Genomic DNA, 108,988 nt, shown 5'->3' with positions numbered 1-108,988 from the left:
TTTCGGCATAGCCCAGATAGACCTCGATCGACGCGCCCCGCCGAGGCAGTTGCACCTGCCCATCCCGGTCGTCGATACGCAACTCAAACTCGTCGGACTCCATCCCGGGCTTGTCCGAGGTGCGTAGCAACAACAGCCGATCGTTGAGCTTGGCCGTGATGTCGGCCTCATCGGCGACGATTCTAAACATCGGGGTCATGGAATTTTGCCCAAAAAAAAGCCCGCACAGGGCGGGCAGAAAGGAATGTGTCGTTACGCGTAACGCGGTAAAGCGCCGACGGCGGCTCAGTCGTAGGTCAATCCCAAAGGCTGACGCTTTCGGCGGTCGGGGCGGGCAGATCGGGCAAGGTGATCAACACCCCGACCCGATAGGGCTGTGGCTCATCTGCCAACCCCTGATTGGCGTCGAGTACCGCCTCGGTGCTGCCGTTGAGGTGGCCGTAGTAGTTATGGCAAATGACATCGAGCATGTCCCCGTCAGATGTCCTGCATGTCATCGCCATAGCGCACAAACTCCAGGGTGAAGCCTTGTTTACGGGGGATGCCGCCGTGCAGCAGCGCGCCCTGCTCTTCGTTGATGTTCTTCAGGCACCACGTCCCGATCACTTCGCCATACCCCGTGGTGAGAGTCAGCGGCTGTAGCCTGGCGCCGATCGAGCGCAGGGTGTCGAGCTGCTTTAGCCCACCTTTGAAGCCGGGATAGATCGTGCCCTTGAGCGTCAGTTTTTCCTCGCCCATGCCGACGGCCTGCTGCGCCGGCCGGCGCGTCAAACGCTCCTGCGAGGCCCAGCGAAATTCGGTCGATCGGCTCAGTTCATCGAATGCTGCCGTGTCCAGGTTGAAGAAATACGGCTGAAGTTTCGGGTCGCGCGGCTGAATGATCATCAAGTGCGGGAACGGCTTCACCGCTTCCGGCGCCGGTGTAGCGTCGGCCGCGAACGCACTGGTGGGCATGATGTTGGCTAAGGCCGGGCTGACCTTGCCGGCAACGTTGTTGATCGCCGTCGCGGCCTTGCCAGCCTGCTCCTTCAACGTGCCCAGCCGCTCCTGCACCTCGGCGGCGGCGCGAGTCGCTCGACCGTAGACCGCCACCACCTGACCGACCTTGGCCTGTGCTGCGTCGACGCCGCGCATCACCCGCTGAAGTTTGGCGCCGATCGCTGGCCCCACAAACGGGATGTTTTCCAGCTCGGATGCCGCGCCGGTCAGCTCGCGGATGGCGCCGTTGACCGGGGTCAACATGCCATCCGCGCTACGCCGACCGGTTTCCGCCGCCTCGACCAAATACTTGAGGCTTGATTGCATCTGTTCCATGTAGGCCATGAAACCTCCTTACACATGGGGTTCGTCGTACAGCTTGGCGGCGCTCTGTTTCGCCGCGTCCGCCATCATTCGCTGCATGTGCGGCATCATTTCTTGAGCCAAGCGCTGCGGGTCTTTGACATCGCCCTGCACCGTGACTGGCATGTTCAGCGAATACTGAAACTGCTGATCCACCTTGGCCGGCTCGGGCTTCTCCGGCTCCTTGGGCTGGATCGCCAAGGCCGCCGACTTCAGCAGCTCCGTGACGGCCATCGAGCGCGCCACATCTCCCAGCACCGGACCTTGCGGCGCCACGGGCGCCATCATCAGCGGCGTGGCCGGCACCGGCGCTTTGTCCTCAGGCTTTTCATCGTCGTCGCCGAATATCGCCTTGCTCAAGGTCGCGCCAAGCGTCGCACCGCCTTCGCTGCCGAGATAGGCACCGATCAAACCGCCGACGGCCGTGCCGATGATCGGCACTACCGAACCGATCGCCGCGCCCGCCGCTGCACCGGCCATAGTGCCGGCCATGTTGCCAGCGGCCGCCCCGTAACCCTCGGCCTGCTCACCCTTGGATCCGCCGTTCTGGAATGTTTCAAAAGCCATAGCGCCGGCATCCAACAGCGAACCGCCCGGGATCATCTTGGCGGCCTTGCCGACCTTACCGACCGCCTTCACCACGCCACCCAGCCGGGCCATGGCCCCCGAGGGCACAGGTGGCGGCGGGGGCACGGGCAGATTCAACGCTGCCCGACGGCGCGCGGTGCGCCTCGCTCGGCGTCCCGGCCGACGCGATCCGCCCGGGCCATTCGCTCCACCGGCACCGGCACCACCACCCATGGCATTGGCGTTGACGACAAACACCTTTTTCACACCGCCGTCATTACCACCTTCGCCGCCGGCGCTGTCATCATCGCCACCTGAGGCCGCTTCCTTCGCCAGCGAAACAACCTTGAGACCGGCGGTGATCAGGTTGAACTTGCCGGCCTTCTTGCCTTCACCCTCGCCGCCCTCACCTTCGCCCTCGCCTTCACCGTCGACGGGAACGCCCTTGTACGCAGCCACAGCCTTAAGGCCGGTCTCCACCAGCGACAGCGCCTTGCTGGCTTTGCTCTTGGGTTCATCGTCCTTGTCGTCGCCACCGCCTTCCCCGTCCTTGGCATTGGTCACAAAGACCTTCTGCACTTCACCGGACTTGCCCCCCCCCAGCGAACCGCGCGCCAGATTGAACAGGCCTTTGCCGATCTTGAACGAACTGAAAAGCCCCTTCAGGGCGATCAGCCCACCACCAACCGCGACGATGCCCGTCACCACCCCGGGCGCGCTGTCAGACAGCGAGGTGATGCCCCGGGTGACTTTGGTCAGCGTCTCGGCGACGGTGTCCGTCACCGGCCGCAGCGCATCGCCGACGCTGCGCATGGCGTCATCCATCGACTGCGCCACTTCGGCCCACTTCTGCGACGACGACTGACGCCGCTCGGCAAGGTTCTTGTCGAGGATCCCGGCTGCATCGCGTGAATCGTTCTTGAGCTGGGAATACAGCGCCTTGTTCTGCATGTAGGCCGACAGTGCGGCCTTGACCTGCATGTCGGCGAACAGATCGCCGGTTTTCAAGGATTCTTCCAGCGAGGCCATCATGGCCTTGGCCTTCTCCGGATCCGCCTCCTTGCTGATCTTCGACGTCGCTTCAGCCATCGCCGCCGCGCGCTTCGGATCGGTCGCCTGAATGTACTTCTGCGCCAACGCCATACTGGTTTCCAGCGTCGACATGCCGTTTTGCAAACCGGTCTGCATCGATCCCTTGTAGTCGATGCCCGCCTTCTTGTACGCCTGGACGGTGTCGGTCGAGCCGATTTTGCCCATCCAGTTTTTCAGGTTGTTAGCCGCCTCGTCCGAGCTGCCGGCCTGTTTCATTTGCACCTGCAGCATGGCGCCCAACTGCGTCACCGCGTCCATGCCGGTGATGCCGTTGCTGGCCATGTTGGCCAGCAGCTCGGGGAACCACTTGGCCATATCGGCCGCTTCAAAGCTGCCCGCCTGCCCTTGGTAGGCGATCGCCTCCAGCGCCTGCTGCATCTGTTTCGGGTCGGTGATTTTGGCGTTCTGCCCTAAGGCGTTGATCATCTTGGCCGTGTCGACGCCACTGGAGCCCTGCCCGACCACGAACTTGGCCGCGACGGGGGCGTACTCCAGCGCCTTGCTCAGGTCCATACCGGCGCCAACCAACTGATTGACCACGTCAGCCACATCGTTACGCGCCATGCCGTTATCGCGTGAGGTGTCGATGATCTTGCGCGACATCTCCTGCTCTTGCGGCTTGTTGGCAATGCCGGCCTTGATCGCGATGTCACGCACGATCGCGCCAAAATCGGCGCTGACCTTGGTCGGCACTGCCATTGCACCGACACCCACCACAGCCGCGCCGACAGTGCCCTTCATGCCCTTTACGCCAGAATCAATCTGCTGATGACCCTTGGCTTTCAGCTCGGCTTTGTTGGCCGTCTGCCCCATCGAGCGATAGGCTTTTTCCAGCCGGCCGACCTCGATCCCCTGCTTTTTCAGGCTGTCGAGGTTCGAGTTCAAACGGCTGAGTAATTTGGACGCACCGGCAGCGCCGGTGTCGTGAGCCTTTTTCCATTCTTCGCGCAGGCGGATGGTGTCGCCAATCGTGCGCTGCAGCACGCGCGCTTTGTTGCCTTCAGCCTCAAGGCGCTTGATGCGCCCGGTGACGTCTTTGAACGCGGAGCCGACCGTCGAACTGACGGCGCCGCCAATGACCAGCCCGAGGGCGAGTTTGTTTGCCATGTCATGGCCCCCATGTGCCCAGCATTACCGGGGCAGCTCAATCCGTGAGCCACCACACCATTTCTGCAAAGGGCATTGCCTGGATCTCGGCGGCGGAGAATCCAGTCTCCGCCGCCAGCCGTTTCGCGGCCGCCTTGATCACGCCGGGCTTAAAGCCCGTCTTCGTTGTCCAGGCGAAAATAGCCGGCCTGCAAGCGGTTGAAGTCCACCATCTTCAGCCCTTCCAGCTCGACAACAGGCACACCGGACAACGCGGCAAACAACACCAGCTCGCGCTGTTCGTCGTCGCCACCCACTTCACGGTTCGCTTCGCGCACGTCACGCACAGTCGGCGAACGCAGGGCCAGCTTGTCGACCGTCACGCCGTTGAGTTCGCTCGGGTGCGAAAGCGTGACGATGACCTGATCCGTGCTGATCGACAGCCACGCCGGCTTTTTGGTCGAGTAGTCGGTGTCCGGCACCAGATGCGAATAGGCCGCTTGCACGCGGCGATAGTCCGCCAGCTTTAGCCCCTCCAGATCCTTGAGCCCCATCTCGGCCAAGCCGGCGAACATCATCAACTCGCGCTGCTCGGCGTCGCCCTTGGCCGCGCGATCGGCCGCACGCACCGCGCGAACGGTTGGAGCGCGCAAGGTCAACGTTTCGACGTTGACGCCGTTGGCCTCGCTCGGACGCGTGAGCGTCACCACGGCGCCGTCAGCGGTGATCGCCAGCCAGGCCGGCAGCGGTTTATCAGTTGCTTGAGTCATGTGGATCTATTCCCTTAGAGGCCGAGTGCGGCGCGCACTTCCAGCAGTTGGTCTTTGCCGTCGATGATCTGGATGCCCGCGACCATGTCGATCTCGTACATCAGGCGGCCGTCGATTTCGAGCTTGTAGTAGGTGGCCGCGATGGCGTGCTTGATCTCGGCCGCATCACCGGCCTTCCAGTCACCCAGATCGACCTCTTTGAGGCGACCACGCAGGGTGGCCACGACCGCTGTAGTCGCGCCCTTCAAGCCCTTGAAGGCGCCCCGGAACGTGGCATTGAAGGCGGTGCCATCGGCCAGACCGAAGAACTTCAGCGACTCACGGCGCACGCCCTTTGTGACAAAGGATGCTTCCAGCTTTTCAATGCCCTGATCCATCTCGACCGGGCCGGCCATACCGCCGCCGCGATACTCGTCCATCTTGAGGGACAGCTTGGGCAGCGTCAGGCTTGGCACGTCGCCGGCGAAGTTCACGCCATCAACGAACAGATTGGTGTTAAACAAAGTCTGAGGAATCATTTGCTACGCCCCCTTAGGCTGCTTCAAGCACTTCGGTCATCCATTGATCGGTGACTTCGAAAAGGAAATTCGGGTTTTCTGCCGGCGGCACGTCGGTGAAACGGATGCGCCAATACACCTTGCCTTGGGCGATCTGGCTGGCCGTGTTCAGCTCGGTGTCCGGAAACACTTCAAAATTAATGATTGCGCCCTGGGCTTTCAGGTCGCGCATGAACGCTTCAAGGCCGTTGGTCACGTCGCTGACGTAAGTCTTGGTAATCGAGCGGTCGACCGCCCACTTGTGCCCGGCCTGCACCGCGTCCATGAGAATGAACAGCGTGCGCACGCGGGTGACGAACGCCCATTTCGGATCGCTCGACAGCGTGCGGTTGCCCCACAGGCGGTAGCCGTCATCGCGAAGGATCGTCGCAATATTGGCGTTGTTGAGCAGGTTGGCCCGGCAAGTCTCGTCGCCGTCCAGATACTCGACCGCGCGGGTAGTGCCGGTGATGCCGGTGAACTCCTTGTTCGACGGCGAGGCCCAGAAACCGTATTCAGCATCCGTCCAGGCGAACAAGCCCGCCGCCCACGCCGAGCTGGGCGCGTCGACTGTCTTGCTGGTGACGGTGTCCCAGAACTGGACGCCCGGGTCGACCATGTACAGGTTGCGACTGCCGAAGTTCTCGGCGTAGGCAATTGCAGCCTCGTCAGTTGTTCCCGGGCCGTCGATGATGGCGATCGCGCGCAACTTCTGCGCCACGCTGTCGATGGCCGTGGCCACCGCTTGCGTGGCGGTATGGCCCGGCGCGATCAACAACCGCGGCTGTGCGTTGTACAGGCTTTTGCCATCGATCAGCGCCTGTAGACCGGTGCGCTGACCCGAGGCCAGAACGCCGCCGATGATCGCTGAGGTTTGCAGCGCCGCATCCTCCAGCTTGGGCACGCCGATCGCAACAATCACCGCCTTGGCTTTGACGTAGATCGCCTGACAGGCCTTGGTGATCGCCGAGTCGGCGCCGAAGGCGGCGATCGCCTCGCGCTCGGTGGTGATCAACTTCAGCTCGCCGGCCTTGGCCGTACCGCCGCCGAGGACGCCCGGGGTAAAGGTGCTGCACAGACCAATGATCGAAGACGACGGCAGCGAAATGGTGCGCGCCCCCGTCTTGATTTCGGTGGTCGTAACGCCGTGAAAGAAACTCATAAAGTCCAATCTCCAGAAACGAAAAAGCCCCGCATAAGCGAGGCTGTTGTGGGGTGTTCGTGTTACGCGTAACGGAAAAGAAAACGCCCCGTCAGTGCGGGGCGTTTATTGGATCTGGTCGGCCAACCAAGAAGGTGCCGGCGGCCGATGATCAATTAATGGGAACTCGCCAGACTCTGGCCAGTTGCGCAACGCACGGCGATACGACTGAAGCCCTGCATATTGCTCAGCCGTCAACGTGGTGTCGGCGTCATCCTCCAACTCGTCGCGGTGACGGCTTACCACACCGTCCGTAATCGAAAGCTGTTCGTCTCGCCATGTGCGCTCAATTGCGGCGTAGGCCTCAGGTGGACGCGGCGGAGGATCCATCAGCACCGGAAAGCCTTCCGGATTCGCAACGATGAATCCAGAGGCCTGCCCTTCCAACAAGGACTTATATAGATCCTCCGAGATTTCCACGGCCCCTTCCGGCAGATCCGTAGCATCACCATAAAAGCCGCCAGTCATCGCAGAATAAAACATGTCACCTCCTCAATATCCGATGGCCAAATATCTGACACTCTGCGCCCCATTCGGATCGGGCGTTTCGGCGGTAAACCTCGTGGTGGAGATGTTCCGGGCAATGACCGACAGGTTTGCCTTATGGCCGAAATGCGTGGCGACCACAGACGCACAGGCATTAGGAAATGCGCGCGGGAATGTAATGTAAGTATCAACCCCCGCACTGGCGCCGTCGTTGCCATCATTCGGCATCGCAAGGCCTTGCCCCCATTGAATAATCAGACCCGTCGGCAGCTTCTGATGTCCGTTAGCGAGGAGTGACGCGGCGAAGTCATCACACTTTCTAAGCGACGCGCTCCCACCTATGAGCCTCCATGTACCGACCCCATTAGACTCAAACACGGCAGAATCGCCCAATCCGATAACGATGTAAGTTCCACCTGCGTAGTTGTCGAGAATGTCAGCGCCTTGCCGCTGAACAATCCAGGTCGATACCGGATTTGTTGCCATAAAGTGAATCTGCGACCCACCTGGGACGCTAGACGCGAGGGGTAACGTAGTGGTGAATGGCGTCGAACCGCCTCCGACAATAAGCTGACCAATTGCGTTAGCGCCTAGTGTTGTCGATGAGCTCACTGCCGTTTCTGCGCGCAGGTTGCCAAGTCCCCGCTGCACAAACTCGGTCGTAGCAAGCCTTAGCGAGCTATCGAATTGAGGCTGAGTCAGGAAGTTCGGCCCACTCATAACCGCCGCGTAACGTAAAGCAACGGTGCCGCCGATCAGCCGCCACTGGTCTTGCAGGCGGATAAATTCAGCCGTATCGCCCAGCGCCATCAGAATCGGCCCGGTGACGCCCGTCGAGGTGTAAACCACATCGGTTCCGGCGCCGACGACTCTCAGGCCACCAGCACCCGCACAGGCAAGCGTGACAGTAGCGCCCTGGGCGATACTTGCCGAAGGCGGTAAGGTCGCGGTGAGTTGCCCCGCATTGGAAAAGCTGTGAAGGCCGCCGACATGTGCAGCCGTAAGCGCCAAATCCGCGCTGTTTGAGGTAAAGCCTGAAAACTCGACCCCGCTGCGCTTCACGAATTCCGCCGTAGCCAGCAACTTGCTGGTGTCAAATTGCGCCGGCGTCGGCGCCATTGGACTGCCGACAAAGATCGGAGAAAACAAACGCGCGAGGCCGTCGGTGATGTCCTTGAACACCAAGGGCGTGACGCCTACAACAATCGCCCCATCTGTCACCAACTGCCAAATCGTGTCGGCCTGAGTAGCACCCACCTCAACCGCCAGCGTCATATTCGGCGTGACCTTGACATTGCTGTCGGCATCTTTGGCGCGCGCCCAGGCTCCGGCTGCCACCACGTATGGCCCGTTATCCTTCGCCACCGCCTGATTCTTTACCAGCACCCGGTCGCCGGCGTTCAGCGAAACGCCATCCACCACCTGCAAACCGGACAAAGCAATGTTGGCCGTGGTCGCCGCACGAACTGACTGCTTGATATCCAGCCTGCTCAGCTCGTCCAGAATCCTGGAATCAACGTATTCGCGAGTCGCCAGCACCACCGCAGGATCGATCTTGAGCGTGATATTGCCAGTGTTGCTGACCACGAAATTCATCCGCACGACTTGCGTGCGGCCCGAGCCTTGCGACAGCAGCGGCTTGAAGCTCGGCGCGCAGTTGGCCACCGCCACCAGATCGCCGTCCGCGTCGTACAGACCGATTTCGCGGATCCACTTGCCACCCTCATCGGCTGGAATGATCTGCTCGGCGATGATCACCGCCGGGTTGACCGGGTCAACCCGAAGCTGATTCAACGGCTTGCGGCGCCACTCGTTGAGCAGCTTGTTTTGCGCGGCCGACGGAATCGGATTAGGCGGATCGGCCAGCCCGCCCGGGTTGGCATCCCCAACGCCCATTTCTGTGAGCTTCCAAGGAATGCCGAGCGCGTCGGCATTCGCCTGCTTGGCCATCCCCACGTTCGTGAGGATCGCGAAAAACTGCGAATTCGCATCAATCATAATAAACGTCCAGGGTGTCTATAGTGTGTTCACGCCCGATCACGCCAAAGTTGCCAGTGACTTCGATGTCACGCATGACGGGTGGGTAAACGTCGATTTCGTCACCTTCGTAGAGGGACACAGCGATATTCAGATTGCCTTTTGTTTCGAGGCTAATGGCCAGCCCGGTCAACTGACGACTGACAGGCTTGGCATCGTCAATCAGGCGCTCAAGCTCCTGATACATTTCTTCTGTGATGCCGGTATCGAGAACTCCGACCTTCAGCGCGAAGGTGCCCGGCACGCCTTCGGGCACAGTTTGGAACCACTCGACAATCTCGATCAGATAACCCAACGGTTCGACCACCCGGCGCAGCGCGCCGATGGTGCCTTTGTGCTTGTGGATGTAGTACGACGCCTTGATGGCCGCGCGCTTGGTAGCCTCGCTCCACCGGTAATCCCAGCGATCCACCGACCACGCCCATGCCAGATGCGGCAATAGATGCACCGGGCAGGTATCGGCGTTATAGAGGTCGCGCAGAGGGATAATGGTCTTTTCGAAGAGCGCGGCCTCCATGGCCCGTTCCAGTTGCGTGCTGTTGAGTGGCAGTAGACTTTTCATATCAACCTGCCAGCCTCACGTTGTACCGCTTGCAGAACGCCGCTTGCGCCTTGGTCGGTGCCAGATCTTGCCACCCGACCAACTCAACCCGGGCAACGCCGGCAACGTGCAACTGGGCGTCAACAGCGGAGCGGGCGACCTCGACGCCCAGCCGCTTGCGGGGATTTATCCAGGCTGCCAAACGGCTTTTCGCCTCGGCCAAACTGGCATCCGCTTCCGGGCCGGCACCGGCCATGTGCAAGATGGCGTCAATCTCGTAGCGGATCACCTGCGCGCTCTGCACGGTCACCCGATCAGCGACCGGCCGCACATCATCGTCATTCAGCGCAGCGGCCACCGTCGCCAGCAGCTCCGGCGGCGCTTCGCCTTCCCCGTCCAACCCCAGGACCGTGACCGTGACGTAACAAGGCGCAGGGCTTTCGGCCGTAGCATCTGCCACCCGCCCAGAGGCGTTACGTGCATGCAGGATGTAGCTGTTACGAGGGCCGGCCGTGGTCAGACCTTCATAGGCCAACTGGATACGCTCGCGAAACGGGTCGTCGTCTTCCATGACTTTGGGCACCGGTGGCACCGCCAGCAGATCCTCAGCCTGAATGACCAGGCGCTTAAGATTGACGTTCGCCCCCAAGTGATCGAGGTCACCGCGAATGGCGTGCGCCAGCAATAGCGCCTTGCCGGCGTCATTAACGCGGGCGCGGTTGCCGACCTTGTTGTAAGCCCCGACCTCCAGCACTTTGACCACTGGATCGCTTTCCAGCGCGGCCGTCCAGTTACCGCCCATGTACCCGCGAAACACGCTCAGCCCGTCCTGATAAACCTCTTCGAAGTCCAGAGGTTCCAGCACGGTCGGCGCGGGCAACGACGACAGACCCACGGTACTCATGCGGCCACCTCCAACGTGACGCTGTCGCCCAGGTACTTCCCGACGATTTGCAAATTGATTTGCCCGCCAATGACGGAAATGACGCGCACCTGATCCAACTTCAAACGCGGCTCCCAGCGCCCCAAAGCGCGGGCAACCTCAGCCTGTACGGCACTTTTCCAGCCTTCATTGATGGGCAAATCGACAAACCGCCGTAGCTTGCTGCCGTACTCCATACGGTGCCGGCGACTGCCCAGCGGCGTGCTCAAGATGTCGGCAATGGATTGCCGCAGATGCTCGGTGCCGGATATGGGTAGGCCGGTGTGGCGATCCATTCCGATCATCGATGTCACTCCTTGAACGGCTCGTATTCTTCGCTGGCTTTCAGGAACTTGACCGCTTCGATGTCGGAGGCCGGCACCACGACTGTCGCTTTGTCGACCGGATAGGAACGGTCAATACCGGGCACGATCAACAGTCGCGACGTGTAAAGCTTGTCGCGGAATTTCAAGGACTCTGGCGATGAGAACGGTGAGGATGACAATGCCGGTTCCGAGGACGTTTGCACCTCAGTTGAGGTGGTATCGATCTTGGCCATGTATTTCTCCAGGCATGAAAAAGCCCGCACTGGGCGGGCTGTCGTGAATGAATTAATGCGTGTGGTGATTACTGTTTCCGGTGGCGTCAATGATTGCGCCGGCGCTGGTGATGCCTTTCGTGACGTGTAACGCCCCTTCGATCAGCACCGCCGCTTTCAGATTGATGTTGCCGGTGGTCACGCTCACGGCGCTATCAGTTACAACCGCTTCCGTGCTCGCCACTTTGATGCTGACCGTACCACTCGGTAGGGTGATGGTGTAACTCTTGGCCTGCCAGTCATAGATGAGCGAGCCGCCGTCATCAAAACGCCAAACCTCGACGTGGTCGCGGTTATCCGGCGGCGGTCCGGCATTGCCATACAGGCCAGGGACAAACGTGCCTTGCGACACGTCACCGCTGGGACTGATCAAACTACCCTGCTCGCCCAAAGACGGTGCCCGCCAGTGCCTGGCCTTGCCCGCTGCGATGCTGTGCCAGCGCACCCAAGCGCTGACCCATTCGCTGCCGTCCGACACGCGACATACCGGCGGCGAAGCGGACAGATCCACCGCGACCACGTAGCAAGCCTTAACCGCCCCCGCGATCATGCGGTCATGTTGGGCGCTGGCATAACTCATGGCAGATCCTCGGGCCTGAATGGTCCGTCACCCGGCTCAACGTCAAACACCAACGTCCCCGATGGCTGATCCGGCCAAGGCCAGCAGGTTTCACCGAGGTAGATCTGCTGTGTCCATTCCACGACCCAGACCGTGTAGCCGTCCAGTTCGGGTTTGGTCCAGTCCTGCATGGCCTGGACGAACTCGGCCGGCTCGACCTCTACGCCCCAAGACTGCGCCCTTAGTAGAACGGCCAACTGACCCGCCAAGAACACTGCTTGCTGATGATGGTCGAGCTGGATGGGATCGGTGATCACTCGCGCCTCAAACTTGCAGGCCAAGCAGGTTTCTCCCGTCCCCGGATCAACGCCCGGCTCCATTTCTGCCAGTTCCACCAGCACCGCCGGCAAGGCGACGCGATCATCAATGTTGGGCCAGACCGCAGCCGTCTGAACGCCCGGCAAATGATCGTGAAGATGTCGTTCGATGGCCCGATACAGCTGCTCAAGACTGAATGGTTCGTCGACTGAATCCATCACGTCATTTCCCCTTCAAGTACTTCTGCACTTCAAAATTGAGTTCCTGCTGCAGGACATGCACCAGGTGTTCGTCTGCTTTACGCACCCAGCTATCGAAGTGCGGTCGGGCTTGCTCCAGCGACACCTTGGCCTTGGCCAGCGGGAAGCGGTTGTCATGTTCGGCAATCCAGCCCGAACTCGCGCCGCCGGCTGCACTGACATCGCTATCGGGGTAATCCGAAGATTTGAAATGCTTGCTGCCGACGCGGATCCAGACATCTGCGCTGCTCCCATAGACTCGCTTGTGGAACGCGCCCTGGAAGCGTCGCCCCGCGACTGACACACCGGATCGGGTTTGCCGTGCCCGGCCTATGCGGCTGGCTTCCATAGCGTTGAGGCCGAACCACAATTTGCCGCTGTTCGCGCCGCCGCTGACCGGGTAGGCCCGCAGACGTTGCCGCACAGCGGCGACCGCAATGCGTTCCTGCCGGCCGACGGCGCGAGCGATGTGGGTAGCAAGCCAGCGCAAGGTTTTATTGATCGCGCGACGCTGGGCATTGGCTGCTGCTTTCGGCACCAGGGCGGCAAAGTCCTGAAAAGCTTTCACGTCTGCCGCCGAGGTTTGCAGCGAGATCATCCCGCCACTGGCTGAGGGTTTGAAATAGCTGCCGACGCTCATGCTTTAGCCCTCAAAATCAATGCCACCCAGCCTGAACCATCTGGCTCCAGCTTGACCAGATCGTACTGGCCTCCCCCGTCCTGCTTTGCCAGATCTACAACGACCAGTTGCCCCGGCTCAACACCCGCCGCATCGACGACGCGAATCTCAAATTGCGGCTCGCGCATTGCGGTGTTGATCCGCCCCATGCGCGGCTGCAGCCATGGCGCGGAAAAGAAACCGGCGATCTCTCGACCGCCGACCGTTGCCATGTCGCCCAAGCCATCCAACACCAGGGCGTCCATGTCGTCGCTCAATTCGCGAAAACCCATCACTCACCGCCGCTGTCGTCGTCCTCATTGGCAACGCCCGATTTCTGGCGCAGCAGTTCTTGGGCTCGGGGGTCCTTGAGCGGAGCGATACGCCCTTCGGCGAGTAACGCTTCCTCAATCCCTTTACTTGGCGGACTGTAAGGCTCGCCCTTCACAACAACGACGCGGCCATCCTGCACGCAACCGTCGATCACCAGAAAATCGGCTTTCTTGGCCATGTCACACCACCTTGGCGTAAATGAACGCATCCGGTTCAAGCAGGCCAGCCAATGCCGCACTCTGCAGCTTCAGCCAACGAGCGCTCGGCTCTTGGGTCACCCAACTCTTCGGGAAGCGCGCCGCTTCGACCAAGCCGCTTTCCACGGCTTCCAGATCTTGAATCGCCCCGTACAGCATGGCGTTGCGCGTGGACGTCGAGCCGAGAATCAAGCCACCCGCCGGGATCATTGGTTGCTCGTCATCCTCGTCGTCCAGATACCACTCGTCATAACCGTAAAGGTCGACGCCGGGATCATTCAGGTAGCCCAGGTAAGTCACGCCGTCTGGCAGTTCCTCTGGCTTGATCAAGCCCATGTCAACGCGGCGAGTGTTGAGTTGTTTCATCACCATTGCACTGGATTGAAAGGCGTCCAGCGCTTCGCCGCTCATGGCTACGGTGTTTGCCGTGCGGCCGGAGTCCTTGGCGATCTTGCGCTTCCAGCTACGAAGATTGGCAATTGGGTCACCGTCTTCGGTGCCCCACTGACCGCTGCCCAGGCTGATCTTGTGATCGGGGGCCATCAGGAAGTCGATGGTGTCATCCACCCCTTCCCCCACGACGCGAACCTTCCCAGTGGTGAGTGCCTGGGCGCACATCCATTCTTCCCGGCGGATGATTTCGTCGTCCAGATCGCGCAGGTCCTTACCGAGCAACTGCCCGGCACGCTCCAGCGGAGTACGCGAGGAAAACGGGTTGTCGCCGGCCGAACGCTTGAGCACCAGCTCGGCGGTGGTTTCGCGCTTGGGTTGAATGTACGGCGGGCTGTAGGTGCTGGTGGTATAGCCTTCGCGCAACGACACACTGCCCGGCAGGCGAGGATTAACAAACGGCGCCATTTTGCGTTTGCCTTTGATGATGTCGATGTCCACGGTTTTGGTCGGGAACGTGACAGGACTGCCACCGTTGAAAAAAGTGTTCAGCAAAAAGCGCCGCGCGGTTGGCATCTGCTCAACCGCTTCAAGCATTGTGCGGGTATCAAAAATATCCATCAAAGACTCCGAATTAACGAACGAACAGGCACAGGGAACGCAGCGCAGCTTTTGCCTGCGCCAAAGTAAAACCCTCGCCGAGTGTGAGTTGACTGGCCAGCACTTCACCGGTCAGGCGGATTGGCGCTACCTGCGCGCCTGAGGTCGTATCAGTGAACTGATCCAGTACAGCCGCAGGAGCTTCGGAGCCATCGGTTGCTGCGGCCTTGCTCAGCACATATTCGCCACTGGCCGTTACTTGCCCAAGGACGGCGCCTCGACTGAGCTTCTGGCCGGAAGCGATCACGGCGGTGTCGATCATCACCGGGAAGGCACCGGCGGACAGCTGGTCCGGGACATAGGTTTGGCGTTCTGGGTTGCTCATGATGTTCTCCAATCAGCGGCGCGAGGCGCCCTCGACAATGGCGTTTACGACGGCCTTGCGCTCACCCTGAGCGGCATCGCCCGTCGGAGTGGACGTCGATGCGCCAGTGGCATCGGCCTTGATGGCGTTCAGAGAAATGCCGCGATCCTGCGCTGCCTTGAACAGCTGTAGCGCTGTGGCTTCAACCGTTGTGCCTGCGTCGATGGCAGCGGCGATTTCAGTTTCGAAACCCTTGCTGGCCATTGCATTGATGCCAGTGATGCGTTGCCGCTCTGCAGTAGCGCCTTCCTCGCGACTTTGGGTGCGGATGCTTTCGAGATCCGGTTGGCTCGCCTGAGCGATTTCGATGGTTTGCGGATCCGTGCCGGCGGCCAGCGCCTCACGCAACTCCGCCGTGCTGCTGACGGTGGTCATGTTGTATTTCCTCGGTTGAGTGGCGGCCGGTTTGGCCAGTTCGGTAATCAATGTTTCAAGCGACCCCAGACGGTGGGCCAAGCCGGACTCGACAGCCGCGGCGCCAACGCGCAGGCCGCCGAAGTCGCCCATCTCTGGGACACGCTCCGGCTCCACGCCCAGGTTGCGAGCTACCTTGGCGACGAACACATCGCCCATGGCATCGACTGTTTCGCCGACCTTGGCCCGCCCCTCTTCTGTAGAGAGATCCACGCGCTTGTTCGGGGCATTGCGGCTGACGATCTGATAGCGCTTACGGCCGTTGCCTTCCTCGCCGCCGACCACGGCTTCGACGACCACACCGATACTCCCGGCGAGCGCCGTTTCGTCGATGACGATTTCGCTGGCAGCTGACGCAATCCAATAGGCCGCGCTTGCACCAGTGCCGCCGATGTAGGCAACGATGCGTTTACGGTCACGGGCCGCATGGATCTGGTCAGCCAGTTCGTTGATGCCGGCGGCAACGCCGCCTGGGCTATCGATGTTGAGGATGATCGCGCTGATCTTGGGATCATCGAGCGCGGCCTGCAGGTCGGTGGCCAGCACCTGAGTGCTGGTCGCACCGCTGATCTCGGTGAAAAGGTTGGCATAGCGAAACACCGGACCGACTACCGGGATGATCGCCACACCATTGCGTACGCTGACAGTGCGGCTGTTATCCAGTCGCATGCCAGTGCGTGTTTCCAGCGCCGCCGGATCGCCCATGCGGTCTGCAATGGTCAGCAAGTTATCCAGGGCGCCGGGCAGCATCAGCCACGGCTGCGATGCAGCCAGCTCGAATGCGCGGGGCATGGTTATTCCTCGTTGGGGTTGGCGGACGGCGGTGTTTCCTGCTCCCGCCCTTTGGGTAAAACGTGCAGGCCATCGTTGCGCCGCTGGGCGACTTCGCGCACGCGCTGCCGATACACCTGCTGCCACGGCTCGCCGGTCATTGCGGCGGTTTCCAGTGTTTCGTTGCTGACACCAATCTCGATGCGCTTACCGGCAGCATTGGCCTCTTTCAACTCATCAATGGCGCCCCGAGCGGGGCCGATCCAGATGGCCTGGCAGTAGGCTCTGCGTTTCGCCGGGTCCGCATAACCCGGCAGGCTGATCAATCCACGGGCCACCGCCTCATCAATCAGCAATTCCCGACTGGGCTGGCAAAAGTCACAGATCAACCACCAGCGGCGTAGGCTGTAAAAACGCCACGCCTGCAACATCGCCGCTCGGGCTGCGCTATAGCTGCTGCTGTAGTGGAGCAACAGCTCTTCCATCGGTTGCTCTAAAGCAGCGCCGATTTCCTTCACCACTGCCGTAAAGAACGGATCGAATTGCGCATTAGGCCGCGCAGGATTGGCGATTACCGGTTCCTCACCTTGGCCCAGGTCAACAATCGCCCCCTCGCCCAGAGCCAGTTCGCCGTCAGCCGTTGTGTCACCTGCGGGACCGTCGCCCTCGTTGGCTAATGCGGTCAGCGGGAGATTCCCGACTTGAAAGTCGTTGGTCTTTTTGATGAACACCGTGAACATTGCGGAGATCACCGCCGCCATCAGCTCGGCGCTGCTGTAGCGCTCCAGCTTCTGCAGCGGTTCCAGCACCGGAGCCAGGTAAGGCGCTCCGCGCTTCTGTCCGGGACGCTCCTTGTCGGCCATGACGTGCATGACGCGACGCCGGCCCGTGGCCTCGCCAAAGGCCGGCAGACGCTCCCATTTCAGCGCTTGGCCGGCGGTGTATTCGTTGGGGTATCCAGTGCAGACGTGATACGCCAAAGGCGCCCCCAGCCGGTCAAACTCGACGCCGTCCACGAGGTTTGCGCCGTCAAGTTGCCCGGCTGGATTGCAGACCCGGTCCGATTCGATCAACTGCAAGCGCGTGCTGAAGATGCAACCGGGGCGCTCATCGTCAGGACTGGCAATCAGCACGTCACCACCCACCATGGACGAGATCAATACCAGTGCTTGTAACTGGTAGTGGTTGAGTGTCGCTTCGGCATCGCATTCGCGTGGATCATCGGCGTACAGCGACCATAAGCGATCAAGCTGATTGTTGATTTTCTCAGCCTGCGTCTCGTCGAGACCTAATGCGTCATGATCGATCTGTGACCGGCAAACCAGTCCGGTTCCTACAACATTGGTGCGCAAGCGCGTGATCGCCGCACGGGCTATCAAGTGATTGCGCATGGCGTCTCGCGAGCGAGCAACCAGCATTCGACGCTCGTTTTGGTCGAGATCTCGACGCGGACTGCCAAGACCGGGAATCCAGCTGGCCATGCTGCGCAGTACGCGAGAAGCCCCGCGCCAACGAGTCTCAACACCGCCCCCGCCCCCTTGGGCGACGATAGGCTTGGACTCGTTTGCCGACTTGGCGAGTTTGAGGGCCTCGCGCATCAGCAGCTCGGCCGGGTCTTTTCGAAAAAATCCCATAGTCAGATCTTCATGTAGGAGACGCGGTTGCGGCCACGTCCCTGTTGTTGAGCCTGTTCCAACGCGACCTCTCTGGCGTACTGCTGCTCCAGAAGACGCAAGCTGTTCAGCTCAGCGCGATAAAGCTCGCGATCCGCACGGCGCAGGCGCTGGCCTTTTTTCAGGACGTCAGAGATCGCCGCCCGGACTTCCGCGAGGCGCTGTTGTGCGTCTGTCATGTGTATTTCCTTAATAGCCCGCGCGACTGCGGGTGCCCCGCCCACGAGCGACAGCTCGGCGCGGTACCGGTGCGACCGGTTGTTCGGTACTGAACAGGGTTGGCTGCAGCAACTGCTGCTCTAGCTGGTCCCATTCGTGATCGCGTAACAGGTGAGTCTTCAGGCTGCGAGCGGCGTGCAAGGCATACACCTCGCAATCCAGCGCTTCGTTGCGACGGCCGGCTTTCTTTTGCCAAACCATTTTGCTGGGGTTACGCGGGTGTGGTGCCAGGACTTCGTTGGTGAGTTGCTCGTAGTAGTCCGACCGGATCTCGCTGTACCAATGCATGCGCCCCGGTCCGGCACCTTTGAGGCGCAGCCGCCCATCAATGAGCGTCTTCGCTTTGTGCGTGCCGACGATGTGGACTCGCAGGCCGTATTTCGCTGCCTTGGTGTTGTCCTGTGAGGTATCCACCGACTGCGGAGGCTTGGTAAAGATCTCCTTGTCGCGACTGTCGATAGAGGCGCCTTTGATCGCCATCACGTTGTAGCGTTGACGATCCCGCACGTAGGCATACACCGCGTCACTGGTATTGCCGTCAGAGCTGTCGATGCTGACCGCCGATACCGCCAGTTGCGCACCGCTTTCGACCGGTATGGGTTGAGAAATAACCCGATCCAGTTCTTGCCAAACGGCGTCATGGGGATCGATGGGGTTGCCGTGAAGCTCACCCCAGTACAAGCGCCACGACTCTTCGCCTCGTCCCCAACCGATGATTGTGAGAGCAAGGCGGTCGCCTTGGACGTCAACGCCAACGGTGATCAGCAGGACACCTTTCGGCGCTGTCAGCTCCGCATAAGGCTCCGCACGCTTTTCCAGCTCATCGGTCTTCGGTGCATCGCTCTGATACTCGTAGCTTTCGCCCTTGGAGCTGTTGACGAAAGCGATCATCGGTCCGATGTTGCCTTGTGAAGCCGCGTGTTCGGCCTGGAGCTTTTTCTCCATCAACACCTGGAAACGCGATCCCCAAAACGTCGCGTACAGCTCGTTGAGGATGTAACCGGCGATCCCCCGAAATTCTGCTGTAGCCGACCAGCGCCCGTGCTTGAGGTTGGCGTTCTTCTGGTTGTCATCCCAGATTCCACCGCAGTGCGGGCAGGAGTAGAAAGTTTTCTCCGGCCGCTTCTTGCCGTATACCTCATGCAGGTATTCCGGATCCTCGTCGCAGTGCAGGTTGTCGAAGCTCAACGCGTGTTCTTGGCCGCATTCGTGACACGGCACCAGGCCGACGCGCTTGTCCGACAGTTCCAGCTCCGCATCGATAGCGGACAAGCCCTTGATGGTCGGTGTACCGCCGATGATGATCTTCGAGCGGCGGAACGTTTTCAGTCGTTCCTTGGCGAGCTTTATACTGTCGCCCTGGCCTCGCAGGTTCAGGTTGCAGTCGTCCGGCTCTTCAATGGCAACTCGCGGCACCGGCGTGGACTTCACGCTGGCCGGGCTGTTGGAACCCACCATTTTCAGGAAGCCGCCAGGGAAGCGCTTGAAGTCCTGTCGCTGCTGTAGCTTGCGGCTTCGCAGGTCGACTTTCTTGCGCAGGCGCGGCGTGGCTTCGATCATCGGCTCGAGCTTTTCACCAACGTACTGCTTGGCCGCTTCGGCCTTGGGAAACAGAACCAGAATCGGTGACGGATCAATGTCGATCCACTTGCCCAGGGCGTTACCCAGAACACCTGACGTCCATGCCACCTGCGCCGACTTGCGTCCGACGATCTCACTGACAGCGGGATCATCCAGCGCTTCCAATGGACCGCCGGGCCAGATCAGGTGAGGAGTAACGTCAAAGCGATATTTGCCGGGGCGCGCTGCCTCTTCTGGTGCGAGCCAGCGGTACTTGTCCGCCCACTCGATAATGCTCATGCGAGGCGGCGGCGCCCACTTGCGGCAAGCGCCGCGCAGCGCTTTAGTCGCCGTATTCCTCAAGGCCCTCCGAATCGTCCGGTTCGTCAGAATATCCATCTGACGCGGCATCATCCTTGTCATAGTCAGAAAGCCTCCTCAGGATGGCTTCAATGGGGTCGCGAATCAGTTGCTCGTCGACTTCAATGTCGTAGCGCGCCGAGAGTTCAGTGGCCAGCGTGTCGGGGAATGAGTTGAGCAACTCCACTTTTGCAGCGGTGATCATTGCTTCGAAACGTTCGATCAGATCGGACGCGATGACCACCTCGCCAAGATCCTTGGCCATCGCGAGTTCTTCGCGGTCAGCGCGGATCCGGTCGAGGCGGTCGCGGGAAGATTCTTTTTTGCCGTTGAGTGCGGCTTGGTGCATCAGCCACTGAATCACGGCTTCGGTGTCGTATTGGTTTTCGTTGCCCCGACCGAGGCCGAACTCGGTCACAGGCATGCCGTCGTTCTGCCAGCGGGTCAGGGTGCGTTCATCGCGGCCGACGATCTCACTCAAGTCGGCCTTGCTGACTATCCTTCCCATGTCTAACCCTTTGAAAAGACGGACATCCCTGTCAAATTCTTAGCTGCAGAGATCCCGCGAGTTCCGTAACCCGTGTAGGGGGCGGCCCTCGGGGAGGACCCAGAAAAACCGGCGCCCCGCTCCGTCCCCGCCTCTCATGTGCGGTCGGTCGATGCCGATTCCGACACACCCAACCGCTTGGCGGCCCAGCGTTCGTACAACCCGATGGCTACATCTGCGCCGGCCATTGCCGTGAGGCAACCCAATGCACCCGCCGTCCAGATCGTCATGCCGGCGGCGATCATCAACATCATCGCCGACACCCCGCAGACAATGCAGGCCCCGGACCGCAGCGCGAGGCGGCGCAACAACGCCCAACCCCGCGCACCATCCTTGTCGGCTCGCCACATCTCCCCCGATACGCCTCCGACCAGGGCCAGCACGATCACCAGCCAAATAGGCATCTCTGCCAACGCATGATGCTCGCTTGTCATTACTCCTCCTAAACCAATTTTTGGATTCGATAGTTAGTTTGAACTGGGGTGAATTTATGGCCTGTATTTTGATTTGTTGGCGCTCGTGAGTGGCCTTAAGCTGAGCACTCACTCAACTCCAGCACGGTGTCGCAATGACTAAAATCGAAGCAGCTCAACTATTCCTCCCGCTTGTAATTGGTTACTTCACGATCAGTGGAGAACGGCTCGTGGACTTCAAAGTCTGTGTCATCTGGGCCGGACTACTGGTGCTGATTACGAGCCACATTCACAGCATCTATTTGCTTTTCACAAATAGTCAGATGGAGTTCTGGGTGCGGTATGCCGCATTGAACCTAGCCGCCATTGGCTTACTCGTACTGTTCGGCGTGGCATTGGTGCTCAAGAGATATCTGCGTGAAGAATTGTTGAGCAAAATGAGCCGGGTATAAAAAACCCCGCCGAAGCGGGGTTGGGTGACCGGCACAGGGAAGGCCGAGTGAAGCTGCACAGCACGTGCGAGGTCAGCGCCGAGGCGCAAATTCCATATCGTGGTGACTTTTTACCCGCTCCCGGAAAAACCGAAAAGAGGCTATTTTCGGTCATTCGCCTCGACGCGACTTCGACGCAACCTTGACGCAACTTTGAGGTAAATTACGCCGACGAACGGTATAGCCATGAGCGACTCCCATACGCGCCATCAAGATCACCATCACCTTCTGGTGCAGTGCCTGCACCCAGTTTCGGTAAGTCCGGTCAGCGCCTTCGGCCAAACCAACTTCACGCATCTGTTCACGCACCGGTACCCCGTAGTGATATCGAAACCGAGCTAACTTCGCCAAGGCTGGCCCACGCCCTGCGCCACTCTCCATCTCAGCAATAGCCGCGTCGACCTCGGCGGCCGCGTAGTCCATGCCGGTACCGCCCCCGAGAAGCGGGCGGGGGCCAGGCGTTCCGCGTGGTGCACTTCCCTTCCAATCCATGATGGCGCCCATTTGACTGCCCAAGCTGGCCTCATGGCCGAACCGAGCTTGCTGCTCCCCCCAGTGCCGCATCAGGCTTTCAATGTCATCGATCATCGCTCCTCCCCCCGAAAAACCGAACCCAACACAGAAAAACCCCAACCCGACACAAACCCAACACACATAAATCCCTTTAAATTCAGTGCTTCAATCAAACTTGAGTTGAGTGTGTTGGGTTTGTTGGGTTCATCAGTCTTCGCATAAGAAAAAATTCCTTCCGTTGAATTCGTTGCAAAGAACGTCATGCATGCGCGTGCGCGACACAAAACCCAACACACCCCACACAACACCCACGAAGGCATGTAATTAGGCCACTCAAATTGTGTGGGGTATTCAAAATCAACCCGACACACACTCAACACACCCAACACACTTTTGAAAATAGTCATGCTGCAAGCGCCTTGATGTGATCCCAGCTGTCCACATGCCAGCCCGCAAGCTTGGCCTTCGCCCGCCAGTTCTCCACCTGCTTGCCCAGCTCTGCCGCCTTGAGTGATGGGGGTGGGGAAGCTTCCAGATCCACAGGAAAGAAAAACGCGCCGAAGCGACGGTTATTGCCGTCAGTCCAGGGTATCGCCCGCGTTTTATCCACCTCGGAACTGATAAATAAAGAGAACTTGGTCTGACTCATCACGTGCTCTTTGTTGCGCTGGCACCATTCGAGAAACAACGAATAGAGGTCGGTCGATAGACACGGTCCCCAAAGCCCATGCCCCAGCTCGCTGTACTTCCACAGATGCAAGAATGTTTGCCAGCCGGCCCGACTCAAGGCCACCAAACGCTCACGCGCCTCGGTCGATGGCGGCCGCGTGCGCTGGTTGAAGTCCCCGAGATCGACCGACAGTAACCAACCGTAGAGCGCCGCCACCCCACCCTGCTCCAGTTCACGACCAATCGCCTTTTGCCGTGCGACTGGCAGAGTCTCCATAGGCCACATGACTAGCATTCGTCGATCACTGTCGCTGATTGGCCAGGGAAGAATCTCGTTGCTGAGGAACACCGCATTCATATGGTTGGCTTCTTCCCAGCCATTAATGAATTTCGACTCCATCCGCACCGTTTTACCAGTGATCAAGTGCTTGATCTTGCCCACTTGGTTGTAACGTTGATCGCGACTGACGACTTCTTCAAAGACCGACCACAATTTGCGGCTCTGCCACGCGTTGAAACTGCTTTCCAACTGCGTCTGACCAACAGTCGCCGCGTATTGGCCATAAAGCATGCCGAGCGCGTCAGCGAACAACAGGCTCTTGCCCGAACCTTCCATAATCGAATGCATCAACACAGCGGTGTCCATCTTGGCGCCCAAGTGCTGCAGCGGATACGCCAGCCAGCGAGTTAGCCAATCGGTTGCCGCTTCATCATGGTTACAAAGAAATGAGATCAGCCAACGTAGGTTGGCACACGCTGCATCATCCCTGACTGGCTCAAGCGGCAACCCGTCAAAGGTGTTGATGTACACCGCAGGATCCTTCGTCATGGTCGGATCAAACACGATGTGTTCAACATCGACGGTGCGGCGCTCGCTGCTGTTCAGCCACAGCGGGTAAGTGTCACCCAGCGCCATCTTCACCGCGCCCTCGGCTATGCGCCGCTTCTTTTCGCGATCCCAAACGTCTTTGGTGCCATCGATGTAAACGTAGCGATCGGTTGGAGACATCCCGAATGCACCGCCTTTCTTCCCAGCCAAACGGCGCGCCTGCTCGATCTCGCGAACATGATCATCAGAAATCAGCCTCTTTCCGGTGTCGTCCAACCAGGCTTTGGCCAGTGGCTTGCCCACACGAGCTTCGAAGGCGGACTTCTTCATTACCTTCGATTGGTCGCAATCCCACACGTGCGTGGTGCCCTCGACCAAAGCGAAACGACGAAGAATGTGGTCCAACGTTATGACCTCCCCCGCCCCCCCGTCAGGAGCAGGAGCGGCCTCGCTGGACGGGCATGTTTCGTCGGAGATCGGCCCGCTCAATGCATCGGATGGGGTGGGGGGAAGATCATTCGAATTTGGACGGGCGGCGTGTTGCATGCCCAACATTCGCGCAGCATCCTTCACAGCCCTCGACTGGTCGCCACCGTGCTCGAGTAAGCAGAACACTTCAAAGGCGTCGTTCTGATGCCCGTTCGCGAGAGGGTCAGCACCGTGGTGCGAATAAACCTTGTCCTCACTGATCGTCACCCCTGGCAGACCGGTGCTGCTTTGAGGGTAAAGCCACTTATTGCCTCGCTTGATGTATCCATGGGCACGAAGAAGCTCCGCAACATCGTGACAACGGTTGAATTCATCAATTACTGAGGGGCGTTTGCCGCCACCGAGTAAAGGACGCTTTTTGGCTTTGACCGGTGCCTCCGGTAGCGCAACCGCCCATGGACACGCAGCTTCAGCATCTCGCTTAAAAAACTCCCAATTCTGCCAAATGGTAAGCAACTCGTTGGTCAGCGTCGGCAGCCCGTCAGTAGCACTTGGAGCGGTTTTCCAGATGTAAGGTTTGCCGGTACCTGGATGAATCGAGGGTGGAAATACGTCTTGCACCAATCCCGCACGTAGTTCAAAGACCGTGAAGCGTTTTAACGGCTCGGCTTCAGTTCGTGCAGCAGCCTCTGCGGCAAGGTCACCCTGCTCTTTCGCAGCCTTGGCCTTGTCCATCAACCCCTTGAAAATCGAACCGTCCGGGTCTTTTTCATTCGGCCATGAAAGTGAATGACGCGTGAGTTCAACGCCTTCCGGCACCTTGAACACCACCCGGAATCGCAGCGGATTCCCGACGATAGTCGGGAACACCACTGCCATCGCATCAAGGTCAAGGCCCAACAGTTCATACAGAACATGACGCGTCCATTGAACGTCATCAACATCCAATGAACAAACGCGGCTCGGCCCCAGCACGACGCCAAGGTTGTGATTTGGGTTTCGTTGCCAGAACGCCTCGGCCGTGCCGGCGTCGATGATATAGCCTCCGGGCTTATTCCACCCTAGGCCTTTCGGAGCCTTTTCACCTGGATCAATCGATACGAGTGCCAAGTCAAAAGTACTGATGTAACGCTTTGCCCATGTAGCGATGGCTGTTCCTTTGCCCGATTCACTCATCGCCGGGCCTCCCGCAACTCCTGACAAGAGACGCAGGTCTCGCAACCTTCAACCTTCTGCTGTCGAAGCAACGGGATTGGTTCGTCGCAGTCGTCACAGAACTGCGCGCTAACGCGGCTTGATGGCACGCGGCGACTGCGATGAATAGCAACATCAAGCAGGTATTGCGCCTGCTCGTTTGCGCGGTCGATATCATCAGCCATTGATGCGATCCTCCATCGCCTGGCGAGCGCCCGCCATGATTCCAAGGACTTCGCGTATCACATCCATTCCGTGCTTTTCGAGATCCACGACTTCATGAAGCTCCCAGACGTTGTCCGCCGCGCCGTCGTGCATCTTGGCCACGAATTCACCGGTTTCCCCGAGTAGCTTACCAACCGCTTTCAAGGCATCACGGGTTGCCGGTACGGGCACGGGCCGGTACCAAACCGCACCTGCTGGACGCATCAATGCATCCAGCAAGCGTGGATCAGCGGTCAGCCTGATCACTTCCTCAAGCTCATCTGGATTCAGCCAGCGGCGTTCTTCATCGAGCTTGAGTTTCTTCTGGAGGGTGTCGTTGTCCAACACCATTTCAAAGGCAAGGGCCGTGATTCCGCCCTTGTAGTCACGACCAGCGCGATAAATCGCTTGGCGTAGTGGCAGGACCGGACCAGCGTCCGGCAAAAGATCTGTGCGACTCATAACCGTAAATCCCCTGTTTACGGTGTAGCCATAGCCTAGGGCAAACCCTATCCTATGGCCACGACCGATGTGCATGTGCTGTGTATCGTCGTAGCTGGGCTGGGGGATTCTTTGGTGAGAGGCCCCAGCTCAGCACCTTTTAAGCTGCCGACTTAAGGTCGGCCGCTTCTTTCTCTTGGGTGTAGAGGCATTCGATTGCCTTACCCGTTACGTACCGAACATCTGCACCTTTCGCGGCTCGATTGATAGTCGGCTGCGTTGTTCCTACGCGATCTGCAATAACTCTCTGGGACAAACCAGACCGCAGCAGCTCCGCAAGCATTTCTTGGATAGTCATATCGTTCACCGATGCGCTTTCGCATTGGCCGATACAATACACAAACGTATTGAACGATTCAATACACTCGCCGATACGTTTTTGAATCAAGGCAGAGAAAAATTGATCGGAGATCGCATCGCCCAACGCATGCAGGAATTGGGGCTGTCAGAAGGCGAACTCGGCCGACGCTCCGGTGTTCCGCAACCGACGATTCATAGAATTGTGACGAACGCGGTAGCCAGCCCACGCCATGAAAATATCGAAAAGATCAGCAGAGCCTTGAAGGTCAGTAGCAACTGGCTTTGGAAGGGAGGCGAACACAAAGACCCGACGATTGATCAGGGCGCTCCATCGGCGAATGAAACCAACGTCGAACCTGGGCCAGCAATTAAAGGCTATGTCCCTCTAATTTCATGGGTTCAAGCCGGCGCATGGTGTGAGATAGAGGACGTTAGGACCCTTGATGATGCGGAGCTATGGCTGCCATGCGCCGCTTCCCACAGCAGCCAAAGCTATGCCCTTCGAGTACGCGGACTTTCCATGTTCAATCAACATGAACGGAGGTCCTTCCGAGACGGAGACATCATTTTTGTTGATCCCGCGAAAGACGCGGAAAATGGTTCTCTCGTGATTGCAAAACTCTTGGATAGCCAAGAAGCAACATTCAAGCAGTTAGTAATGGAGGGCAGCCGCCGGTTTCTAAAACCGTTAAATCCAGCATGGCCGGAGCCAATCATTGAGTTAGGGTCAGACGCCATAATTTGCGGCGTAGTGTTCTCGAAGCTCGAAATTTTCTAATACATTGCCCCAAAGAAGCCCCGCAGCGATGCGGGCTTTTTTTGGCACAATCAAAAATCAATTCAAATACGCATTGACACATTCAATACGCATTCGTATCGTTTGCATCGTAAATCTCTCACCAAAGAGTACGAGCATGCAAACCACACAGCACAGCAACACTCGCTGCCCGGTGTACCTACACCCAGCAGCTTGCACTAGCCCAGCAGCCGTTGAAGCGATTCAAAAGCACACCGGCCTCCTAGTAATTATCACGCCGCCTGGCACTCGCTTAGCACCTTCGAAAGCAAATGTCGTCGCTCACAAACCCGAACCATTTGGGGGTGATGCAGCATGAAGCCTCTATTAATCGGCCTCGCTGGCGTTGCTCGTTCTGGCAAAGACACAGCCGCGCAGCATCTGGTCAACCATCATGGATTCCAATCCTACGCATTCGCCGACCCGCTCCGTGACGGCCTGATGAATATCCTCAACTTGAGTCCGTGCGATTTCGAAGGAGAGCAAAAGGAACGAGTTCTACCGTGGCTGGGTCGCTCTCCACGCTACCTGATGCAGACCCTCGGCACCGAGTGGGGCCGTGACAAAGTCCACCCCGAGTTATGGCTGCTACTGGCTGCGCAAAATCTTGACCTAATGGCCCGCACCTACGACACCGCTCGCGGCTTCGTAGTCAGCGACCTGCGATTCGAGAATGAAGCGTCATTCATCCGCCAGCGCGGCGGAATTGTGATCCATATCCAGCGTACCGCAGCAGATGCGGTGGCACCGCATCGTAGCGAAGGCGGCATCTGGGGTACCGAGGGCGACTGGTTCCTACCAAATGACGGGACCATTGAAGCCCTTCAAATCAATCTCAACGAGATTGTGGACACGCTGCACACACGCACAGCAGTCGCCTGAGGATCGCGCAATGACGAACCGCACCTTGGACGAAACAGCCGCATTGCTCGGGCTCAAGACCCGCGCCTTCCGCACCAGGTTGCGCGAGCTGGGCATTCTCAACAGCAGTGGCGATCTAGCCAGCCAGCACCGTGATCGCGGCTATCTGTATTCAGATCCACGCAGCACCCTGATTCCATCCCTCAACAAATGCCGTCATTACTCTGTGGTGATGGTGAAAGAAGAAGGGATCGAATGGCTAGCCAAGAAGCTGGGAATCGCCATAACCAAAAAGGACGCCGCTGCATGAAAACCAACAACCTCAATGCCTACACGCAAGCCCTCGGCGCCCTGAAGCTGATCCCGATCTACTTGAACTGCCCGGGGGTAGTCAGCCGCGCAACGCTCGTTGGCGCCTCGACGGAAGCCATTCAACTACTGGAAAGCATGCCCGTACTAAGCACCGAGCTGGCTGAGGTATTTCGCTGCGTCAACAACGTGATCCTTGACGGGCAAGTCGCCTACGTTACGCCGACCAACTCACCTGAATTCCCATTCGGCGCCGTGGTGGCTGACGCCAAGGGCAACATCTGCGCGGCTGCCATGGGCAAAAGTAAAGAAGGCCTCGCCGAGCTGATTCGCCTCAAGTTGCTGCCCCCATCGGAGGAGTACGGGGAGAACGGGGAGAACGGAGCGTGAGCAACACACTAGAACAATTGCGACGTCAATTCGCGACTCCATGCCCGACCTTGGCAGCAGTTCGGGAACAGTACTTCGCACACATTCGCACCGACCGCTACCTACTGGCCGAGATCAAGGCCGGTCGTATCGCGCTGGTCGTGAAGCGTTTGCACGGGTCGGCTCGCGCACAACGAGTGGTGTACCTGCACGACCTGGCCGAGTTCCTCGACGCTCAAGCGGCAAAGCAAGCGGCTTGATTTCAACGGTCGCCTCTGCCGTCCAGAGGCAAACAAATCGCACATCAATAGGCACAGCACATGAAACCTACGGACACGGCCGAATTCATCGGCGAACTCAACGCAGGCGTCTTCGCCAATCAGATCGGTCACGCCCTTTCTGAAGTGGCATCGGGAGTTGTTGATAACGGCAAGGTCGGCTCGGTCACCCTGACCTTCACCTTGAAGCAGATCGCCAACAGTCATCAAGTCACCGTGAATCACAAACTCGCCTACAAGGTGCCTACCAAACGCGGCAGCCGTACCGAGGACACTACCCTCGATACCCCGATGCACGTCAATGAGGGCGGTCGCCTGACTTTGTTCGCCGAAGCCCCCCGCGCCGATCAGCTATTCAACCGCGACGACGCACCGATTCACGCGAAGTCCTAAACCGTTCGATTCCAAACCTCTCACCAAAGGAAGTCGATTCAATGGAAGCCAAAGCAATTCAGTTGATTCAGGATACCGCCGTTCTGGCCCATGCCAAGCCGCTGGATACTTTCACCCCAGCGTTGGTTTTGCCGTCTGACCAGAAGATCCACAGCATCGAGAAATTTCAAGCCGCTCGTAGCCGGTTCCGCGGCGCGCTCACCACTCACTCGCTGCTGGACTTCGGCAAGTACGTAATGACGCAAAGTGCCGAGGTTGTAGCGTCTGGTTTTGTGGACGCCGAAGCAATGTCGTGCACAGTCATTTTCAACCTCGGCGACACCAAGTCACCAGGGCACGGCGACTTCACCGCCACCCTGAACTTGAGAAAAACTGCTGCGTTCCGGGCGCTGGAGCGTGCAGCCTCCATTCAGTTCGCGCAGAAAGAGCTCAGCGACTGGATCGAGGATTGGGCATCGAATCTCCAAGCTCTCGCGGCCGATGACAGCCCCATCGATTTGCGTAAAGCCGCAAGCGCCATCCGCTCCATCAGCATCGAGCAAGCACGCAAGAGCGAACATATCGTAGGTGACCTAAGCGCCTCTCGTTCAGCGATGGACCAGATTGAGGCCAAGTCCTCAGAAGGGTTGCCTGCTGAATTCCTGTTCACCGTCGAGCCATATGAAGGGCTGAATGTCCAGATCATCCGCCTGCGTGTAGCCGTTCTCACCGGCGGGGACAAACCCCTGCTGCGCCTTCGCTGGATTGGAGAAGAACAGCTTCGCGAAGACTTGGCACAAGAATTCAAGGAAGTCGTGCAGCACGAAGTTGGTGGCGGCGCGAAGTTAACTATCGGCAGTTTCAACCTGGGCTAACCCATACGCAATCCCCCTCCGCCGGCCTCTCACCAAGCATCCCGGCGGAGGGATCTACAGAGGTTCACAGCACATGACCACAATCCAAATTACCGCACTGATTGTCCTAGTCGCCTTAGCTGGGCTGCTCGTCTGGGGTGGCTACATCATGGGCCGAAGCGACGGTTTGAAAACAGGCCTTCTTGAAGGCGAAGACATCCAGCGAGCTACGAGCGCCAAAACCATCCGCGAACTACAGGCCTCACTGCAGTTCATCCAGGCCGATCACACGCGTCTGGCGCAAACCTGCAAACGGCTTGAAGCGTGTCAGGTCTTCGGAGTGGTCGAGCACCAGACGCTGGTCGCAATCGGCGAGATGCTGCGGATCGCCGCCGAGACCTTCAGCGCCTTCCGTACCGGCAAGAAGCTTGATCGTGATGCCCGATCCCTGCGTCAACAGGCGCTTACGATGGCTGCGCAGCTGCAACCTGGAATTGAGGGCAGCCAGGCCAGACAACCACCTGCCTGCGCCGCGCAAGTCACTGTGGAGGCTGCGTGAATGAGCTGGCTCTTTTCGCAGGCGCTGGTGGCGGAATACTCGGCGGACACCTCCTCGGCTGGCGCACCGTCTGCGCCGTTGAGCGTGATGCCTACGCCGCACAGATTCTGGCGCAACGACAAGCCGATGGACTGCTCCCGCCTTTCCCGATTTGGTCAGACGTGTGCAGTTTTGACGGACGACCATGGAGAGGCCTTGTTGACGTGGTTTCGGGAGGATTTCCTTGTCAGGACATCTCGGTTGCAGGCAACGGCCTTGGTATCGCCGGCGCCCGCTCCGGACTGTGGCAGCAGATGGCACGAATTACCGATGAGGTACGACCGCGCTACGTCGAACTGGAGAACTCACCATTGCTTGTGGGAAGAGGACTTGCCGTGGTGCTCGGTGACCTTGCCGAAATCGGGTATGACGCGCGATGGGGTGTTATTGGAGCGGCTGACCTCGGCGCCCCTCATCAGCGCGACCGGATCTGGCTCATCGCAGAAGACACACGCCAGACGATGGCCAACACCGGTGGCGAGCATGGCAAAGGGATCCCCCCCCGCCGCACTGACTCGCCGATCAGGGGTCGACCGTTCGAACGATCGCCTGGATCACGCCGTGATGGCACTGGATGGTGGTCATCTGAACCCGGAATGGGCCGAGTGGCTGATGGGGTGGCCCATCGGGTGGACCGACTTAAAGCCATTGGCAATGGACAAGTTCCACGAGTGGCAGCAACAGCATTTTATGAGCTTACCAAGGGTAAGCACTGAGGTGGCCGCATGAGCGCAGCAGAGAAAATCGATTTTCAGATCACACCCGGTGCTTGGTTTCGGCAAGACCTGCTTTATCCGGTGTTCGGACTCAGCACTGAAGCTGTTCGAAAGTATCGTTCTCGCGGGCTGTGGCTGGAGGGCAAGCACTACCGTACAGACCCCGCCAATGTGCTGGTTTACAACAAGGAAGCAATTGAAAAGTGGATGGCAGGTCAACCATGAGTGACAAGATGCCAACAGGTGTCGAGATGAATGGCAAACAGCTACGCATCTGGTTCATCTTCAATGGCCAGCGATGCCGGGAACCACTGGAGGGTATTTCGAAGGTCAACAAGGCAGCGATTGCCTACGCCGACAACAAACGCCGCACAATCCTTGCAGAGATCAAAGAGGGCCGCTTCGACTATGCGGCCCACTTCCCCAACTCTCCCAGAGCAGCAATGTTCACCGGGATTGGCGGGCCATCTCTGAAGCGCACCGTGAAAGAAGGTATCGATCGATGGCTGGAGGTTCAGCGCGCACTCAAAGCATCAAGTACCGTCGTTAACTACGTCAGCAAGGCCAAGCACGTCGAAAACAAATTCGGCAAACGCCGAATCGTGGACATCAGCAAGAGCGATATAGAACTTTTTCAAGCGCAACTGCTGAAGCAAGGCCTATCCCCAAAGACAGTAAACGATATCTTCACCGTCGTCAGAGGCGTCTGGGCTGACGCCTTCGGCGACGGCATCTTGAAAGCCAACCCACTGGATCGAATCAGCAACGTCGGCTCGGACGTCGACCTCGAGCACGCCGACCCCTTCAGTCGCACCGAGATTGATCTGATCGGCAAAGCAGATCCGGAAAGACGACCTGATACCAGGATGATTGAGTTCAACTGCTGGGCCGGACTATCGCTATCCGAACTCATCGCACTCGCTGTTGAGGACATCGACCTTGAAGCCGGCCTGGTGCATGTTCGACGTGCGTTAGTCGTGGGCGAGTTCAAAGTCCCGAAGGAACGCTCCCGGGTACGGGTCATTGAGCTGATAGACCCTGCCCTCGAACTCATGAGAGAGATTGTCGCTGCCGCCAAAGACGCACAAGCCGAGGAGATCACGGTTATCCAACGCGACAACATCACTTCAAAGAAAATGAAAGTCAGGTTTCTTTTCCGGAGCTCCACCAGCAATTTGCTTTGGAGCGGGAAGACGCTGAGCAACTGGTTCACAGCACACCTAAAAAAGGCAGAGGTGAGACATCGTGGGGCAAACCAGTGTCGCCACACCTTTGCTAGCCAGATGCTATCGAGCTACGTACCTGTCGAATGGGTGGTCAGGCAGTTGGGGCATGCCGATACAACAATGGTGCGTAAGCATTACGGGAGATGGATACCAAAAGACACCAAGAGCATGGCGGGCATCGTGTCTAAAATGCTGGGATTTAGGGAGGGAGATGAAAATGCTTAATTGTAAAACTTTGACAGTCAATGGTCGAAAGGTTGTCAGTTTAATTAAAAACCAACAACCTAATCTTCGAAGGACAGGTAAGCATTGGTCACTAAGAATATAAACGACGCCCACACACCTTAATACGCGCCACACTCATACAGGTGCTGGCACCAAATTTGCGAGTTTGAAAATCTGATGAAATAAGCGTTGAATTTGCAGCTTATCCCCCTCATTCAAATTTACAACTAGAAAAATATCTGCGTGTGCCGGATCGTTTTCCGGGGTAGCAAACACACCAAAAAAGCGACTTCCAGAACTATTTGTAAGAGCTCTGACATCCCTAACGGTACATTCAATGTATCCCAAATATTCTCTAGGAGGTTTCGTCGGATTATTTTTATTAAAGCTCGCGGCTTTTCGTTTTCCGAATTGGTGAATTTTCGTTTGAGTGGCAAGTCCCATTCTTTGAGTGGATAATCCCCTTTTCATCGCCTCCTGAAATGCCAAAGCATGAAACGTCCCACTAGGCTGAATTGCATTGGGACACTCCATGATTCGCGCAAGCTGCTCACTGTCCGCAACGTAAGAAGGACTCGAAAACAATGAAACCCTTTCGGCTGCTGCCAAACTAGTATTAGTATAAGCACAGCCAACTAAACACTTATAACGATCTTGAACGTCAGTTTGTTTACGATCGAAAATTTTCGCGAGCCTTCCGGGCATACAAGACAATCCTTAAATGTTTTTTACACCCTGGACCAGCGCTATCAAAAATTCGGGATCTTTAAGCGAACCTTTGGCCACCGTATTTTGTTCTAAAATACTGTTCCAGCGATAAGTAACCACTTCGTCATTGCCGTAAAATGCAATAGAAAAATAGTCTGTCGCGCTTTCAAATGCAAGACTCGAGATACCTTCATGATCTAACATCGGAATAGCTTCAGCGCATTCATCTAAAAATGAATTCAAGAGACGCAAGAAAGTGAAGGCATCATCAATTGATTCAGGCAGTGGCGCTGGCATGTCTTCACCATCCCACCCATCCTCCAGTTCCCTGTACTGCTCCAGTTCCGCAATTGCAGCGTCACAGTAACTCCTGAATAGAAGCTCATCATCCTCTATCAATACCAAATCAAGATTTCGATGATCAAGTATCGTGAATTGATAATCAGAGGGAGCAATTACTACACTCTCGGAGCTAGACCAATTGAAATGAGGTTCTGAAACGCAACTACGCTCAGCGAACTTTATGCAAGTATCAATTGCCACATCAGCCCAGTAACCAATCTTGTGCGAAAGCTTTGGTTCCGACGCTTCACGAGTCAAAAGCTCAGCAAACATGCCCGATATATTTGGGGGTTCTATAACCGACGGCATTGAAACGTACATATTCTAATCCTTATCATTCCATCGACAGGTTAATTAAGCCAGCCACTTCATCTGTAATAATGCCACGAAGTATCTGCAAATGCTTATCCCTAAGATCTGTCGAGCGAGCCTCAATGAGATGGCCAAACTCCTCAACACCTACAGGAATATTAATATTCATTACATGATGAGTATCGATCTGTAGCTGATGAATGTTCTTCGCATCCTCTTCGAAGCTACCCTCTTCAACCTTTAGCAACTTATGCGTAGCCTCAACATTATGCAAAAAAAGAGGATACTGGAGAGGCTCATTAGAAAAAAAACCGATTCTCGAATGCCAAAAATTGACTTTACTCAAACACACATTTGCAATGTACGGAGAAGAAGAGCGTATTGCCTTATGGATTTCATCAGCACTATCCGCGATAAAAGAGTTACGATAACTAAGAACAATCTTGTCTAATTTTCTTTCAGACAATAGAAATGCTCTATGCGCAACACTTAAACTGAATGATACGTCAGCCAAGAAAGCTTTGAAGCTTGTATATGCAAAACTGGTCACCAAAGCATTCTCGTTAATAATATCAAACTTACTGATATCTCTTTCCGAATCTTTGCTTAAAAATGAGTAGCCAAGAATATCTGCCGCTTCAGAGCTAAAACTATCCCCCTGGTTAACCGGGCGACGAGCAATTCTTCGGTTTTGATACTTCAGCTTTAGCCTGCTTGCTTCTTCCTTGATTACCGACAACCCAACAGAGCTCACGTCTCCATCGTACTCACACGTAAGAGTAATTGATTCTATTGAGTGGGCATCGAGCATTGGTTTAAGCACTGAATAATCCTTCGATATGGCTGGTTTGGCAGCAATTGCTACGATTAAACCATTGACCTTCTGAGCATACCATGAATTCCATTTTAAGGTGTGCTATAGGAATGATATCACTACGACACCACAGATAAAACAATATCATGAGAGCCGTTATTGCAGAGAGAATCAGTTAGATAGCAAAGAGTCGATGAGTCACCCTCCTGTACACCAACACCTGAGACAGATCCAACCGCGACTCGCTGAGCATTCCTATCAAAGTCAAACCCCGCCCCCTCGAAAACATGCCGGAGCTTCACAGCTCAACTGGCAAGCAATCACGAGGGCATCTTCATAAGAAACATCAGCGCAGCCTCCACAAGCAGGAGCGGGAGCAGGAGCAGGAGCAGGAGCAGGAGCAGGAGAGGATTTGGTTACCAGTGAGAAGCGTGCGATTTATGCCCTAAAAATGCCCTAACCCATGGCGAGCACACATACGAAAAACCCCTGAAAGCTACTACCTTCAGGGGTTTTCGTATTTTACAAATATGGCGGAGAGATAGGGATTCGAACCCTAGGTACCGGTGAAGGTACAACGGATTTCGAATCCGTCCCATTCGGCCACTCTGGCATCTCTCCAACGGCGCGCATCATAACAACACTTTTACCGAAAGCAAACCCTCTTTCGAAAATTTCTTCGTGCTATCAGATGCTTGCGTCGATTAAAGCGGTACACCCAGACGATTGGCGACTTCTTCGTAGGCTTCGATGACGTCACCGAGGCCCTGGCGGAAGCGGTCCTTGTCCATCTTCTTCTTGGTGTCCTTGTCCCACAGACGGCAGCCGTCCGGGCTGAACTCGTCGCCCAGGACGATGGAGCCGTCACTGAACACACCGAATTCAAGCTTGAAGTCGACCAGCAGCAGGCCGGCGTCGTCGAACAGCTTGGTCAGGACTTCGTTGACCTTGAGCGACAGTTCTTTCATGCGAACCAGTTGCTCGGCGGTGCCCCAACCGAATGCCACGACGTGGGATTCGTTGATGAACGGGTCGCCCTTGGCGTCGTCCTTCAGGAACAGCTCGAAGGTGTACGGGTTGAGCTTCATGCCCTCTTCGACGCCCAGGCGTTTTACCAGACTGCCGGCGGCGTAGTTACGCACGACGCACTCAACCGGGATCATGTCGAGTTTCTTCACGAGGACTTCGTTGTCGGCCAGCAATTTGTCGAACTGGGTCGGAATACCGGCCGCTTCGAGTTTCTGCATGATGAAGGCGTTGAACTTGTTGTTCACCATGCCTTTGCGGTCGAGCTGCTCGATGCGCTTGCCGTCGAACGCCGAGGTGTCGTTGCGAAACAGCAGGATCAAGCGGTCAGCGTCGTCGGTCTTGTAAACCGATTTGGCTTTGCCGCGGTAGAGTTCTTCACGTTTTTCCATGATGGGCTCCGCTTGCTAAGTAGGTGGGCTAGGCGATGTGGCGCCAGTCGAGCCCTGAATCTTGATCGGCCAGTTGCAGCCAGTCCGGGTCGCACCCGAGGGTGTCGACAAAACATTGCCGGGCCAGCTGCGGCAAGTTGTTCTTGCTGCTCAGGTGGGCCAGGACCAGGTGTTGCAAGCCCTGCCAGCCCAACTCGGACACCAGGAATGCCGCCTGATGATTGTTCAAATGTCCCAGCTCGCCGCCCACCCGTTGCTTGAGAAAGTACGGATAGTGACCGCGGGCCAGCATGTCGCGGCAATGGTTGGATTCGATCATCAACGCATCGAGATCCCGATAACCGTCCAGCACTCGCTCGCAGTAGGAACCCAGGTCGGTCAGCAGGCCGAAGCGCCGCTGCTCGTTATCACTGAATACATACTGGGTCGGTTCCTGCGCATCATGGGCCACGGCAATGACCCCGATATTCAGCGCACCGATCTGCAGTTGCTCGCCGCCGGCCAGAAAGCCTGCGGGTTCAATCGGTTTGCGCATCCCGCGCAGTGTGCCGCGACTGAGGTAGACCGGTAGATTGTAGCGCCGAGACAGCAAACCCACGCCATGCACGTGGTCGGCATGTTCGTGGGTTACGAGTATCGCGCTCAGTTGCGCCGGGTTCACCCCCAGGCGCAACAGGCGTTTTTCGGTTTCCCGCAGGGAAAAACCACAATCCACCAGCACATACGTATCAGCACTGGCGATCAGCGTGCCGTTCCCTTGGCTACCGCTGCCGAGAACGGCAAAACGCATGGTTGATCAGCCCAGGTTGTCCTGAATCACGCTCAACACTTTACGCGCCACTTCAGCCGGCGCGACGGTGTTGATGTTTTTCTCGACGGTCACCTGAATGTTCTCGCCAACCTTGCTCAGACGAACCTGATAACGCTCGGCACGGGCTTCGACTTCTTCCTTGCTCGGCGCGCTGCCGAACAGGCTGCTGAAGAAACCAGGCTTGTCGTCTTTCTTCTCGGCTTTTTCGGCCAGGTTGATGTAGTACAGGCCCAGGCTGCGGTTGATGTCTTCAACGCGCCATTCGCCCTGTTCCAGCGCGCGGCCAACACTCGACCAGGCACGGTCCAGGTCGGTACCGACGTTCAATACCGGGTTACCGCTGCCGTCTTCGCTGAGGCTGACACGGCTCGGTGTATCGAAATCACGCGACGCCAGCATCGATACCGAACCGCCCTTCTCGGCGATTCGGCTCATGCTCGCGAGCATGTCGTCGACCAGCGCTGCGTCCAGGCCAGTATTGACCGAACGATTGGTGAAGGCGACGTCGGCGGTGCTGCCGGCAGGACGCTCGGCGCTGACCACGTAGATTTCACTGGTGTTGCGCTGCACGCCCGGTTCGATACGCACACGAACGCGGGTTTCGCTGTCGCTGGCGACACCCGCCGCGCTCAGGCGCTTGGCCATGGCGGCGGACAGTTCATCGGAATGCTGCCAGGTGGTGGTGAATTCGCCGGTTTGCGGGCGCTGTTCATCCAGACGGAAACCGTTGTCCTGGAAGAACTGCACCGCCACTGGCCAGACTTCAGCCGGTGGATGCTGGGCCATCACCCAACGCGAATCGCCACTCTTCTGCAGCGAGTAGTCGGTCGCATCGGCGATGGCCGACAACGGCTGTGGCCGTGGAACGATGTATTCGCCCTGGGCGGTGTCGTCAGCGACGTTACGCGGGATCGGCAGCAGCGGATCCAGACGCTTGGAGGTGCTGACATCCGGTGGCAGTTGCATCGGTGCAGTCTGTTGCGCTTGCAGGTAATCGCTACCACGGTCGCGGAAATAACCTTCCGGCCCCCAGACCCATCCACAGCCACTGGTGCTGGAGATAATCAAGGCAAGTGCGGAAAGTCCGGCCATTCGCTTCATGCGTTGTACTTCCTCAATTAAACCAGGACGCTGCACTGGCGCAGGGCCGTGCGAAGCGTTTCATGACAAGGTGCGCTCAGCCAGGTCAGCGGCAGGCGGATGCCTTCGTGCATCAGGCCCATTTCAACCAAAGCCCACTTCACCGGAATTGGGTTGGCTTCGATGAACAGGTCCTTGTGCAGCGGCATCAGTTTTTCGTTGATGGCCCGTGCGGTGTCGGCATCGCCCTTGAGCGCGGCCTCGCACAAATCTGCCATTTCGCGCGGGGCGACGTTGGCGGTAACAGAGATGTTGCCCTTGCCACCCAGCAGGATCAGCTCGACTGCGGTCGGATCATCGCCGGACAGCACGATGAAGTCCTTGCTCACGCCGTCGATGATCGCCTTGGCACGTTTCAGGTCGCCGGTGGCTTCCTTGATGCCGATGATGTTCGGCACGGTGGACAGGCGAATCACGGTCTCGGCCTGCATGTCGCAAGACGTGCGGCCAGGCACGTTGTAGAGAATCTGTGGAATGTCGACCGCTTCAGCGATGTGCTTGAAGTGCTGGTACAGGCCTTCCTGGGTCGGCTTGTTGTAGTACGGAACCACCAGCAGGCAGGCATCGGCGCCGGCTTCTTTGGCGTTGCGGGTCAGCTCGACGGCTTCACGGGTCGAGTTGGCGCCGGTGCCGGCAATGACCGGGATGCGCCCGGCAACCTGTTTGACCACGGCTTTGATGACGGCGATGTGTTCTTCTACATCAAGGGTTGCCGACTCGCCGGTAGTACCGACCGCGACAATGGCATGGGTGCCGTTCTTGAGATGGAAGTCCACGAGTTTGCTGAGGCTGTCCCAGTCAAGACGCCCTTGTGCATCCATGGGAGTGACCAGTGCCACCATACTGCCCGCAATCATGAAACCGCTCCTGCCGGAAAAAGAGAGCGGTAATGGTACTGGCGCCAAGATGCTTGCACAAGCGAAGTACTGCGCTGCCGCCATTCCCCTTGGCGTCGCTTTTCGCTACCCTTCAGACTTTGATCGGTACTGATCAGCTTGTACGCCGGGTTCCAGCCTCCCTTTTCGGCCTCCCAGACCCCGTTCCTGCGTCGCATCGACGCGCTCCCGCTATAGTGGAGCGAGCCGCGAGCGCATGCCGGGGCATTTTGAACGGACCGCCCGAATCGGCACACACTGGCGCAGCCCGGCGCCCAACGTCCGTAACCTACCGACCGCTCATCGCTTTAGGAATGCTGCATGTCCACCCCCACAGTCCGCGAACAATTCCTTGTCATCAGTGCCCTCGGCGCCAACCCCATGGAGCTGACTAACGTCCTGTGCCGCGCCAGCCATGAAAATCGCTGCGCCGTGGTTACTTCACGCCTGACCCGCCACGGCGAGTGCAGCGCGCTGATCCTCGAGATCTCTGGCAGCTGGGACGCCCTCGCGCGCCTGGAAGGCAGCCTGTCGGGGCTCGCCAAGAAGCACGCGTTCACCGTCAACGTGGTGCGCAGCGCGGCGCTGGAAAATCGGCCACAGGCGCTGCCATACGTGGCTTACGTCAGCTCGGCTTATCGCCCGGACATCATCAATGAGTTGTGCCAGTTCTTCATGGACCACAACGTCGAGCTGGAAAACCTGACCTGCGACACGTATCAGGCACCGCAGACCGGTGGCACCATGCTCAACGCCACGTTCACCGTGACCCTGCCGGCCGGCACCCAGATCAGTTGGCTGCGCGACCAGTTCCTCGATTTCGCCGACGCGATGAACCTCGACGCACTGATCGAGCCTTGGCGCCCACAAAACCCAATGTAAGGAAGCTTTCATGGCCGTTGTCATCGACCAACCGGTTACGGATTTCGAAGCACCTGCCACCAGCGGGCAAACCGTCAGCCTGTCTGCCTTGAAAGGCAAGCAAGTGGTGATCTACTTCTATCCGAAGGACAGCACCCCCGGTTGCACCACCGAAGGTCAGGGCTTTCGTGATCAGTACGCAGCGTTCCAGGCTGCCAACACGGAAATCTTCGGCATTTCCCGCGACAGCCTGAAGTCGCACGAGAACTTCAAGTGCAAGCAGGAGTTTCCGTTCGAGTTGATCAGCGACAAGGACGAGGCCGTGTGCCAATTGTTCGACGTGATCAAGTTGAAGAAGCTGTATGGCAAGGAATATCTGGGCGTTGATCGCAGCACCTTCCTGATTGATAAGGACGGTGTGCTGCGTCAGGAATGGCGCGGCGTGAAAGTGCCGGGGCATGTGGATGCGGTATTGGCTGCGGCTCAGGACCTGAATAAAGCCTGATGTTTTTGTGGCGTTATCACTGACGCCATCGCTGGCAAGCCAGCTCCCACAGGGTTTCCGGCACACACGAAATCTGTGGGAGCTGGCTTGCCAGCGATGAGGCCAAAAGCCTCACCAAAGAGACGCTTTAAAGCAGCGGCGCCACTACCGGCTCCTTGCGCGGCCACGCATCCAGCACAGCCTTGAACAGCGTCGCCAGCGGAATTGCAAAGAACACCCCCCAGAATCCCCACAACCCGCCGAACAACAGCACCGCGCAGATGATCGCCACCGGGTGCAGGTTGACCGCCTCCGAGAACAGCAGCGGCACCAGCACGTTGCCATCGAGCGTCTGGATGATTCCGTAGGCCGCCATCAGATAAATGAACTGATCGCTCCAGCCCCACTGGAACAGCGCAATCAGCAACACTGGCACGGTCACCACCACCGCGCCGACATACGGCACCACCACTGACACACCGACCAACAACGCCAGCAGCGCCGCATAATTAAGCCCGAGCGCAACGAATGCGATGTAAGTCACGCCACCGCAAATCACGATCTCGATGACTTTGCCGCGAATGTAGTTGGCGATCTGCCGGTTCATTTCCTGCGCGACCCGAGTGATCAGCGCCCGCTCACGGGGCAAGTAGCCACGCACCCACTCGCCGATCATGGCCCGATCCTTGAGGAAGAAGAACACCAGGATCGGCACCAGCACCAGATAGATCATGATGTTGACCAACAGCGGCAGGCTCGACAGCGAGAAGGTCAGCGCCCATTGGCCGAACTTGCCGATCTCGCCGCGTGCCGCTTCGATCGCCTGTAGCACTTGCTCATCGGACACCAGGTGCGGATAGCGCTCCGGCAGCAGCAACAGTAGCGATTGCCATTTGGCGAGCATGCCCGGCAATTCGTTGAACAGCGTGATCAACTGATGCCAGAGCAGCGGCAGCACCACGACGATGAACAGCATCAGCACGCCCATGAACAGCGCAAACACTAATCCCACCGCCGCACCACCCGGGACCCGCAGACGCTCCAGCGTGACCACCAGCCCCTGCATCAGATACGCCAGCACCATTCCCGCCAAAACCGGCGCCAGCATGCCACCGAGGGTGAGCACGGCGGTAAAGGCCAGCACCAGCAGAACGGCCAGCACCACGGCTTCCTCATCGGAGAAGTAGCGCTGAATCCAGTCGCGTAACACTTTGAACATCAATAATCCTTAGGTCTTTTACGCTGTCGGTTTCAGGCTTTTTTCAACCAATAACGGTAGACGCCCGCCTCGTCTTCTTCGCGCAGCAGCGTATGACCGGCCAATCGGGCAAAGGTGCGGAAGTCGCGCTGCGAGCCAGCATCCGTGGCGATCACCTTGAGTACGGCGCCGCTTTGGAGCTTGTTGAGCTCCATTTTTGCCTTGAGCAACGGCAACGGGCAGTTCAGGCCACTGGCGTCCAGTTCCACGTCATGGGCTACAGCGTCAGTCATTGCGTCACTCCGGATCAGGTCAGTCGAGCTGCCTAGAATATCTGGTCGCAAGCCCGGTGTCCGGCTACAGTAAGGTCTTTGTCTTCTAAGGCTTTGTGCATGACTTTTCTGCGCCCTACCCTGCTGACGCTCGCTTGCCTGCTCGCCTCACCGGGCTTTGCCGACGATCTGCCGTCACTCGGCGACGCCAGTTCTGCCATTGTCTCGCCGCAACAGGAATATCAGCTCGGTCGCGCCTGGCTGGCCATGTTGCGCAGCCAGGTTTCACAGCTCAACGATCCGCAGCTCAAGGACTACGTCGAATCCAGCGTTTACAAGCTGGTTGAGACCAGTCAGATCACCGACCGGCGCCTCGAATTCATCCTGATCAACAGCCCGCAGCTCAACGCCTTCGCAGCGCCGGGCGGGGTGGTCGGGGTCAACGGTGGTTTGTTTCTGAACGCGCAGACCGAGGGCGAATACGCTTCGGTACTGGCGCACGAACTGGCTCACTTGTCGCAACGCCATTTTGCCCGCGGCGTCGAAGCCTCGCAGCGGATGCAGGTGCCGATGATGGCCGCGCTGCTGGCCGGTATTGTGATCGCAGCGGCGGGTGGCGGTGATGCTGGCATCGCGACCATCGCCGGCACTCAAGCGGCAGCGATTCAATCACAACGTACCTTCTCCCGTCAGAATGAACAGGAAGCCGACCGAATCGGCATCCTCAATCTGGAAAAGGCTGGCTACGACCCGCGTTCGATGCCGACCATGTTTGAACGCTTGATGCGCCAATACCGTTTCGACGCCAAGCCACCGGAATTCCTCCTGACTCACCCGGTCACCGAATCGCGTATTGCCGACACCCGCAACCGCGCCGAGCAAGCCAAACCGGGCGGCATTGAAGACTCCAAGCGCTATCAGTTGATCCGCGCACGCGTGCAACTGATCTACGAAGAAACCCCAGGATTGGGCGCCAAGCGTTTTCGCGCGCAGCTGGACGAAAACCCGAAAAACGACGTGGCACGCTACGGTCTGGCAATTGCGCAGATCAAGGGCGGTCAGTTGAATGAGGCACGCGAGAATCTCAAGCAATTGCTGGCGACATCGCCGAACGAAATCATCTACAACCTGGCGCAAGTCGACCTGGACATCACCAACAATCGATTGCCCGATGCACAGTCGCGGGTCGAGCGGATGCTCACGCAATATCCCGGCAACTATCCGCTGAATCAGGTTCGCGTGGATCTTCTACTCAAACAGAACCGCGCCGCCGATGCCGAGAAGGCGCTCGAAGGCTTGCTCAAAACACGCCCGGATGATCCGGATGTCTGGTATCAGGTCGCCGAAACCCGTGGGTTGTCGGGCAACATCATCGGTTTGCATCAGGCGCGTGCCGAATACTTTGCACTCGTCGGCGACTATCGTCAGGCGATTCAGCAGCTCGATTTTGCCAAGCGCAAGGCGGGCAGCAACTTCCCGCTGTCGTCGCGCATCGACGCACGTCAGCGCGAGCTGATGGAGCAGGAGCGGATGATCAAGGACATGATGGGCTGATCATTACCCGTCAGCACAAAAGCTTCAGGCATAAAAAAACCGCCTCTTTCGAGGCGGTTTCTTTTTATCTACCAGCGGTTATTCAGCCAGTTTGAACGTGATGAAGCTCGCACGCCCTTGGCGCAGGACCCGCATCGACACCGAACGATTCTTCGGCAATGCCTTGGCGATCTCGGCGAACTCCTTGCTGGAGCTGATGGCCTGATTGTTCAGGTGAGTGATGACATCACCCGGTTGCAGACCGATCAGGGCCGCGGGACCGTCCTGCACTTCCTTGATGACCACGCCACCTTTGAGGTCGTAGGTTTTCTTCTGTTCGGCGGTCAGTTCGCCGACAGAGACACCGAGGCGGTTGCTGTTGGTTTCAGCACCGGACTTCGGCAGCGCATCCAGCTCTTTGTCTTCGTCAGGAATCGCGCCAACCGTCAGCTCGACGTTTTTGCGCTTACCTTCACGGATCACTTCCAGATTGGCTTTCGCCCCCGCCTTCAGCGCCCCGACCAGATGCGGCAAGTCAGCAGACATGATGATCGGCTGACCGTTCATGCTGAGGATCACGTCGCCCACTTGCAGACCGCCCTTGGCCGCCGGGCCGTCATCCTGGATCTGCGCTACCAGCGCGCCGGCCGGTTTCTCAAGGCCGAACGACTCGGCCAGATCCTTGTTCACTTCCTGGATGACCACACCCAGCCAGCCGCGGCTGACCTTGCCACCGCTCTTCAGCTGATTGGAAACGTCCATCGCCACATCAATAGGGATCGCGAACGACACGCCCATGAAGCCGCCGGAACGGGTGTAGATCTGCGAATTGATCCCGACCACTTCACCGTTCAGGTTGAACAGCGGGCCACCGGAGTTGCCCGGATTGATCGGTACGTCGGTCTGGATGAACGGCACATAGTTTTCGTTCGGCAGGCTTCGACCCACGGCGCTGACGATACCTTGGGTCACGGTGTGGTCGAAGCCGAAAGGCGAACCGATTGCCACGACCCACTGGCCAGCCTTCAGGTCTTGGGACTTGCCGAGCTTGAGCACTGGCAGATCCTTGCCTTCGATTTTCAACAACGCCACGTCGGAGCGCGGGTCGGTGCCGATCAGCTTGGCTTTCATTTCGCTGCGATCAGCCAGACGCACGAGGATTTCGTCGGCATCGGCAATCACGTGGTTGTTGGTAAGGATGTAACCATCAGAAGAGATGATGAAGCCCGAGCCCAACGATTGCGCTTCACGCTGGCGACCACCACCTGGCGAACGCTGCTGAGGCGGCATGCCGCGCTCGAAGAACTCGCGCAGCATCGGCGGCAGGCCTTCGAGATCAGGCATCTGCTGGTTCACTTTGCGATCGGGCAGTTTCTGCGTGGTACTGATGTTCACCACGGCAGGCGAGGCCTGTTCAACCAACTGAGTGAAATCAGGCAAATCGGCCGCTTGCGCAGCCGGGACCGCCTGACCGAGCAACAGCACGGTGGCGAAAATGGAGAGATAAGACTTCAAGCTAGGTATCGACATACAGCTCCCGTTACGACGAGCAGGTTTAAGCGATATGGAACAAGAATCACCGGAAACCACTGGCCGGGACTTTTATTCCAGGAACAACAAACAAGGCCAGAGCCGTGAGGCTCTGACCTATAAAAAACTTTCGGGTTATTTGCAAATGAAAATGCTCAGCAAACATTTCATCTCCGTCTCGACGAAGAAATGGTAATGACTGAAATCAGCTCACTGCTTGCTGGTTGCAGCGCCATCAGTATTACGCATCGATAGAGCAATTCGTTCGGCAGTGCCGATCGGAATCTCGCCTACCACGGTGACCATCATTTCGCCTTCTGGCGTGGTCAGGCGACGGGATACAGCGACGGTCGGACCGAGTTGAGTACGGGTATCGGTGACCGTAGCGCCATTCAATGGCTCGAGGAAAACCGAAAAGCGCGCCAATCCGTCGTCATACATCAGGCTGTTGACCTGAGTCTTGGTTTCAGGATCTTTGTGCGAGGTGCTGCTGGTCAGCTCGAAGCCCGGCGGCAGCCAGTCCGAATGCCATACCTGAGCAGTCTTTACGGCAGAGGCCTTGTCGCTGTCGAGGGTAATCGGCTTGCAATCAGCGGCAGCCAAAAGATCTTTATCCGACGGTACATCATCGGTATCGAGGCTGGTGAACTGGAATCGTTCGAGCAACTGCCCTTTATCGTTCAACAGCAGCGACTTCAATGGCAGACCGGTCCTTTTGTCCAGATGCAACTCGAACCCGTAACGGTGCTGGTCACGAGGCGTCAGCGACACGATCACTGCGTCTCGCCCGGCCACGCGCGACTTGCCAATGACGGCAAGGTCATACCAGTTTTTCAGCTTTTGCGGATCGAGCGGACGAGCGGCCGAGTTGGGAGAATCCCCCAGTCCGACAATCAGGGTGCCGCTGACGCATTGAGTATGCCCATCAATGCGCACGACTTCCTGAGCCGAACCGTCGAGCTGGAGTAAACGCTCGCGGACTTGGCCATTCTGGACGCGATGCCAGATGTTATGGGTAGAAAAACTACCGTTACGCTCATAAACAAAGGTGCCGTGGAAGCTTTGCTGCTGCTCGGCCTGGCCCAGTCGGGTCAGCCAATCCTGGGCCTCATCGGCATGGGCTGGAACGATGAACCAGCCACTGAGCAGAAGCGAAAGTAGAGGTATGGCGCGCATGATCCTCCTTAACGGTTTTCCAGGCTTGCTGCACGTGCATACGGCAATGCACTTTCAGTACCTTTCAGCGCTGCCTGTTGGGCGTGCTGACGCAGGTAGCCTGGCAGACGCTGATCGTGCCAGCCTGGTTGACCTTGCAATACGCCGTTGGCCATTGGGCCAGTGGCTTCCGAACTCTCACTATAGCCTGCCAGAACAGCCGGACCTTTGACCTGTGGGGTGGCCAGGGTTGGCTGATTGGATTGCTGTGCCAGTTCGACACCAGCGATTTCGTCCTGGTTGTACAGACGAACACCCGCCAGAACGGCAACAGTCACCGAGGCTGCAACAGCCAGACGGCCGAGGTTGCGCCATGGGCTGCGAGATACTTTGGCCGGCGCCGTCTCGTCTTCCAGTGCAGCAGATACTGCCGCAGCAATGTCCAGACGTGGCAGCAGCAGATCCTTGTGCATAGCTGCCCGAGCGATCTGGTAACGAGCCCAGGTCTCACGGGTATCGACGTCGTCCAGTGCATTGAGCACTCGACGCAATTCCAGTTCGTCCGCTTCGTTATCCATCACTGCGGACAGCGATTCCTGCAGGGCTTCACGACTCATGGCGTTCCTCTCTTGGCTGTCGCCGCTGTCTCAGTTTTCCTGCAACAACGGCTGCAGGGCTTTATCGATGGCCTCCCGGGCGCGGAAAATCCGGGAGCGCACGGTACCCACCGGACACTGCATGACACTCGCAATGTCCTCGTAACTCAGACCATCGAACTCACGTAAAGTTAAAGCAGTACGCAAATCCTCTGGCAGTTGCTGGATGGTTCGATGGACGGTGCCTTCGATCTCATCCCGCAGCAATGCACGTTCTGGTGACTCGAGATCCTTGAGGCCATGATCGCCATCGTAGAACTCTGCATCTTCGGAACTTACATCACTATCTGGCGGCCGACGGCCGCGAGAAACCAGGTAATTCTTTGCCGTGTTAATGGCAATACGGTACAGCCACGTATAAAACGCACTGTCGCCGCGAAAGTTTCCAAGTGCTCGATACGCCTTGATAAAGGCTTCCTGAGCCACGTCCTGGGCTTCATGGGTGTCGTGCACAAAACGCACGATCAACCCGAGAATTTTGTGCTGATATTTCAGCACCAGCAGATCGAAAGCTCGCTTATCGCCACGCTGAACGCGTTCGACCAGCTGCTGATCCTCTTCCTGGGTTAGCATGAACACTCCTCGATAAGCCCGAAGGAGACTTGCATAACTAAACGACCAGACTTGCAAACATAGACTCGGGCTTTTCGCAAAAGTTCTCCCCCTCCAAGCAAGTTTCCTGCGGGCTCTGATTTGGCACGCACGAAAAACGCAGCTCGGGATAAACCGGCTGCGCGAATAATCTTGTCATCGGTTTCGCCGGCAGGAACCCCAACCACAGATTCCGCACTGAAGCCGACACTGTCCCTTGTTTCTGGCACCGACTATTGATCTTGGGCCTTTGGCAAAAGTTCCAATTATTTATAGCCGTACCCACTGCACATTGGGCGACCCTGAACGGAAAAAGCGTGTTTCACCGCCGATACAGTCGTCTTTTCCCAAAACCTGCGGAAAAATCTTCCGACGAAGCACCCGATTTTCCCGTCACAGTAGTTTCACAATGCCATATAGGCTCGGCTATTGTGCCGCCCCACCCCTCTATATACTAGTGGGCTGTGTGGCTGTCTTGACTCGCCGATCCAGCTGTCTTGCGCCAACCCCGACCCGGGTCGCTTTGAGCGGAATCCTGTAATGAGCCAACAATTCCAACATGATGTTCTGGTCATAGGCAGCGGTGCTGCCGGTTTGAGTCTCGCGCTGACCCTGCCGGGTCATTTGCGCATTGCCGTATTGAGCAAGGGCGATCTCGCCAACGGTTCGACATTCTGGGCCCAAGGTGGCGTCGCCGCCGTGCTCGACGATACGGATACTGTCGAATCCCACGTCGATGACACCCTTAATGCGGGCGGCGGCCTGTGCCATGAAGACGCCGTGCGCTTCACCGTCGAGCACAGCCGTGAAGCCATCCAGTGGCTGATCGACCAAGGCGTACCGTTCACCCGCGACGAGCAGTCAGGCACAGAAGACGGTGGTTTCGAATTCCACTTGACTCGCGAAGGCGGCCACAGTCATCGGCGCATCATCCACGCGGCGGATGCCACCGGCGCCGCAATTTTCAGAACTCTATTGGCCCAGGCCAAAGAACGTTCGAACATCGAACTGCTGGAACAGCGGGTGGCGGTCGATCTGATCACCGAACGACGCTTGGGCCTGGACGGCGAACGCTGCCTCGGCGCCTACGTGCTGAACCGCGCCACTGGCGAAGTCGACACCTACGGCGCGCGCTTCGTGATTCTCGCTTCCGGTGGTGCAGCCAAGGTCTACCTCTATACCAGCAACCCCGACGGCGCCTGCGGTGATGGCATCGCCATGGCCTGGCGCTCTGGCTGTCGGGTAGCGAATCTGGAGTTCAACCAGTTCCACCCCACTTGCCTCTATCACCCGCAGGCCAAGAGTTTCCTGATTACTGAAGCCTTGCGTGGCGAAGGCGCGCACTTGAAGTTGCCGAACGGCGAACGCTTCATGTACCGCTTCGACAAACGCGCCGAACTGGCACCCCGCGATATCGTCGCCCGTGCCATCGACCACGAAATGAAACGTCTGGGCGTGGATTGCGTTTACCTCGACATCAGCCACAAGCCCGAAGCCTTCATCAAGACTCACTTCCCGACTGTTTATGAGCGCTGCCTGGGCTTTGGCATCGATATCACCAAACAGCCGATCCCGGTCGTACCGGCAGCGCACTACACCTGTGGCGGCGTGATGGTCGATCAACATGGCCGCACCGATGTGCCAGGGCTGTACGCTATTGGCGAAACCAGCTTCACCGGCCTGCACGGCGCCAACCGCATGGCCAGCAATTCGCTACTGGAATGCTTCGTCTACGCCCGCTCGGCGGCGGCGGACATTCTTGCGCAACTGGACGCTGTTACCGCGCCGCACGCCCTGCCCGTCTGGGACGCCAGCCAGGTGACCGACTCTGACGAAGACGTGATCATTGCGCACAACTGGGATGAGTTGCGGCGATTCATGTGGGACTACGTCGGCATCGTGCGCACCAACAAGCGCCTGCAACGGGCTCAACACCGCGTGCGCCTGCTGCTGGACGAGATTGACGAGTTCTACAGCAACTATAAAGTCAGTCGCGATCTGATCGAGCTGCGCAACCTCGCGCAAGTTGCTGAACTGATGATCAGCTCAGCCATGGAGCGCAAAGAAAGTCGCGGCCTGCATTACACCCTCGACTATCCGGACCTGCTGCCCGAGGCGCTCGACACTATTCTGGTGCCGCCCACCTACGCCGGCTGAACTTGAGCCGAACCCGCAGGCGCCGGTGCAGATCCGCCGCCTGCGAGTCGCGTGGTACGCAGATCGATCTGACCCGCCATTCTCCGCGCAAGCGAAAACGCAGCACCACGATCAGCGGCAGCGCCAGGCTGTCCGGTCGCAGTTGCACCGCTTGCCAACCATCAGCCTGATTCCACAGTTGCCAGCCATCGGCATCCCGACGCAGGCGACAAAAAGCACCGGGATGACTCAACAGAATCTGCCGTGGCATCACGTAAAAGGCGTGAAGCAGGCAAGCGAAAGCGCCAAGGAGACTGGCCCAGAGTGGAATCGAAAGCAGAAACAACGAACTCAAAGCGAACGCCTGGGCCAACAGATACGCCGCCAGCAACTGCCGTGAGGCATGCCAGCGGCATTCGAACGAATTACTTGGGCTGGACACGATCCAGGATCATGCGAACCATGCGTTGCAGCTCAGGATCTTCAGACTCGCTGCGCTCCATGAACCAGCCGAACATGTCCTGATCCTCGCACGTCAGCAGACGCACATACAGATCGCGATCCACCTGGTTCAACGTCGCGTAGACCTCCTGCACGAACGGCACCAGCAATACGTCAAGCTCAAGCATGCCGCGACGGCTGTGCCAAAAGAGGCGATTCAGTTCAACTTGTTCGACTTCGGCCATGGGGCCCTCCTCAAATTTGGCGGCAAGTATACAGCCCGTGCGCAAGTCGCACAGTCGGCTTTGGTCGGGCACCACCGATCCTTTATCAACTACCCATTTCAACAACGCGCCCTTATGATGTGCCCCAGTCTATTTACCCTGCGATGACCCATGGCCGATTCTGCTTTTTTCTGCACCCTGTCTCATGAAGGCGTTCTCGCGGTTCGCGGCGCGGATGCCGGAAAATTCCTGCAAGGCCAGCTGACCTGCAATATCAATTACCTGAGCGACACCCGGGCCAGCCTCGGCGCGCGCTGCACGCAAAAAGGCCGGATGCAGTCGAGTTTCCGCATTCTGCTCGAAGGTGACGGCGTGCTGCTGGCGATGGCCAGCGAGCTGCTGGAACCGCAACTGGCGGACCTGAAAAAGTACGCAGTGTTCTCCAAATCCAAACTGACTGACGAAAGTGGCTCATGGGTGCGCTTCGGCCTGGAGCATGGCGACGCCGCACTGGCCAGCCTCGGTCTGGATCTATCCGCCGAAACCGACAGTGTCGCGCGCAACGAAGGCCTGATCGCGATCCGCGTTTCGCCGCAGCGTGCCGAACTCTGGGTACCCGTCGATCAAGCTGAATCCATCAAAGCCAGGCTGTCCGCCGTCCTGCCTGAAGGCGAGCTGAACCAGTGGCTGCTGGGCCAGATCCGCGCCGGTATCGGTCAGGTCATGCCGAGCACCCGCGAGTTGTTCATCCCGCAGATGCTCAACCTGCAAGCCGTTGGCGGCGTGAGTTTCAAGAAAGGCTGCTACACCGGCCAGGAAATCGTCGCGCGCATGCAGTACCTGGGCAAGCTCAAGCGTCGTCTGTATCGCGTGAGCCTGGACGCCGCCGAATTGCCGGAACCGGGCACCCCGTTGTTCGCGCCGAGCCACAACAGCTCGATCGGTGAAGTCGTACTGGCTGCCAATGCCGGGAAAAACATTGAACTGCTGGCGGTGTTGCAGGCCGAAGCTGCCGAAGCGGGCGATCTGCATGTGGGCACCCTTGAGGGGCCAGCGCTGCACTTGCTCGATTTGCCCTACGAACTGGATCGCGACCGCGAAATCCAGCGCTGATCGCAGCATTTGTTGCAACACCCTAGAGAGCATAAATGAACGAACTGGCGGATAAGATCCAACAGGATTTGGTTGAGGCCATCGATAACGATGACCTGGTTCTGCCAACACTGCCGGAAGTGGCCCTGCAAATTCGCAAGGCCGCTGAAGACCCGGAAATCAGCGTCAGCGACCTGAGCAAAGTCATTGGCCGTGACACTGCGCTTTCTGCGCGCCTGATCAAAGTGGTCAACAGTCCACTGCTGCGCGCGGCGCAGGAAGTCACCGACCTGCACACCGCCATCACTCGCCTGGGCATCAACTACAGCAGCAACCTGGCAATCGGCCTGGTGATGGAGCAGATTTTCCACGCCAGTTCCGATGTGGTGGAACAGAAGATGCGTGAAGTCTGGCGCAAGAGCCTGGAAATCGCCGGGGTCAGCTACGCGCTGTGCCGTCGCTACACTCAGCTCAAACCCGATCAGGCAGCACTGGGCGGTCTGGTGCATCAGATCGGTGTGCTGCCGATTCTGACCTACGCCGAAGATCACTACGAATTGCTGTCGGACCCGGTCAGCCTCAACCATGTGATCGACCAACTTCACCCATTGCTGGGCGACAAACTGCTGCGCGTCTGGGAGTTTCCGGAGCGGCTGGTGGAGTTGCCGGGGCTGTATCAGGACTTCAAGCGCGACTCGTCAGAGATCGATTACGTCGATCTGGTGCAAGTGGCGAGCCTGTATTGCCACAAGGACAGTGATCATCCGTTTGCGCGGATTGACCCACTTACGGTTCCGGCATTCAGAAAGCTTGGGATCGACCCGGAGAACAAGGCGTTGTGCGAGGATCTGGAAGAATCGCGGACGATGTTTTACTGATCGCTGTGGTGAGGGGATTTATCCCCGATGGGTCGCGAAGCGACCCCAAAATATGCAATCCGATTTTTCCCGACAGACCGTACTTTCCGAACTGCGACTGCTCGGTCGCCGATCGGGGATAAATCCCCTCGCCACAAAGGCCCTCGCCAATTTAGCCAGCAATAAAACTGACCCGCACCTTCAACCCCGCCTGCTCACCATCATGCAACGTGATCTGCGCCAGATGCGCCCGGCAGATCTCACCGACAATCGCCAGCCCCAACCCCGAACCGGCGACCTGCTGATTACGTCGGTAAAAGCGCTCGAATACCCGATCACGCTCTTCCAGAGGAATCCCCGGTCCGTCGTCTTCAACCTCAAGCACCGCCGGCGCCGTCACGCGCAAAATCACGTTGCCGCCCGGTGGCGTGTGCGCCAGTGCGTTGTCCACCAGGTTGCTCAGCAACTCATTCAGCAGCGTCGGCTCGCCGCGCAACCACACCGGTTCATCCGCCTCCAGCGCCAGCGCAACACCACGGGCGTGGGCCAGTGGCGCCATGGCCATGCCCAGTTCCCGGGCCAACTGACTCAGATCGAGCAATTGCGCCCCGCCCTCGGCAATCGCCCGCGCGCCGTTCTCGACACGCGCCAGCGAGAGCAATTGATTGGCCAGATGGGTCAGGCGATCGGTGCTTTGCGCTGAAGACTCGAGCGTCGTGCGCCAGACCTGCGGGTCATTTGAACGCAAGCCCAATTCAAGTCGCGCCTTCAACGCCGCCAAGGGTGTGCGCAATTCATGCGCGGCGTCGGCGATGAACTGTGCCTGTCGCTCGAACTGACCACGCAGGCGCTCGGTGAAATGGTTGAGCCCGCGCACCAGCGGCCACAACTCATGCTGCACTTCTACCAGCGGCAACGGCCGCAAGTCGTCGGGTTGGCGCTCCTCGACGGCGGTGCGCAAACGCTCCAGCGGTCGCAACGCTGCGCTGACCGCGAACCAGACCAACAGCAACGCACCGATCGCCAACATGCCCAAACGCAACAAGGTGTCGGCTGCCAGACTGCGGGCCATGCTGACCCGGGCTTCATCGGTCTCGGCGACGCGGATTTCCGCCATGCCGTTCATGTTGGGTTCGGTCACGGCTTTGAGCAGGCTGACCACACGCACGTTTTGTCCGCGATAAGTCGCGTTATAAAAGCGCGCCAAGGCCGGGTAGTCATCGGTCCTGGGGGTGCCGGGCGGTGGGCCGGGGAGGTTTTCGTAGCCGGAAATCAGCTTCTGGTGGATGTCGTTGACTTGGTAATAGATCCGTCCGGCGCTGTCGTAGGCAAAGGTATCGAGGGCCACGTAAGGCACGTCGGCACTGAGGCTGCCGTCACGCTGCGACAGACCGGCAGCAATGGTTCGCGCCGACGCCAGCAAGGTACGGTCATACGCCGTGTCGGCCGCCTCGCGTCCATTCCAGTAAGCACTCAAGCCACTGGCGAGCATCAGCACCACCAGCAGCAACGCGAGGTTCCACAGCAACCGCCAGCGCAGGCTGCTGGGCTTATGCATCGCGACTTTCCAGCAGATAGCCGAGACCACGGAATGTCACGATCGCCACCGGTTGACCGTCGAGTTTCTTGCGAAGGCGATGCACGTAGATTTCGATGGCATCGGGGCTGGCTTCTTCGTCGAGGCCGAATACCTGCGCGGCCAGTTGCTCCTTGCTCATCACCCGTCCCGGTCGGGCGATCAGCGCTTCGAGTACGGCTTGCTCGCGGGAGGTCAGGGTCAGCAACTCTTCACCGAGGGTGAAGCGCCGTGTGTCGAGGTCATAGGCCAGCACGCCGCACCGCTGCTGGCGCTCGCCGCCGAGCACACTGCGGCGCAACAGGGCTTTGACCCGGGCTTCCAGTTCGGTCAGTTCGAACGGTTTGGCGAGGTAATCGTCAGCGCCGAGATTGAGGCCATGCACGCGATCTTTGACATCACTGCGCGCGGTCAGCATCAGCACCGGCAGATTTTTTCCACGAGCACGCAAGCGCGCCAACACCTCAAATCCATCCATGCGCGGCAAGCCGACATCAAGAATCGCCACCGCGTATTCCTCACTGCTCAGGGCCAGATCGGCGGCGACACCATCGTGCAACACATCCACGGTCAGACCGGTGCTCTTGAGCGCCTGGGCCACACTTTCGGCCAGTTGCAGATGGTCTTCGACGAGCAGGACACGCATGGATTCTTACCTCGTTCTGGGGTGGCCGGCGCCACTCTTTGTCGCGGAGTTTACAGCCGCAACCGCCGCTGTGAAGCCCGAAAACCGTGAAAGTCAGCTGAAAGGTTAGCGAAAGGTTGGGCCGTTAGAGTCGGTTTACGGACAGTTTCGACTGCCGTCGCTGCTGCCACACAGCGTGACGAAAAACGCCACGAAGCGTTTTCGACCAATAAGAACAATAAACGGAGTACACCCGCATGCCGTCCATGCAGACCCGGGCTCTCATGCCCGTTCGCCCTTCCCGTTTCAGCCACGCCACCCTCGCCAGCGCCGCCGCCCTCGCCGGTTTTTCGCCGTTGAGTTTTGCCGACTTCATCGAAGACAGCAGCGCCACCTTCGAAACCCGCAACATGTATTTCAACCGCGACTTTCGCGATGGCACCAGCGCCCAGCAATCCAAGCGTGACGAATGGGCACAAGGCTTCATGCTCAATCTGCAATCGGGTTACACCGACGGCACCGTGGGGTTCGGTGTCGATGCGTTGGGCATGCTTGGGGTCAAGCTCGATTCGAGCCCGGACCGTACCGGCACCGGCCTGTTGCCGACCCACGACGACGGGCGCGCGGCTGACGAGTACTCCAAGGTCGGCCTGACCGGCAAAGTGAAAATCTCCGCCACGGAACTGAAAATCGGCAGCCTGATCCCCGAACTGCCGATCCTCAAGCCCAACGACGGACGCATCCTGCCGCAGACCTTTGAAGGCGGTTTGCTGACGTCCAAAGAAATCAAAAACCTGACCTTCACCGGCGGACGCCTGGAGAAAGCCAAGGATCGCGACAGCACCGATTTCGAGGACATCGCCCTCAACAACAAGAACAGCCGTTTTGCCGGCACCGCTGCCGGCAAGCACTTCGATTTCGGCGGCGTGGACTACAAGTTCACTGACAAGATCACCGGCAGTTACCACTTCGCGCAACTCGACGAAGTCTACAACCAGCACTTCTTCGGTCTGGTCGCCTCGCGCCCGATGGGCCCGGGCACATTTGCCACCGACCTGCGTTTTGCCGTCAGTGACGATCAAGGCGCGGCGCGTGGCGGCGAAATCGACAACCGCTCGCTCAACGGTCTGGTCAGCTATGCCTTGAGTGGCCACAAGTTCAGCGCCGGTTATCAGCACATGTCCGGCGACAGCGCGTTTCCGTATGTCGATGGCAGCGACCCGTACCTGGTCAACTTCGTGCAGATCAACGACTTCGCCGGCGCCGAAGAACGCTCCTGGCAAGCACGTTACGACTTCGACTTCGCCAAACTCGGCATCCCCGGTCTGAGCTTCATGAGCCGTTACTTGAGCGGTGACAACATCAAGCTCAAGAACGGTGAAGAAGGCAAAGAGTGGGAGCGCAACACCGAGATCAAATATGTAGTACAAAGCGGCGCCTTGAAGGATGTCGCCGTGCGTTTGCGTAATGCCACCTATCGCTCGAATTACTCCGCTCGCGATGCTGATGAAGTGCGGTTGCTGGTGAGCTATAGCGTTGCGCTTTGGTAATTGATTGAAATGTCGAAGATGAAGATCAAAAGATCGTCCGATCGCGATCCGAGCCTTCGGCAACTCCTACAAAGAATTCCCTACAACAAAAAAACCTGTGGAGAGACCAATGAATTTGTCACTGCGTAAAGTTGCTTTAGCTATCGGCACGGTGCTGGTTGCCGGCCAACTCATGGCCGAACCGAAACGTCCGGAATGCATCGCCCCGGCCTCGCCGGGCGGCGGTTTCGATCTGACCTGCAAACTGGTGCAGAGCGCGCTGGTCAACGAAAAACTGCTGACCAAACCGATGCGTGTCACCTACATGCCCGGCGGTGTTGGCGCGGTGGCGTACAACGCCGTGGTCGCGCAACGTCCGGCCGACGCCGGCACGCTGGTGGCGTGGTCCAGCGGTTCGTTGCTGAACCTGGCCCAAGGCAAGTTCGGCCGTTTCGATGAAACCAATGTGCGCTGGCTGGCGGCCGTTGGCACCAGCTACGGTGCCATCGCGGTGAAAAGCGATTCGCCCTACAAGACCCTCGACGATCTCGTTCAGGCATTGAAGAAAGATCCGAGCTCCGTGGTCATCGGTTCCGGCGGCACAGTCGGCAGCCAGGACTGGATGCAAACCGCGCTGATCGCCAAGGCTGCCGGGATCAACCCGCGTGACCTGCGTTACGTCGCCCTCGAAGGTGGCGGCGAAATCGCCACCGCCCTGCTCGGCGGCCACATCCAGGTCGGTAGCACCGACATCTCCGACTCCATGCCGCACATCCAGAGCGGCGATATGCGTCTGCTCGCGGTGTTCGCCGACAAGCGTCTCGACGAGCCGGAAATGAAAGACATCCCGACCGCTCGCGAGCAAGGCTACGACATCGTCTGGCCAGTGGTGCGCGGCTTCTACCTCGGGCCAAAAGTCAGCGATGAAGACTACGCCTGGTGGAAAGACTCGTTCGACAAATTGCTGGCCTCCGACGAGTTCGCCAAGCTGCGCGATCAGCGTGAACTGTTCCCGTTTGCCATGACCGGTCCGGAACTCGACACCTACGTGAAGAAGCAGGTTGCGGACTACAAAGTGCTGGCCAAAGAGTTCGGCCTGATCCAGTGATCGCCACTGTCTAGCGGCTGCGTTCCCGATTGCGGGGACGCGGCACAGGAGCTCCCATGCTTATTCAACGCATTTTCGCTTCAGTACTTTTGCTGGTTTGCGCCGGCCTGGCCCTGATGGCGTGGCCGTATCAAGCGGCTTTTTCCTACGAACCGGTGGGCCCGCGCGCCTTCCCTTTGCTGATGCTCGGCCTGATGGGAGCGGCGCTGCTGTACATGGTGTTCCGCCCGGCGCCAATCAAACACAGCGATGAAGATCCACCGCTGGATCGCGAAACGCTGACCAAGATTGCCATCTGCGTCGCCTTGTTGCTGGTGTTCGCCGGTTTGTTCGAACCGTTGGGTTTCATCCTCAGCAGCATCCTCATCGGCATTCCGATGGCGCGCCTGTATGGCGGTCGTTGGTGGCCGAGCGTGGTGGTGACCACGCTGATGGCCATCGGTCTGTACCTGCTGTTCGACCGTGTAATGGACGTTCCGCTGCCCCTTGGCCTGCTCGACGTGCTGGAGAACTGATATGGATACCCTCGGTTATTTGGGTCAAGGCTTCGGCGTCGCGCTGAGCCCGTACAACCTGGTCACGGCCCTGACCGGAACGTTGATCGGCACCGTCGTCGGCCTCTTGCCGGGCCTCGGTCCGATCAACGGCGTAGCGTTGCTGATCCCGATCGCCTTCGCCCTCGGCCTGCCGCCGGAGTCGGCGTTGATTCTGCTGGCAGCGGTGTATCTGGGCTGCGAATACGGCGGGCGGATCAGCTCGATTCTGCTGAACATTCCCGGCGAAGCATCGACCGTGATGACTACCCTCGACGGTTACCCGATGGCCCGCAAAGGTCTGGCCGGTGTGGCGCTGTCGCTGTCGGCGTGGAGTTCGTTTATCGGTGCGTTTATCGCCACCTGCGGCATGGTGCTGTTCGCGCCGTTGCTGGCGAAATGGGCGATTGCCTTCGGGCCGGCGGAATACTTCGTGTTGATGGTGTTTGCGATTGTCTGCCTGGGCGGCATGGCCGGTGATCGACCGCTGAAGACGTTTATTGCGGCGTTGATCGGTCTATTCCTGTCGAGCGTCGGCATCGACGCCAACAGCGGCGTGTACCGCTTCACTGGCGACAACATTCACCTGACCGACGGCATTCAATTCGTGGTGCTGGTGTTGGGCTTGTTCTCGATCAGCGAGATTCTGCTGTTGCTGGAGAAAACCCATCGCGGCCAGGAAGCGGTAAAAGCCACCGGGCGGATGATGTTCAACTTCAAGGAAGCGGCGTCGGTATTCGTGGTGAATATCCGTTGCGGCCTGCTCGGTTTCATCATGGGCGTATTGCCGGGTGCCGGCGCCACATTGGCCAGTGCCGTGGCCTACATGACCGAGAAACGCATCGCCGGTGCCAGCGGCAAATTTGGTGAAGGTGATGCCCGTGGCCTCGCCGCCCCGGAAACCGCCATCGGTGCTTCTGCCTGTGGCGCGCTGGTGCCAATGCTGACCCTCGGCGTTCCCGGCTCGGGCACCACGGCGGTGATGATCGGCGCGCTGTCGCTGTACAACATCACTCCAGGTCCGCTGCTGTTCCAGCAACAACCGGACATCGTCTGGGGCCTCATCGCTTCGTTGTTCATCGCCAACATCATGCTGGTGATCCTCAACATTCCGATGATCCGCATCTTCACCCGCATCCTCGCCGTGCCGAACTGGGCTCTGGTGCCGGTGATCGCGATCATTACCGGGATCGGCGTCTACGCGGTACACGCGACCACGTTCGACCTGTTCCTGATGGTCGGTATCGGCATCTTCGGTTACATCCTGCGCAAGCTCGACTTCCCGTTGTCGCCGGTGCTGCTGGGCTTCATCCTCGGCGGTCTGATGGAGCAGAACCTGCGTCGTGCGTTGTCGATTTCCAACGGAGCGCTGGAAATCCTCTGGTCGAGCCCGATCACCTTCGGTGTCTGGGTACTGACCGCGATCATGTTGCTGATGCCGCTGCTGCGCATCTGGCGCAAGCGTTCGGTCGCGCGTCGCGCCATCGCCGATGTTTGATCGCGCCTCACTGAAATCCTGGTGGGGAACCCCGCTGGTCGGTCTGCTTGGCGGTTACCTCGCCAGCCAGATCGGCTGGCCACTGCCGTGGATGGTCGGCTCGTTGCTGGCGATCATCCTCGTGCGCTGCCTGACGCCGTGGCAACTCACGGAAATCCCCGGCGGCCGCAAGTGCGGCCAGTGGATTGTCGGAATCGGCATCGGCCTACACTTTACCCCCGTGGTGATGGAGCAGGTGCTGAGTCATTTCGGTCTGATCTTTTTTGGCGCGCTGGTGACCAGCGTGTCGGCGGTGGTTGGCGTGTGGTTGATGCGCCGCACCGGGGAGGATCGCGCCACCGCCTTCTTTTCCAGCATGCCTGGTGGTTCCGGCGAGATGGTCAACCTCGGTGCACGCAACGGGGCGATGCTCAGCCACGTTGCGGCAGGGCAAAGTCTGCGGGTGTTGGTGGTGGTGTTGTGTGTGCCGGCGGCGTTCAAGTATCTGCTCGGTGACGGCACGCCGATTGCTCACGCTGGCAGTGTCGATTGGCGCTGGCTGGCGATCCTGTTTCCGGCTGGTGGTCTGCTCGCGTGGCTCTGGCAGCGCTTGCGTCAACCCAATCCGTGGCTGTTCGGGCCGTTGCTGGTGAGTGCGGCGGTGAGCATCGGTTGGGATCTGCACATCGGTTTGCCCAATGGCGGCAGTCAGATTGGCCAGTGGTTGATCGGCAGCGGCCTGGGCTGCCACTTCAATCGACAGTTTTTTCGGCGTGCGCCGTCGTTCATGGGCCGCACGTTGATCGGCACGGCGCTGACCATGTTGATCGCCACATTGGCGGCGTTGGGCTTGAGTGCGTTGACCCATCTGGATCTGCGCTCACTGACGCTGGGCATGATGCCCGGCGGGATCGCCGAAATGAGCCTGACGGCGGAGACCCTGCAACTGTCGGTGCCGCTGGTGACGGCGATGCAGGTGATGCGGCTGTTGTTTGTGCTGTTTCTGGCGGAGCCGTTGTTCAAATACTGGAATCGTAATCCCGAGTAACACCGAGTCGACTTTATCGCTGGCAAGCCAGCTCCCACAGTGTTCTGAGGTGTACACATAATTGTGGCACCCACAAAAAACTGTGGGAGCTGCGGTGCGACGACTCGACTTGCCAGCGATGGGGCCCTTCAAGTCGACATCAAACCGGCGGCAAACGCCACTCGATCGGCGTCTCGCCATTCTGCTCAAGAAACTTGTTGGTCCGGCTGAAGTGCCCGCAACCCAAAAACCCCCGATACGCCGACAATGGCGACGGGTGCACCGAGGTCAGCACCAGATGCTTGGTCGCGTCGATCAGCTTCTGCTTGCTCTGCGCATGCGCGCCCCAAAGCATGAACACCAGATGCGGCTGGCGCTCGCTGACCAGTTCAATGATCCGATCGGTGAAAAACTGCCAGCCCTTGTCTTTGTGTGCGTTGGCGGTGGCGCGCTCGACGGTCATGGTGGTGTTGAGCATCAACACGCCCTGATCGGCCCAGCTCTGCAGATAACCGTGGCTCGGGATGTCGATGTTCAGATCGCGTTTCAACTCTTTATAGATGTTGACCAACGACGGCGGCGCCGGCACGCCCGGCTGCACCGAGAAGCACAAGCCATGGGCCTGTCCCGGGCCGTGATACGGATCCTGACCGAGGATCACTACTTTCACTTTATCCAGCGGCGTCGAATTCAGGGCATTGAAAATCAGCGGACCCGGCGGATAGATTTCCTTGCCGGCCGCCCGCTCCTGCTGCAGAAAGTTGCGCAACTCTGCCATGTAAGGCTGGTCGAATTCAGCACGCAGTGCCTCCTTCCAGCTCGGTTCGAGTTTGATACGGTCGTCAGCAGTCATGGTCATACCCGGCAAAAACAATGGGGCGAACCCTAGGAAAGCCGGCCACGCTTGTCAATTGATCTGATGCACATCAGGCACTTTCCCACACAGCGATCATACTGATCGTTCAAATTCCCGATCGAGGTCACGATGAATCTGCACTTCGAAGAACTCTCCGGCACCGACGGCGCACGCCTCGGTATCGCCAGCCTGGACGCTGAAAAATCGCTGAACGCGCTGTCTCTGCCGATGATCAACGCCCTCAGCGATAAATTGAATGCCTGGGCCAAGGATCCACAAATTGTCTGCGTATTGCTGCGCGGCAATGGCGCCAAAGCCTTTTGCGCTGGCGGTGAAGTGCGCAGCCTGGTCGAAGCCTGTCGCGCCCATCCCGGCGAAGTACCGCCGCTGGCCGCGCAATTTTTCGCTGCGGAATACCGCTTGGACTACAGTCTGCACACCTACCCGAAACCGTTGATCTGCTGGGGCCACGGCTACGTGCTGGGCGGCGGCATGGGTTTGTTGCAAGGTGCGAGCACGCGGATTGTCACGCCGAGCAGCCGTTTGGCGATGCCGGAAATCACCATTGGTCTGTATCCGGATGTTGGCGCCAGCTGGTTTCTGGCGCGGCTGCCGGGCAAGCTCGGCTTGTTCCTCGGCCTGACCGGCGCACACATGAACGGCCGCGATGCGCTTGATCTGGATCTGGCCGACCGTTTCCTGCTCGACGAGCAACAGCCAGAACTGATTGAAGGCCTGTTGCAACTCAACTGGCAGGAACAGACCGCCATGCAGCTCAACAGTCTGTTCAAGGCCTTGCAGCAGGAAGCGCTGGCGCAGATGCCCGAGCCGCAGTGGCTGCCACGGCGTCGGCAGATCGACGAACTGCTCGACGTCAGCGACGTGAGTTGTGCCTGGAAAGCCATCAGCCTGCAACGTGACAGCAGCGACGCGCTGATCGCTCGAGCGGCAAAAACCCTGAGCGAAGGTTCACCCCTGACCGCGCACCTGGTGTGGGAACAGATCATCCGTGCGCGACATATGTCGCTGGCCGAAGTTTTCCAGATGGAATACACCCTGAGCCTTAATTGCTGCCGGCACCCGGAGTTCAGCGAAGGGGTTCGCGCGCGGCTGATCGACAAGGATCAAAAGCCGCACTGGCATTGGCCGGACGTCAGCAGTGTGCCGGATGCGGTGGTCGAGGCGCATTTTCACAAGGTCTGGGAGGGGCGGCATCCGTTGGCTGATCTGAGCCAATACTGACCCTCCAATAAAAAGCAGGCACAAAAAAAGCGGCGCTCAATGCGCCGCTTTTTTGTTTGCGGTGGATTACCAGCGGTTGCCACGTCCGTTGTGGTCGCCGCGACCACTGTGACGGTCGTAGTTGCCGCGACCGCGGTGATCGTTGTCCCAGCCGCCGCGACGGTGGCCGTCCCAGCCGCCACGATCATTGCCGTGCCAACGACGGCTTTCGTAGTAGCGCGGAGCCGGCTGGTAGTAGCGTGGTGCCGGTTGGTAATAACGCGGTTGCTGGTAGTAGCGCGGGGCTGGCTGATAGTAACGCGGGGCCGAATAGTACGTGCTGCCACCGCTGTAATAAGTGCCGCCACCGTTGTAGTACGCCGGCGCGGGTGAGGTGTAGACCTCTGACCTGTAATAGCTGTCTCCGTATGAATAAGGGACGCATCCGCCAATGGAAAAAAACATCACGGCAAGCAGAAGAATTCGGCGATACATGGCGGCCTCCTGGACCGCGGGTAGCCACACCAGCGACGCTGGCAGGCGTCAGTCGTTTATTCGGTGACTGACGAAGTATCTGACAGCGTTTTCAGAATCTGGTGCGTTTCTGAAACAAGTTGAAACAAGTGATTCATGAAACCTTGTTCATTCGCCAACTCCGTCATTCAGGAGCTGATTAGTGGTGCCCACCGTGGTATCCGCCGCCGTGATAACCCCGTCCATAACCGCCGTAATGGCCGCGACCACCATAGTAATAACGCGCGCCACCGTAATAGCGCGGGCCGTAATAACCGCCGTAGTAATAAGGCGAGTAATAGCCGGGAGAGTAATACGTGGCGGGATATGCATCGTAGGGACCGGCGTAGTAGTAACAACCGGACAAGCCCAGACCGAGCACGGCTCCAAGCAGTGCTCGACGCAACAGTTTCGAAATTCGCATGACGGCCTCCTGAAAGACCCACAGCCGCAACAGGACAGAGCAGCCGATACAGCTTTTGACTGACGCGGATCGATCAAGTGCCCGGTTCAGTCCGGCTTCAGATCAGTGGTGCTGGAACCCTGAAAACCACAGGTTGATGTCCAATACAGAAGCGACCATTCGCGCCGCGCATGGAGCAGTTATTTCCGCGCAGTGCCACTAGAATGCTTGCCATCGGGCCACTGCCAACGGAACTGCCATGCCGCTTCGTTCTCCGCTGTACTCGCAACGCTCACTGGTACTGACGCTGATTGCCCTGCTTGGCGCCGGTTTTCTCGCCACGTCGCTGCTCAGTTACTACGCTTCGCGCACGTCGATTCGCGACAACATCGTCAACACCGAACTGCCGCTGACATCCGACACGGTCTATTCGGAAATCCAGAAAGATCTGATCAGACCGATCCTGATTTCCTCGATGATGTCCCGCGACACCTTCATGCGCGACTGGGTGGTGAACGGCGAACAGAATCCCGAGCAGATGACCCGCTACCTCGACGAGGTCATGAGCCATTACGGCGCCTACACTGCGTTCTTCGTTTCCAACAGCACCCTCACCTACTACCACGCCAAAGGCGTGCTCAAACAGGTCAGAGTCGATGAGCCACGCGATGCCTGGTACTTCCGTGTGCGCGACATGAAAGATCCGTACGAGATCAACGTCGACCCGGATCTGGCCAACAAGGACAACCTGACGTTCTTCATCAACTACAAGGTCTACGACTACCACAACCGCTTTATCGGCGCGGCGGGCGTGGGTCTGACCGTAGATGCGGTGATCAAGCTGATCGACAAGTACCAACAGCGTTATCAACGCAGCGTGTACTTCGTCGACACCTTCGGCCGACTGGTGCTGACCGGTGCCGAGGGCGGGCCAGAAGGTGCGCATAGCGGGCAAAGCCTTGGCGAACTCGACAGCATGAGAAGTCTGGTCAGTCAGTTGCCGAAACCGCACAGCGGCAGCTACGAATACTCCGCTCACGGCCAGGGGCATTTTCTCAACGTTAGGTTTATTCCGGAGTTGAACTGGTACCTGTTCGTCGATAAACGCGAAGACGGCGCTTTGAGCGAAATCCGTCAGTCGCTCTATCTCAATCTGTTGATCTGCCTGTTGGTGACGTTGATTGTGCTGGCCTTGCTCAACCGCGTGATCAAACGATTTCAATCGAAGATCCAGGCCCAGGCCACCCTCGACAGTCTCACCGAGCTGCCGAACCGCCGTGGCTTCGATCTGCTCGCCGTGCAAGCCCTGCACGAAGCGCAACGGGAAACGAAGCCATTGACCGCGCTGTTGCTGGATCTCGATCACTTCAAGGCGTTGAACGACACCTATGGGCACATGGCCGGTGATCAGGTGCTGATCGGTTTTGCCCGCGACCTGCAAAGTTGCCTGCGCCATGCCGACATTGTCTGCCGCTGGGGCGGCGAGGAATTCATTGTGTTGCTGAAGGATACCGACGGCGACGCCGGTCAGAAAATTGCCGAGAAAATCCGCCAGCATGTCGAGCAGCACGAATATGCCTACAACGGCCACAGCCTGAATCTGACCGTGAGCATCGGCGCCACCACCCTGCAACGCGAAGACACCTTGCACAGCCTGCTGTCGCGGGCCGATCATGCGATGTATCGGGCCAAACAAACCGGCCGCAATCGCACCTGCGTGGAAATGCCTCACTCGACTTATGCCTGACGTCATCGAAAGACCCGAACTCTGCCCGGCCTGCGGCGCCCGCAACGATTGCAGCCTGGCCGATCCGCGCACCGCCGACCGCGCATGCTGGTGCTACGGCGTCAGCATCGACGCGGCCGTGCTCGAAGCCTTGCCGCCGGAACTGCGGAACAAATCCTGCCTGTGCCCGCGCTGCGCGCAGGTCGAGGCGCAACTGCAAGCGGCCAAGCCGTCGATCCCGTAAAATGCGCGCCCCGCCATCCACTGAAACCTGAACATGCGCGTCGACCGCTTCCTCAGCAACTTGCCCCGCTACAACCGTCAGCAGGTTCGCCTGTTGCTGGTGGAAAAGCGCGTACGTGTTGATGGAAAAGTCGTCACGGATCCGCACAGCGAAGTGCTGGAATTCAGCCGCGTCGAAGTCGACGACGAGGTGCTGCAACTGGGCAAACCGGCACGCTACTTCATGCTGCACAAGCCGCCGGGATGCGTCAGCGCCACCCGCGATCCGCAACATCCGACCGTGCTCGACCTGCTCGATGAACCGGACAAGGACGACTTGCACATTGCCGGACGTCTGGATTTCAACACCACCGGTTTAATGCTGATCACCAACGACGGCACCTGGTCGCGGCGCCTGACCCAGCCACAAACCAAACTGCCAAAGGTTTATTACGTCGAAACCGAGCAGGACATTGGCGCGGAGTATGCGATGACGTTTGCCGAGGGCATCTACTTCGCCTTCGAAGACCTGACCACGCAGCCTGCACATCTGGAACTGCTCGGCCCGAGGTCGGCGCGCCTGAGTATCGTCGAGGGTCGCTACCATCAAGTGAAGCGCATGTTTGGCCACTTCAACAACAAAGTATTGCGCCTGCACCGCGAATCCATGGGCCCGCTGCTGCTCGATCACGCGCTAAAACCGGGCGAGTACCGCGCTTTGCGCACCGAAGAGATTCATTTGTTCTAAGCCCGCGACCGCTCAGCAGAAGTTGTCGAACAATTTACCAACGGCACTTGCGCGATCCTCCTCCCCCTGCTTGAATCAGGACGTCGGCCAAATTGTGACCGATTAGTCACACCATACATCCAAGAAACTTTTTGCCGGTCGTCAGCCCTCTGGGTTGCGCCTCAGCCGGCAGACTGCCCGCCAATAACAATACCCGTCGACCGCTGTCATGGATCGACATGGGCCAAGCAAATTCCAGGCGTATGCCTACCTGTCACAAAGCTCGTGCAATCTCTTTTTGCGCGCATACCCGCTTGCTTGCCAGGAGTCTTATGACATGAGGCCAGAAATCGCTGTGCTGGATATACAGGGTCAGTATCGGGTTTACACGGAGTTCTATCGCGCAGACGCCGCAGAAAAGACCATCATCCTGGTCAACGGCTCGATGGCCACGACTGCGTCGTTTGCACAAACCGTGAAGAACCTGCACCCGCAATTCAACGTGGTCTGCTACGACCAGCCCTACGCGGGCCGGTCAAAAGCCCACAACCGTCACGAGAAACATCTGACGAAAGAAGTCGAAGGGCAGATCCTGCTGGAGCTGATCGACCACTTCGCCGCCGAACACGTGTTGTCGTTCTCCTGGGGCGGCGCCGCGACGCTCGTGGCCCTCGCGCACCAGCCACGGCGCATCGAGAAAGCCGTGATCAGCTCGTTCTCGCCAGTGATCAACGCGCACATGCTCGATTACCTGGAACGCGGCGTCGATTACCTTGGCCAGCGCGACGGCGATCGGGTCGGTGAACTGGTCAACAGCACCATCGGCAAACACTTGCCGTCGCTGTTCAAACGCTTCAACTATCGCCACGTCAGCAGCCTGGCCGAGCACGAATACGGGCAGATGCACTTCCACATCAGTGACGTGCTGCACAGCGATCGCCAGTGCTATTTGAACGCGGCGAAGAGAATCAACGTACCGGTGCTGTTTCTCAACGGCGAATGGGACGAATACACCGCCGCCGAGGATGCGCGCCTGTTCGGCAACCACGTAGCGCAGAGCACCTTCACCACCCTGCAAGCTACCGGGCACTTCCTCGACATGGAGCATAAAGCGGCGTGCCGCGATAGCCAGAACGCCCTGCTCGGCTTCTTGAAACCGGCACCGCAGGCGAGCCGCACGCGATACTCGTTTGTTCAGGATCAACATGCATTGGCTATTTGAAAGAGCGTCGTCGCGAGCGAGGCTGCCGGGCTGAGATTTTGCTTTTCTCACCGCAGTGCTCGCCCGCGATTGACCGTTTTCAGTGATTTAAAGCGTTCATGAGTAAAAGAAAAACTTCAAATCCGTGGCCGAGTCTGGTACAAAGTCAGCCGCTCTGAGCGGGTATAGTTTAATGGTAGAACAGTAGCTTCCCAAGCTTCCGACGAGGGTTCGATTCCCTCTACCCGCTCCACTCGAATATTGGTCTCACGTTGTGTTTTTTGACGGGGGATGCAGGGATAGAAAAAACCGGCCTATAGGGCCGGTTTTTTTGTGGCTGGGATTTGAGGTTGGCCGTTTGGGCAGCGCGGAATGATTCGGAAACACATCATTGATTGCAGATACCCCCTCCCCTCTTACGCTTTGATCTCTCTAACGAGAATCCTTGAGAAGCATGCGACGCACGAACTGATGCCCATGCTCGGGATCAATGACGGAGCAATTCCATGACAATCGGATTCAAACAGGAGTACGCAAGCCCATTCGCAGACTTCATCCGTAATGCGAAATCGGACGAAAAAAAGCGTGTTTACCGTGAAGTTCTGACCGAAGCTACCAAGAAGCAGAATGAGGTGATGCTGGCCGCACATACCAAGCATTCGGCGGTTGGCGCAGGTTTAAATGCGTAAGCTGATCGAAGTGATGACTTCAGGGGATTTCTCCTGTTGTGATCAGATTCAAGAATTGCTCTGAGTTGATGATGAAAGCTCCAGCCTCAAGTGCTTTGGAAACTTTGGTTGGCCCCGCATTTTCACCATAACAAAGAAACGTCAGCGTCTTGCCTGCCGTACTCATGACCCTCAACCCATATTCCACTGCTTTTTGCTCAAGCTCAGCCCGTTGTGCAGCTGCGAACCCAGTGAAAAGAATTTGATTGATCCTACCCGGTGACATTTTCGGATGAGGCGTTTGCGAAGCGGCTTTTGAAGCAACGAGCGCCGGTGGCTTTCGATTGTGCTGAAGCCTCGGAGAAGGAGGAGCGGCCTCATTTAAGAGCAGCTCAGCCCCAAGCAATACTTCGATGATGCGATCCTTGCGATAGGTTTTAGGAAAGGTATCGCTGGCAGATCGTCCTTGAATGTAAACCGAATTCTCTGACCATTGAATTAACTCCCGCTGACTTAAATCGCCCTTTGCATCTCTATAGCTGAATTTTAGAGTCGACATCCGTTTCACTCCCTTCTGACGATCACATGGCCAAATTCCATGCATTACTACGCTGGCTTTATCGAGAGGTGATCCCTTTCAACAGGCTCGTTGAGTGTCCATGACCTTCATTAGAGTTCAACGTTAGCAGCCCGAGCAGTGACGTCAGAAAAAGATGTGTTCCAATATTTTGCAGCGGAAGATCGCCCCATGAACATAAGCAAAACCGGGTAACAAACCCACCTCGCCATCGCTTCGGTCTTACCTAGACTGCGCTAAGCCAACCACCCAACAGAGAACGACGACCGCCCGGTGGTTATAGTGTTGATCATAAAAATTCAATAGGTATAGTACCCACCAAGCACACCACAAGGAGGTGTTGTGAATAGCCGTTTTTTAATCGGCCAACTCGTCGCAGACGGTTGGTATCTGGTACGGATCAAAGGAAGTCACCATCACTTCAAGCATCCGACCAAACCTGGACTGGTCGCCGTGCCACATCCGAAAAAGGATCTGCTGAAGAAAACGGCCATCAGTATTTTGCAGCAGCCGCTGCTTTGACTCTCTGAGTCAGTTGCGCCATGGAGGACAACGAATATGCTCTACCCGATTGCGATTTCAATTGGCGATGACCAACACGCCTGGGGTGTAGAAGTCCCGGACATTCCTGGATGCTTTTCCGCTGGAGAGGATCTGGACGATGCCGTCGCCATGGCTCGCGAAGCCATCGAAGGTCATTTCGAGATTCTCGCGGACGACGGCGCTCCCATTCCAGCGGCCAGCAAGCTGAGCCTGCACGTGGCCAACCCGAAATACACCGGCTGTGCATGGGCCGTGGTGGATATCGATGTGCTCAAGTATTTGGGCAAAGCCCAAAAACTCAACATCACCCTGCCGGGCCACTTGCTCAACCGCATTGATGAGTATGTGTTGCATCACCCGGAAGAGAAAAGCCGTTCCGGGTTTCTGGCTTCGGCAGCGTTGAAGGTGTTGCAGCAGGGTTAAGTCCTGGCGCTTGGGAACCGGCCTCATGGGCCGGTTTTTTTATGCCTGTCAGATATCGACTTTGATGCGACTACTCATCCGGCACAACCTTATCCAGCGCCTGATTTACCGCCAACTCCCCCAACATGACGACCTGTGCAATGCCGAGCGCTGTCTTGCGGTGTGAGGTGTCGAGCAGTGCGGCGAAGTTGTTGAGCATGGTGGTGGCCGAGCCGAGGGTTTCGCTGGCGTTGGCGAGCAAGGATTCGGTGTCGTAGGCAGGGTTGGCGAGGTACATCGGTTCGGGTTCGCGGGTGGAACCCATGATCTGCGCGGTTGGGCTGAGGTAGTGGTCGAGGGCGCGCTCGGCGGCTTCGTGGAATTTCTTTGAATCAGGTGATTCGTAGGGGGAGGCCGGATCGGTTTCCGGCGGATTTGGCGTTACTTTGTACATGGGCTTGGTACCTATCAATAGGGGCCGCAACCAATCTCGCTACTAAACGGATGGGAGGCAGCTGTGCGCAAGTTAGTAGACCGGACCCCAAACCCTAAATCCGGCGCACCCGAGGGCGCCATGCGCACAGCCACCATCGAGTACAAGCATTCGCCTGTTTGAATGGTACTTGTGCAGCCATTTAGGGGGGATTCCGGGCTACTAAACCCGATCACTGGAAATCAGTGACGCGAACCAAGTTACCGACCGCCCCTAAAGCGCACAAGCCGGCGGATTCTGGCGTAGCGGTAGGCAACGGCGCAAGGATTTGTAGGCTTCAGGACGTAACACTGCACGCCTTTAAACGCCTCACCCGGAAGATGTTTACGCAGCGATAACACATAGCGATTTTCCCGACATTACAGATCCACAACACTCCACCGGTTTTCACCTCCCACCCAACCGACTAGCATTTCCCCATCAGCCACCACCCTCCCCCTGCGCGGCCATTGACGAATACGCGCCATCACTTTCGAGGGATTCCAATCGCGGCCACTTTGCCGCTGACGATCGAACTCAAAAGAGCCTTCACCATGACGCAAAACATTTACGACGATCCCGAATTCTTCCAGGGCTACAGCCAGATGAACCGCTCCATCGGCGGCCTCGACGCGGCGCCTGAGTGGCCGGCGCTCAAGGCGTTATTGCCGTCCATGCACGACTTGAACGTGGTGGATCTGGGTTGCGGTTATGGCTGGTTCAGCCGTTGGGCCATCGAGAATGGCGCGGCGAGCGTGCTGGGGCTGGATGTCTCGGAGAAGATGCTGGAGCGCGCGCGCGAAACCACCTCGGCGGCGAACGTCCGCTACGAACGCGCCGATCTTGAACAGCTCGACTTGCCCGTGTGCAGTTTCGATCTGGCCTACAGCTCTCTGGCACTGCATTACATCAAGGATCTGCCGGGGCTGTTTGCCCACCTGTACGCCGCGCTGAAACCGGGTTCGCACTTTGTGTTCTCTATCGAGCATCCGATCTTCATGGCCCCGCGCAATCCCGGCTGGCTGATCGACAACGAGGGGCACAAGCGCTGGCCACTGGACAGTTATCAGATGGAGGGCGAGCGGGTGACGAACTGGCTGGCCGACGGCGTGATCAAGCAACATCGTACGGTCGGGACGTTGCTCAATTCGCTGATCGCTGCTGGTTTCACCCTTCGTCATCTCAACGAATGGGGCCCGAGCGATGCCGAAGTGGCGGCACAACCGGCGCTGGCGGAAGAGCGCGAAAGGCCAATGATGATGTTGGTGGCGGTGCAGCGCTGAGACCAAATCTTTCGACCGGCCAGCCCGGGTTTTAGGGTGATAATGCGCGGGCGATTCAATCGCCCGCTTTTCCATCGGGCAACAGAATATCCGGCGCACTCAAACGTGCGTCGAGGCAACACCCACCACTCAAGGAAGCAAGATGCAGATCACCCAGGGACAACGACTACCTCTTTCAAACATTCTTCAGGGGCAATCGCTCACACTCGCAGTTCAGATCCAGTCCAGCGATGTGATCGATTTCGTCTGCTTCGGCGTCGACGCGCAGGGCAAACTTTCCGACGATCGCTACATGGTCTTTTTCAACCAGCCGACCACGCCGTGCGCCAGCGTAAAGATCGAAGATCAGGGGCGTTTTCAGATCAATCTTGCGCAATTGCCAGCGTCGATTGATCGCTTGGTGTTCACGGCCTCCATCGACGGTGCCGGGGCGATGAGCGCAATCGGTGCCAGCCACTTCACGGTGTCCAACCCTGCCGGCCAGGCCGTCGCCCACTGCGCTTTTTCCGGCGCAACGTTCAGCGCCGAAAAAGCCATCATGGTGGCCGAGTTGTATCGCAAAAACGGCGAGTGGCGCCTGCTCTCGAACCTGCAAGGGTACGCACAAGGCCTGGATGCGTTGGTGAACCACTTTGGTGGCGAAGTGGCCGAAAGCCCTGCACCCGCACCAGCCCCGGTGAAAATATCCCTCGAGAAAAAAATCGCCGACGCCGCACCGCATCTGGTCAGTCTGGCGAAGAAAGCGCAGATCAGCCTGGAGAAAGCCAACCTCACCCAGACCAAGGCCCGGGTGGTGCTGGTGCTCGACGCTTCCGGCTCGATGAACCATCAGTACGCAAAGGGGCGGGTGCAGGAAGTCGTCGACCGGTTACTGCCGCTGGCGGTGTCGTTCGATGAGGACGGCGAACTCGATTGCTGGGCGTTCGGCGCCAAGCCTTTGCGCCTCTCGCCAGTGACCCTGAGCAATCACAAAGCCTTCATCGATACCGACAATGGCGGCTGGAGAAAATGGGAGCTGGGCAGCCGCATCAACGATGAGCCCAAAGTCATCCAGAAGGTCATCGAGCAGTTTCAGCAAAGCAATGACGGTACACCGATGTATGTGCTGTTCATCAGCGACGGCGGCGTGTCCCAAAGCACCAAGATTACCCGTCTGATGGTCGAGGCGGCCAACTTGCCGATCTTCTGGCAATTCGTCGGACTCGGTGGCCACGGCTACGGCATTCTGGAGAAACTCGACACCCTGACGGGGCGCGTAGTAGACAACTGCGGTTTCTTTGCTCTGGACGATCTGCACGACATCTCTGAAGAGCAGCTCTACGACATGTTGATGGCGGAATTCCCGATCTGGCTCGAAGAGGCCAAGGCCAAGGGCATCATTCGCTGACGATTTGCCGACAACCCGCGCACGGGGTCGTCCTGCGCGGACCGGGGACTCAATCCAGTGCCGACATCGGCAGCGGTGTGATGGCAGCGAATCGCGCCGAACGGTCAAGCTTGACCCGCGCGCCAAAATTGTCGAGTGCCGCGACCGGATCGATTTCACTCAGTCGGTCGAAGTTCAGCGAATTCCATTGGCTGCGTGAAATCACCACCGAGATCACATAGTGATCCTCGACTGTCCCGCTGGCCGCATCATCACGCTGGATATAACCCGACACCAGCACGTTGCCGATTCCGGGCAACAACGCAAAAACCTCACCCGTCACCCGAAACAACGAACCGTAACAAATCGCAACGAAGTCGCGGCGCGCCTGGGCATCGGTGCGTTTCTTGAAGGTCAGGCGACCATTGCCAGTGGCTTGGGCAATACGCCGTGGCATATCGCTTTCGTCCGGTAGATCAATATCCAGCGCGATGCCGCACACATCCTGAGAAAACTCGTAGGCCACCCGGGTATCCTTGGGCCACGCAATGCCGCTCAGCACATAGTTGAGCGCCTTCTCCATTTGCGCACTAAAGCCTTTGGCCGATAAGCGGAAAGCCTTTTCGATCTCTGTCCGCTCGAACTCATGGGCATCGCGAGTGGCCTGCCATTCGGCGAGTTCCTGAGCGTAAGCTGCCAACTGCGATTCGGCCTGCCGAACGACTTTCGCTGCACGCAGGAGCATTCGATCGACAAGGCCTGGGGTCAACTGCACAGGCATTGCCGGGGCCTCTATGGAAAAAGGCGCGGGAATCGCCGGCAGCGATCCTGGGCGCGGTGTCGGCAAATGCACCCCAAGGCAATCCTCAAGATCACGATTGATCGTCTGCGCGGCCTTCTCCAGCAACTGCTGAATGTCCTGCTCCTTCTGGGCCTTCACCCGTTTGACGATGGCTGCCGACAACGGTTGATCATCGATATCGGTGATCAGCAGAGTGCCCTCGTCGGTGACCTTGATCTTCACCGGGCCGGTGTACTCCGTTGCCGCAGTGCGCTGCCGAGCAGGACGATCAATGCGCTCACGATAGGACAGCCCCGTACCGGGCAGCCCCGCATTGAGGTAAGTGCCATTGCGGCCAATGGTCATGCTCAGGCCCCGAGGACCGATTGAAGTGCTCACCCCGGAACCGCTGATATTCAGGCGCACGCCCGGCACCAACGTAATCCGTTTGCTGAACCGAAATCCCATGATTGCTCCTTGCGTCCTGTCTGGCTGAGGTCAGCACCGCGACCGTGAAGGCTTACGTTCTGCCAGCGATGTAGTCGTCAATCGAAGAGAACTGCCGATGCCGGCACATCCACCCCGAGAGGAATACAAAAACCGTCGTCACCGCCACGGCCCAACCGCGCTTGCGCCGGGCCTCGCGCTTGTTGCTGGCGTTGCTGGCGAACAAAATCAGCATCATCAGGCAGTAAAACGTCAGCAAGGCGATTTTTGCGAACAGTGCGAGCAAGAAATACAACGACACGCCGTTGCTGCGGTACGTCTGCACAATCACCTGCAAGGCCATGAGCGACGCCAGCACCCCGGCGGCAATCGCCGAATAGCGGGCAGGAATTTCCAGCCAAGCATTGCAGATAAAGTAGGTGCCAATACCGAGGATTGGCGTGAGACTGGTCCACAGTGCGTCGGTGTAGTCCTGGTAAATCGTCATCGATCCCCGATGATGCAACCAGACACAGATCAGCAGCAAAACCGCCATGACAAACAGCGCGATTTTCAGGTTCAGAACCGCTTGATGATCGTCCGCCGCATTGCGTACGGAACTTGCCGGCCTGGCCGTTGCCGATGCCTGTACGGGGCCGGGATTAACTGCAGAATCGAGGGTCGCCGCAGGCACGATCGGTTTAGTGGCGGAGCCGACCACGAGCCTGGCAGGTTTTGCCAACTGCTGCGTCAGCTCGCTGAGCCTTTGTGACATCGAGGACGACAGGCACTGCCCGGTTTTGCAGTTGTCGCGCAAACGCAGCCACTCACGCTGCTGCTGGCGGACGTCAGTGGGGTTAGAGGCACTTTCCAGCACACGAACGTACTTGGCGTTCAATTGCTCATCCAGCAGGCCGAGGGCACCCTCTGCGCAGATTGCGTTTTCGGCAAAAGTGGTGGCCTTGGAACAATCAAAACTTGCTGCCGATACCGGGGCAGCGCACAGCGCCAGCAGCAAGCCAAAGAGGCTTGAGCCGAGAAACAAGCGTGACATGGTCGAAATCCCTTTTGTGTACGCAAACCCTGCGGTAGATGCCCGACGACGTTGCCAGAACGCCAACCATCCACTCGCCGAAACATTCCCTTTTTTTCTTTCAAGTACCACTTCCGCACGAACGACGGACAAGAAAAAGCCCCCTCGCGAGGGGGCCTTCTCAACCCTTGCGGGTTAGCCGATACTCACACCGTGGGCTTCAGCCAGAGGCTTCAGGCCGCCAGCAAAACCCTGGCCGATCGCCTTGAACTTGAACTCTTCACCGTTACGGTACAGCTCACCGAAAATCATCGCGGTTTCGGTGGAAGCGTCTTCGCTCAGGTCGTAGCGAGCCAGCTCTTTACCGTCAGCCTTGTTGATCACTCGGATGTAGGCGTTGGACACCTGACCGAAGCTTTGCTTGCGGGCTTCGGCGTCGTGGATGGTCACCGAGAACACCAGTTTCTTCACAGCAGCCGCCAGGCCGTTGAGCTTGACGGTGGCTTGCTCGTCGTCGCCTTCACCAGCGCCCGAGCGGTTGTCGCCCAGGTGCTCGACGGAGCCGTCGGCGGATTTTTTGTTGTTGTAGAAAATGAAACCGTTGTCGTCGAGGACTTTGCCGTTTTCACCCACGATGAAAATCGAAGCATCCAGGTCGAACTCGGTGCCGTCAGTGACACGCGGATCCCAACCCAGGCCCACGATCACTTCGGACAGGCCCGGAGCTTCTTTGGACAGCGAAACGTTGCCACCTTTGGACAGACTTACAGCCATGTTCACATTCCTTTTGTTGGGGGTTGGTTAAAAGTTCATGCCGTAGGAGTTGGCCAGGGCGCGCAGACCACCGGCATAACCCTGACCAACGGCGCGGAATTTCCACTCGCCGTTGTGGCGATACAGTTCGGCGAACACCATCGCCGTTTCGGTCGAGGCGTCTTCAGCCAGGTCGTAGCGGACCACTTCGGCACTGGTCACGTCATTGACCACGCGGATGAACGAACCACCCACCTGACCAAAGCTCTGCTTGCGCGATTCGGCGTCATGGATGGTGACAACGAAAACCACCTTTTCCACGTCGGCCGGAACACGGCTCAGGTCGACCTTGATCACTTCGTCGTCGCCGTCGCCAGCACCGGTGCGGTTGTCACCGGTGTGCTCAACCGAACCGTCCAGGCTTTTCAGTTGGTTGTAGAAAATGAAGTCGGCTTCGCTGCGGACCTTGCCGTTCGCACCCAGCAGAAGAGCGCTCGCGTCCAGGTCAAACTCTGCGCCGTCAGTGGCGCGCGGGTCCCAGCCCAGGCCAACCAGAATCTTGCTCAGGCTCGGGTCGGTTTTGGTCAGCGACAGGTTTGCACCCTTTTGAAGAGTCAGTGCCATGGGGTATTACTCCTTGTGGTGAAGACGATTACTCATTGGTTTTCGATCGGTGCTTCTTCTTCCTTTCCGGGGAAGATCAGACTGGCGACGACACCGATTGCCAGCACCACCATAACGATCAGCAAACTGGTGTTCGCATCGATGGTGTAGCCGTGATGGAACATGTGGTCGGTTGCATTCAAGCCCAGCTTGACGGCAATGAAGAACAGCAGCGCGATCACCGATTTTTCCAGGTGCACCAGATAGCGTTTCAGGGCTTCCAGGACGAAGTACATGGTCCGCAGGCCGAGAATGGCGAAGAGCATGGCCGAGTAAACGATCAGCGGCTCGCGGCTCACGGCGATGACTGCCGGTACGGAGTCGAAGGCAAACAGGATGTCGGAAACTTCTGCGACCACCAGGCAAAGGAACAGTGGCGTGGCGAAAATGGTGCCCTTCGCCGCCAGTGTCATGCCCTGGTTCTCGGGTTTCTTCAGTTCCACTTCGAGTTGCTTGCGCGACACGAAGAAGTTATGGCCGTGCAGCTTTGGCCATACCGGGAAGAGTTTTTGCGCAAAGCGGTAAGCCATGTGCTTGGAATAGTCTTCCTCTTCTTCGTCATCACCGCCGCTGCGCAGCATCATGATGGCTGTCCAGGCGACGATCACGGCGAACACGATCTCGACCCACGGGCCGAACGCCAGCAGACCGGTACCGATGGCAACGAAGATCCCGCGGAACACGATGGCACCGATGATGCCCCAGTACAGCACGCGGTGACGCATGCCATCAGGCACTTTGAACCAGGCAAAAATCGCCATGAATACAAAGAGGTTGTCGACGCTGAGGACTTTTTCCAGCGCATAACCGGTGACGAACAGGCTCGCGACATCCGGCCCGTGCTGCACATACAGAAAACCTGCAAACGCCAGCGAGATCGCAATCCAGAAAATCGACCAGATCGAGGCTTTGGCCAGCGAAATGGGTTTGTCCCCACGGTGGGTGACCATGTCGAGCAGCAACGCGCCCAGCGCGATACCGACGAACACCGCCATGGTCAGCGGGGGAAATCCAATGTGACTGTCCAAGGTACCGCTCCTTAAAGTTCGAAATCAGCCGGGTTCAATCCCAGCTCGAGGCAAATCAGACGGCATGCCGCTTTTTCTTTGTCGTCGAAGTTGCCATCCGACGCACCGATGGCACACGCGACACGCACCAGCAGGCGGCCGGCACCGGCATCGCCCTTGATCTTGCCGATAGCCTTGAGCGCTTCCGCCTGACCGATCTGAAAGTCAAACTCGAACTTTTCGCAGTGACCGTTGAAGGATTTGATGACGTCGGCCATGTTGAAAACCTTCAATTCCGACGAGTTATTGATAAACCCGGCCATTTTGGTTTTCTCGGCGGAAGAAATCTCACCGTCTGCAGCGGCGACGATTGCGCACGCGGCAGTCGTGGCCTCCATGAATTTCTGGTTTTTGAACTTGCTCACCTCAGTGGTCAGTTTGTCCCGCGCCAATGCAGCGTTTTCTTTAAGCCATGCAAGCATTTTGAGGTCCTCTCAAAGGGCGGGGCACCAAGCCCCGCCAAGGTAACTATTTAGAGCCGGCGCGCCAGTTCATGCCCCAGCCGTAGGCTTCGTCCATCGCCGAATGCCCGCGGTGGAAATCCACTCGCCGGGAAACCTTGACGGCACCGTTGACGTTTTCGAGCATTGCAATGGCGCACATGCCATGGCGACCGCCCTCTTCGTTGAGGCGAACCTCGATGTCCGGCTGATTCGGGATGTAAATGGTCACGACGCCGTCGGTCTCGCGCCAGTTCGGCGCGCCTTCGTAGATGAAGGCGAAAATCAGGATGCGGCGCACTTCTGCCCACTTGCCGCCATTGATGTGCATCCATTCGCCACCGGCCACGGAGCCGGTACGGTCGTCGCCCATCAACTGGATGTAAGGCGCATGCTTCAATTCGCCGAAGCAGTTGCCAAGGGCTTGCACCACACCCTTTTCACCGTCCTGCAACTCGTACAGGCAACCGACGTCCAGGTCGACCGAGGTGCTGCTGCGGAAGAAGCCGCCGGAGCTGCGCTTGTTCCAGTTCAGGTTGACCTTGATCTCACCGAAGCCGGCCGCCGTCTTCTCCAGACTGATGGAGCTGCGGGTCTTGTCGAGGGTGACCTTGCTCAGGCTGATCGACGATTTCGCTGCCGCAGGCGGTACCGGGGCAGGAGCCGGGGCTGGGGCTGGAGCCGGTGTCGGCGCTGCTGCCGGAGCAGCCACATCCACACCGAAGTGCCTGGCCAACGGCTCAAGTCCACCGTTGAAGCCCTGTCCGACACAGCGGAATTTCCACTCGCCCTGACGACGATAAAACTCGCCGAGGATCAGCGCGGTTTCCTTCATGCCACTGGTCGGGATCTGCGCTTCGACGCCACCGGACACCACCACCGACAACTGCGAGACGCGCTCGAAACTGGCCTTGTTTTCGTAGATCGTGGCGGTCAGTGCGACCTTTTCCACGGCCGCTTCAAGTCGGCTCAGATCGACCGTGAACACAGCACGACCCGCCGAGGCGTCGGACAGGGTGACTGCCCCGCCCAATACGCTCGGTTGCCCGTAAAAGCACATGTCGCCATCGCCGCGAACCTTTGCCGTGGTTCCCAGAACAAAGGCCGAGACATCAATGTCAGCGCCAGGAATCGGCGAGTAATTGATGTCGACGCGAAGCGGGCCGCTGGCAACTGGCGCGTTGCCGCCCGGAGCAAGGGTCGCCATTAACGCAGCGCCTGAACGGCCAGGTTGACCAGATCGTCGGCGGTGCGGCCATTGGTGGTCTGACCGATCGCGGTGAATTTCCAGCCATCGCTGTCGCGGGACAGGCTGGCCATGACGATGCCGGTGTGAGCGCCACGCTCGGACAGATTGAAGCGGGCCAGTTCGTTTTTGTTACTGGCGTTGACGATGCGGCAGTAGGCATTTTCGACTTTTTCGAAGTTCTGCCCGGTGAAGCTGTTCACGGTGAACACCAGGTGCTGGACGACGGCCGGCAGACGTTGCAGGTCAACGTGGATGGTTTCGTCGTCACCCGCACCTTCGCCGGTGCGGTTGTCGCCGGAATGCTGGATCGAGCCGTCCTGCGACTTGAGCTGGCGGAACCAGACCAGGTCGACCGGCTGCAGGCTGCCGTCGAGCAGGATGCACGAAGCGTCCAGGTCGATATCACCGCCATTGCCCATCAGCTTGCCGAGAAAGCCGGCCTTCACCGGGTCCCAACCCAGGCCGAGGCTGACGCTGGACAGCGCCGTACCAGCGGTTTTTTCCAGGGAAATGGACTGCTTTTTTTCTAGGGTAAGTACCATCGTTACGCTCCTTGTTGGTCATCGGTGTTCATGGGCCGCTCGGATGTGCGCGCCTCATGCAGGTCGGCCTGCGCATCGCGCACGCCCGGATTTCTTCCATTGCTTACCCGCAGGCGTCCACGTCGCCATAACGGGTGAAAGTGCCGCCAGTGCGCATCTTCGGCCGCCGCGAGCAATTCGTGATCGCCGCGGGTATCGCCCCAGGCTCTGATCCGGTATTGCAGCAAACTGCCGTAAACCGCTTCCAGCCTGATGACTTTGTTCGCGCAGCGACAGTTGTCGCCGGTGATGTGCCCGGTCAATACGCCGTCCACCACTTCCAGTTCCGTACCGATCAAGTTGATGCCCAAGCGCTCGGCGAAAGGCTGCAAGACCAGTGCAGGCGAAGCGGAACACAACGTCACCACGGCACCGGACTTGAGCTCGGCCTCGATCGCCAGCAAACCTGACGGACGCATCAGGCGCGGCCAGGCCTGCGCGCAATAACTCGTGGCCTGCTGTTTCAGCCACTCAAGCTTCACACCGCTCAGAAACGTACGGATCAATTGCGCCTTGAGTTCGTCACGGCTCATCCGCCGGGCGACGAATCGCAGGCTGGGCAGCGCCAGTCGGAGCAGGCGCCGATTGAACTCACGCTTGCCGAACGCGAACTTCAGAAACGGCACGAAACTGTCGTGCCGGGTCAGCGTGCCGTCGAAATCGAACACGGCGAGGACTGGTCGCTGCGGTGCCCCGGCATTGTCGATCAGCTCTTTCATCCTGCAGCCTCCGCCAGGCGAATCGAAACTTCGCCGACACCGTTTTCCGCATGGCGGATACCGTGCCAGCGTGCGCGCTCAAGAATGTTCGTCGCCCACTTGTAGTGGGTGGCGGGCTCGCACATCGCGTCGTTGTGACGAAATACCGCCGGGGCCACGTCACTGACGATCAGCTTGGCGCTGTTGAAGTCTTCGAGGCTGACGCGCAACGTGTCCTGGATGATTTCGATCTGGCTCGGGTGAATGGCGGTCTTGCCGACCAGGCCATGGGCGATATCGAATTCCAGTTCTTCCTTGAGCAACTGCGGCGACGCCAATTGTTCGAAAACCGGCGCGGTCAAGGCAAAGCCCAGCGAACCCATGACCCCCGCCAGCATCGGAATCACGTAGCCCATCGGCGTGCTATAGAGCGTGGTGGTCGGATTGCGGCGCAGACCGAGGCTGCCCATCAAATCGTTGCCACCGATGCGCAGGGCGATGATTCGCTGGTCGAGGCTGGCCTTGAGGGCATGCCCCAGTTCGACCATCGCGCCGGGGTTGAAGACGTCCGTGGTTTCCAGCGTCGGCATCAGGAACAGCGCAGGGTTGGTCACGGCCTGCTCCCAGGCGCCCAGATTGGCCAGGGTCAGCTTCGGGATGACAAAACCGTCGACATGCGCCATCAGCGGCCAGTCATTGAGAACGGCGGCCATCTGTGAATCGCGCGGGCGCACGAACAGCAGCGGACCGCCCTCTGGGCGACCACCGCGTTGCTCGATGACCGTCAACAAACCATGCAGGTTGGCTAGCGCCGTCTCGATATCAATGTCCGCGACCGCGTCTTCCAGGCACACCACCAGCGAACGCAGTTCCGGCAGCTTGGTGCGGAACACCACGTCCAACAGATCGGCGCGAGTTGCGGGCATGTAGAGCGTGGCCCCGAGGGCGTAAGGAGAAAGCATCTTCATCAGCCCAGACTCCGAATGATCGTCACTGCCCGATAAGGGCCCAACTGCGCGCCGACCTCTTCCACCGGTACGCCGGCGGCTTCGGTCAGGTGCATGAGCAATTGCACGTCGCTGTCGTTGCGGTCGCGAATCAGCACATGGTGCGGGACGCGGCGCAACACTGCGCGGGTCGCCTCGGCGATGCCTGGCTTGACCCGATTGAGGTTGCTCACCTCGAAACGTGCTGCCAGTGCTGCAACGACGTGGGTGGCGGCCCCCTGAAGCTCGAGACGCTGTGCGTCGGTCCATGGCACGGCTTTCGGCACGATGCCCAACGTTTTACGGTGAGTTTCGATCTGCTCGATGAACGTCTGTGTCACATCGTGTTCGCGCAAGTGGTCGTAGACCACGCAGCCATGCAGTCCGCCGTTTTCAGGCCAGATCGAACGCGACACCAGGCCGGAGACAGTGGCGCCGAGAATCCCCGATGGAATCACCCAGTCTTCGGACGAAGCGGCCATCCAGGCGCGACCACAGGGGTCAGCCAGCACGACCAGTCGGGGAGATTTCGGGAAGCGTGCGTCTGCGCCAAGACTGCGTTGAATTTCGCCGCTGATCGCGCCCTTGCCGGTCCAGCCATCGACGAAGACGATGTTCTCGGCCCCGTGGGTCTGAATAATGGCTTCCAGGGCGACCGTGTCGATGCCGCGATCACGGACGATGCTGATGCCGTAATGGAAGGCTTCGCGCCCCATGTCGATGAGCGCGCGACGCAACAGCACACCCAGCGGCAGTCCGGCACGCACGAACGAAACCAGCACAATCGAAGCGCCGGTGCAGGCCTCGTTCAAGCCCAGAGCCAAGGCCTGCACATCCGTCGCCATGCGCGCGCCGTTCTGCGCCAGCACCCGATCGTACAGGGCCTTGTGCACATCGCTTGGGGCACTTTCCAGACTGATCATTTCGGAATAGTGCTTCTGCTTCGTCTGAATCAGGCGCTCTTTTTCCTCGACGTCCGTCACGTCCATCTGCACCGCTTGCAGGAGGAAATGCACGTCATCCGGCGCGTAGCTCGCACTGCCCACCGTCACCAGGCTGGAGATCGCATCACTCATGGATCGAAGCCCCTGCCCGCTTGGCCAACTGGCTGCGCGTCGGGGTCGCCCACAGGTGGCACTCCTCCATGAACGCCAGGTCGGTGATGCTGTCGCCGAAGCCCAGCACAGGGCGTTCACCGTTGATTTCACGATCACGGCGCAACCATTCCTGAACCGCCGCCTGCTTCGACAGGCCTTGCGGCAGGAACGCCAGATTGTTGCTGTTGCCATGAATGTGCAGGCCATCCAGCAAGCCTTGCGCCCGGACTTCAGCCAGCACCGCGTCGAGAACGTCGTCACTGCTTTCGTTGTGTTTGGTCACCACGTAATGGCGCAAGCCCTGCTCTGCAACCACCCAGCCGCGCAGGGAAATGCCCAGTTGCTTGCCGATGGCCAGCGTCGCCTCACTCAGATCCGGCAGGCGGCGCTGATAGTTGGCGAGGAGGTCTTCCATGCGCGCCTGCCAGGCCTGATCGAGCGTGCCGTCCGCGCCGAGGATCACACCGCCATGGGAGCAGATGGCACCGTGCTGAAAGGGCAACCGGACCCGGCTGAACGCTTCTACGCTGCGCGCCGTGACCGGGACGACATCGGTCGTCGCCAGCAGCCACTCGACCATCGATTTCTGCACCGGGCTCATGTAACCGTTGGGCTGACCGTCGACATCCAGGGTCGCTGTGTGGCGAGGTGTGCCCTCTTTCATCTTGCGTGCGGTTTGAAACAACGTGTCGTCGAGATCAACCAGCGTCAACGGACGGTTACTTGGCATCGACGATCACCTGCGCATTCAAGGTTTTCAACAGTTCGGCAGAGACTGCCTGCTGTGGGGTTTCCGAACAGATCAGCACCCGGTCGAACTGACCCGGACGCACGTTGTAGAGAAAATTTGGAATGCCCAGACCGTAGTTGTCGGCGAACGACAAGGCATGCTCGATCGCATGGCCCAGCGCAATCGGCGAGCGGCTGGTCGAACTGAAATGGACATCGGCGCCAGCACGTTCCAGACGTTCGGCGAGCAGGAATGGACGCCAGACAAACTCGCTGGTGCCCACCACCAGAATCCGCTCACCCGGTTGTACCTGAAGGCCTGGCGCCAGGGTGTCGGCGACAGCCCGCACGCCGAGGCGGCCCCAGTCATTTTCCGCGCTCACCGGCCAGTCACCGGCAGCAATGGTGCCCACCGCCGGCATGTCGGGCAAAGGCGCATCCGGGTCTTCATGGAATTTATACGAGCCCTGCAGCAGGGAAACCTGATGCGCGCAATCACCCAGCGCATCACGCACCGCGCCGCCGGACCAGTCCGTGAGTACACAGGTCACGACCTGTTCGAGTTTATCCAGACCGGCATCGACCAGCGCCCGATGCAGATTGATGAATGTCTTGCCCGTCGAGGCCTCGTCATCAACCAGCACCAATGAACGGGCGCTGAGCATCTGTTCACGCACTTGCGGATCGACCGGCAGGTGAATCAGATGCGCACTGGCGTGACTGTGTTCTTCTTCGAAACGGGCGAACAACTCGGTCCCGGTGGGGTGACGGGTGCTGACCATGTACACGGTATCGGGGCGAGTGGCGCTGTACGCACGGTGAACGCCGGCGCCGAGGCCGACTGCGGTTTCGGCCATGCCGATGACCAGCACAGGGCCTGGCAGGTCCGCCGGAATTTCGGCGGCCAGACTTTCAAAACTGGCGGCCATCACTGATGGCCGGACCGGAATATGCCGTCCGAGTACTTTCGACACGAACAGGAATGCGCGCTTCGGATTACGTCGTTCGGCAAAGCCGAACAGTGATTCGGGGGCAATGACAGCATCATCAACGTTGACGTCCAGACGTCCACGCATCAGTTGTGCGCTCAGCGCTTTCGTTGCTGTACCAGATTCCATTAACAATTCCTGACTTGGCGTGTGATCGAAGATCCAGCGCCTCTTCCGTGGGTTTCAATTCAAAAGTGAATCAGAGATTTGTGGCTTCCACCCGCCACATTGATGCTTGTGCTTCGCGAGCCAACTGCGCCGCTGTGAACGTCTGGCCAGACGCATTTATTTTTCCATCGACCCGACAGGCATCGAGAAACGAAACCAGCAGCGAGGCTTTCACCGCAAAATTCATGTTTTGCGCATCGGGTACCGAAGAGGTCACCAGGCCAATCACGGCACCGGAAAAATCGAATAGCGGACTACCGCTTGAGCCCGGCTGAATGGGCGCCGTGAACTGCAACAGACTGGCATCGTTGCGCAAACCGAACAGCGCCGACACACCCCCCTGAGTGACGTGGACGCCGCCACCGGCGAAACCGGCCAGCGGAAAGCCCAACGCGACAATGTCTTCACCCAGATCGCAACCGAATCCGGACTTGAAGGCCACCGGTTTCAACGGCGGGCAGTCGATCACCCGTAAAAGAGCAATATCGTTGCGCCGATCGACCACCACGGGGTCGACACGATAGCGTCCGTCAAACGAGGCAATGTGAATCTCGCGCATGCCTTCAATGACGTGGGCACAAGTCATGACATGGGTAGGAGAAACGGCGAAAGCAGTGCCGGTGGCGCTGTCCGGGGCTCTGCCGGAGCCTGGCGCGTTCTGGCGTCCATTGGGGTGGGCTTCGTCGATATCGAGGCCGATGCGACGGCCGAGTGCCGCCAGCCCGTAGGCAGAACCTTCGGCCAGTGCGCGAAATTTCCACTGCTGATTGCGGCTGTAAAATTCGCCGATGATGATGGCGGATTCGCCGTTTTCGCGCAGATCCAGGGAGTACTCGATCTGGCCATCCACCTGCAGGCGCAGGTTCTTCAGCTCACTGACCGGGCCAACGGCGGAGAACGTGTAGACCACCAGCAACACACGGTCGCTGCCGGCCGGGATTTCATCCAGGTTCAGCTTGCAACCGACTTTTTGCTGATCGCCGACCCATTCCATCCACGCGCGCGGCGTCTGAAAAAGGGCGGCATCACCTTTCGGGCGGCGTTTTTCGTCAACCGGCAATATGGCAACGGCGGCGTACTCCCCGAAAGCCGAGGAGTTTCCACATTCCAGAGTCCATTCACTCCGGGCGTTTGATACTGCGGTGTTTGCGCCAGGCGCGAGCACCATCATTCCTTGAAAACTCCTTGTCTTGCGTCCTGCATGGGGCCGTATCGAACGACCAAAACGCGCAAATGGTAACAGATTCCATATGTCTATTTAACATCAGGATGATGCTAGTGCAGCCACGGTCACCCCTTTTACACGCACGTTCGGCCGCCAAACGCCCGCTGGCTCAGGCAAACCCAGCCGACGAGTGGCAAAGATGCCGGGCAGGTTCAAACCCGCTTCCCGGGCGTAACCGATGCCCCCGGAGTAACGAGCGTTAATTTCCAGCAAATGCGGTTTACCGTCTGCATCGTCACGGGTCTGGACATTGACGATGCCATCGCATTGAAAGTGTCCGGCTGCCTTGAGCGCGAGTTCTACAGCGGCACCTTCACGCTCGAGCAACTGATACAGACCGGTCTTGCGACGGCCAACAAACGCAATCGGACGACCGGCTTCACAGACCATATCCACCGAACATTCGCTTCCCGCCATATAGGGCATCACGAGCATCGGTGGCGGCGGCGTATCGGCCGAGCGATAGGCATGCATATAAAGGTCGAAGTTGACCTCACGCTCGTCGGGGTTGGCGAAACAGCGGAAAGGGTCGGCACCTGCCTTGAAACGCCAGAACCCCTGGCCATAAATACCCACGGCCGGTTTGACGCACACTTCGCCCGATGCACTCAGCGTCTGATAAGCGGCGAGCATCTCTTCGGCATTGGCGGCGGTGATCGCCGGCACGCAGGCCAGCCCCGCTCGCTCTGCCTCAGCGGTGAATCGGCTCTTGTTATCGACCCGATCAAACGTATCCAAAGAGAGTGCGCCGGTAACCAGTACCAGGCCGGCCTCCTCGAAGCGCTGCCGAGCCTGTTCGAAGACGCTGCCAACGCGGCCCGCCAGGATGACTTTGATGTTGTGAGCCTGAGCGGTCGCAATGACCCAATCGATGCGTTCCTGATTGTCCGCAGGCTCCACAAAGCTGATGTCGGCGAACGAGGTGATTTCCGGGCGATCCCGTCGATGCGACGCATAAATCTTCACGTCGGCCGGCAGCGCCTCGCGCGCGCCGAGAATGATGTCGCGCTGACTGGACTGCCCTTCTAGAAACCAGATCACTATGTTTACCCTCCCTTGTCGTTACGCCGAATGCCGAAACATTTTCTGAGAACGTTCGTCTCACATCCGCCAATGGGTGCGGACAGTACCGTCTTCCACTGCAAACTCAAGGGGAACATTCGGCAGTGGATCTGGCGCTCTCGGAGCGCCATTAGTGCTTCCCGGGTTTATTCTCGGGTGGCCACAATAAACAGGCGCGGGAACGGCAACAGCACCGAGCCATCGGCCATTGCCGGGTAAGCCTTTTTGATTTCGGTCAGATACTGCTGCAGATACTGCGCCCGTTCGCTTTCAGTCAAAGGGCTCAGAAACGGAATCAACCCGCTGCCCTTGAACCACTCGACGACGCCCGCCGCACCGCCCGCCAACTGATGGTGATAGGTGGTGCGCCACACATCGACTCGCGCGCAGTGCGCACGCAACATCGAGAAGTATTCGCTGGCACTCGCCATGTCAGTGCGCTGCCCGGCGGCACCGGCGAGTTTGCTGGCCCACGGGCCGTTTGCGGCGACTTCGCGCATCAGCCGGTGGGAGGGTTCGTTGAGGTTGTCCGGCATCTGGATCGCCAGACTCCCGCCTGACGCCAGTTTGCCCGCCAGCTTCGGCAACAGCGTCGCGTGGTCCGGCACCCACTGCAACACCGCATTGGCAAAGATCACATCGAACGGGCCTGCATCGGACCATTGATCAATCTCGGCCACATCGAACTGCAACAGCGGCAAGCGCTTGCGGGCGGCGTCGATCATGTCGGGCGAACTGTCGAGTCCGCTGACCTTCGCTCCGGGAAAACGCTGCACCAGCAACTCCGTCGAGTTGCCCGGACCGCAACCGATATCGACCACCGCTTGCGCCTGCGTCGCAGGAATGGCCGCCAGCAGATCGCGGGCCGGGCGAGTGCGTTCATCTTCAAAAGCGACGTACTGTTTGGCGGACCAACTCATTGCGTTCTCCTGTCGGGGCATTCAGCGGTTGGTCACGATACAGGCAGCGACGCGAGCAGTTCCAGAGCCACTCGTTGCAAAGCATTTCAGCTCGATGGCTTATTGCCAATTCGTCGCGCCACACTTCGGCTGATCCAGCAAACCAAAGACACCCGGCGCCGCCGGTTACCGGTTGATGTTCATACTGTCAATCAGCAATGTGAGGTGAAAGGGGATTTTGCTTGGGAGTTGGAATCTACTTCACAGGAAAAGCCGATACAAAAAACCGGCCAATAAGGCCGGTTTTTTTAGTCGTAATATCCAACTGTCTTTTTTAACTGATCCGAATATTCATAAATATCGTCTACTGAGCTGATCGGATGGCGCGTTTCGTTTTTTTCCTCATCGAAGATACCGATGTACTTCTGGGAACGATTGAAATGCAAGCGACAGATCGGTTTGCGGTTGTTGTCGTCCAACAGGATGCCGAAATAGCTCTGCGTATCACGCTGAACGATTCGCTTAGCATCGACCACCGACCGGACAAGCGCACGGACGATGTGATATCCCTCCAACTCCTCCAAGGTTGTTAATACCTTTTCGCCTGTCTCGTCACGAAGGTCTGTTGGATCAGCACCCATCGGGGCCGAGGGTTGAGACGCCAAAGAGGGTTGAATAGCCCCGCTCATTGCAGATTTAAGCCGATCGTTGATTTGGTCATTTAAAAATTGCACCACGGCTTTTTTCGTTAGCTCATGAAACTGCTCACGTACTTTTTGTGTGATTACGCCGTCGTAAACACGAGAGGCGAAAACCTTGACGAAATCATCGTCCGGCTTGCTGACCTGTGCCGCAATGACCTTCTTGATTTGACTGACATACTTCAGTTCACCAGCAGCATTGATGATCGAATCAACATCGAAAGCCGATTTCGTCAACTTCACCAACTCGGGAACCGAGTATTCATCGATATCCAGAAGGTCCAGTTCCAGAAATGGTTTTTCGTCCATTTTGTTAGGCGCATCCAAATCCGTAAAAAACTTGTAGACCTGTCCATTGGTAAGAATGGAGATACGTGCGCTAGTAACGTGAAAATAGCGGAACAGTTGCGAAGCATGATTGATATGTAGCGGCTCACCAACTTTTTTGCACTCAATAAGGATCTGCACTTCGCCATCTTTCATGATGGCATAGTCGATTTTTTCTCCCTTTTTTGTACCTACATCACAGACAAACTCAGGTGTCACCTCGGTTGGGTCGAAGACGTCGTACCCCAAAACAGTGTTGATAAATGGCATGACGAATGCATTTTTCGTTGCTTCTTCCGTCTGGATTGCGGCGCTCTGCAACCGGACTTTGGCGGCTAGGCTGGCTAACTTTTCGAAAAATTCCATGAGTTTTCTATCCGTGTAATGAGCTAATGGCAATTTGATCGCCACTTGATACTAGCCACAAACCAGAACAATGAAAGCTGAGTCCCTAAATCGCTCAGATCTCCCGATGTGCTCCTTGGATTATCGAAAAGGAAGCGGTCGTCGGTAGAATTTTCCCGAAGCCATTAGTGTCTGAATTTCAAGCACTCCGCCAATAAGGAACACGGCCATGAAATTCGCGAAGATTTCCCAGAAGCTCGCCCTGTGGGCCGGCAGCCCCAAGACCTTCATGGGGGCGCTGATCCTGATTGGGTTATGGGCATTGACCGGGCCGATTTTTGATTACAACGACACCTGGCAACTGATCATCAATACCTCGACGACGATCATCACGTTCCTGATGGTGTTCCTGATTCAGAACACGCAGAACCGCGATACCGACATTCTGCACTTGAAGATCGATGAGTTGCTGCTGGTAACCAAGGAGGCGCAGAACGCAATGCTGGGGCTGGAAGCGTTGGATTTGAAGCAACTTGAAGCGTTGCGCAAGCACTACCGTACGCTGGGTGAAGGGGAGGTGTTCAACCTTGAAGGTTTGGGCGAGAAGAGCAAGCCGAAGCAGGATTTGAATGATTGCTGAATCGTCTTTGTGTCGAGGGAGCAAGCTCCCTCGGCACAGGATTCTTGTAAGACTTGAGATTAGCGGCTGGCTTGCAGCGCTCTGGCCATCTCCAAATGATTTTGCAGTTTAGGCAATGTCTCATCAGCGAAAGCCTTGATCTCCGGAACATCGGTGGTCTGTGCTTCTTGCTGGATCTGCTGAATGGCTTCTTCAGTGGCTTTGACTTGGCTGGCGGCGTAGGCCTGGTCGAAGGTTGCGCCGTCTTTTACTTCAGGGATCATCTCCTTGGCCTTGTCGGCCATCTCGTCACGCGGTGCGACGGGCAGGTCGAGCTTTTTGGCGATTTTCGCCAAGTGCTGATTGGCCGTGGTGCGGTCGTTGATGACGACGATGGTGTAGTCCTTGACCTCTTTGGATTCGGTCTTCTGATGCGCCAGACGGCTTGCTTCGATGTCAGCCATGCCTTTGGCTGATGCATCGTTGATAAATTCGGCTGGCGACTGGGCAAAAGCGCTGCTGGCGAACAGTCCCAGAACAGTGACAAAACTCAAACGACGTACTTGGGTGGCCATCCGGCTCATGGTCGCGCCCTCCTTCTCTCAAAATTCAAGCGGGAGCTTGCGCCCCCGCCTCTCAATCAAAACAACCTTCACCGACTACTTCGATTTCTGAGCGGGCTTGCGGCCCATGTCTGTTTTCGCAGGCTCTTTATCGACCGTCGTTGTGGTGGTTTTCCCACCTTTGCGACCGGCTTCAGACGCCTTCGTTCGATCGTTGGCGAAGTTTCCCGAGTTCGAGTTTCTTGAATTAGGCATGATTCTCTACCTCTTGATATTGATCGTGGCGAGCAGGTGCCCGCCTAGATTGAGAATTTTCTGGCTGGCAAAGGTTTAGAAAAGTTGCCCGCGTCGCGACGAACGGTGAACCCGCATCAGCCATTGAGCTCGCGATGGTTCTGGCGCTTGGTGGCATACATCGCCTGATCGGCATGGCGAAACAATTGATGTTCCTCGCAACCATGCTCGGGATAGCGGGCGACACCGATACTCGGTTCGATCTGCAGGTTGTGGCCATCCAGGCGCATGGGTTGCACCAGCACTTGGCGGATTTTTTGCGCGACGCTGTCGGCATCTTCCACCGCTTGCACGCTGTGCAACAACACGACGAACTCATCACCACCGATCCGCGCGACCGTATCGGTCTCGCGCACGCAGCCCTTGAGGCGGTTGGCCACGGTTTGCAGGAGCATGTCGCCTACCGCATGGCCGAAGGTGTCGTTGACCTGCTTGAAGCGATCCAGGTCGACATACAACAGCGCCATGTGCCCGGAGTGCTCGCGGGCGCTGGCCAATGCAGCCTTCAGACGGTCACGGAGCAGCTCACGATTGGGCAGTTGAGTCAGTTGATCGTATTGCGCCATGCGCCGCAGTCGCGCGTGCAATTGCTGACGCTCGATGGCGGTAGCGACCTGGGCGCAGACGTATTGCAGCAGTTCCTTGTCCTGCTCGGTGTAGCGCTCGCCGCCGGGCAGACTTTTGACGATCAACGCGCCAATGGTGCCGTTTTTCGAGCTCAGCGGGACGCCGAGCCAGCACGGTGAATTCTGTTCGGCCACCAATGCAGCAAAATCCGGCGGGGAATCGGCGCTGTCCGGCGTCAGAAGAATCGGCTGACCACTACGGATCACTTGCGTACACAGGCGCCCGGTGATCGTCCCGGGTTGCTCGGGCTGCAATTCGTGATCGTCAACGTGATAGGGAAAGTTCAGCTGTGCACAGTGTTCGTCGTAGAGCGCCACCGAGAAATTCATCGCCGGCAGCCACTCGCCGATGATCAGGTGGATACGTTTGAACAACGCCAGCAAATCTTCCGCCACATGCGCCGCCTCGGAAATCGCATACAGCGCCGCTTGCCGCGATTCGGCCTGCTTGCGTTCGGTAATGTCGCGGGCCACGGCGATGCGTAATTGATCCACTTCCGACCAGCGCGCCGACCAGAGAATGTGAGCGACGCCGCCGTCCTTGCGCACGTAGCGGTTCTCGAAATTGAGCTTGGGCTCGCCACCCATGATCTCGCTGGCGGCAGCGAGCGTGCGCTGGCGATCCGCCGGGTGCACCAGCTCGATCATTTGCCGGCCGATCAATTCCTCAGGCGTGTAGCCGAGTATGCGCTCGCAGGCGGCACTGACAAAAACGAAGCGACCCTGCTTGTCCACCGCGCAAACGGCGTCCAGCAACAGGTCGATAAAACTCGCCAACGGCGCGGAATTTCGGCTTTCCATGGTTCAGCACAGGTGTCCGGGCAATGCAGCACTGATCAACCATCCTTGACCGTTCGATCCCGCATCCCTGCACGCAAAATCAAGCCTTGTTCGGCATCAGCCCCGGCAGCGCATGTAGCAGCGCATTGACGGCGAAACCGATGAACATCACGCCGCACAACCGGGTGATCAGCAGTTCATGGCGCTGATAAATCGTGCGCACTCGCTGCGCGCCGACAACGCCAATGAGGATAGCGTAAGCCAGCAATCCGCCGAGGAAACTCAGGGCGATCAGCGATGGCAGCATCGACCAGTTGAGCAGTTCGGCGCGGCTCGACAGCAGCGCTGTGAACGTCGCCACCGCCACCGGATAGGCCTTGGGATTGGTCAAGCCGAACAGGATGCCGTGCCAGAACGGATTGCGCGCCGCGCCTTGCGGCTGGTCATCGCTGCGGCGTTGCGCACGCACCGCGCGCCAGCCCAGCCAGAACAGGTACAAGCCGCTGAGTACGCCGAGCACATCGAACGCAGTGCTGCCGATTGCCCGTGCACCGACAATCGCGATCAACGCGGTGCTGCACCAGACCACGTCGCCGAGCAGGTGCCCACAGAGAAACCCTGCCCCGGCTCGTCGCCCGTGGGCCGCACCGATGCCGAATACCGCCAGCACACCCGGCCCCGGCGTAATGCCGTAAATGAAACCCGAGGCCAGAACGGCCATTAGTAACGATGGGGTCATGGAATACCTGCAAGCGCCAGAACACGTGGCCGCCAGTCTATATCAGCGAAATGTGTCAGATCACGGCGCGTCGTAAATACGCATGCCGGCGTACGGTTTCAGTCGACATGCCGCCAGCCGCGAAGCCAGTCCACCGACGTGGGCTTCGAGCTTGTGGCCATCGGGATCGAGAAAGTAGAACGACGCACCTTCGCTGCGGTTATCCCGCCATTCCTGCACGTTGGCCGCTTTTAGTGTCTCGACGAACAGCGGAAAATCCGCCGCATTCAGGCTGAAAGCGTAATGGGTGTAGTCGGCGGACGCCTCGGCGCTACGTTTCGGGTCAAGCGACAGGCACAACCACAACCCGGGCAGCGATAGATAGGCACCGGCATCCCACGTCGCGTCGACGCGCAATTGCAGCACGTCGCGATAGAACGCCAGGCTGCGATTCAGATCAGTGACGGCCAGGGTCAGGTGGTTGAGGCCGGTGAGCATCGGATCAGTAACCTCTGAGGTCTTCAGGGACGACGTATTGCTGGCCGTCGTAAGTCAGGGTGATCTGGGTTTTCTTCAGGTCGGTGGTTTTCGAAACACACTGATCGCCCGACTGGGTGTTTTTCATCTTACTGCCGCTGGTGGTGATGATCAGATCGGCGAGGCCGTGATGACTGGTGGTGCCGATTTCGAGCGTCCTGCGGGTTTTCTTCATGTAGCCCGCGCAACCGCTCATGAACTCACCGTGGTTCTTGTAGACCACCAAGCCTTCCAGTACCGGGCGCAGCTCATTGCCTTCGCGGACATACAGCGCCAGATCGGTTTTCTCGTAGGGAATCGCGCTGGAACTGTGCCCGAACATTGAACGCAGGCCAAACGCGCGGATGTCCGGCGCCAGTCGATAGCGGCCGGTGTCGATGCGCAGATCGTCAAAGCGAATGGCATCAGAGTTGTACGCGCCTGGTTTACGGTAAGTGGCGATGGTTTTTGCGTCGCTGGCATTGACGATCGCCAGATCCAGATCGAGCACCCCGGCATCGTCGCCGCCGGAGTCGGCAAGGTACGTGGTCTTGACTGAGATCGCCTGATTCGGGAAGGCCGGCCAGACGACGCAACGTGACATTGATTGGCCGTCATAGGCCTTGGTGGTACAGGCGCCTTGGGCTTGGGCGGTGATGGCCAGAAAACCGAGAGCAATAAGAAGTCTGGTTGGGCTGAACATTGTTCTTCCTTGATAAAAGTCGAGTGTGGCAGGCCGGTTACAGGCCTTGAACATCGTTAGGCAAAACGTAAGATTTGCCGTCGTAGCGCAGCGTGGTCAGTTCGGGCTTGTAATGGGTAGTCTTGATTTCACAGGTGTCCGGTGGCCCTTCTCCGGTGAGCCCGGTGGTGACCGATTTGAGGATCAGGTCGGCAAATCCGTGAGAGCTGGTTTTGCCCATCTCAATCGTGCGAACCGTAGTCCCGCGATCGCCCGCACAGTTGCCATCCCACTCGCCACTGAAGCGGTAAACCACCAGACGATTCAGCACCGGACGCAATTTTCCGCCCTCTTTCACATAGAGCGAGAGTACGGTTTCATTCAACGGATTGACGCTTGAAGAGCCTTTGAAAATCGCCCGCACACCAAAAGCACGCAGCGTCGGTGTGAGCTTGTAGCGCGCAGTGTCGAGTTCCACGCTCTGCATTTCGATGGCATCCGTGGAAAACGCAGAGGGTTGATGCCAAGTGGCGAGCGATGTCGAATCGTCTGCTGACAACACCGATAAATCCAAATCGTAGGTACCGATTTTTTCGCCTTTGGCGTACACCGGATCCGCTACAAATTTTGATACCGCGGTGATCGTCAGGGGCGGATCGACAGGCCAATCCTTGCACACAGAAAAGTCCCACTGCCCCGTCACCGCTGGCGGCGTGCAATCGGCAAACGCCTGCCCCGCCAGCAGCCACCCACCCAGCGCCACGCACCGGATCAATCCAGACTTCACTGTCACATCCCGCTCCTTGATAACTTTTCAGCCGCGCACTATCCCCTCCTCAATCGTGCGATTCAACCAGTTCAACGCCTGATCCCCACCCCGACGCTTATGCCACGCCAACACAAACGTGAACGGTGGTATCTCGAACGGCGGCGGTACGACGATCAATTCGCGCTGATCAATCTCCCGCAGCCCCCGCGACGACACCGTAAGAATCAGGTCTGTGCCGCTGATGAACTGCGGTGCGACGTTCCAGTGCGGCAGGCTGATCGCAACGCGGCGGCGTTCGCGCAAAGCGGTCAGCGCCCGTTCGATTTCCGGCGTACCGCTGCCGCGCATTTCCAGCAACACGTGCGGGCGTGACAGGTAGGTCGGCAGATCAAGAACACCGTCGGCGGGCAATGTCTGACGGTCGAGCAGGCACACGTAGCGCTCTTCGAACAGCAGCGTACTGCGCAGCTCATTGGGCATTTCCGGGAACACCCCGGCGGCGACGTCGATATCGCCGTTGAGCACGCCTTCAAGCATGCCTTCGCGGCTGGCGTGGCTGATCTGCAAATCGATGCCCGGCGCTTCGCGGCGCAAGGTGCGGATCAGCCCGGGCAGGATAATCGCCGCGCCATAGTCGGACATCGCCACGCGGAAAGTACGGCGGGCACTGGCCGGATCGAAGGTGTTGGGCGCCAGCAACGATTGCACTTGGGCCAGCGCTTCGGCCAGTGGCGCGACCAGTTCCAACGCCCGCGCAGTGGGCGCCAGACTGGAACCGGCGCGAACCAGCAACGGGTCGCCGAGCAGGTCGCGCAAGCGCGCCAACGCATGGCTGACCGCCGGTTGACTCAGGTGCAGGCGCTCGGCTGCGCGGGTGACATGTTGCTCACTGAGCAAAGCGTCGAGGATCACCAGCAGATTGAGATCGATACGGCGCAGATCATTCATTTGATGCATGTTCTGGATGACAAAACGGAATTTAAATCTGCTCGACGAATAGCCTAGAGTCCAGCAAAACCTGTTGGAGGAAGAGCATGAGTACGCTGCAGTGGACCGGTTTGTTGGCGTTGGCCGCTTTTGCCGGGGCGGTTGTGCCGTTTCAGAGCGCCATCAATAGCAACCTGGCGCGCGGATTGGGGCATCCGTTGTGGGCGACGCTGGCGTCGTTGCTGGTGAGTGTTCTTGTGCTGTTGCCAGTAATTGTGGCGCTACGCTTGCCGTTGCCGTCGTGGGCATTTATCAGCAAGGCACCGTTATGGATGTGGGCGGGGGGCGCGTTCGGGGTGTGTTTTGTGGCGCTGGCGGTGATGCTTTTGCCCAGGCTTGGAGCTTCGGGGTTTGTCGCGTTGGCGTTGGCTGGGCAGGTGATTGCATCAATGGTGCTGGATCACTTTGGGCTGTTCGGGTTGGTCGAGAAGCAGCTGACATTGTCGCGGGTGTTTGGGGCCGTGTTGCTGATTGCCGGGGTGGTGTTGATTCAGTTTGGCGGGGTGTTTGAGAGGAATGTGGTGACGGTTGGATGATGGGAATAGCGGATGGATTTGCGCTGCCTTGAAGTCAGTCATCGCGGGCAAGCCCGCTCCCACAGGGTTCTGCGGCGAATACAGATTTATGTATCGCCGCGCAAACTGTGGGAGCGGGCTTGCCCGCGATGGCGTCGGTGTAGCAGCCAAACTCTTTCAGAATGCAGCCGATCTCAAAACGCGTTGCGGAAAATCTCCTCGATCTGCCGCTGATCCGCCGCACGCGGATTGGTGAAACCGCAGGCATCTTTCAAGGCATTGGCGGCGAGAATCGGGATGTCGGTGCATTTCGCGCCGAGATCACGCAGCCCGCCGGGAATCTCGACGTCACTGGCCAGGCAGCGGATCGCGCTGATCGCCGCTTGCGCGCCCTCTTCCGGGCTGAAGCCACGAATATCTGCGCCCATCGCGTGGGCAACATCGGTGAGGCGATCGGCACACACCAGCGCGTTGAACGTCTGCACGTGCGGCAGCAGAACCGCGTTACACACGCCGTGAGGCAAGTCGTAGAAACCGCCCAACTGGTGCGCCATCGCATGCACGTAACCCAGCGATGCATTGTTGAACGCCATGCCCGCGAGGAACTGCGCGTAAGCCATGTTCTCCCGCGCGGCAAGATCACTGCCGTCGCGCACGGCCAGACGCAGGTTGTTGCTGATCAGGGTCATGGCCTTCAACGCGCAGGCGTCGGTGATCGGGTTGGCGGCGGTCGAGACGTAGGCTTCGATGGCGTGGGTCAGGGCGTCCATGCCGGTGGCGGCGGTCAGGCTTTTCGGCATGGCGACCATCAACGCCGGGTCATTGACCGACAGCAGTGGCGTGACGTTGCGGTCAACGATGGCCATTTTCACGTGGCGCGATTCGTCGGTGATGATGCAGAACCGGGTCATCTCGCTGGCGGTACCGGCGGTGGTGTTGATGGCGATCAGCGGCAGTTGCGGCTTGCTCGATTGATCGACGCCTTCGTAATCGCGGATCTGTCCGCCATTGGTCGCACACAGGGCAATGCCCTTGGCGCAGTCGTGAGGCGAACCGCCGCCCAGCGACACCACGAAATCACAGCGACTTTCCCTCAGCAGCCCCAACCCGGCCTCGACGTTGGCGACGCTCGGGTTCGGTTTGGCGCCATCGAAGATCACCGAATCGATGTCCTGCATCGCCAGTTTCTCGGCGATCATGCTCGCCACACCGGCCTTGGCCAACCCCGCGTCGGTAACGATCAGCGCCTTGCGAAAACCATGGTTGCGGATCGCGATCATGGCTTCGTCGAGGCATCCGCTGCCCATGATGTTGACCGCCGGAATGAAAAAGGTGCTGCTCATCGTGTATCTCCTGACTGGGGCCGAACCGACCGTCCGACTCGGTGGATGGATACAGGATCGACCGATCGGTCACGGCCGATGTTGATCTGGCTCAATGCCCGCTCGTGATAAAGTCGCCGCCCATCAGCCCCTATGTTTTGAGATGTGCCAAGCAATGAGCGATTTTCTGGATGTCGACGCGACCCTCGAAGACTGGAACACCCTGCGCGCCGCGACCGAATACAAGGGTTTGCTGGTGGGTAACGGTGCCAGCCGCGCGGTGTGGGACGACTTCGGCTACGACTCGCTGTTCGAAAACGCCCGCACGGTGGAAGAGAAACCGCTGAGTCCGTCGGAACTGGCGGTGTTCGATGCAATGCAGACACGCAGTTTCGAGCAAGTCCTCGGCGCACTGAAAACCACCAGCCGGGTCAACAAGGCACTGGCCGTCAGCTCGGCGGCGCCGCGCAATCGCTACTACGCGATCAAGGAAGCGCTGATCAACACCGTGCACGCCGTGCACATTCCATGGCGCCTGGTGCAGACCTCGACACTGACCACGCTGAATGAAGAACTGGCGCGTTATCGCACGGTGTTCACGACCAATTACGACCTGCTCAATTACTGGGCTCTGCAGCACAAGAGCGAAGCCATCGACGACCTGTTCAACGGTGCCAACGCGAGTTTCGACCTGAGCGAAACCACCACCGGCAAACCGCGCTTGCTGTACCTGCACGGTGGCCTGCACCTGGTGCGCAATCAGGATGGCACCGCACGCAAACTGACCTCGACCGAGGGCACGCTGCTCGGCAGTTTCGCGATCAACAACACGATCAAGACACTCGATGACGTGCCGCTGTTCGTCACTGAAGGGCCGAGCGCGGACAAGCTCAAGACCATCCGCAGTTCGGATTATCTGTCGTTCTGTTATGAGCAGTTATTGGGCCATGGCGACAGTCTGTGCATCTTTGGCCATGCACTGGGTGAGCAGGACGCTCATATCGTTCGGGCGTTGCGTCTGGCGAAACCGAAGATGGTGGCGATCTCGATTTACCCGCGCAGTGCGGCGTTCATTCAGCACCAGAAGCGGCATTACGCGAAGGTGTTCGAGGGGATGGGGGTTGAGTTGCGCTTCTTTGATTCGAAGACGCATGCGCTAGGGAATCCAAAGCTGTCGGTGCCCGTCGAGGTTTAGCGGCAAGGCTTCTGACGCCATCGCTGGCAAGCCAGCTCCCACAGGAATTCTGCCTGGATCAGAATTTGAAGTTCGACACATGACACTGTGGGAGCTGGCTTGCCAGCGATAGCGATAAACCCGTCGACATCCAGGCTGCGGATACTGGCCAACTCCAACAGAACATTCACTCTTCAGCGCTGTGCACCACCACCAGCAACTGCGCCTGCACCTCGCCCACCGAGCGAATCCGATGCGGTTTCTGCGCATTGAAGTGCAGCGCATCGCCGCGTTCCAGCAGCACCCGCTCGTTCATGAAATCCACTTCCACCTGCCCTTCGTGGACAAACAGAAACTCCTCGCCCAAATGCTCCTTGAAGGTCTTGTCGGTGAACTCGCTCGGTGGGTAGATGATGAACGGCAGCAGGTTGCGCTCACTGACCTGATGCGCCAGCACCGCATAACCCGGGCTCTGATCGTTTGCCGCCAGTGACTGCCGCTCGTGGCTGCGCACCAGGCTGTAGCTGTCGAGGCTGACGTTGTCTTCGGAGAACAGTTCCTCGACTTTCACGTTCAGCGCTTTCGCCAGTTTCAGCGCAGCGGCAATCGACGGGGTGTTCAGCCCGCGCTCGACTTTCGACAGATAACTCTTGGTCATGCCGGATTTTTCGGCCAATGCCTCAAGGGTTACGCCAAGTTTTTTTCTCAATAATTTCAAACGGATAGACATGCGCAGCGGTTATTCCATTGAGGAGGCGACGATTTGTGCTTGCCAATGACACTTTGTGTCATATAGCCTCTTTAGTGTCATTTGCAATCACCCAAAGGACACAGACATGGCCAAGACATTAGCACTACCCAAAGACCAACTGGTCAAGCAAGCGCTGACCCAGATGCAAAACACCCTGGCGGATAATACGTGGACAGACCGGCAAAAGCTGGCCCTGACCTGCCGGATTCTGTTCGAAAGCGGTCACGACTCCGGCCTCGCCGGACAGATCACCGCCCGTGGCCCGCAACCGGGCACCTATTACACTCAGCAACTGGGCCTGGGCTTCGATGAAATAACGGCGAGCAATCTGCTGCTGGTCAACGAGGATCTGGAAGTGCTTGAAGGCCACGGCATGGCCAACCCGGCCAACCGTTTCCACAGCTGGGTGTACCGCGCCCGCCCGGACGTCAATTGCATCATCCACACCCACCCGACGCACATTGCTGCGCTGTCGATGCTGGAAGTGCCGCTTGAAATCTCGCACATGGATCTATGCCCGCTGTACGACGATTGCGCGTTTCTCGAAGGCTGGCCGGGCGTGCCGGTGGGCAACGAAGAAGGCGAACTGATCGCCGGGGCCTTGGGCGACAAGCGCGCGATCCTGCTGTCGCACCATGGCCAGTTGTCGACCGGCACCACGATCGAGGAAGCCTGTGTCATTGCGCAATTGATCGAGCGCGCCGCCAAGCTGCAACTGTTGGCGATGGCGGCCGGAACGATCAAGCCGATCATTCCTGAGCTGGGCCGCGAGGCGCATGACTGGGTGTCGAAACCGAAACGCCACGCCGCCGCTTTCAACTATTACGCTCGGCACAACCTGCGCCAACACGCCGATTGCCTGAACTGAAACCCATTTGACGGAGTCATCCCCATGTCCAACATTCACGGCATCATCGGCTACACCATCACCCCGTTCGGCGCCAACGGCGAAGGGCTGGATCTGCCGGCGCTGGGTAAATCAATCGATCGCTTGATCGACAGCGGCGTGCACGCCATCGCCCCCTTGGGCAGCACTGGCGAAGGCGCTTACCTGAGCGACGCGGAGTGGGATCAGGTCGCCGAGTTCAGCATCAAACATGTGGCCAAACGTGTGCCGACCATCGTCAGCGTGTCTGACCTGACCACCGCCAAAGCCGTACGCCGCGCGCGCTTTGCCGAGGCCCATGGCGCCGACGTGGTGATGGTGCTGCCGGCGTCCTACTGGAAACTCACCGAGGCAGAAATCCTCGCCCACTACCGTGCCATTGGCGACAGCATCAGCGTGCCGATCATGCTCTACAACAACCCGGCCACCAGCGGCACTGACATGTCGGTCGAGTTGATTCTGCGGATCGTCGGTGCGGTGGAAAACGTCACCATGGTCAAGGAGAGCACCGGCGACATCCAGCGCATGCACAAGCTGCAATTGCTTGGCGAAGGCCAGGTGCCGTTCTACAACGGCTGCAACCCGCTGGCGCTGGAAGCGTTCGCGGCCGGGGCGAAAGGCTGGTGCACGGCGGCGCCGAACCTGATCCCGCAACTGAACCTAGATCTGTACGCGGCGTCGCTGGCGGGAGATATGGCCAAGGCGCGCGAACTGTTCTACCGCCAGTTGCCGTTGCTGGATTTCATCCTCAAGGGCGGTTTGCCGGCGACGATCAAGGCCGGGTTACGTGAGACCGGTCTGGAAGTGGGCGATCCGCGCTTGCCGGTGTTTCCATTGAGTGAAACCGGGCGGGGTCAGCTGCAGGCAATCCTCAAAACCCTGCGCTGATTTTTCGGCAATACAGAAAACCTGTGGGAGCTGGCTTGCCAGCGATGGCGGCGTATCAGTCAACATCAATGCTGAATGATATGGCCTCATCGCTGGCAAGCCAGCTCCCACAGGAATGATGCTGGATTTGAAAGTGAGTTCAGAGGACCGGCAGGGTCTTGTCCTTGATGACTTTGGTCGGTCCGTTGGCCTTCACGCTGGCAATGCCCTTATCGCAAGCGGCGTCCGAAGAATACGACTCGCTGCTGCCGATGACCTGGTGATTGGCCGCCTTCAGATTGAAGTACGGATGGCCGTCCTTGGTCGACTTCTTCTCGTAACGTTCATCCAGCGGGCTGTTGGTCTGCACCGAGGCAATGCCGCCATCGGCTGCCGCGCGGGTGGTGTACAGCTCGCTGGTCAGAATCGTTTCGGCATTCGCCGCTTTCAGCACGAACCTGAACTGGCCGGTGCTGCTTTTACTCAACTCGTACCATCCGGACATGTTGCTGCTCCTGTGGATTGAACCCTCGAGAGTAAAGACGGTTTCGCCGGTTTAGCCACCGCTGGATGAGCGCCGAATCGCCAACATGACAAATGACAATAATTCTCGATATCATCCGCGACTTTCTGCGCCCCCGCTTCGTCGAGAAGGATATCCATGCCCCGCCTCACGCCCGATCCTCTGTCGGCTGATTCATTTCGCCGGTTTTACGGGGACATCCTGCATTACCTGCGCAAACGCACGGAAAATCCCAGCGACGCGGCGGACATGACCCAGGACGTATTTACCCAATGGCTCGACTATCGCGACCGGGCCAAGGTTGAGCAGCCGCGCGCTTTCCTGTTCCAGATGGCGCGTAATCTGCTGCGTGATCACTGGCGCCGGCAGAAAGTGCGGCACATCGTCCAGCCCAATCACGACAGCGATATCGAACCGGTCACCGACGAGCAGCACGATCCGATGGCAGCGGCGCAGCGCCAGCAACGGCTGGAGCATCTCAAGGAAGTATTGGCCGAACTCTCGCCACGTCGGCGCGAGGCCCTTATGCTGCACCGCTTTGAAGGCTTGAGTCAGGCGCAGATTGCCGAGCGCATGGGGATTTCGCTGAGCATGGTGGAGAAACACATCGCCTTCGCACTGATGCATTGCAAACAACGCCTTGAGCAAGACAACGGCATGGAGCAGCCAGAATGAACCGCCCGCACGAAGTCGACAGCGAATTGCCGGACGACAGCATCGACGGTCAGGCCGCCGCATGGTTTACCCGCAATCGCCAGCAACAGGGCCGCGCTGTCCGACAGGCATTCGAGCAATGGCTGCGCGAACCGGAACACGCCAAGGCCTATCGGGCGTTCGAAGAACTGTGGGCCGATCTTGGCGAATTGCAGCAACTGAATCGGCCGACGCCGCTCAAGCTGCAAAAACCCAAACGCCTCTGGCGCCCTACCCTGGCCGTTGCCGCGGCGTTGGTCGGCGCGGTGCTCGCCACGCAGTTGGGCACGTCCTACGGGGTTTTCCAGCAGCAGATTGCCGCGCAATCCAAAGGCATGCGCACCGTCGAATTGCCGGATGGCAGCACGCTGTCGGTGAACGCCAACACGCAACTGCGCGTCGATTACGACAGCCATCAGCGGCGGATCTTTCTCGAACGCGGCCAGTTCTATGTCGACGTCGCCCCGGACAAGGAACGGCCGATGTGGGTGCAAACCGGCGACGCCACCGTGCGGGTGGTCGGCACCGGTTTTGATGTCCGGCGCACCGACAAGCAGCTGGTAGTCAGCGTCGCCCATGGCCAGGTCGCTTTCGCACCGGACCCGCGCACGTCATTGCTGCTCGGCGCACAACAACAAGCGGCGGTCGATCTGGACAGCGGCAGCGTGCAGCAGCAAACGCTGGCCGTCAGCCAGGTCGCCGATTGGCGCACCGGGCACCTGTCGTTTCGCAACCGCGAACTGGCCAGTCTGGTGGATGAGCTGAACCTGTATCGCGCCAGACCGGTGCTGCTGGCCAATGCAAAACTGGGCCATATCAGAGTCTCCGGCAACCTCGACGTCGAGGATCCGGACGCACTGATCAACGCCCTGCCCGCGCTCATCCCGGTGAAAACAGTGGCCCTTGCCGACGGGCGCATCCGTCTCGAAAACCGCTGACATCAGCTCATATGAGAATATTTTGCATTCGCATGTGAGGTTTTTTTTGTCTGCCGCGTCTTCCTCCGGTCTGCGTTGCTGACGCAGGCCTTTTTGGCCTTTTGCCGCTTTGGGGGATTCCATGTTTCGCGTGTTTTCGCCGTACCCGCTCACCTGCCTTCGACCGACCCTGCTCGCCGCCGCCTGCCTGGCATTCAGCATGCAAGCCCATGCCGAATCGATCAGCCTGCACCTGCCGGCACAATCGATGGCAACTTCGCTGAGCCAGATCGCCCAGCAGGCGAAGATCCAGTTGCTGTTCGACGAGGCGCAATTGCGCAATCTCAAGGCTCCGGCCATCGACGGTGATTACAGCGCGGAAGCGGCGATTCGCCAGTTGCTCGACCACAGCCAGTTCGGACTGATCAAGGTCAACCAGACGTACGTGGTGCGCCCGGTGGAGTCCGTCACCAGCAGCAGCGACAGCATTCAGCTCGATGCGCTCAGCGTGATTGGTACCGGCACCGAAGTCGACTCCAGCACTGTCGGCCGCTCGACGCTGACTCAGGCCGACATTGATCGCCACCAACCGAACAACATTCCCGCACTGTTGAAGACACTGCCGGGCGTGAGCATGAGCGGCTCGATGAAACCCGGAGGCCAGAAGATCAACGTCTGGGGCCTGGGCGAGGCCGAAGACGTACCGATGACACTCGACGGCGCAAGCAAAAGCGGCTTCGAGCGCTATCAGCAAGGGACCATTTTCATCGAGCCGGAGCTGATCAAAAGCATCGAGGTGGAAAAAGGTCCGCACTCGCTGTTCACCGGCAACGGCGGCTTCGGTGCCACCGTGCACATGGAAACCAAAGATGCCCCGGACTTGCTGCAAGAAGGCCGCAATAGCGGCGCGATGGTCAAATATGGCTACGCCAGCAACGACCATCAGCAGACTTACACGGGTGCCGTGTTCGGTCGCACCGACGACGGGCGCGCCGACGCGCTGGTGTACCTGACCAAACGCGATGGCGACGATATGAAGCTCGCCGACAACCTGCCGGATCGCGACCACAACTACCCGCTCAACCCCAAGCGCCTGCCCAACAGCGCCCAGGATGTCGCCGGTCAACTGGTCAAGGTCAATCTGCACCTGACCGATGAGCACAGCGCCGGCCTGTCGTACTCGCACTCGGAAAGCCAGCGCTGGACACCGTTTTCCTCTGCCTCTTACCCGAGCCCGCCGAGCGCGTTCAACATTCAGAAATACGGTTACGAAGGCGCGTTGAAACGGTTGATTGCCAACCGCGAAACCCTCGACACCACCTGGTCCGGTTTCTACCAGTACCAGCCGCTGGACAACCGTTTGATCGACATGAAGTTGAGCTACTCGCAATCCGACACTGACCAGACCGACGAGCGTGACGCTACTGCGTTTTTCCAGCCGGCCTCGGGCGGTCGCAAAATGGACACGGCTTACCAGGATCGCGTCGTCGAGTTACGCAACATCAGCCTGTTCGAAACCGGCGCCCTGGCCCACGCCGTGACCACGGGTGTGCAAATCCGCAAGCACAGCCGCGACACGGACATGTGGATGCCGGGCGCCGCCTATGATGTGCCGAAGTACAACTTTGGCCATTTCCAGCCGTATTTCATGCCCAAGGGCAAGGTCGACACCAACGCTTTCTACCTGCAAGACGCGATCACCCTGGGCGATTTCACCCTGACGCCGTCGGTGCGTTACGACCACGTACGCAACCGCGGCGAAGCGAACGACGCGCCGTATTACAGCAGCCCGAATCCGGCCATGGGCCACGATTACAGCGACCGCACTTATACGGGTTGGTCGCCACGTTTGTCGGCGTTCTGGAAGGTCACGCCGGATACTGCGTTCTTCGTCGACTACAGCAAAACCTGGCGCGCACCGGTGATCGACGAGCAGTACGAAGTCCAGGGCATCGGCAATCGCACGGCAACCAGCGTCGACCTCGACCCGGAACGCATCACGGGCTGGCGCGCCGGTAACATCAGCCACTTCTCCAATGTGTTCACCGACAACGACAACGTACAGATTCGCACCACGTTGTATCGCAACAAGATCGACGACGAGATCTTCAAGGCCACCGGGGTCGGCTGCCAGAATCAGGCGATCAAGGGCGGCACGATCGATTCGGACTGCAAAGGCTCGGGTCCGATGAGCAACTACCGCAATATCGGCAGCCTGACCATCAAGGGCTTCGAGGTCGAAAGCTTCTATGACTCGACCTACCTGTTTGGCTCGCTGTCCTACTCGTGGATGACCGGCAAGCACGAAGGTGCCTACACCAACCCGTGGGGGCCAAACGTCTGGGCACGCGACATTCAGCCGGCCAAATGGGTGGCGGTCATGGGCGTGAAAATTCCGGGTTGGGATGCGCAAGTGGGCTGGCAGGGTGAGTTCGTGCGCCAGACCGATCGCTTGCCGAGCGATCGCTACAGCGGTGGCAAGAATACCCTCGGTGACGTGTATTACGACCAATACGCCAACGACCGCTACAACGTGCAGGGCCTGTTCGCCAACTGGAAACCGCAGCAGGCGTACCTCAAGGGCACCGAGGTCAACCTGACCATCGACAACCTGTTCAACAAAAGCTACCGCCCGGAGCTTAGCGGCGACCTGGCTTATAGCCAGGGGCGCAATGCCAAGGTGAGTGTGACGCGGTTCTTCTGAGCCAGAATTTTCGGTGACTGCGCCGGCCCCATCGCGAGCAGGCTCACTCCTACAGTTGGAATGCGTTCCCCTGTAGGAGTGAGCCTGCTCGCGATAGTGTCACCCCGGTCCGGGCTATTTCACCGCTGCCCGCACCACCGACAATTCCGGCGCACTCACCCGCCGCTGACTCAGATACCGCGTACAGCTCACCCGCAGGAACGACGCAAAGTTCACCACTTCCCCGCGATAATCCATCACCTCTTCATACAGCTTGGCGATCAACTGATTGGTGGTCATACCATCAACTTCGGCGATTTCGCTGAGGATGTCCCAGAACTGATTCTCCAGGCGCAACGTCGTCACCACGCCGCAAATGCGCAGCGAGCGCGAGCGTGACTCGTAGAGAATCGGGTCAGCCTTGACGTAGAGCTCGCACATCGGCGCTTCCTCGTTACAGGGTGATTTTGGTGCCGAGCAAGCCAAGGAAACCGGCCAGCCAGTTCGGATGCGCCGGCCATGCCGGGGCGGTGGCCAGATTGCCTTGAACGTGGCCGTCCGTCACCGGGATGTCGATGTACGTGCCGCCCGCCAGTCGGACTTCAGGCGCGCAGGCCGGATAGGCGCTGCATTCGCGACCTTCGAGAACGCCCGCCGCCGCCAGCAATTGCGCACCGTGGCAGACTGCGGCAATCGGTTTGCCGGCCTTGTCGAAGGCGCGTACCAGATCGAGAACATTTTCGTTGAGGCGCAGGTATTCCGGCGCACGACCGCCGGGGATCACCAGCGCGTCGTAATCGGCCTCGCTGACGTTGGCGAAGTCGAAGTTGAGCGCGAACAGGTGTCCGGGTTTTTCGCTGTAGGTCTGATCGCCTTCGAAGTCATGAATCGCGGTGCGTACGGTTTTGCCCGCCGCCTTGTCCGGGCACACGGCGTGGACGGTGTGCCCGACCATTTGCAGGGCCTGGAACGGCACCATCACTTCGTAGTCTTCGACGTAATCGCCGACCAGCATCAGGATTTTTTTCGCGGCCATGGGGAGGACTCCTCTGGAGAATACTTGGGAGTATTCAAGGTAGACCTTATCCCTGAGGCGGGGTAACAACCGGCTACTACCGAGTTGACTTCATCGCTGGCAAGCCAGCTCCCACAGTGACCGAGTTGAACAGAAAATTGGTGATCGCCTCAGAAACCTGTGGGAGCCAGCTCCCACAGTGTCCGAGTTGAACAGCAGATTGGTGATCGCCTCAGAACCTGTGGGAGCTGGCTTGCCAGCGATGGCGGCCTGGAACTGTACGGATAAGTCTGTGCCTAGCTGTAGCAGCCCGAACGCTGCGGTTTATGGCTTTATGAAGGTCATTCCCAGCCACCTTCAATTCCGGTCCCCCTCATGTCCTCGCGCGAAAACACCGGCATGGCCCTCGGCCTGCTCGGGGTTGTGATTTTCAGCCTCACCCTGCCCTTCACCCGCATCGTCGTGCAGGAACTGCATCCGCTGCTCAACGGCCTCGGTCGGGCGCTGTTCGCGGCGGTTCCGGCGGCGCTGCTGTTGTTGTGGCGCCGGGAAAAGTGGCCGACCTGGAAACAAGTCAAAGGCCTGAGCCTGGTGATCGCCGGGGTGATTCTCGGTTTTCCGGTGTTGTCGGCGTGGGCCATGCAGACCTTGCCGGCGTCCCACGGAGCGCTGGTCAACGGTTTGCAACCGCTGTGCGTGGCCCTCTACGCCGCGTGGTTATCCCACGAGCGCCCGTCAAAAGCCTTTTGGGCCTGCGCGGCGCTGGGCAGTGCGTTGGTGCTCGGTTATGCGTTGTACACCGGCGCCGGCAGTATTCAGGCTGGTGACTTGTTGATGCTCGGCGCGATTGCCGTCGGAGGGCTGGGCTACGCCGAAGGTGGCCGGTTGGCCAAGGAGATGGGTGGCTGGCAGGTGATCTGCTGGGCGCTGGTGCTGTCGACGCCCTTGTTGATCGGCCCGGTGTTGTACCTGGCGCTGCAGCATCAAGGGGCGGTGTCCGCCAAGACCTGGTGGGCGTTTGGCTATGTGGCGTTGTTTTCGCAGTTTTTGGGATTCTTCGCCTGGTACGCCGGGCTGGCCATGGGCGGCATTGCCCGGGTCAGTCAGATCCAGCTGTTGCAGATCTTCTTCACCATCGCCTTTTCGGCGTTGTTCTTTGGCGAGCATGTCGAGCCAATCACCTGGGTGTTTGCCTGCGGCGTGATTGCGACCGTCATGCTCGGCCGCAAGACCGCGGTGAAATCAAATGTGGGAGCGAGCCTGCTCGCGAAGGGGCCGTAACAGACAGAATCATCGCTGACTGTCAGTGCGCTTTCGCGAGCAGGTCGAGTCGTCGCACCGTCGCTCCCACAGGATCTGGCTCAGGCCAGGTAACCGTCGGCGCGCAGCAGGGTTTCCAGGCAGTGCTCGCTGATGTTGTAGAAGGCCTTCAACTCTTCGATCTTCACCAACAACTGCGCCGGGTCCACCGATTCGGCGCGTTTCACCGCCAGAATCATCTTGTTCTTGTTGGTGTGATCCAGCGAGATGAACTCGAAAACCTTGGTCTCGTAACCGCAGGCTTCCAGAAACAATGCACGCAAACTGTCGGTGACCATTTCCGCCTGCTGACCAAGGTGCAAACCGTATTGCAGCATCGGCTTGAGCAGCGCCGGGCTCTGGATTTGCAGACGGATCTGCTTGTGGCAGCACGGCGAGCACATGATGATCGACGCGCCCGAACGGATGCCGGTGTGGATCGCATAATCAGTGGCGATGTCGCAGGCATGCAGGGCGATCATCACGTCCAGCTCGCTCGGCGCGACGCTGCGCACGTCACCGCACTTGAACACCAGCCCCGGATGATCGAGCTTCGCTGCTGCGGCGTTGCACAGGTTGACCATTTCCTCGCGCAGCTCGACGCCGGTGACTTCGCCCTCGGCCTTCAAGGTGTTGCGCAGGTAATCGTGGATGGCGAACGTCAGATAGCCCTTGCCCGAACCGAAATCCGCCACCCGCACCGGTTTGTCCAGCGCCAGCGGCGACGAGGTCAGGGCATGGCTGAAGACTTCGATGAACTTGTTGATCTGCTTCCACTTGCGCGACATTGCCGGGATCAACTCATGCTGGGCGTTGGTCACGCCCAGATCCTTGAGGAACGGTCGGCTCAACTCCAGGAAACGGTTTTTCTCACGGTTGTGCTCGGCGGACGGCGCTTCGCGCAATTGCTGAGGTTTGCTCTTGAACAGCGAAGATTTGCCCTTTTTGCTGTATTCCAGCTGCGCTTCGTCAGTCACGGCCAGCAAGTGCGCATTTTTGAACGAGGTCGGCAACAGCGCGGCAATTGTCGCCACGCCTTCGCTCAGCGGCAGGTTCTTGGTGATGTCGCGGGTCTTGTAGCGATAGACGAACGACAGATTCGGCTGCGCCTTGACTGTCACCGGTTTGATGATGATCCGCTGCAGATCAGCCTCTTCACCGACGTATTTGGCCAGCACCAGTTTGATGAAGCCGTTCTGTTCGAGGCTGGTTTGCAGCAGCTCGATGAACTGGGCGTGGTGGTCTGGCGTGGGTTTGGTGGAAGGGGCGGTAACGGACATGGACAAGCGGCCTCGGGCAGGCGAAATCGGGAATGGCCGGTATTTTAGGGGGGATGGGGGTTGGGGACACGCTCTTATTTGCCGAACGGTTGTCAGAAGCACCCTCACCCTAGCCCTCTCCCTGTATGTACCGGAGACATGGTGGACAGGTGTTCGGAGACATGGTGGACACTTTTTAATAGACACATTGCTCATCACC

At 58.6% G+C, this 108,988-nt stretch carries 125 protein-coding genes, 2 tRNA genes and 2 pseudogenes (1 of these 129 cut by a window edge); 43 read left to right on the top strand and 86 right to left on the bottom strand.

Annotation, left to right across the window (positions count from 1 at the left end; translation table 11 throughout):
* From AC3WMT_RS20760 to AC3WMT_RS20630, 27 genes and pseudogenes are all read right to left on the bottom strand, one after another.
* Positions 1-199 carry the 5' end (the start) of a phage late control D family protein gene (locus AC3WMT_RS20760; RefSeq protein WP_103307086.1) on the bottom strand. The gene continues 848 nt to the left of window position 1, outside the view, so 199 of the gene's 1,047 nt are visible here — the first part of the coding sequence; its start codon is at positions 197-199; its stop codon lies beyond the left edge, outside the window.
* 97 nt (positions 200-296) lie between these two features.
* Positions 297-503, bottom strand: coding sequence for a tail protein X (locus AC3WMT_RS20755; protein ID WP_103307088.1), 207 nt, complete (start codon positions 501-503; stop codon positions 297-299).
* Positions 478-1,323: a phage tail protein gene (locus AC3WMT_RS20750; protein ID WP_103307089.1), complete on the bottom strand. Its 846-nt coding sequence runs from the start codon at positions 1,321-1,323 to the stop codon at positions 478-480. The genes AC3WMT_RS20755 and AC3WMT_RS20750 overlap by 26 nt, the downstream gene beginning before the upstream one ends.
* A gap of 9 nt (positions 1,324-1,332) precedes the next feature.
* On the bottom strand, positions 1,333-4,107 hold the full coding sequence (locus tag AC3WMT_RS20745) for a phage tail tape measure protein (RefSeq protein ID WP_103307090.1): 2,775 nt from the start codon (positions 4,105-4,107) through the stop codon (positions 1,333-1,335).
* Between the two features lie 149 nt (positions 4,108-4,256).
* Positions 4,257-4,490, bottom strand: a pseudogene (locus AC3WMT_RS20740) (phage tail assembly protein); the annotation flags it as partial.
* Positions 4,491-4,559: 69 nt separating this feature from the next.
* Positions 4,560-4,856: pseudogene (locus AC3WMT_RS20735) on the bottom strand (phage tail assembly protein); the annotation flags it as partial.
* Between the two features lie 14 nt (positions 4,857-4,870).
* Positions 4,871-5,374, bottom strand: coding sequence for a phage major tail tube protein (locus tag AC3WMT_RS20730; protein WP_103307093.1), 504 nt, complete (start codon positions 5,372-5,374; stop codon positions 4,871-4,873).
* 13 nt (positions 5,375-5,387) lie between these two features.
* Positions 5,388-6,554, bottom strand: coding sequence for a phage tail sheath subtilisin-like domain-containing protein (locus tag AC3WMT_RS20725; RefSeq protein WP_103307095.1), 1,167 nt, complete (start codon positions 6,552-6,554; stop codon positions 5,388-5,390).
* A 105-nt stretch (positions 6,555-6,659) separates the two neighbouring features.
* Positions 6,660-7,076 (bottom strand): tail fiber assembly protein, encoded by a 417-nt coding sequence (locus AC3WMT_RS20720; RefSeq protein ID WP_103307096.1) that lies wholly within the window; start codon positions 7,074-7,076, stop codon positions 6,660-6,662.
* A gap of 9 nt (positions 7,077-7,085) precedes the next feature.
* Entirely contained in the window at positions 7,086-9,077 is a 1,992-nt protein-coding gene (locus AC3WMT_RS20715) for a phage tail protein (RefSeq protein ID WP_103307098.1), read from the bottom strand.
* Positions 9,070-9,678 (bottom strand): phage tail protein I, encoded by a 609-nt coding sequence (locus AC3WMT_RS20710; protein WP_103307099.1) that lies wholly within the window; start codon positions 9,676-9,678, stop codon positions 9,070-9,072. Before AC3WMT_RS20710 ends, AC3WMT_RS20715 begins: the two co-directional genes overlap by 8 nt.
* A gap of 1 nt (position 9,679) precedes the next feature.
* Positions 9,680-10,561, bottom strand: a complete 882-nt coding sequence (locus tag AC3WMT_RS20705; RefSeq protein WP_492577933.1) for a baseplate assembly protein — start codon at positions 10,559-10,561, stop codon at positions 9,680-9,682.
* Positions 10,558-10,884, bottom strand: a complete 327-nt coding sequence (locus AC3WMT_RS20700; protein ID WP_103307437.1) for a GPW/gp25 family protein — start codon at positions 10,882-10,884, stop codon at positions 10,558-10,560. The genes AC3WMT_RS20705 and AC3WMT_RS20700 overlap by 4 nt, the downstream gene beginning before the upstream one ends.
* A 5-nt stretch (positions 10,885-10,889) precedes the next feature.
* Entirely contained in the window at positions 10,890-11,138 is a 249-nt protein-coding gene (locus AC3WMT_RS20695) for a hypothetical protein (RefSeq protein WP_103305636.1), read from the bottom strand.
* 52 nt (positions 11,139-11,190) lie between these two features.
* Positions 11,191-11,757, bottom strand: coding sequence for a phage baseplate assembly protein V (locus tag AC3WMT_RS20690; RefSeq protein WP_103305635.1), 567 nt, complete (start codon positions 11,755-11,757; stop codon positions 11,191-11,193).
* Complete coding sequence (locus tag AC3WMT_RS20685; RefSeq protein ID WP_103305634.1) at positions 11,754-12,272, bottom strand: hypothetical protein; 519 nt, start codon at positions 12,270-12,272, stop codon at positions 11,754-11,756. The genes AC3WMT_RS20690 and AC3WMT_RS20685 overlap by 4 nt, the downstream gene beginning before the upstream one ends.
* A gap of 4 nt (positions 12,273-12,276) precedes the next feature.
* Positions 12,277-12,933 (bottom strand): hypothetical protein, encoded by a 657-nt coding sequence (locus AC3WMT_RS20680; RefSeq protein ID WP_103305633.1) that lies wholly within the window; start codon positions 12,931-12,933, stop codon positions 12,277-12,279.
* Positions 12,930-13,244: a head-tail joining protein gene (locus AC3WMT_RS20675; RefSeq protein ID WP_103305632.1), complete on the bottom strand. Its 315-nt coding sequence runs from the start codon at positions 13,242-13,244 to the stop codon at positions 12,930-12,932. Before AC3WMT_RS20675 ends, AC3WMT_RS20680 begins: the two co-directional genes overlap by 4 nt.
* Positions 13,244-13,462, bottom strand: coding sequence for a hypothetical protein (locus AC3WMT_RS20670; protein WP_103305631.1), 219 nt, complete (start codon positions 13,460-13,462; stop codon positions 13,244-13,246). The genes AC3WMT_RS20675 and AC3WMT_RS20670 overlap by 1 nt, the downstream gene beginning before the upstream one ends.
* A 1-nt stretch (position 13,463) precedes the next feature.
* Positions 13,464-14,492: a major capsid protein gene (locus AC3WMT_RS20665; RefSeq protein WP_103305630.1), complete on the bottom strand. Its 1,029-nt coding sequence runs from the start codon at positions 14,490-14,492 to the stop codon at positions 13,464-13,466.
* A 13-nt stretch (positions 14,493-14,505) separates the two neighbouring features.
* Complete coding sequence (locus AC3WMT_RS20660; RefSeq protein WP_103305629.1) at positions 14,506-14,856, bottom strand: head decoration protein; 351 nt, start codon at positions 14,854-14,856, stop codon at positions 14,506-14,508.
* 12 nt (positions 14,857-14,868) lie between these two features.
* On the bottom strand, positions 14,869-16,101 hold the full coding sequence (locus AC3WMT_RS20655) for a S49 family peptidase (protein ID WP_103305628.1): 1,233 nt from the start codon (positions 16,099-16,101) through the stop codon (positions 14,869-14,871).
* Between the two features lie 2 nt (positions 16,102-16,103).
* Positions 16,104-17,714, bottom strand: a complete 1,611-nt coding sequence (locus AC3WMT_RS20650; protein WP_103305627.1) for a phage portal protein — start codon at positions 17,712-17,714, stop codon at positions 16,104-16,106.
* Between the two features lie 2 nt (positions 17,715-17,716).
* Positions 17,717-17,932, bottom strand: a complete 216-nt coding sequence (locus AC3WMT_RS20645; protein ID WP_103305626.1) for a hypothetical protein — start codon at positions 17,930-17,932, stop codon at positions 17,717-17,719.
* A gap of 10 nt (positions 17,933-17,942) precedes the next feature.
* On the bottom strand, positions 17,943-19,832 hold the full coding sequence (locus AC3WMT_RS20640) for a phage terminase large subunit family protein (protein ID WP_103305625.1): 1,890 nt from the start codon (positions 19,830-19,832) through the stop codon (positions 17,943-17,945).
* 43 nt (positions 19,833-19,875) lie between these two features.
* Positions 19,876-20,400, bottom strand: a complete 525-nt coding sequence (locus AC3WMT_RS20635) for a DUF1441 family protein (RefSeq protein WP_103305624.1) — start codon at positions 20,398-20,400, stop codon at positions 19,876-19,878.
* Positions 20,401-20,534: 134 nt separating this feature from the next.
* Positions 20,535-20,873, bottom strand: a complete 339-nt coding sequence (locus AC3WMT_RS20630) for a phage holin family protein (RefSeq protein WP_103305623.1) — start codon at positions 20,871-20,873, stop codon at positions 20,535-20,537.
* Between the two features lie 134 nt (positions 20,874-21,007).
* Here AC3WMT_RS20630 and AC3WMT_RS20625 point away from each other — a divergent pair, with 134 nt between their 5' ends.
* On the top strand, positions 21,008-21,304 hold the full coding sequence (locus AC3WMT_RS20625) for a hypothetical protein (RefSeq protein ID WP_103305622.1): 297 nt from the start codon (positions 21,008-21,010) through the stop codon (positions 21,302-21,304).
* Between the two features lie 150 nt (positions 21,305-21,454).
* Here AC3WMT_RS20625 and AC3WMT_RS20620 read toward each other — a convergent pair whose 3' ends face one another.
* From AC3WMT_RS20620 to AC3WMT_RS20600, 5 genes are read right to left on the bottom strand one after another with little or no spacing between them, the layout of a single operon-like run.
* Entirely contained in the window at positions 21,455-21,931 is a 477-nt protein-coding gene (locus tag AC3WMT_RS20620) for a hypothetical protein (protein WP_103305621.1), read from the bottom strand.
* Complete coding sequence (locus AC3WMT_RS20615) at positions 21,928-22,263, bottom strand: hypothetical protein (protein ID WP_146041257.1); 336 nt, start codon at positions 22,261-22,263, stop codon at positions 21,928-21,930. The genes AC3WMT_RS20620 and AC3WMT_RS20615 overlap by 4 nt, the downstream gene beginning before the upstream one ends.
* Positions 22,260-24,959 carry a DUF5906 domain-containing protein gene (locus AC3WMT_RS20610; RefSeq protein ID WP_103305620.1) on the bottom strand — a complete coding sequence of 900 codons (2,700 nt, stop codon included), beginning with the start codon at positions 24,957-24,959 and terminating at the stop codon, positions 22,260-22,262. The genes AC3WMT_RS20615 and AC3WMT_RS20610 overlap by 4 nt, the downstream gene beginning before the upstream one ends.
* The gene (locus tag AC3WMT_RS20605; RefSeq protein ID WP_101158491.1) at positions 24,956-25,162 is read right to left on the bottom strand and encodes a TraR/DksA C4-type zinc finger protein; all 207 of its coding nucleotides are present in this window, start codon (positions 25,160-25,162) and stop codon (positions 24,956-24,958) included. The genes AC3WMT_RS20610 and AC3WMT_RS20605 overlap by 4 nt, the downstream gene beginning before the upstream one ends.
* Positions 25,155-25,643: a phage regulatory CII family protein gene (locus AC3WMT_RS20600; RefSeq protein ID WP_095669236.1), complete on the bottom strand. Its 489-nt coding sequence runs from the start codon at positions 25,641-25,643 to the stop codon at positions 25,155-25,157. Before AC3WMT_RS20600 ends, AC3WMT_RS20605 begins: the two co-directional genes overlap by 8 nt.
* A 325-nt stretch (positions 25,644-25,968) precedes the next feature.
* On the opposite strand from AC3WMT_RS20600, the gene AC3WMT_RS20595 reads away from it, so the two are divergent.
* The 11 genes from AC3WMT_RS20595 (at position 25,969) to AC3WMT_RS20545 (ending at position 32,586) form a co-directional block, all read left to right on the top strand.
* Positions 25,969-26,760 (top strand): LexA family protein, encoded by a 792-nt coding sequence (locus AC3WMT_RS20595; RefSeq protein WP_256583570.1) that lies wholly within the window; start codon positions 25,969-25,971, stop codon positions 26,758-26,760.
* A gap of 333 nt (positions 26,761-27,093) precedes the next feature.
* Positions 27,094-27,660: a deoxynucleotide monophosphate kinase family protein gene (locus AC3WMT_RS20590; protein ID WP_103305617.1), complete on the top strand. Its 567-nt coding sequence runs from the start codon at positions 27,094-27,096 to the stop codon at positions 27,658-27,660.
* A gap of 10 nt (positions 27,661-27,670) precedes the next feature.
* The gene (locus tag AC3WMT_RS20585; RefSeq protein WP_103305616.1) at positions 27,671-27,949 is read left to right on the top strand and encodes a hypothetical protein; all 279 of its coding nucleotides are present in this window, start codon (positions 27,671-27,673) and stop codon (positions 27,947-27,949) included.
* Positions 27,946-28,338 (top strand): hypothetical protein, encoded by a 393-nt coding sequence (locus AC3WMT_RS20580; protein ID WP_103305615.1) that lies wholly within the window; start codon positions 27,946-27,948, stop codon positions 28,336-28,338. The genes AC3WMT_RS20585 and AC3WMT_RS20580 overlap by 4 nt, the downstream gene beginning before the upstream one ends.
* The gene (locus AC3WMT_RS20575) at positions 28,335-28,577 is read left to right on the top strand and encodes a pyocin activator PrtN family protein (RefSeq protein ID WP_073473050.1); all 243 of its coding nucleotides are present in this window, start codon (positions 28,335-28,337) and stop codon (positions 28,575-28,577) included. Before AC3WMT_RS20580 ends, AC3WMT_RS20575 begins: the two co-directional genes overlap by 4 nt.
* Positions 28,578-28,637: 60 nt before the next feature.
* A complete protein-coding gene (locus AC3WMT_RS20570) occupies positions 28,638-28,988 on the top strand; it encodes a YfdP family phage-associated protein (protein WP_103305614.1) in 351 nt (116 codons plus the stop codon).
* Positions 28,989-29,029: 41 nt separating this feature from the next.
* Complete coding sequence (locus AC3WMT_RS20565; protein WP_103305613.1) at positions 29,030-29,842, top strand: DUF2303 family protein; 813 nt, start codon at positions 29,030-29,032, stop codon at positions 29,840-29,842.
* A 73-nt stretch (positions 29,843-29,915) separates the two neighbouring features.
* Entirely contained in the window at positions 29,916-30,380 is a 465-nt protein-coding gene (locus AC3WMT_RS20560; RefSeq protein WP_103305612.1) for a hypothetical protein, read from the top strand.
* Entirely contained in the window at positions 30,377-31,135 is a 759-nt protein-coding gene (locus AC3WMT_RS20555) for a DNA cytosine methyltransferase (protein ID WP_103305611.1), read from the top strand. The genes AC3WMT_RS20560 and AC3WMT_RS20555 overlap by 4 nt, the downstream gene beginning before the upstream one ends.
* A gap of 9 nt (positions 31,136-31,144) precedes the next feature.
* The gene (xisR, locus tag AC3WMT_RS20550; RefSeq protein WP_085683173.1) at positions 31,145-31,360 is read left to right on the top strand and encodes an excisionase family protein; all 216 of its coding nucleotides are present in this window, start codon (positions 31,145-31,147) and stop codon (positions 31,358-31,360) included.
* Complete coding sequence (locus AC3WMT_RS20545) at positions 31,357-32,586, top strand: Arm DNA-binding domain-containing protein (RefSeq protein WP_103305610.1); 1,230 nt, start codon at positions 31,357-31,359, stop codon at positions 32,584-32,586. Before xisR ends, AC3WMT_RS20545 begins: the two co-directional genes overlap by 4 nt.
* A gap of 135 nt (positions 32,587-32,721) precedes the next feature.
* Here the strand turns inward: AC3WMT_RS20545 and AC3WMT_RS20540 are convergent, their stop codons facing one another.
* The 8 genes from AC3WMT_RS20540 to dapA form a co-directional block, all read right to left on the bottom strand.
* Positions 32,722-33,291 carry a hypothetical protein gene (locus AC3WMT_RS20540; protein WP_146041256.1) on the bottom strand — a complete coding sequence of 190 codons (570 nt, stop codon included), beginning with the start codon at positions 33,289-33,291 and terminating at the stop codon, positions 32,722-32,724.
* A gap of 12 nt (positions 33,292-33,303) precedes the next feature.
* Positions 33,304-33,957: a hypothetical protein gene (locus tag AC3WMT_RS20535; protein WP_103305609.1), complete on the bottom strand. Its 654-nt coding sequence runs from the start codon at positions 33,955-33,957 to the stop codon at positions 33,304-33,306.
* 13 nt (positions 33,958-33,970) lie between these two features.
* Complete coding sequence (locus tag AC3WMT_RS20530) at positions 33,971-34,771, bottom strand: hypothetical protein (RefSeq protein ID WP_146041255.1); 801 nt, start codon at positions 34,769-34,771, stop codon at positions 33,971-33,973.
* A gap of 522 nt (positions 34,772-35,293) precedes the next feature.
* Positions 35,294-35,383, bottom strand: a tRNA-Ser gene (locus AC3WMT_RS20525).
* Between the two features lie 83 nt (positions 35,384-35,466).
* Positions 35,467-36,180, bottom strand: a complete 714-nt coding sequence (gene purC / locus AC3WMT_RS20520; protein ID WP_103305607.1) for a phosphoribosylaminoimidazolesuccinocarboxamide synthase — start codon at positions 36,178-36,180, stop codon at positions 35,467-35,469.
* A 28-nt stretch (positions 36,181-36,208) separates the two neighbouring features.
* Positions 36,209-36,970 (bottom strand): MBL fold metallo-hydrolase, encoded by a 762-nt coding sequence (locus AC3WMT_RS20515; RefSeq protein ID WP_103305606.1) that lies wholly within the window; start codon positions 36,968-36,970, stop codon positions 36,209-36,211.
* Between the two features lie 6 nt (positions 36,971-36,976).
* Complete coding sequence (gene bamC / locus AC3WMT_RS20510) at positions 36,977-38,092, bottom strand: NlpB/DapX family lipoprotein (protein ID WP_103305605.1); 1,116 nt, start codon at positions 38,090-38,092, stop codon at positions 36,977-36,979.
* A gap of 17 nt (positions 38,093-38,109) precedes the next feature.
* Complete coding sequence (dapA, locus tag AC3WMT_RS20505) at positions 38,110-38,988, bottom strand: 4-hydroxy-tetrahydrodipicolinate synthase (protein ID WP_047292292.1); 879 nt, start codon at positions 38,986-38,988, stop codon at positions 38,110-38,112.
* A 339-nt stretch (positions 38,989-39,327) separates the two neighbouring features.
* On the opposite strand from dapA, the gene AC3WMT_RS20500 reads away from it, so the two are divergent.
* Together AC3WMT_RS20500 and AC3WMT_RS20495 are read left to right on the top strand one after the other, a co-directional pair.
* Positions 39,328-39,888, top strand: a complete 561-nt coding sequence (locus tag AC3WMT_RS20500; protein ID WP_016984694.1) for a glycine cleavage system transcriptional repressor — start codon at positions 39,328-39,330, stop codon at positions 39,886-39,888.
* A gap of 10 nt (positions 39,889-39,898) precedes the next feature.
* A complete protein-coding gene (locus AC3WMT_RS20495) occupies positions 39,899-40,372 on the top strand; it encodes a peroxiredoxin (RefSeq protein WP_103305603.1) in 474 nt (157 codons plus the stop codon).
* A gap of 127 nt (positions 40,373-40,499) precedes the next feature.
* On the opposite strand, the gene AC3WMT_RS20490 is transcribed toward AC3WMT_RS20495, so the two are convergent.
* Together AC3WMT_RS20490 and AC3WMT_RS20485 are read right to left on the bottom strand one after the other, a co-directional pair.
* Positions 40,500-41,570 (bottom strand): AI-2E family transporter, encoded by a 1,071-nt coding sequence (locus tag AC3WMT_RS20490; RefSeq protein WP_103305602.1) that lies wholly within the window; start codon positions 41,568-41,570, stop codon positions 40,500-40,502.
* A gap of 32 nt (positions 41,571-41,602) precedes the next feature.
* Entirely contained in the window at positions 41,603-41,842 is a 240-nt protein-coding gene (locus AC3WMT_RS20485) for a sulfurtransferase TusA family protein (RefSeq protein ID WP_038358357.1), read from the bottom strand.
* Between the two features lie 99 nt (positions 41,843-41,941).
* Between AC3WMT_RS20485 and AC3WMT_RS20480 the strand changes: the two genes are divergently transcribed.
* Positions 41,942-43,375, top strand: coding sequence for a M48 family metalloprotease (locus tag AC3WMT_RS20480; RefSeq protein WP_103305601.1), 1,434 nt, complete (start codon positions 41,942-41,944; stop codon positions 43,373-43,375).
* A gap of 78 nt (positions 43,376-43,453) precedes the next feature.
* Here the strand turns inward: AC3WMT_RS20480 and AC3WMT_RS20475 are convergent, their stop codons facing one another.
* The 4 genes from AC3WMT_RS20475 to rpoE all read right to left on the bottom strand — a co-directional run bounded on the left by AC3WMT_RS20475 (position 43,454) and on the right by rpoE (position 47,268).
* The gene (locus tag AC3WMT_RS20475; protein WP_103305600.1) at positions 43,454-44,884 is read right to left on the bottom strand and encodes a DegQ family serine endoprotease; all 1,431 of its coding nucleotides are present in this window, start codon (positions 44,882-44,884) and stop codon (positions 43,454-43,456) included.
* A 210-nt stretch (positions 44,885-45,094) separates the two neighbouring features.
* Positions 45,095-46,060 carry a MucB/RseB C-terminal domain-containing protein gene (locus AC3WMT_RS20470; protein ID WP_103305599.1) on the bottom strand — a complete coding sequence of 322 codons (966 nt, stop codon included), beginning with the start codon at positions 46,058-46,060 and terminating at the stop codon, positions 45,095-45,097.
* 8 nt (positions 46,061-46,068) lie between these two features.
* The gene (locus AC3WMT_RS20465) at positions 46,069-46,656 is read right to left on the bottom strand and encodes a sigma-E factor negative regulatory protein (protein WP_034153146.1); all 588 of its coding nucleotides are present in this window, start codon (positions 46,654-46,656) and stop codon (positions 46,069-46,071) included.
* 30 nt (positions 46,657-46,686) lie between these two features.
* On the bottom strand, positions 46,687-47,268 hold the full coding sequence (gene rpoE / locus AC3WMT_RS20460) for an RNA polymerase sigma factor RpoE/AlgU (RefSeq protein ID WP_003172477.1): 582 nt from the start codon (positions 47,266-47,268) through the stop codon (positions 46,687-46,689).
* Positions 47,269-47,826: 558 nt separating this feature from the next.
* Between rpoE and nadB the strand changes: the two genes are divergently transcribed.
* Positions 47,827-49,443, top strand: coding sequence for an L-aspartate oxidase (gene nadB, locus AC3WMT_RS20455; RefSeq protein WP_103305598.1), 1,617 nt, complete (start codon positions 47,827-47,829; stop codon positions 49,441-49,443).
* Here the strand turns inward: nadB and AC3WMT_RS20450 are convergent.
* Complete coding sequence (locus AC3WMT_RS20450) at positions 49,412-49,864, bottom strand: protein YgfX (protein WP_103305597.1); 453 nt, start codon at positions 49,862-49,864, stop codon at positions 49,412-49,414. The two genes, nadB and AC3WMT_RS20450, sit on opposite strands and share 32 nt — an antisense overlap.
* Positions 49,848-50,108, bottom strand: a complete 261-nt coding sequence (locus AC3WMT_RS20445) for an FAD assembly factor SdhE (RefSeq protein WP_103305596.1) — start codon at positions 50,106-50,108, stop codon at positions 49,848-49,850. Before AC3WMT_RS20445 ends, AC3WMT_RS20450 begins: the two co-directional genes overlap by 17 nt.
* Positions 50,109-50,258: 150 nt before the next feature.
* On the opposite strand from AC3WMT_RS20445, the gene ygfZ reads away from it, so the two are divergent.
* Positions 50,259-51,200 carry a CAF17-like 4Fe-4S cluster assembly/insertion protein YgfZ gene (ygfZ, locus tag AC3WMT_RS20440; RefSeq protein ID WP_103305595.1) on the top strand — a complete coding sequence of 314 codons (942 nt, stop codon included), beginning with the start codon at positions 50,259-50,261 and terminating at the stop codon, positions 51,198-51,200.
* Positions 51,201-51,235: 35 nt separating this feature from the next.
* Positions 51,236-52,057 (top strand): HDOD domain-containing protein, encoded by an 822-nt coding sequence (locus AC3WMT_RS20435; RefSeq protein WP_103305594.1) that lies wholly within the window; start codon positions 51,236-51,238, stop codon positions 52,055-52,057.
* A gap of 151 nt (positions 52,058-52,208) precedes the next feature.
* Here the strand turns inward: AC3WMT_RS20435 and AC3WMT_RS20430 are convergent, their stop codons facing one another.
* The gene (locus AC3WMT_RS20430; protein ID WP_103305593.1) at positions 52,209-53,594 is read right to left on the bottom strand and encodes a sensor histidine kinase; all 1,386 of its coding nucleotides are present in this window, start codon (positions 53,592-53,594) and stop codon (positions 52,209-52,211) included.
* Positions 53,587-54,258, bottom strand: coding sequence for a response regulator (locus tag AC3WMT_RS20425; protein ID WP_007898613.1), 672 nt, complete (start codon positions 54,256-54,258; stop codon positions 53,587-53,589). Before AC3WMT_RS20425 ends, AC3WMT_RS20430 begins: the two co-directional genes overlap by 8 nt.
* A 236-nt stretch (positions 54,259-54,494) precedes the next feature.
* On the opposite strand from AC3WMT_RS20425, the gene AC3WMT_RS20420 reads away from it, so the two are divergent.
* From AC3WMT_RS20420 to AC3WMT_RS20400, 5 genes are all read left to right on the top strand, one after another.
* Entirely contained in the window at positions 54,495-55,787 is a 1,293-nt protein-coding gene (locus AC3WMT_RS20420) for an OprD family porin (RefSeq protein ID WP_103305592.1), read from the top strand.
* Between the two features lie 109 nt (positions 55,788-55,896).
* Positions 55,897-56,874: a Bug family tripartite tricarboxylate transporter substrate binding protein gene (locus AC3WMT_RS20415; RefSeq protein ID WP_103305591.1), complete on the top strand. Its 978-nt coding sequence runs from the start codon at positions 55,897-55,899 to the stop codon at positions 56,872-56,874.
* 56 nt (positions 56,875-56,930) lie between these two features.
* A complete protein-coding gene (locus tag AC3WMT_RS20410; protein WP_103305590.1) occupies positions 56,931-57,389 on the top strand; it encodes a tripartite tricarboxylate transporter TctB family protein in 459 nt (152 codons plus the stop codon).
* 1 nt (position 57,390) lies between these two features.
* The gene (locus AC3WMT_RS20405) at positions 57,391-58,905 is read left to right on the top strand and encodes a tripartite tricarboxylate transporter permease (RefSeq protein ID WP_103305589.1); all 1,515 of its coding nucleotides are present in this window, start codon (positions 57,391-57,393) and stop codon (positions 58,903-58,905) included.
* On the top strand, positions 58,898-59,932 hold the full coding sequence (locus AC3WMT_RS20400; RefSeq protein WP_103305588.1) for an AbrB family transcriptional regulator: 1,035 nt from the start codon (positions 58,898-58,900) through the stop codon (positions 59,930-59,932). The genes AC3WMT_RS20405 and AC3WMT_RS20400 overlap by 8 nt, the downstream gene beginning before the upstream one ends.
* A 139-nt stretch (positions 59,933-60,071) precedes the next feature.
* On the opposite strand, the gene ung is transcribed toward AC3WMT_RS20400, so the two are convergent.
* Positions 60,072-60,764, bottom strand: a complete 693-nt coding sequence (gene ung / locus AC3WMT_RS20395; RefSeq protein ID WP_103305638.1) for a uracil-DNA glycosylase — start codon at positions 60,762-60,764, stop codon at positions 60,072-60,074.
* Between the two features lie 132 nt (positions 60,765-60,896).
* On the opposite strand from ung, the gene dspII reads away from it, so the two are divergent.
* Complete coding sequence (gene dspII, locus AC3WMT_RS20390) at positions 60,897-62,009, top strand: enoyl-CoA hydratase/isomerase DspII (protein WP_103305587.1); 1,113 nt, start codon at positions 60,897-60,899, stop codon at positions 62,007-62,009.
* A gap of 66 nt (positions 62,010-62,075) precedes the next feature.
* Here the strand turns inward: dspII and AC3WMT_RS20385 are convergent, their stop codons facing one another.
* Positions 62,076-62,483 (bottom strand): hypothetical protein, encoded by a 408-nt coding sequence (locus tag AC3WMT_RS20385; RefSeq protein WP_103305586.1) that lies wholly within the window; start codon positions 62,481-62,483, stop codon positions 62,076-62,078.
* A 178-nt stretch (positions 62,484-62,661) separates the two neighbouring features.
* Positions 62,662-62,925, bottom strand: a complete 264-nt coding sequence (locus AC3WMT_RS20380) for a hypothetical protein (RefSeq protein WP_103305585.1) — start codon at positions 62,923-62,925, stop codon at positions 62,662-62,664.
* Between the two features lie 238 nt (positions 62,926-63,163).
* Here AC3WMT_RS20380 and AC3WMT_RS20375 point away from each other — a divergent pair, with 238 nt between their 5' ends.
* From AC3WMT_RS20375 to AC3WMT_RS20350, 6 genes are all read left to right on the top strand, one after another.
* Positions 63,164-64,651, top strand: coding sequence for a sensor domain-containing diguanylate cyclase (locus AC3WMT_RS20375; RefSeq protein WP_103305584.1), 1,488 nt, complete (start codon positions 63,164-63,166; stop codon positions 64,649-64,651).
* Entirely contained in the window at positions 64,644-64,874 is a 231-nt protein-coding gene (locus AC3WMT_RS20370; RefSeq protein ID WP_103305583.1) for a cysteine-rich CWC family protein, read from the top strand. Before AC3WMT_RS20375 ends, AC3WMT_RS20370 begins: the two co-directional genes overlap by 8 nt.
* A gap of 33 nt (positions 64,875-64,907) precedes the next feature.
* Positions 64,908-65,600, top strand: coding sequence for a pseudouridine synthase (locus AC3WMT_RS20365; protein ID WP_103305582.1), 693 nt, complete (start codon positions 64,908-64,910; stop codon positions 65,598-65,600).
* Between the two features lie 316 nt (positions 65,601-65,916).
* Positions 65,917-66,801 (top strand): alpha/beta fold hydrolase, encoded by an 885-nt coding sequence (locus AC3WMT_RS20360; protein ID WP_103305581.1) that lies wholly within the window; start codon positions 65,917-65,919, stop codon positions 66,799-66,801.
* 158 nt (positions 66,802-66,959) lie between these two features.
* Positions 66,960-67,033: transfer RNA gene (locus AC3WMT_RS20355), tRNA-Gly, on the top strand.
* A 253-nt stretch (positions 67,034-67,286) separates the two neighbouring features.
* The gene (locus tag AC3WMT_RS20350) at positions 67,287-67,469 is read left to right on the top strand and encodes a hypothetical protein (RefSeq protein WP_103305580.1); all 183 of its coding nucleotides are present in this window, start codon (positions 67,287-67,289) and stop codon (positions 67,467-67,469) included.
* 19 nt (positions 67,470-67,488) lie between these two features.
* Here the strand turns inward: AC3WMT_RS20350 and AC3WMT_RS20345 are convergent, their stop codons facing one another.
* A complete protein-coding gene (locus AC3WMT_RS20345; RefSeq protein ID WP_103305579.1) occupies positions 67,489-68,007 on the bottom strand; it encodes a BRCT domain-containing protein in 519 nt (172 codons plus the stop codon).
* A gap of 360 nt (positions 68,008-68,367) precedes the next feature.
* On the opposite strand from AC3WMT_RS20345, the gene AC3WMT_RS20340 reads away from it, so the two are divergent.
* On the top strand, positions 68,368-68,547 hold the full coding sequence (locus AC3WMT_RS20340; RefSeq protein WP_103305578.1) for a type II toxin-antitoxin system HicA family toxin: 180 nt from the start codon (positions 68,368-68,370) through the stop codon (positions 68,545-68,547).
* 36 nt (positions 68,548-68,583) lie between these two features.
* Complete coding sequence (locus AC3WMT_RS20335; RefSeq protein ID WP_103305577.1) at positions 68,584-68,991, top strand: type II toxin-antitoxin system HicB family antitoxin; 408 nt, start codon at positions 68,584-68,586, stop codon at positions 68,989-68,991.
* 70 nt (positions 68,992-69,061) lie between these two features.
* On the opposite strand, the gene AC3WMT_RS20330 is transcribed toward AC3WMT_RS20335, so the two are convergent.
* Positions 69,062-69,424 carry a DUF6124 family protein gene (locus tag AC3WMT_RS20330; protein WP_103305576.1) on the bottom strand — a complete coding sequence of 121 codons (363 nt, stop codon included), beginning with the start codon at positions 69,422-69,424 and terminating at the stop codon, positions 69,062-69,064.
* 572 nt (positions 69,425-69,996) lie between these two features.
* Between AC3WMT_RS20330 and AC3WMT_RS20325 the strand changes: the two genes are divergently transcribed.
* Both AC3WMT_RS20325 and AC3WMT_RS20320 read left to right on the top strand, forming a co-directional pair.
* Positions 69,997-70,725 (top strand): class I SAM-dependent methyltransferase, encoded by a 729-nt coding sequence (locus tag AC3WMT_RS20325; protein WP_103305575.1) that lies wholly within the window; start codon positions 69,997-69,999, stop codon positions 70,723-70,725.
* Positions 70,726-70,867: 142 nt separating this feature from the next.
* Complete coding sequence (locus AC3WMT_RS20320) at positions 70,868-72,112, top strand: VWA domain-containing protein (protein ID WP_103305574.1); 1,245 nt, start codon at positions 70,868-70,870, stop codon at positions 72,110-72,112.
* 49 nt (positions 72,113-72,161) lie between these two features.
* Here the strand turns inward: AC3WMT_RS20320 and AC3WMT_RS20315 are convergent, their stop codons facing one another.
* The 17 genes from AC3WMT_RS20315 to AC3WMT_RS20235 form a co-directional block, all read right to left on the bottom strand.
* Positions 72,162-73,340, bottom strand: a complete 1,179-nt coding sequence (locus tag AC3WMT_RS20315) for a DUF4236 domain-containing protein (protein WP_103305573.1) — start codon at positions 73,338-73,340, stop codon at positions 72,162-72,164.
* 52 nt (positions 73,341-73,392) lie between these two features.
* On the bottom strand, positions 73,393-74,352 hold the full coding sequence (locus AC3WMT_RS20310) for a lysozyme inhibitor LprI family protein (protein WP_103305572.1): 960 nt from the start codon (positions 74,350-74,352) through the stop codon (positions 73,393-73,395).
* Between the two features lie 174 nt (positions 74,353-74,526).
* A complete protein-coding gene (locus tag AC3WMT_RS20305) occupies positions 74,527-75,105 on the bottom strand; it encodes a TerD family protein (RefSeq protein WP_103305571.1) in 579 nt (192 codons plus the stop codon).
* A 27-nt stretch (positions 75,106-75,132) separates the two neighbouring features.
* Positions 75,133-75,708: a TerD family protein gene (locus AC3WMT_RS20300; protein ID WP_103305570.1), complete on the bottom strand. Its 576-nt coding sequence runs from the start codon at positions 75,706-75,708 to the stop codon at positions 75,133-75,135.
* Positions 75,709-75,740: 32 nt separating this feature from the next.
* The gene (locus AC3WMT_RS20295) at positions 75,741-76,742 is read right to left on the bottom strand and encodes a TerC/Alx family metal homeostasis membrane protein (protein ID WP_103305637.1); all 1,002 of its coding nucleotides are present in this window, start codon (positions 76,740-76,742) and stop codon (positions 75,741-75,743) included.
* Positions 76,743-76,786: 44 nt separating this feature from the next.
* The gene (locus tag AC3WMT_RS20290; RefSeq protein WP_103305569.1) at positions 76,787-77,236 is read right to left on the bottom strand and encodes a tellurite resistance TerB family protein; all 450 of its coding nucleotides are present in this window, start codon (positions 77,234-77,236) and stop codon (positions 76,787-76,789) included.
* Between the two features lie 46 nt (positions 77,237-77,282).
* Complete coding sequence (locus AC3WMT_RS20285; RefSeq protein ID WP_103305568.1) at positions 77,283-78,461, bottom strand: TerD family protein; 1,179 nt, start codon at positions 78,459-78,461, stop codon at positions 77,283-77,285.
* Entirely contained in the window at positions 78,461-79,045 is a 585-nt protein-coding gene (locus AC3WMT_RS20280) for a TerD family protein (protein WP_103305567.1), read from the bottom strand. The genes AC3WMT_RS20285 and AC3WMT_RS20280 overlap by 1 nt, the downstream gene beginning before the upstream one ends.
* Positions 79,046-79,047: 2 nt before the next feature.
* Positions 79,048-79,803 (bottom strand): HAD family hydrolase, encoded by a 756-nt coding sequence (locus tag AC3WMT_RS20275; RefSeq protein WP_103305566.1) that lies wholly within the window; start codon positions 79,801-79,803, stop codon positions 79,048-79,050.
* Complete coding sequence (locus AC3WMT_RS20270; RefSeq protein ID WP_103305565.1) at positions 79,800-80,750, bottom strand: HpcH/HpaI aldolase/citrate lyase family protein; 951 nt, start codon at positions 80,748-80,750, stop codon at positions 79,800-79,802. The genes AC3WMT_RS20275 and AC3WMT_RS20270 overlap by 4 nt, the downstream gene beginning before the upstream one ends.
* Positions 80,750-81,844, bottom strand: coding sequence for a cysteine protease StiP family protein (locus AC3WMT_RS20265; protein WP_103305564.1), 1,095 nt, complete (start codon positions 81,842-81,844; stop codon positions 80,750-80,752). The genes AC3WMT_RS20270 and AC3WMT_RS20265 overlap by 1 nt, the downstream gene beginning before the upstream one ends.
* Complete coding sequence (locus AC3WMT_RS20260; RefSeq protein ID WP_103305563.1) at positions 81,837-82,595, bottom strand: trehalose phosphatase; 759 nt, start codon at positions 82,593-82,595, stop codon at positions 81,837-81,839. The genes AC3WMT_RS20265 and AC3WMT_RS20260 overlap by 8 nt, the downstream gene beginning before the upstream one ends.
* Positions 82,585-83,712, bottom strand: a complete 1,128-nt coding sequence (locus AC3WMT_RS20255; RefSeq protein ID WP_103305562.1) for a phosphoribosyltransferase domain-containing protein — start codon at positions 83,710-83,712, stop codon at positions 82,585-82,587. The genes AC3WMT_RS20260 and AC3WMT_RS20255 overlap by 11 nt, the downstream gene beginning before the upstream one ends.
* Positions 83,713-83,782: 70 nt before the next feature.
* The gene (locus AC3WMT_RS20250) at positions 83,783-84,922 is read right to left on the bottom strand and encodes a trypsin-like peptidase domain-containing protein (RefSeq protein ID WP_103305561.1); all 1,140 of its coding nucleotides are present in this window, start codon (positions 84,920-84,922) and stop codon (positions 83,783-83,785) included.
* Positions 84,923-85,015: 93 nt separating this feature from the next.
* Entirely contained in the window at positions 85,016-86,017 is a 1,002-nt protein-coding gene (locus AC3WMT_RS20245) for an ATP-grasp domain-containing protein (protein WP_103305560.1), read from the bottom strand.
* Between the two features lie 167 nt (positions 86,018-86,184).
* Positions 86,185-86,958, bottom strand: a complete 774-nt coding sequence (gene tam / locus AC3WMT_RS20240) for a trans-aconitate 2-methyltransferase (protein WP_103305559.1) — start codon at positions 86,956-86,958, stop codon at positions 86,185-86,187.
* Positions 86,959-87,245: 287 nt separating this feature from the next.
* Positions 87,246-88,331, bottom strand: coding sequence for a type I restriction endonuclease (locus tag AC3WMT_RS20235; protein WP_103305558.1), 1,086 nt, complete (start codon positions 88,329-88,331; stop codon positions 87,246-87,248).
* Positions 88,332-88,539: 208 nt separating this feature from the next.
* On the opposite strand from AC3WMT_RS20235, the gene AC3WMT_RS20230 reads away from it, so the two are divergent.
* Positions 88,540-88,950, top strand: a complete 411-nt coding sequence (locus AC3WMT_RS20230) for a low affinity iron permease family protein (protein ID WP_103305557.1) — start codon at positions 88,540-88,542, stop codon at positions 88,948-88,950.
* 59 nt (positions 88,951-89,009) lie between these two features.
* Here AC3WMT_RS20230 and AC3WMT_RS20225 read toward each other — a convergent pair whose 3' ends face one another.
* From AC3WMT_RS20225 to AC3WMT_RS20190, 8 genes are all read right to left on the bottom strand, one after another.
* Positions 89,010-89,513, bottom strand: coding sequence for a DUF4142 domain-containing protein (locus tag AC3WMT_RS20225; protein ID WP_103305556.1), 504 nt, complete (start codon positions 89,511-89,513; stop codon positions 89,010-89,012).
* A 75-nt stretch (positions 89,514-89,588) separates the two neighbouring features.
* Complete coding sequence (locus tag AC3WMT_RS20220) at positions 89,589-89,747, bottom strand: KGG domain-containing protein (protein ID WP_081500477.1); 159 nt, start codon at positions 89,745-89,747, stop codon at positions 89,589-89,591.
* A gap of 116 nt (positions 89,748-89,863) precedes the next feature.
* Complete coding sequence (locus AC3WMT_RS20215; RefSeq protein ID WP_103305555.1) at positions 89,864-91,213, bottom strand: GGDEF domain-containing protein; 1,350 nt, start codon at positions 91,211-91,213, stop codon at positions 89,864-89,866.
* 79 nt (positions 91,214-91,292) lie between these two features.
* Entirely contained in the window at positions 91,293-91,931 is a 639-nt protein-coding gene (locus tag AC3WMT_RS20210; protein ID WP_103305554.1) for a LysE family translocator, read from the bottom strand.
* A 60-nt stretch (positions 91,932-91,991) separates the two neighbouring features.
* Positions 91,992-92,408 (bottom strand): fosfomycin resistance glutathione transferase, encoded by a 417-nt coding sequence (gene fos / locus AC3WMT_RS20205; RefSeq protein ID WP_103305553.1) that lies wholly within the window; start codon positions 92,406-92,408, stop codon positions 91,992-91,994.
* 4 nt (positions 92,409-92,412) lie between these two features.
* Positions 92,413-93,129 carry a PA3715 family protein gene (locus tag AC3WMT_RS20200; RefSeq protein WP_103305552.1) on the bottom strand — a complete coding sequence of 239 codons (717 nt, stop codon included), beginning with the start codon at positions 93,127-93,129 and terminating at the stop codon, positions 92,413-92,415.
* 37 nt (positions 93,130-93,166) lie between these two features.
* Positions 93,167-93,901, bottom strand: coding sequence for a PA3715 family protein (locus tag AC3WMT_RS20195; protein ID WP_103305551.1), 735 nt, complete (start codon positions 93,899-93,901; stop codon positions 93,167-93,169).
* Positions 93,902-93,922: 21 nt separating this feature from the next.
* On the bottom strand, positions 93,923-94,834 hold the full coding sequence (locus AC3WMT_RS20190) for a LysR substrate-binding domain-containing protein (protein ID WP_177431438.1): 912 nt from the start codon (positions 94,832-94,834) through the stop codon (positions 93,923-93,925).
* 77 nt (positions 94,835-94,911) lie between these two features.
* Here AC3WMT_RS20190 and AC3WMT_RS20185 point away from each other — a divergent pair, with 77 nt between their 5' ends.
* Positions 94,912-95,400: a DMT family transporter gene (locus AC3WMT_RS20185; RefSeq protein WP_492577925.1), complete on the top strand. Its 489-nt coding sequence runs from the start codon at positions 94,912-94,914 to the stop codon at positions 95,398-95,400.
* A 173-nt stretch (positions 95,401-95,573) separates the two neighbouring features.
* Here AC3WMT_RS20185 and yiaY read toward each other — a convergent pair whose 3' ends face one another.
* Positions 95,574-96,722 (bottom strand): L-threonine dehydrogenase, encoded by a 1,149-nt coding sequence (gene yiaY / locus AC3WMT_RS20180; RefSeq protein WP_103305548.1) that lies wholly within the window; start codon positions 96,720-96,722, stop codon positions 95,574-95,576.
* 154 nt (positions 96,723-96,876) lie between these two features.
* On the opposite strand from yiaY, the gene AC3WMT_RS20175 reads away from it, so the two are divergent.
* Positions 96,877-97,896: a DUF4917 family protein gene (locus tag AC3WMT_RS20175; RefSeq protein WP_103305547.1), complete on the top strand. Its 1,020-nt coding sequence runs from the start codon at positions 96,877-96,879 to the stop codon at positions 97,894-97,896.
* 166 nt (positions 97,897-98,062) lie between these two features.
* Here AC3WMT_RS20175 and AC3WMT_RS20170 read toward each other — a convergent pair whose 3' ends face one another.
* Positions 98,063-98,605, bottom strand: a complete 543-nt coding sequence (locus tag AC3WMT_RS20170) for a helix-turn-helix domain-containing protein (protein WP_103305546.1) — start codon at positions 98,603-98,605, stop codon at positions 98,063-98,065.
* Between the two features lie 106 nt (positions 98,606-98,711).
* Here AC3WMT_RS20170 and AC3WMT_RS20165 point away from each other — a divergent pair, with 106 nt between their 5' ends.
* Together AC3WMT_RS20165 and AC3WMT_RS20160 are read left to right on the top strand one after the other, a co-directional pair.
* Positions 98,712-99,494: an aldolase gene (locus AC3WMT_RS20165; protein WP_103305545.1), complete on the top strand. Its 783-nt coding sequence runs from the start codon at positions 98,712-98,714 to the stop codon at positions 99,492-99,494.
* A gap of 24 nt (positions 99,495-99,518) precedes the next feature.
* Entirely contained in the window at positions 99,519-100,400 is an 882-nt protein-coding gene (locus AC3WMT_RS20160) for a dihydrodipicolinate synthase family protein (protein WP_103305544.1), read from the top strand.
* A 139-nt stretch (positions 100,401-100,539) separates the two neighbouring features.
* Here the strand turns inward: AC3WMT_RS20160 and AC3WMT_RS20155 are convergent, their stop codons facing one another.
* Entirely contained in the window at positions 100,540-100,884 is a 345-nt protein-coding gene (locus AC3WMT_RS20155; protein ID WP_103305543.1) for a YegP family protein, read from the bottom strand.
* A 156-nt stretch (positions 100,885-101,040) separates the two neighbouring features.
* On the opposite strand from AC3WMT_RS20155, the gene AC3WMT_RS20150 reads away from it, so the two are divergent.
* From AC3WMT_RS20150 to AC3WMT_RS20140, 3 genes are all read left to right on the top strand, one after another.
* Positions 101,041-101,577, top strand: a complete 537-nt coding sequence (locus tag AC3WMT_RS20150) for an RNA polymerase sigma factor (protein ID WP_103305542.1) — start codon at positions 101,041-101,043, stop codon at positions 101,575-101,577.
* Positions 101,574-102,533, top strand: a complete 960-nt coding sequence (locus AC3WMT_RS20145; protein WP_103305541.1) for a FecR family protein — start codon at positions 101,574-101,576, stop codon at positions 102,531-102,533. Before AC3WMT_RS20150 ends, AC3WMT_RS20145 begins: the two co-directional genes overlap by 4 nt.
* A gap of 121 nt (positions 102,534-102,654) precedes the next feature.
* Positions 102,655-105,216: a TonB-dependent receptor gene (locus tag AC3WMT_RS20140; RefSeq protein ID WP_103305540.1), complete on the top strand. Its 2,562-nt coding sequence runs from the start codon at positions 102,655-102,657 to the stop codon at positions 105,214-105,216.
* A gap of 114 nt (positions 105,217-105,330) precedes the next feature.
* On the opposite strand, the gene AC3WMT_RS20135 is transcribed toward AC3WMT_RS20140, so the two are convergent.
* Positions 105,331-105,636: a ribbon-helix-helix domain-containing protein gene (locus AC3WMT_RS20135; RefSeq protein ID WP_103305539.1), complete on the bottom strand. Its 306-nt coding sequence runs from the start codon at positions 105,634-105,636 to the stop codon at positions 105,331-105,333.
* Positions 105,637-105,649: 13 nt separating this feature from the next.
* The gene (locus tag AC3WMT_RS20130; protein ID WP_103305538.1) at positions 105,650-106,231 is read right to left on the bottom strand and encodes a DJ-1/PfpI family protein; all 582 of its coding nucleotides are present in this window, start codon (positions 106,229-106,231) and stop codon (positions 105,650-105,652) included.
* 354 nt (positions 106,232-106,585) lie between these two features.
* Here AC3WMT_RS20130 and AC3WMT_RS20125 point away from each other — a divergent pair, with 354 nt between their 5' ends.
* On the top strand, positions 106,586-107,491 hold the full coding sequence (locus tag AC3WMT_RS20125; RefSeq protein WP_103305537.1) for a DMT family transporter: 906 nt from the start codon (positions 106,586-106,588) through the stop codon (positions 107,489-107,491).
* 80 nt (positions 107,492-107,571) lie between these two features.
* On the opposite strand, the gene AC3WMT_RS20120 is transcribed toward AC3WMT_RS20125, so the two are convergent.
* The gene (locus tag AC3WMT_RS20120; RefSeq protein ID WP_103305536.1) at positions 107,572-108,789 is read right to left on the bottom strand and encodes a class I SAM-dependent methyltransferase; all 1,218 of its coding nucleotides are present in this window, start codon (positions 108,787-108,789) and stop codon (positions 107,572-107,574) included.
* Positions 108,790-108,988 lie beyond the last annotated feature (199 nt).

Source organism: Pseudomonas sp. FW305-7 (assembly GCF_058786735.1).
Note: the sequence above shows the minus strand (reverse complement) of the source record. Positions and strands in the feature narration are given on the sequence as shown.

Coding starts and splice junctions, on each gene's coding strand:
- AC3WMT_RS20755 (WP_103307088.1), bottom strand. CDS start 503: ATGGCGATGACATGCAGGACATCTGACGGGGACATGCTCGATGTCATT.
- AC3WMT_RS20750 (WP_103307089.1), bottom strand. CDS start 1,323: ATGGCCTACATGGAACAGATGCAATCAAGCCTCAAGTATTTGGTCGAG.
- AC3WMT_RS20745 (WP_103307090.1), bottom strand. CDS start 4,107: ATGGCAAACAAACTCGCCCTCGGGCTGGTCATTGGCGGCGCCGTCAGT.
- AC3WMT_RS20730 (WP_103307093.1), bottom strand. CDS start 5,374: ATGATTCCTCAGACTTTGTTTAACACCAATCTGTTCGTTGATGGCGTG.
- AC3WMT_RS20725 (WP_103307095.1), bottom strand. CDS start 6,554: ATGAGTTTCTTTCACGGCGTTACGACCACCGAAATCAAGACGGGGGCG.
- AC3WMT_RS20720 (WP_103307096.1), bottom strand. CDS start 7,076: ATGTTTTATTCTGCGATGACTGGCGGCTTTTATGGTGATGCTACGGAT.
- AC3WMT_RS20715 (WP_103307098.1), bottom strand. CDS start 9,077: ATGATTGATGCGAATTCGCAGTTTTTCGCGATCCTCACGAACGTGGGG.
- AC3WMT_RS20710 (WP_103307099.1), bottom strand. CDS start 9,678: ATGAAAAGTCTACTGCCACTCAACAGCACGCAACTGGAACGGGCCATG.
- AC3WMT_RS20705 (WP_492577933.1), bottom strand. CDS start 10,561: ATGAGTACCGTGGGTCTGTCGTCGTTGCCCGCGCCGACCGTGCTGGAA.
- AC3WMT_RS20700 (WP_103307437.1), bottom strand. CDS start 10,884: ATGATCGGAATGGATCGCCACACCGGCCTACCCATATCCGGCACCGAG.
- AC3WMT_RS20695 (WP_103305636.1), bottom strand. CDS start 11,138: ATGGCCAAGATCGATACCACCTCAACTGAGGTGCAAACGTCCTCGGAA.
- AC3WMT_RS20690 (WP_103305635.1), bottom strand. CDS start 11,757: ATGAGTTATGCCAGCGCCCAACATGACCGCATGATCGCGGGGGCGGTT.
- AC3WMT_RS20685 (WP_103305634.1), bottom strand. CDS start 12,272: ATGGATTCAGTCGACGAACCATTCAGTCTTGAGCAGCTGTATCGGGCC.
- AC3WMT_RS20680 (WP_103305633.1), bottom strand. CDS start 12,933: ATGAGCGTCGGCAGCTATTTCAAACCCTCAGCCAGTGGCGGGATGATC.
- AC3WMT_RS20675 (WP_103305632.1), bottom strand. CDS start 13,244: ATGGGTTTTCGCGAATTGAGCGACGACATGGACGCCCTGGTGTTGGAT.
- AC3WMT_RS20670 (WP_103305631.1), bottom strand. CDS start 13,462: ATGGCCAAGAAAGCCGATTTTCTGGTGATCGACGGTTGCGTGCAGGAT.
- AC3WMT_RS20665 (WP_103305630.1), bottom strand. CDS start 14,492: ATGGATATTTTTGATACCCGCACAATGCTTGAAGCGGTTGAGCAGATG.
- AC3WMT_RS20660 (WP_103305629.1), bottom strand. CDS start 14,856: ATGAGCAACCCAGAACGCCAAACCTATGTCCCGGACCAGCTGTCCGCC.
- AC3WMT_RS20655 (WP_103305628.1), bottom strand. CDS start 16,101: ATGCCCCGCGCATTCGAGCTGGCTGCATCGCAGCCGTGGCTGATGCTG.
- AC3WMT_RS20650 (WP_103305627.1), bottom strand. CDS start 17,714: ATGGGATTTTTTCGAAAAGACCCGGCCGAGCTGCTGATGCGCGAGGCC.
- AC3WMT_RS20645 (WP_103305626.1), bottom strand. CDS start 17,932: ATGACAGACGCACAACAGCGCCTCGCGGAAGTCCGGGCGGCGATCTCT.
- AC3WMT_RS20640 (WP_103305625.1), bottom strand. CDS start 19,832: ATGAGCATTATCGAGTGGGCGGACAAGTACCGCTGGCTCGCACCAGAA.
- AC3WMT_RS20635 (WP_103305624.1), bottom strand. CDS start 20,400: ATGGGAAGGATAGTCAGCAAGGCCGACTTGAGTGAGATCGTCGGCCGC.
- AC3WMT_RS20630 (WP_103305623.1), bottom strand. CDS start 20,873: ATGACAAGCGAGCATCATGCGTTGGCAGAGATGCCTATTTGGCTGGTG.
- AC3WMT_RS20625 (WP_103305622.1), top strand. CDS start 21,008: ATGACTAAAATCGAAGCAGCTCAACTATTCCTCCCGCTTGTAATTGGT.
- AC3WMT_RS20620 (WP_103305621.1), bottom strand. CDS start 21,931: ATGATCGATGACATTGAAAGCCTGATGCGGCACTGGGGGGAGCAGCAA.
- AC3WMT_RS20615 (WP_146041257.1), bottom strand. CDS start 22,263: ATGACTATTTTCAAAAGTGTGTTGGGTGTGTTGAGTGTGTGTCGGGTT.
- AC3WMT_RS20610 (WP_103305620.1), bottom strand. CDS start 24,959: ATGAGTGAATCGGGCAAAGGAACAGCCATCGCTACATGGGCAAAGCGT.
- AC3WMT_RS20605 (WP_101158491.1), bottom strand. CDS start 25,162: ATGGCTGATGATATCGACCGCGCAAACGAGCAGGCGCAATACCTGCTT.
- AC3WMT_RS20600 (WP_095669236.1), bottom strand. CDS start 25,643: ATGAGTCGCACAGATCTTTTGCCGGACGCTGGTCCGGTCCTGCCACTA.
- AC3WMT_RS20590 (WP_103305617.1), top strand. CDS start 27,094: ATGAAGCCTCTATTAATCGGCCTCGCTGGCGTTGCTCGTTCTGGCAAA.
- AC3WMT_RS20585 (WP_103305616.1), top strand. CDS start 27,671: ATGACGAACCGCACCTTGGACGAAACAGCCGCATTGCTCGGGCTCAAG.
- AC3WMT_RS20580 (WP_103305615.1), top strand. CDS start 27,946: ATGAAAACCAACAACCTCAATGCCTACACGCAAGCCCTCGGCGCCCTG.
- AC3WMT_RS20570 (WP_103305614.1), top strand. CDS start 28,638: ATGAAACCTACGGACACGGCCGAATTCATCGGCGAACTCAACGCAGGC.
- AC3WMT_RS20565 (WP_103305613.1), top strand. CDS start 29,030: ATGGAAGCCAAAGCAATTCAGTTGATTCAGGATACCGCCGTTCTGGCC.
- AC3WMT_RS20560 (WP_103305612.1), top strand. CDS start 29,916: ATGACCACAATCCAAATTACCGCACTGATTGTCCTAGTCGCCTTAGCT.
- xisR (WP_085683173.1), top strand. CDS start 31,145: ATGAGCGCAGCAGAGAAAATCGATTTTCAGATCACACCCGGTGCTTGG.
- AC3WMT_RS20545 (WP_103305610.1), top strand. CDS start 31,357: ATGAGTGACAAGATGCCAACAGGTGTCGAGATGAATGGCAAACAGCTA.
- AC3WMT_RS20540 (WP_146041256.1), bottom strand. CDS start 33,291: ATGCCCGGAAGGCTCGCGAAAATTTTCGATCGTAAACAAACTGACGTT.
- AC3WMT_RS20535 (WP_103305609.1), bottom strand. CDS start 33,957: ATGTACGTTTCAATGCCGTCGGTTATAGAACCCCCAAATATATCGGGC.
- purC (WP_103305607.1), bottom strand. CDS start 36,180: ATGGAAAAACGTGAAGAACTCTACCGCGGCAAAGCCAAATCGGTTTAC.
- AC3WMT_RS20515 (WP_103305606.1), bottom strand. CDS start 36,970: ATGCGTTTTGCCGTTCTCGGCAGCGGTAGCCAAGGGAACGGCACGCTG.
- bamC (WP_103305605.1), bottom strand. CDS start 38,092: ATGAAGCGAATGGCCGGACTTTCCGCACTTGCCTTGATTATCTCCAGC.
- dapA (WP_047292292.1), bottom strand. CDS start 38,988: ATGATTGCGGGCAGTATGGTGGCACTGGTCACTCCCATGGATGCACAA.
- AC3WMT_RS20500 (WP_016984694.1), top strand. CDS start 39,328: ATGTCCACCCCCACAGTCCGCGAACAATTCCTTGTCATCAGTGCCCTC.
- AC3WMT_RS20495 (WP_103305603.1), top strand. CDS start 39,899: ATGGCCGTTGTCATCGACCAACCGGTTACGGATTTCGAAGCACCTGCC.
- AC3WMT_RS20490 (WP_103305602.1), bottom strand. CDS start 41,570: ATGTTCAAAGTGTTACGCGACTGGATTCAGCGCTACTTCTCCGATGAG.
- AC3WMT_RS20485 (WP_038358357.1), bottom strand. CDS start 41,842: ATGACTGACGCTGTAGCCCATGACGTGGAACTGGACGCCAGTGGCCTG.
- AC3WMT_RS20480 (WP_103305601.1), top strand. CDS start 41,942: ATGACTTTTCTGCGCCCTACCCTGCTGACGCTCGCTTGCCTGCTCGCC.
- AC3WMT_RS20475 (WP_103305600.1), bottom strand. CDS start 44,884: ATGTCGATACCTAGCTTGAAGTCTTATCTCTCCATTTTCGCCACCGTG.
- AC3WMT_RS20470 (WP_103305599.1), bottom strand. CDS start 46,060: ATGCGCGCCATACCTCTACTTTCGCTTCTGCTCAGTGGCTGGTTCATC.
- AC3WMT_RS20465 (WP_034153146.1), bottom strand. CDS start 46,656: ATGAGTCGTGAAGCCCTGCAGGAATCGCTGTCCGCAGTGATGGATAAC.
- rpoE (WP_003172477.1), bottom strand. CDS start 47,268: ATGCTAACCCAGGAAGAGGATCAGCAGCTGGTCGAACGCGTTCAGCGT.
- nadB (WP_103305598.1), top strand. CDS start 47,827: ATGAGCCAACAATTCCAACATGATGTTCTGGTCATAGGCAGCGGTGCT.
- AC3WMT_RS20445 (WP_103305596.1), bottom strand. CDS start 50,108: ATGGCCGAAGTCGAACAAGTTGAACTGAATCGCCTCTTTTGGCACAGC.
- ygfZ (WP_103305595.1), top strand. CDS start 50,259: ATGGCCGATTCTGCTTTTTTCTGCACCCTGTCTCATGAAGGCGTTCTC.
- AC3WMT_RS20435 (WP_103305594.1), top strand. CDS start 51,236: ATGAACGAACTGGCGGATAAGATCCAACAGGATTTGGTTGAGGCCATC.
- AC3WMT_RS20430 (WP_103305593.1), bottom strand. CDS start 53,594: ATGCATAAGCCCAGCAGCCTGCGCTGGCGGTTGCTGTGGAACCTCGCG.
- AC3WMT_RS20425 (WP_007898613.1), bottom strand. CDS start 54,258: ATGCGTGTCCTGCTCGTCGAAGACCATCTGCAACTGGCCGAAAGTGTG.
- AC3WMT_RS20420 (WP_103305592.1), top strand. CDS start 54,495: ATGCCGTCCATGCAGACCCGGGCTCTCATGCCCGTTCGCCCTTCCCGT.
- AC3WMT_RS20415 (WP_103305591.1), top strand. CDS start 55,897: ATGAATTTGTCACTGCGTAAAGTTGCTTTAGCTATCGGCACGGTGCTG.
- AC3WMT_RS20410 (WP_103305590.1), top strand. CDS start 56,931: ATGCTTATTCAACGCATTTTCGCTTCAGTACTTTTGCTGGTTTGCGCC.
- AC3WMT_RS20405 (WP_103305589.1), top strand. CDS start 57,391: ATGGATACCCTCGGTTATTTGGGTCAAGGCTTCGGCGTCGCGCTGAGC.
- AC3WMT_RS20400 (WP_103305588.1), top strand. CDS start 58,898: ATGTTTGATCGCGCCTCACTGAAATCCTGGTGGGGAACCCCGCTGGTC.
- ung (WP_103305638.1), bottom strand. CDS start 60,764: ATGACTGCTGACGACCGTATCAAACTCGAACCGAGCTGGAAGGAGGCA.
- dspII (WP_103305587.1), top strand. CDS start 60,897: ATGAATCTGCACTTCGAAGAACTCTCCGGCACCGACGGCGCACGCCTC.
- AC3WMT_RS20385 (WP_103305586.1), bottom strand. CDS start 62,483: ATGTATCGCCGAATTCTTCTGCTTGCCGTGATGTTTTTTTCCATTGGC.
- AC3WMT_RS20380 (WP_103305585.1), bottom strand. CDS start 62,925: ATGCGAATTTCGAAACTGTTGCGTCGAGCACTGCTTGGAGCCGTGCTC.
- AC3WMT_RS20375 (WP_103305584.1), top strand. CDS start 63,164: ATGCCGCTTCGTTCTCCGCTGTACTCGCAACGCTCACTGGTACTGACG.
- AC3WMT_RS20370 (WP_103305583.1), top strand. CDS start 64,644: ATGCCTGACGTCATCGAAAGACCCGAACTCTGCCCGGCCTGCGGCGCC.
- AC3WMT_RS20365 (WP_103305582.1), top strand. CDS start 64,908: ATGCGCGTCGACCGCTTCCTCAGCAACTTGCCCCGCTACAACCGTCAG.
- AC3WMT_RS20360 (WP_103305581.1), top strand. CDS start 65,917: ATGAGGCCAGAAATCGCTGTGCTGGATATACAGGGTCAGTATCGGGTT.
- AC3WMT_RS20350 (WP_103305580.1), top strand. CDS start 67,287: ATGACAATCGGATTCAAACAGGAGTACGCAAGCCCATTCGCAGACTTC.
- AC3WMT_RS20345 (WP_103305579.1), bottom strand. CDS start 68,007: ATGTCGACTCTAAAATTCAGCTATAGAGATGCAAAGGGCGATTTAAGT.
- AC3WMT_RS20335 (WP_103305577.1), top strand. CDS start 68,584: ATGCTCTACCCGATTGCGATTTCAATTGGCGATGACCAACACGCCTGG.
- AC3WMT_RS20330 (WP_103305576.1), bottom strand. CDS start 69,424: ATGTACAAAGTAACGCCAAATCCGCCGGAAACCGATCCGGCCTCCCCC.
- AC3WMT_RS20325 (WP_103305575.1), top strand. CDS start 69,997: ATGACGCAAAACATTTACGACGATCCCGAATTCTTCCAGGGCTACAGC.
- AC3WMT_RS20320 (WP_103305574.1), top strand. CDS start 70,868: ATGCAGATCACCCAGGGACAACGACTACCTCTTTCAAACATTCTTCAG.
- AC3WMT_RS20315 (WP_103305573.1), bottom strand. CDS start 73,340: ATGGGATTTCGGTTCAGCAAACGGATTACGTTGGTGCCGGGCGTGCGC.
- AC3WMT_RS20310 (WP_103305572.1), bottom strand. CDS start 74,352: ATGTCACGCTTGTTTCTCGGCTCAAGCCTCTTTGGCTTGCTGCTGGCG.
- AC3WMT_RS20305 (WP_103305571.1), bottom strand. CDS start 75,105: ATGGCTGTAAGTCTGTCCAAAGGTGGCAACGTTTCGCTGTCCAAAGAA.
- AC3WMT_RS20300 (WP_103305570.1), bottom strand. CDS start 75,708: ATGGCACTGACTCTTCAAAAGGGTGCAAACCTGTCGCTGACCAAAACC.
- AC3WMT_RS20295 (WP_103305637.1), bottom strand. CDS start 76,742: ATGGCGGTGTTCGTCGGTATCGCGCTGGGCGCGTTGCTGCTCGACATG.
- AC3WMT_RS20290 (WP_103305569.1), bottom strand. CDS start 77,236: ATGCTTGCATGGCTTAAAGAAAACGCTGCATTGGCGCGGGACAAACTG.
- AC3WMT_RS20285 (WP_103305568.1), bottom strand. CDS start 78,461: ATGGCGACCCTTGCTCCGGGCGGCAACGCGCCAGTTGCCAGCGGCCCG.
- AC3WMT_RS20280 (WP_103305567.1), bottom strand. CDS start 79,045: ATGGTACTTACCCTAGAAAAAAAGCAGTCCATTTCCCTGGAAAAAACC.
- AC3WMT_RS20275 (WP_103305566.1), bottom strand. CDS start 79,803: ATGAAAGAGCTGATCGACAATGCCGGGGCACCGCAGCGACCAGTCCTC.
- AC3WMT_RS20270 (WP_103305565.1), bottom strand. CDS start 80,750: ATGAAGATGCTTTCTCCTTACGCCCTCGGGGCCACGCTCTACATGCCC.
- AC3WMT_RS20265 (WP_103305564.1), bottom strand. CDS start 81,844: ATGAGTGATGCGATCTCCAGCCTGGTGACGGTGGGCAGTGCGAGCTAC.
- AC3WMT_RS20260 (WP_103305563.1), bottom strand. CDS start 82,595: ATGCCAAGTAACCGTCCGTTGACGCTGGTTGATCTCGACGACACGTTG.
- AC3WMT_RS20255 (WP_103305562.1), bottom strand. CDS start 83,712: ATGGAATCTGGTACAGCAACGAAAGCGCTGAGCGCACAACTGATGCGT.
- AC3WMT_RS20250 (WP_103305561.1), bottom strand. CDS start 84,922: ATGATGGTGCTCGCGCCTGGCGCAAACACCGCAGTATCAAACGCCCGG.
- tam (WP_103305559.1), bottom strand. CDS start 86,958: ATGAGTTGGTCCGCCAAACAGTACGTCGCTTTTGAAGATGAACGCACT.
- AC3WMT_RS20235 (WP_103305558.1), bottom strand. CDS start 88,331: ATGGAATTTTTCGAAAAGTTAGCCAGCCTAGCCGCCAAAGTCCGGTTG.
- AC3WMT_RS20230 (WP_103305557.1), top strand. CDS start 88,540: ATGAAATTCGCGAAGATTTCCCAGAAGCTCGCCCTGTGGGCCGGCAGC.
- AC3WMT_RS20225 (WP_103305556.1), bottom strand. CDS start 89,513: ATGAGCCGGATGGCCACCCAAGTACGTCGTTTGAGTTTTGTCACTGTT.
- AC3WMT_RS20220 (WP_081500477.1), bottom strand. CDS start 89,747: ATGCCTAATTCAAGAAACTCGAACTCGGGAAACTTCGCCAACGATCGA.
- AC3WMT_RS20215 (WP_103305555.1), bottom strand. CDS start 91,213: ATGGAAAGCCGAAATTCCGCGCCGTTGGCGAGTTTTATCGACCTGTTG.
- AC3WMT_RS20210 (WP_103305554.1), bottom strand. CDS start 91,931: ATGACCCCATCGTTACTAATGGCCGTTCTGGCCTCGGGTTTCATTTAC.
- fos (WP_103305553.1), bottom strand. CDS start 92,408: ATGCTCACCGGCCTCAACCACCTGACCCTGGCCGTCACTGATCTGAAT.
- AC3WMT_RS20200 (WP_103305552.1), bottom strand. CDS start 93,129: ATGTTCAGCCCAACCAGACTTCTTATTGCTCTCGGTTTTCTGGCCATC.
- AC3WMT_RS20190 (WP_177431438.1), bottom strand. CDS start 94,834: ATGCATCAAATGAATGATCTGCGCCGTATCGATCTCAATCTGCTGGTG.
- AC3WMT_RS20185 (WP_492577925.1), top strand. CDS start 94,912: ATGAGTACGCTGCAGTGGACCGGTTTGTTGGCGTTGGCCGCTTTTGCC.
- yiaY (WP_103305548.1), bottom strand. CDS start 96,722: ATGAGCAGCACCTTTTTCATTCCGGCGGTCAACATCATGGGCAGCGGA.
- AC3WMT_RS20175 (WP_103305547.1), top strand. CDS start 96,877: ATGAGCGATTTTCTGGATGTCGACGCGACCCTCGAAGACTGGAACACC.
- AC3WMT_RS20170 (WP_103305546.1), bottom strand. CDS start 98,605: ATGTCTATCCGTTTGAAATTATTGAGAAAAAAACTTGGCGTAACCCTT.
- AC3WMT_RS20165 (WP_103305545.1), top strand. CDS start 98,712: ATGGCCAAGACATTAGCACTACCCAAAGACCAACTGGTCAAGCAAGCG.
- AC3WMT_RS20160 (WP_103305544.1), top strand. CDS start 99,519: ATGTCCAACATTCACGGCATCATCGGCTACACCATCACCCCGTTCGGC.
- AC3WMT_RS20155 (WP_103305543.1), bottom strand. CDS start 100,884: ATGTCCGGATGGTACGAGTTGAGTAAAAGCAGCACCGGCCAGTTCAGG.
- AC3WMT_RS20150 (WP_103305542.1), top strand. CDS start 101,041: ATGCCCCGCCTCACGCCCGATCCTCTGTCGGCTGATTCATTTCGCCGG.
- AC3WMT_RS20145 (WP_103305541.1), top strand. CDS start 101,574: ATGAACCGCCCGCACGAAGTCGACAGCGAATTGCCGGACGACAGCATC.
- AC3WMT_RS20140 (WP_103305540.1), top strand. CDS start 102,655: ATGTTTCGCGTGTTTTCGCCGTACCCGCTCACCTGCCTTCGACCGACC.
- AC3WMT_RS20135 (WP_103305539.1), bottom strand. CDS start 105,636: ATGTGCGAGCTCTACGTCAAGGCTGACCCGATTCTCTACGAGTCACGC.
- AC3WMT_RS20130 (WP_103305538.1), bottom strand. CDS start 106,231: ATGGCCGCGAAAAAAATCCTGATGCTGGTCGGCGATTACGTCGAAGAC.
- AC3WMT_RS20125 (WP_103305537.1), top strand. CDS start 106,586: ATGTCCTCGCGCGAAAACACCGGCATGGCCCTCGGCCTGCTCGGGGTT.
- AC3WMT_RS20120 (WP_103305536.1), bottom strand. CDS start 108,789: ATGTCCGTTACCGCCCCTTCCACCAAACCCACGCCAGACCACCACGCC.